This window comes from Micropruina sp. (assembly GCF_047606665.1).
Taxonomy (GTDB): domain Bacteria; phylum Actinomycetota; class Actinomycetes; order Propionibacteriales; family Propionibacteriaceae; genus Micropruina.
The window spans coordinates 1-94,804 of sequence record NZ_JASGEF010000041.1 but is presented as its reverse complement, the minus strand read 5'-3'; the positions used below and the strand labels follow the sequence as shown (position 1 = coordinate 94,804).

Genomic DNA, 94,804 nt, shown 5'->3' with positions numbered 1-94,804 from the left:
TCAGCGTAGACTTCATTCCACACTTGGATACCAAACGCCCAACGAAGTCCTCTACGGCAACAACACCAACCCAACAGCCGCCTAGAAAACAACCAACAAGCAAGTCCGGAAAAAACCCGGCAGCCCAATGTCAGCCGTGACACCAAGAGCCGATTCGACACACATACCCAAGTCCTTCCATCAGAGTGAAACCACTCCAACGGACCAGACCAACGTCCCCAACAACGTCCCCCACAACTGTGGAAACAACATCCGCAACCCACAGCCGCAGCACAAACCACCTAGCCAAACATATATCCCTCAACGTCCCCCAGGTCCCGAACGGCGAACCTCCCGAACGGCGACAGAGGCTGTCAGAGCACACCGATCCGCACCTCAACACACTCGACTGGCTGCCTGCGCCGGCAGGTAGCGACGTCCGATCTCAGCGCCACGACGAGTGGGGACGCCGGTAGCGCGAGGCTCAACGACGGTCTATATTCGAACATCTGTTCCAGTCAGGAGGATCTGGATGTCTGCCACCACCACGCACGAAGATGACCCGCAGGTCGTGTCAGTCAGGAGGCTCCCCTCCGCCCAGGGGACGCCTTCCACACGCCCGAAGTGGGAGGTCAGCTACGGAAGCGAGACCCAGGGTTGGACGGTCATCGGCTGGATCGAGGAAGAACTGCTAGGTCGCGGCCGCACTCGGTTCTACTTTGCAGTAGGAATTCATCCTGAGACCGGAAAGCACTACCGCTTGGAAGGCCACCCGAACTTTGACAACCGCGTGAATACTGTCGCCGACTTTCATATCGACCCCATGACAAGCAGCCAGCATCTAGGAGCAAGCAATCCCTACCCTTAGCCACTTCCGAACCGGCCTGTGATGCGAGAAGTGTCCATGTTGGCGGCCGCTCGATCATGATGAACGTCAGGGCGCCGGCGGACGGTGGACTGCTCGTCCGAGTCGACGCCGACAAGATCAGCGACGACACCCAACTGGCCATCCGGCTGGGGATTGCAACAGAGCACAATCGTGCGATCATGTGCAGCGAGTTCCACAGGTTCCGAAGGAATACCCTTGATGTGCGACATAGGGTTAGACGGCCGATCTTGGACTTCGGGGGAACTCGGCCGCTTCCTATTGAATATGCACTCCGAAACCTCGCGCTCTTGACCAACACATCTTACGGCGTTCGCACCACAGCCTTGCCGTGTAATCCGGAGGCCATCTACAACCGTCCCCGCAGCGCGATGTCCTCGTCATCCCAGACCGTCACATCGTGGGTAGCGCCGTGGGAGTAGCGCCAGCGATCAAGGAGCACAGGCGTTACGTGGGGCCCCGGATTTCTAATGTGCTGTCGCACCTGGTCGCGGTCGCCGCCTAGGATCCGCTGCCGCGCCTGAGCGAGGCCAAGGACAGGGTCGAACCGAAGTCGCACATCGACCACGCGCGGCGTTCGCATGACCGCGGCCTCGACCCACGGTGTCACGGGCGTGCTCAGTAGCACCAGTTCACTGACCGAGGCGCCATTGAGAACGGCTCGTGCTGCAACTTCACCCCCGTAACTGTGTGCGAATACCGACTGCACCCCGTGAGGCGCGACATCGTAAGTCCAGTCGCAGAAATCGTTAGCCGCCTGAATCCGTTGCCTTCTGCTGAGCGCTCCACTCCAACTGAACTTGGCACCCCGGCTATATAGGTTCGGTCGATGATTACGGAGGATAAAATCGTGAAAGAGGCTCCGCGGCCGCCACCAGTCGCCCTTCCACCCCCAGGTGCCGTGAATTATCGTCGATACAGTCAATGGGCCGGGTGTCACCTGTTGCACAGGCTGCACGATTCCGTTCTGAGGCCGGTCGATATTCCCGTGCGGCTCAAAAGCAGCCATGGCGAGTGACACCGTGATTGGGTCGCTAGATCGCCGCGCCCAGTGCAAACGCCAAACCACAAGATGTAGCGCCAGATACGGATCGACGTAAAGATCGCCGAACCGTCGGACAACCTCATTCCACAGCCCTGGGTCCCATACCACACGCGGTTCGTCTTCCATCAGGATCGGGGCACTGTTGATGTCCGGTGAGAACCATCGGTCTCCTAGCCCCAGCTTCCTCAGCCGAGGTTCGAGATCATTGAGGCGGTTCACCGAGCGCCACCACCGCGGGTCACGCGGCCGCCGACCAACACGCACTTGTTCAAGCCGGCGCCATAGCGCGGCCGCCGCTGCTGCCGACTCACGCTCAAGCGAACTACCAAGAACAGCGATCAGGAATCGCAAAGCGTCCCGAGGAGCGCCGCCTTCGTTAAGGAACCGCTGATTAATTCGGGTCTGGTCTGGCGGGGCTGGGTGTGGTGGGACCGATGGTGGGGTTCTGGTGTGCGGGGTCGTCGTGTTGGCGCGGCTGATTCGTGCTGTGGCTAGGTAAAATACGGTTATGAGTGAGGTGTGGCAGCCGAGTTTCACTGACGTCGAGTACGCCCAGCGGCGGCGAGTGACGCGACGGGAGAAGTTCTTGACCATGATGGATGAGGTGATCCCGTGGCAGGAGTGGGTCGAGTTGATCCGGCCGCACTACCACGACAAGAAGCGAGGCCGGCCGGCGATACCGATCGAGACGATGCTGCGGATGTATCTGTTGCAGGTGTGGTTCAACCTGTCCGATGAGGGGGTCGAGGACCAGATCAACGATTCCTACGCGATGCGGCAGTTCATGCGGCTCGACTTCACCGTGGCACAGGTGCCGGACGCCACGACCCTGTTGCACTTTCGGCACTTGCTCGAGACCCACGAACTCGGTGCAGCCATGTTTCAGGCGCTGAACCGGTTGTTCGACTCGAACGGGTGGATCATGCGGGGCGGGACCGTAGTGGATGCCACCCTGATCGCGGCCCCGTCCTCCACCAAGAACCAGACAGGGACGCGTGATCCCCAGATGCATCAGACCCGCAAGGGTAACCAGTGGTACTTCGGGATGAAGCCCACATCGGTGTCGATGCCGGCACCGGCTACGTTCACTCGTTGAGCGTGACGGCAGCGAACGTGGCCGATGTCGAACAGGCCGCATCCCTGATCCGTGACGATGATGAGGTCGGATATGCCGATGCTGGCTACCGCGGTGTCGAGAAACGGCCTGAGATCATCGAGGACGAACACCTGTCCACGGTCGAGTTCCGGGTCGGGATCAGCAAGGGCCGACTGAACGGCATGCATCCGATCGATCGGCGCATCGAGTCCCGGAAAGCCTCGATCCGGGCCAAGGTCGAGCATCCGTTCCTGATCCTGAAACGCGATTTCGCCTTCACCAAGACCCGCTACCGCGGCCTGGCCAAGAACCTGAACCGGCTCCACATCGCGTTCGCGTCAGCGAACCTGCTCATGCGAGCCCGCGCCATCGCCCTCCAAACCAGCTAACCCCGGGCGGCAGCCTGCCCACAACCAGCCAACCGGCCCCCACCAGGACCGATCAGAACACCAAACACACACACCCCGAACCCAGCCCCGCCGCCTTCTGGCGCAGTCCCACCAGAAACAGCCATAAATCAGCGCTTCCTTAAGTGCGCTCCATGCCCGAAGCCTGAGATTATCCTCATCGGGGGCCAGGCGGAACTGTCCGAACATCTCGCGACCCGCTTCGTTTCGCCACCGTTGCTCGGTCGAGATCACGCGATCGGAGAATCCCAGTGATCGGAATTCGTCTCTCAGTGGTGCGATCGCACCACCGTCGTCGGTAAACCTAGTCGACAGCATCGCAACTCGACAGACATTCGCGCCCTCGAAGTCAGCGGACTCGTTAACGGTCTCTGGGCGCGCGGAGACCTCAAACGCCTCATCGCCATACGTTGGCTCAGACTCAGTCATGGTCGCTCCTAGACAATAGGATAGCTGCGAGTCCACGGAGGTGCATCAGCCGAGAGGCTCGGTTACTCTTCGTCCGAGGACTCGCCTTGCGGGGCACTTGGGGACACAGTAGCGGGGCCGAGTCCTCGCGAGGGTCACCAGAAGATAGTTGAGACCCTCCGCATCAACTTAGCAATAGATCTAGAGCAGCCGCAAGTGCTATCAGGAATCAGCCGACTCACCGAGACCACGCTGACCTTCGATAAGACCATCTTGTCGTCAATCACTGAGGCCTTTTCAGGGATCGTCCGGAGTTGGACCAATATTCGGGTGACGCGAAGCGCCTGCCACTCCAGCTTCCCGCAGTGGGCGCGTCAGCAAGGAGCGACTGGGTCGTGCGCATCTGTTCCGCTGAGAATCGCACCCCTGCCACCCTTTGAGCGTGCTCCATCAAGGCCGAGTCCGAGGTACGCATAAAGGATCGGAATGACCTTTGCAGAAGGCGCAGTCTCCAGCGTTTCACCACGTCGAGCCCTGCGCGGCCGATGACCCGAACAAACGCGGCCAGATCTAGTGACATGGCCGCCCCGCCCGAGGAGTCCAACGCTGCTCCGAATAGTTGAGGCATCGCACTTCCGATGAGAGCGCTGTCCATTTCGTATTTGGCAAGATCGTTTGATAGGAGCGTCCACGACTCCACCCACTGCGCGCGATGTCTAAGCTTTCGAATCGGCGGCACCGATTGGTCCGATAAGATGGATCGAAGATCCCGCATCTTGTCTCTGAGCTGCGAGTATTCGTCTCGCAATTCTACGGCGCGATCGAGCGATTGTACGATATCGGTGCTTCTGGACAGTACAGTGAGAGCCAACGGAGGTAGGGGGAGAGTGGAGAATCCACGTTCAGGCCAACGAGATAACCCTCGCAAGGCGGTGTATCCCTCCTCCAGCGTGCGGTAGCGCGCAAACAGATTCGCGACATCATTTATCCCTACCGTTGCAGATGCTTCCTTATAGAGGCCTCGCTGTCGCACCAACGGAAGAACGCCCAATCCGGTTTCGCGCTCTGCACCGAGCAGCCGACCGACCTCGTGATACGCATCAGACTCCGTGCTGTGCGTGATCCGAGGCCCGCGAGCCCAGTCAGATTGGAGGCCATGTCCGATCGAGATACTCCGGCTCGCCTGAAGGTGACGGACAACGCCAGCTGAAGCAAGCCTCTCCAGCAATGGCACCCCAGGACCGTTGACCGACGGTATGTGGCCCACAGCCACGAGTTCGTCGCAAAGCACGATGCTCTCGATCAGGCTACAAAAATCGAGGAGCTCCACCGGCGTTGGCCACTGCGCCAGATCACCGACGGTCTTGACGAGCCCAGACGCGTCGATCAGCACTGCACTCAGAAGTGGACTAGGGATGTATTCAGGCAGCGACGGACTTGCGCGACGTTGCGCGAACCCAGTTAGTGGACGCGCCTGACGCTGAAGCGGTTCAGGCTCGCCGCCAGGGGGTTCCATGACCATCTTCCGCCTCCTGTGCGCGTCGACTGAGGGTCGACTAAGAGACTATCTCTACCGGCGTCGCGCGAAGGCGATCTCAGGTGAAAGGGCGCCTGTTGAGCAGCTCGTCGTCGGGGCCGATATAGAGCAACTGAGGGTGCTGCTTGGGCCGGGTGGCACCGACATGAGTGGCGGTCGCCCGGAACCAGTCAAGATAGGTCGCGGGCCGTTCGCCTTGCCAGGCGACCTCAAGCGCCTGGCTGAATATCCCCCGAGAGCCACTACCGACCCGTGCAGGTTCACTTGCCGCAGTCTCGAAAGGCATCGAAGCTGCGAGCGAGAGCCGAGAAGGACCTTTGCTGGCGTCACTGTTGATGTGCTCGTCCGACCGGCCGCCCATGATGCCGATGGTGTGGCTGCTGCAGGTATCTGCGAACACGATGACGTTGGCGTCGGGTCGCATCGTAGCCCAGAGCCCTGCGAAATCGTCGTCAACGATGGGTTGGTCGGCCGCGGCGAACACCTCGTCGAAGCCATCTGCCTCGTCTGGCCGATCGGGATTGTCCCGGACTTGGAACCCGTGCCCGACCAGCACCAGTACCAGAGTGTCGCCTGCCCGGGCGTCGCCAGCCAGGTGGGCCAGGTGGGAGAGGAGCGCCTTCCGTGTCGTGTCGTGCCGCCGCGTTCTAGCGCCTGCAAAGACAAGGCGATCACTGGGGACCTCTTCGTAGAGGAGGCCGGTGTAGAAGTCGACGTCACCGTCGACCCCGGCGGCCGTTCCGAAGGCGAACCGCTCTCCCCGGAACCGGAATGGATCAGGCGCCGCTACACCCACGACGCAGGCAAGATACCGGCCCACAGAACCTCCCCTAGCCATGTGGCGATGAGCTAGTCGACGGAGCCGGGCTCGTAGTCGGTGTAGGCGAGGAACCGGTCGCTGTTGGCGTGCTTGACGCTGCGGGATCGGGGAGCATACTCGACGAGGTTGGCGCGAGGAGCGAGGCCAGAACTAGCAGCAGTCCGACTGCGAAGGCCGCTGTGGTTCCGCGGAGACGCCGCAGCGGCTCAATGAAGTTGACCAACTCGGCGAGTGTGCCACGGATCTTGCCGGGTTGGGCTGTGGCTCGGAGCCGGCCGCGGGTCTCCAAGGCGGCAAGGTAGGCACCGATGGCGAGGATGAAGATCCCCGCGAACGCTGTCATCACCCGCACGAGGCTTGCAGTACGGCTCGCCACATGCGTCGTTGGGTCCAGCGGTGGCACTGAAGAAGGGGCGGCACCGGTCGGGACGGGCAGCGGGTTGCTGAGCGGGAGCAGGCTGCCGCTGATTTGCCATCCCGCTGCTCCGATAGCTACTAGAACCAGCACCAGAACGCCGCCGGCCACGAGGGAGAAGCGTGGGTCGTACTCTCCGACCGCAACCTCACTCACCCCATCGGCCGGCGACTCGTCAAGCCCATTGGGGGCGTCGGGCGGCTTGCCTAGCGTGATCGGCGGTGCACTCGTGTCCAGACCGTCGACCTTGGCCCTCAGGGTGATCTCTTTGCCATATTTCCCGTCCGGGCTGAACGTCCGGCTGGGCAAGCTGGTGGTGTCGTCTTCTATTCCTGCTCCGGTGGTCCACGCCTTGCCGTCTAGAAACCATCCCGGTGCGGTTACCTTCGCTGCGTCGCTGTCCGGCTTCGCCCTCAGCGTTACACGGACGCCGCCAGCTACTTGGTAGATCCCATCGATTGGCTCTTGCGGGTCGTCACCGACGAGTACCTTGAGCGCGAGTGCCATGGCGGAAGTATGGCGGCACGGGTAGGCCCGCGACAGGAGTGAAATTGCTTAGACGCCAATCGTGGCGTCAGAGGATCGGAGCATCGGCGGAGCCGCGCCAAAGATTGCCTGGCATCCACGGGGTGCGCTGGGCTGCTTCCCATGATCGCCAGGACTGCACGCCATGAGCAACGCCGGCGAAAGCAGGTCCACACAGAGCCCTGCAGACGCCTTAGCCGGCGCGGGTCCCGGGTGCTAGCCAGCCGTGGGCGAGGAGGAGTTCGATGGTGTGGTCGTCGAGTTCGAGGGGTCCGTCGTTGTCGTTCTGGCGGAGGATGGCACCGCCGATGCGTTGGCTCTCGTCGTGGCGTCCGCGGGCTGCGACGACGGCTGCCAGGTCGACTCGGGGGCGGTCTTCGTCGGGGGCTGCTTTGGCGGCGATTCTGGCGGCTTGTTCCGCGGCGTCGAGTTCGCCCGCGGCGAGGGCCATGGTGGTGGCGAGGTGGGCGACGTCGACGATGCCGACGAGGAGGTGTTGGTCGTCGCGGTTGTCGGCGAGCCAGATTCCGCCCGTGGCGCGTAGCCCGGTGTAGGGGGTGCCGGTGACGAGGTTGAGCGCGGCGAGGTAGTCGGCCAGTCCGTCGGGTCCGCGTGTTTGGCCGCGGATGCGGAGGCGCCGGAACAGGTCCGCGTCGTGGAGCAGGTTGGTGAGCCGGTAGGTGCGGTCTCCGTTGGGGTCGAGGCGGGTGGCGTCGGGGAGGAACGGGTCGTGGGTGGCGGGGTAGGTCCCGAGCCATTTGCGGACGGTGCTGAGGTTGCGGCGGAGTAGGTCGGGTGTCGTGGCGAGCGCGTCGCATAGTTCGTGGGTGGTGGCCCCGTGGTGTCGGGTCGCGAGGTAGGCGACGATCTCGGTGTAGTAGGCCTTCCGTTTGTTGCCGGCGTGCGGGTCGCCGCCGCGTCCGACCCTTACTCGGACGGGGCCGAGGACGGCGAGTCTGGGCCGGTCGCTGCTGTTGGCGTGCCAGGCGGCCAGGTCGTCATCCAGGGTCGGGTCTGTGTTGATCTGCTCGCGGGTTGCGGGTGGGATGACCGGTGCGAGGGTCGCGAGGTCTTGTGGTGTGGTGGCCGCGACGGTGAGCAGGGTGTTGTCGGGTTGGGGAAGGTTGCTGTCGTGGTGGTTGGTGCAGCCGTCCGAGGGCCGCTGTTCGGTGAGGTGATGGTGGAGCCGGCCGGCGGCGTCGGTGATCGATTCGTTGTCGCCGTCTGGGGCGGGGACTGGGACGTTGTCGTGTTGGTCGGCGGCTTTGAGTAGTTGGACGCAGCCGAGGGCTTCGTCGGCGGTGATGCCGGTCGGGAATAGGTCGAGACCGAGTGCGGGCACGCGGACGCGGCCGTTCGTGTCGGCGTTCATTGACAGCCCGCCGTCTGTTGTGTCGGTTGGGCCGAGGAAGGTGATGGTGGTGCCGGTGCGTCCTGGCTTGTCGTGGATGAGGCGGGCGACGGCGCTGAGCCCGTCGGCGGCGTCCGCGGGCGCGAAGACGGCGCAACCTGGTAGGTATTCGTTGTCCTGCCGCATGCGGGCTGTGGGTAGGTGCGACGCCGGATCGTCCGCGGTGGCTTTGAGGATGCCGGTTGATGCGCGCAGCACGCTCGCGGCCGCTTCATCGATGTTGGTGTGGACGCGGATGTGGGCGGGGTGGAGTCCGTCGAGTTCACCGAACACGCCGACCAGGTCGATTTGCCAGATGTCTTGGGCCCAGGGGCTGGTGGCGAGTTCGGCGGCCCAGTAGCGGGCCAGGTCGGCGGCGAAGGTGGGGTCGCCGGTGATGGTGGTGGTGCCGAAGGCTTCGAGGTTGACCAGCCAGCAGTGGCCGTTCTGGTCGGTGCCGAGGGTGACCAGGTGGGGCCATGGCGACGGCCCGCCGTCGTGGCTCGTCCCGATCGCGTCCAGGTCGGTGGCGGTGTCGAGCTGCCAGGTGCGGGTGTCGCTCTTCTGCCACGGGGCGGGGAGTTGGCCTGGTTCGGCCAGGTGGACGATCAGGTGGCCGTCGGTGACTTCGAGTGCTTGAACGGCGGGCAGACGGTCTCCGGTGGCGATGATGGTCTCGGCGGTGCGGCGCAGGGCGTCGTCGACGACCGTGATCAGGTGGGCGATGGGTGCGCCGGCGTGGCGCAGGGTCTTCTCCACCGGGATGGTGTCCGCCGGTGGCGGGGCGATCATGAACCCGGGCCGGCGATGGTGGCTTTGCAGCGCGCGCCGCCGCCGTAACGCCAGCCACATGGTTCCGGCCAGAATTCCGCCCGCCCCGGCCAGGCCGGTGAGCAGCCAGACGGGCCAGCCTTCGTCAGCATCCGCGACGGGCGCATCCGGGTTGCTGACAGTCGAGCCGTTCGGGCCCGGCGCCGTCGGAGCAGCATGGGACGGCGCAGCGGTCGTGGGTTGCGGGGTCGGCTGCGTGGACGGCGTGGCAGGGGTGATGGTGCCGGCTCCGACGGTGGGTTTGGGTGTGGTGGACCGGGTGCGGTGGTCGGGTGTCTGGTGGTGATCCTCTCTATCGGGCTTCCGGTCGGTCGTGGTTGTGGGTGTGCTGGGCAGGTTGAGTGTCCAGCCGATGTCGATGACGTCCGGATCGGTCAGCCGGTGTCCGCCTGGTTGGCGGATGTCGCGGGAGGCTCGGAAGATTTCCGGGTAGCGGTGCGCGTCACCGAGTTTGTCCAGGGCGATCCCGCTCAACGTGTCGCCTTTGCGGACCGTGTAGTGCTGGGGGCCTCGGGTCGTGTGGCCCGGCTGTGGGGTGTGTGGGTGCGCGCTCGCGGCAGCGGGTGGCGGCGGCACGGGGTCGGCGGTCGCGACAGGGATGGTGGGCAGCTGGCCGCCGGTGGTGAGGAACAGTGCAGCTACCGCGGTGACCAGGCTCCGCGCGAGCGCCTGCGGGATGCCGAGTCCGCGGAGGTTCGGCGCTCGAACGTGCCGGATCCGGGCGACGAGTTCCAGCACGATACTGGTCACCAGTATTGCCCAGGTGATCCAGCCGGCCAGTTTGAACAGGGCCAGGAACAGGGTGCCGTCATCGGGCCGCAGGAGCGCTCGCCAGACACCGGAAACGGTCCACTCGATGTGCAGGGTGCCGATGTCGCGGACGGCCCACAGCAGCAGCGGCATGCCGACCATCAACGCAAGGAGGGCGACCAGTGCCGCGATACCGGCGAGGATACGGCGCAGCGTCATCCCGGTCGAGACGCGTTGGGTCATCGCGCGTGGTGGTGTTGGTTTGGTCATCGTTCTGTCCCGTCCTGGGCGCGGACCAGGCGTCCCGTCGCGGTACCGGTCACTGTCAACGCTCCGAAGCTGAGCGAGCTGAGGAATACCGGCGTGTAGCGGGCGGTGGTCGTGACGGTGATCCGGACACCACCGGTGATCGTGACGGTGCCGGTCATGCCAGCCTCCGCGATCGCGTGTTGCGCGGCGGTCGTGGCGGCGGCGGCCTCAATCGTGGAGGTGGGGCGTCCGCCCATCAGGGTGGCCGGGTCGACCCGTTGCCCGGCGACGCGGACGGCGTGCGCGGCGATGTCGGCTGCTTGTTGTTTGGCACGGATCTGGCCGGTGAGATCGACCGAGATGCCCACGATCAGCAGGAAAGCGACAGCGGACGACAGCGCCCACAAGGTGACCGAGCCACGCTCATCGTCACGCCGCTCCCCCGGCTTGGTCAGGGCATTGGCCCGGTGTTGGGTCCGGCGGGTGGTCATGGTTGTCTCCCGCGGTAGGAGTCGATCGGCGACTGCATGGTGGCCGTCACGGTGACGCCCGGAAGTCCTGGGAGTCCCAGGGTGGACACGCGGCAGGTGACGGTGACCGACACCGACGCCGGGGTGCCGACTGGAGCGGCGAACCCGCGCAGGTCCATTTCGATATTGCGGTCGGGGCACGCGACTTGCTGGTCCAGGGCTTGATGGGCGGCGGCGAGTGCTGACTTCTTGGCAGTGGGTGCGGTGCGGGCCAGAGAGGCGGTGCGGGCGGTGTCGGTGGCGATCGCTTGGACCGTCTGGCGTGCGAGCGCGATCTGACCGCCGGCCATGACCAACAGGAGCAGCAGGATCATGACGGGTATCACGATGACTGCCTCGATAGCCGCGGAGCCCCGCTCACCCGGTGCCACGGTGTGACGTGCGGCATGCCGTGCAGAGGTGGTCATGTGATTCGCTCCTTGGGCAGGGTGATCGTTTGGTCGGCTTGCATCGTCCAGCCGGGAATCAGCGACAAGGTGGTGCCGGTGACCCGCACGGTCACGGTGGTCGGGGTCATGGTGCAGACGATGTGTGGGTTGCTGAGGGCGTCCCGCACGCTCGCTGCGAACGCGGTTGCCGCCTGCCGGCAGGCTTGTTGGGTGCCGTTCTCGGCTGCCGCGGCGCGGGCACCGACGCTGGCCATGGACGAGGCTGCGGTGCGGCCGTAGAAGTAGAGACCGATCTGAAGGGTGGCGAACAGCAGACCGAACAGGACCGGCAGGAGCACGACGGCCTGGATGGTCGCCGAGCCCCGCTCGTGTCGTTGCCGGTTCCTGTTCGTCATGGGTCGGCGTTACTGCAGCAGGCCGATCTTGCTGTTGATGAGGTTGGTAATGGCATAGGTCGCGAGAGAGACCACAGCGATGACCAGGAGCGTCCAGAGCAGGTTCTCCAGGGTGACGCTGCCCCGCTCATCGCGCCGGGAGGTTTCCGGCCACCGGCCGATGACGGTGAGTACCGCGACAATGTGGGCGGCGATGGTGCGGCTGAGTTGGGTCATGATCGGTTCCTTCCAGGATGGGATCTTTTAGGACGCCAGGAGGCGCATGATCGGTGGGACGAGCAGGATCGTGACGAACACGATCGCTGGGAGACTGGCCGGGATGAACATGCGTTCCCCAGTCGCGTTCGCTTCGGCTTGGTCGGCGGCGAGGAGAGCGTTGCGGCTCGCTTCGGCTTTGGCGCGCAGCGAGTCGTAGACCTGGGCGCCTTCCTCACCGCACAGCCGCATGATGTCGGCGAGGTCATCAAGATCGGTGACCGCGAGCTGGTTCGCCAGGTCGTGGAGAGCGTCCCAGGGTTGTTGCCCGGAGAACCGGGACCGGGCCAGCGCCTCACTGATCCGGCGGAACGGCCAGCTATCGCCGATCTCGGCGGCCAGTTCCATTGCTTGCCGTGACCCTGAGCCGCCGCCGCGGCGCTCCAGGGCGACGAGATCGGTATAGGCGGCGAGGGCACGGGCGATCTCGGTCCGGGCTTTGGCGGCGTCGCGGCGGACGTCCAGGTCGGGCACGAACCAGGCAACGACGGCGGCAGCGAGGGTGCCGGCGACCGGGACCGCCGCAGGCATCGGCACGCTCAGGGAGAACAGCCAACACAGCAGCGGCAACCCGACCAGGGCGACAGCGGCAAAGGTCAGCTTGTCGCCGTAGAAAGAAGCAGGCGTCTTCCGCAACACCGCCAGGTCTTTCGTCGGCACCGTGATCCAGGCCAGCGGGAGCCGGCGGATCGCCCACCGCCCGACCCGCTCCCCCGCGGTGCCGATGGTTCCGCCGCTTACCGGCACCGGACTCGCCGGCAGCGTCCGGTGCGGTGCGAGCCGGTCGAGTGCTGCGACCAGATCGGGTTGGGCCGGGGAAGCCCACCACCAGAAAGTCGCGACCCCTGCCATCACCAGCATTCCTGCCAGCACCGAACCCACCAGGATCGTCATCGCCGCACCACCCCCAGGAACCGGGCCGGCGGCGGCGACTGGGCCGCCTTCTTGAGCCAGACCAGCGAGGCTGCGTAGCAGGCGAGCAGCACGACCAGGATCACCTGGCCCAGCGGCGTCCGGTACGGCTCCAAGAACGAGCCCGTCAACGCCAACACGGTGAGAGCGCCGGCCGACAGCACAGTGACCAGCCGGGCGATCGTGCGCGGTTTGGCCCGGTCGGCCTCGATCTGGCGGCGGGCCTTCACATCGGCCGCGGCCGACTCGGCCAGCCCCGTCAGCATGCCCGCCAACCCCGGGCCGCGCTTGCGCGCACCAAGAGTCAGCGCAGCGGCAACGAGGTCGCCGGTAGCGTCGTCCAGATCGTCCGCGAACGCCCGAAGCGCGGCGTCGGTCGGCCACCGGCTCCGCAGCCGGGCCACCAAACCAGCCACCTCAGGCCGGACCATGTCCGGGCATGACCGGAGACTCGCGATCAGCGCTTGTTCGAGTCCTTGGCCGGCGACCAGCACACCGGACAGGTTCCGGGTCCACTCCGCGATCCCGTCCAGCTTCTCGATCCGGACGGTGTCGGTCGGGGCAGCCAGCAGCACCGGCAACCCCAACACGGCGACGGGAAAGACGACGATCGCGATCACCCACCCGGTCAGCCACGCCACGACCACACCCGCAACCAGCGCCACCCCAGTTGCCCAACGGCGTGCCGGCGAGATCGTCGCCCACCGGCGCCGCCACACCGCCGACCGGCGAGCGGACCGTTTCGTCTCCGTAACCGGGACGGGTCGCAGACCGACGACGATGCCAAGGATCCCGCCGGCGATCATCGCGCCCGCGACCGCGGCCAGCACGCCGGTCATGACCGCCGCCTCGGGTAAGCGTCGGCCTCAGCCAGGAACGCGGCATGGTCGAAGCCGTGATCGATCAGGTCGTCCAGGACATCCTGCTTCGGTGGCGTGTCCGCGACACCGATCGCGCGCGGCAGCGGCCGAAACACCGAGGTCAGGCTGTAATACCGTCCGGCCTCGCCCGGTTCGACCGCCAGAACCTCCGCGACCCGGCGAACCTTCCGGGTAGGACCCTCCGCCGTTCGGTCAAGGTCACAACGCATCTGGACGATGAAATCGACCGTGTCCGCCAGCTTGGTCGCCGCCAACTCCAAGGTGACATGCGGACCGGCCTCCATCGCACAGGTGATCAGTTTCCGCATCGTCCCCGACGCGTCCGCGGCATGCGTGGTGGACAGGCTGCCCGCCCCCGACTCCATCAGCTTGACCATCGACCACACTTCCGCGCCCCGGACCTCGCCCAAGATCTGACGGGCAAGGGTGAACCGGAAACTGTCGATCACCTGATCCGCGATGCGCCGCTCACCCCACGACCGGCCATCGGACGCGGTCTCACCCGACCCCGGCCGCTCCTCCCAAGCGGTGACAATCCGATGCTGGTCCGCCAACTCGTGCAGAAACAGCTCGTGTTCGGTTTCGAATGTGCCCAGCACCTCCCACGGGTCGATCTCGGCACACAGCGCCCGCACCAACGTCGTCTTCCCATCACCCTGCCCACCAGACACCACGATCGAGCGGCGTGCCTTCACCGCCGCCGCCAAGAAGCTCGCCATCACCGGCGACACCGTGTGCCAATCCACCAAATCAGCCAGGGTCACCTGCCGGACTCGGTGCCGCCGGATCACCACCGACGGACGCGCCGTGTCCTGCGCGGCCGCAAGCCGGGAACCATCATCCAAACGCAAATGCAACGCCGGATGCGACGGGCTGAACGGCCGCGGATTCTCCGCGCGCGCCGCCACGAAACTCAAGAACTCGAGCAGTTCCTCGTCGCTGTCAGCCACCGGCTCCGCCTCCGTCAGCGAGCCGTCCGCGTGCTCGACGACCACCCGGTCATGGCCGGTGATCATCACGTTCTCCACCGAGTCGTCATCCAGCAAAGGCTGCAACCGGCCCAGCCGGAACAACGCGTCAAACACGGCATCCGCCAACGCCGCCGTATCGGCCAGCGAGCGGGCATGACCCCGGTCAGCGATCGACGCAGCATCCGCAGCATCAAGAAGCCGGCCAATGATCCTCCGGCCGACAGCTTCCTGCTCCGCCCGGCTGATACCCGGCTGCTCACCCACAATGTCGGTCAACGCCGCCGACGCCTCCACTCGCAACCGGGCCACCTCCGCCCAATCAACCCGACCCAAACCGGGGTGTGGTCCGTCCCCCGGATGGGCCGGCGGCCGGGAGCTTGGGCCTTCGACCGTCTCGTTCGCGGTCAGGGTTCTGCGGTAAGCGGTGCGCAGATCTTCCACCGACACCGGTGCCGGCCCTGGGGGAGACGCCGGCTGAAGCTGGAAGGTCGACCGCACCCTGCCTGGCAATTTCTGCCCGTTGCTGCGGTCGGCGGCGAACAGTGGCAGATTCATCGGATCGCGCGACTTGTCGTTCATCGAGAGCGCCTCCCTCCCGTGGCGGCCATGTCCGGCAACCGGGCAGGCGCCTGCTCCACGGCCAGGGACCGGATCGCTTCGATCGCGGCCTCAACCGACCGCACATAGCCGGACCCCGCGAACGCCGCGGTTGCCGCCCGCGCGCCTCCGCGCCACCACGGCGGCACCGGCACCTCGTCGCCCTGCGAGAACACCCGCGCCAGCACCGGATCCCGGTCAATACCCGCCAGCACCGGCACCCCCAGCGCCCGGCGAACCTCGCCCGCTCCGTACGGCACGCCCGGGCCCACCAGCAACACCCGAACCAGATGCCCAGGACTCTCCTCGGCCGCCAACGACGCCGCCCACGACCGGTTCGCCGCCAACGACGGCAGATCACTCCCCATCACCAACAGGCAGACGTCCGAACTATCCGCCAGCGGCTGCGGCCAGCCATACGCACCCAACCGGCCCGCATCAACAATCACATCGGTCGCCGCCGCACCGTCCACATCACTCAACGCCTCCACCAGCGACGGCCACAACGAGGCCAAACCGGCCGCCTGCTCATGGGACCTGGTCCCAACAAGCACCGACGCCTGCGTACCCGGCACCGGCAACAGCAGCCGCGGCAACGCCTCCGCCACCACATCAGCCCGCTGAGCCACCACCAGTTCGATCAACCCCGGATGATCCACCTGCCCCCGGAAATAGCCAGCCAGGATCCCCGAGCCGCCCTTCGGATCCGCCTCCACCACAATCACCGGACGCGGCCACCGCACCCCGAGCGCGACAGCGGTCGTCGTCACCCCCGGAGCACCCGAGGCCGACATCAACGTCACCATCATCAGCGCACCCGCGCATCCAACACGATCGCCACCCGGCCAATCGCGGCCCGATCAGCGACCCGCGCCGCGAGCGTGTACGGCACCACGACATCCACTACCACCGTGACCCCGTCCGGCCCCGGCAGCGAGACCCCATGAACCACAGCCTCCACCGACGCCGGCTTCTCCGCAGGCTGGCCCTGGTCAGGGCTCGTCTCCACCAACCGCACCCGATCACCCGGCCGCAACGGCTCCGCCGGCAACCGGCCCACACCCACAGCGACACCAATGATCGTCTGCCCCACCCCAGGGATCACATCCGGCCCCACCTGATCAGGACTGAGCAGCGTGCCCGGCCCCAAATCACGCACCGCGCGCTGCCCGACCAACCCCTGCAAATCAGCTGCCGGCACCACCCGCAACGACGGGTCCACCACCACCCGCGCCACCACCAAATCATCGGCCGCGATCAACTCGCCCCGATCCACCGCTGCCCGGACCGCGACCACCTCCGTCGACGTGCTCGACAGCGTCCACATCGCAAGCCCCAACAGGCCGCCCAACACGACCAGGGCAACCGACCAGATCACCATCGAAGGCCGCCGCCTCAGCCTGACCGGGGAACCCTGCCCCGCAAGCCCATCCGCCGGTGGCGGTGCCACCGGACGCTGTGTGGTTGTCGCACTCATCAGATACCTCCCTTGGGGGCGATGAGGTCTCAAGTAGTCGGGAGCCTTCTACTCCCGCGGGTTCAACCGGTGATGATCACCTGGAGCTCCCCGATCTCCAACGGACGAGTCGCGGTCAGCGATAACCGAATCGCCCCCGACTGGCCGTAACCAGACCACCGCGCAACCCAATGCGCAGTAGCCCTCACCACGAAATGACCCTGCCTCGAATACACATAGCCGCACGTCGGGGACTGCTTCACACCCATCCCGTCAAACCACTCCGTGCCACGATTCCGGCAACGCACAACATCACCGTTACCCATGTCCCACTCGATCAGTTCGACCTTCGCCGTAAGGCTGATCCCGCCCGCGCTGATCGTCGCCGGACCATACGTCGTCCGCGCCGGATCCTGCACCCACAACCAGTTCGGCACCCCCACAAACCCCATCGAGCCCTGTCGCTTCGGCGTCAAACCAATCGTGATCGGCCGCAACTGCAACCGAGCAAGCAACGTCCGGGCCATCACCTCCACGTTCACCCGCGGCGGCGACCACACCCACATCAACGTCCCGTCCTCCAAGCACGACGACCGCGCCCACCCCGGCTCCGGACGATCCGCTACAGGCAAATCCGCCAACGCCGTACCCGGCAACGCAACCACACTCCCACCCCGGAACGACGAACAAGCCGGATACTTCGGCTTCTCACCGTCCCGCGAACCATCCTTCGACGGAGGAGTCGAAGGATCGGGCACAATTTCCTGGTGGTACTGCACTTCGCACGTGTCCGTCGTTTCGTTGCAATGAGCGCCGTCTGCCCATGCCGTTCGAGGAACCACAAATAGCAGTCCCAGCAAGAGGATCACGACCCATGCCCTAGCCATGGCAGGAATCCCCCGCGGGCCCCGAGAGTCCAAAGATCCGGAACTGAGGCTCACCATCGGCTTTGACAACCTGGTACTGGCGCAGATTGAACTCGGGGATCCGGTAACCCAGCGTGGCCTGATCGACGGCGTTGCCGTCCTTGTCGACGGCTTTGATAGCCCGCTGGTCGTAGCAACGCGTGACAACGATCTCTACCGCGTCACCGTGGTCAGCGGTCCCAGTCACGTTCGTCCAGATCGGTGAGACCGAGCCCGCGTACCGGAAACCGCGCTTCTTCAGGTCGAGGTAGCTCCCCACGTTCGCTTTGACGACGTCTCGTCCAGCCACTTTGGTCAGCAGCGCCGTCATCTGCTTCTCAGTGAACGCGGCCGGATTGTTCTCGATCCGCTGAGTCGCAGCCTTGTACGCGTCCACGGCGGCAACCGCGTCCCGCTCCACAGCCGACCACACCTGCGTCGGGGGCGGGGTCGGCGTTGGCGTGGCTGAACCCACGGTCGGGGAATGGGAGGCAGCGGGACCAGAGGGGCTGGGAGAACCAGCAGGGGTGCACGCCGACAGCAGGACGGCGACCGCACTCGCGGCCACGACGAGCGGCGCTCGTGACACCATGGCGTCTCCTTCCTACCTACCTCCCTAGGTCAGGAACAGTGGAGATTGGGACGCCCCCGCAGCCTCAAACTTCTTCAGCAATTTGCTCTTCACGCTACGTCTGATCCCTTTACTTGGCTACCCCTAAGTTCGAACTCATCGCGTCATCCCTTGCCAGAGGAAGGTTGCGGAGAGCCAGCTCCGCCGCGGATCGCCACCGACGAGTGCCCGGTTCTCTGCTCGGCATGTCCCAAACCCAGGTCTAGATCGGCCTAGGGAAGCACAGACTTCACTGGCCAGAGGAGGACCCGTGACCACCACGATCAACGGCGCGCAGCTGCTGAGCATCGCCCAGGCCGCCGAGATCCTCGGCCTGAGCACCAAGACCATCCGCCGGCGCATCGCCACCGGCGACCTGCCCGCCTACCGCAGCAGGCGAATGATCCGCGTGAAGACCGCTGACCTTGATCGGCTGTTTCACAAGATCCCTTCCGCACGGGATTGACTGACGCCGACTCAGTGACCGTCTTCGACAAGGCGGCAACAATCGCACGGTCCCGATCGGCGTGGCGCGCGATGGTGCATCGCCACACTTGGGTGTGGCGTGGCCGTGCGGGCCATCAACTCAGCCAGCGTGGCCCTGGTCTGCGCCACAAGGACGGCGCCTGTGTGGCGCAGATCGTGAACCTGAGGTCTGGCCGCCCAGACGCGGTACACGCCTGGTGAAACCTCTAGCCGAATGCCCGGGTGAATGTGCCTCCACGTCGGTGAGGCGAACAATAACCCGGTCCCGAGCGGTCCCGTGTGATCCTCGAGGTGCTTCCTCACATCGCTGCGATCAGGTGCAGAGAGAGGTACGTGCGCCCCACGGCTCCCTCGGCAGTGTTGGGGGCAGTCACAACCACCAACGTAGACCCCGATGGGCACGGATCACGGCCTCTTGCGTCGGGCAAGGTAGTCGCGACGCTCTTCACATGAACTGCACCGACGCCGGTTAGTCCGGGCTGACTGGATTTGCATCCCGGCGCTTACTGCCGGCTCCCTTTCGGGAAGCCTAGGATGCATGAGAGATGCACTGAGCGATTTGTCGCTCTCAACCACCCTCCCATCAGGGTAGATAACCCGTCGGGCTGACAGGATTTGAACCTGCGACCCCTAGACCCCCAGTCTAGTGCGCTACCAAGCTGCGCCACAGCCCGCTCTTCTGTTGTCGAGGCCTGGCGACCCCGCCGGATCACACTACACGGTGCGACCCGTGGCACTCAAAAGCAGTCCTGCGTTGGTCCGCGTGGCTGTCGGCGCCCGCCCGTAGACTGCTGCCTGTGACCAACCCCACTCCCCTGCTTCGACCCAGTCCGATGGACATCTCCGGGCTGTTCTCCAGCTCGTTCGAGGCTCTCAAGCGGCGCTTCGGGCTGTTCATCCTGCTGTCGCTCACCCCGTCGCTGCTGATGCTGGCGGTCTTCCTGTCCGCCGCTCTGATCGGCGGTAGCGCGGCGCTCACCCGCAACCAGAGTGCGATCGTCACCGCCTTGATCGTCGTCGCGGCGATCGTGGCGGTCGGCGGGCTGATCATCATGCTCGCGCAACTCAAGATGTACGGAATGATGACGCAGGGCGCCTACGAGATCGCGCAGGGCCAGCGTCCCGACTTCAAGGGGTTGCTGGTCCGCACCGCCGGCTTCCTGCCTCGGCTGGTCCCGGTCATCGCGATCTTCGCCGGCATCGTCATCGCCATCTACCTGGTGTTGATCGCGTTGCTGTGGACGGTGTTCGGCAGCCTGTCCAGTCAGGACGCCTCCGCGGCAGTCGCCGGCTTCTTCGGTGTGATGCTGCTGCTGATCTTCGTCGGCATTCCTCTGTCGATCGTGCTGTGGACCAGGCTGCTCTACCTGGTGCCCGCCGTCGTGATCGAGCAGCGCAGCGGCATGGACGCCCTGCGGCGCTCGTGGCGGCTCACCAAGGGCTGCTTCTGGCGCACCTTCGGGTACGCGATCGTGCCTCAACTCGCGGTGTCCATGGTGATGTGGGTGCTGAGCACCTTCACCCAGTTCGCGGGCGGTCTGATGGGTGGCGTGACACCCCAGAACCCCAGTCCGGCGGAAGCGCTCGCCTACCTGCTGGGCCTCATTCCGCTGCTCACCGTGTCTACCGTGCTGCAGTTGATCGTGCAGCTCTTCACGTCGCCGTTCATTCAGACCTACTACACCTACATGTTCATCGATCAGGTGCGGCGCGACGAGATGCCGCAGTACCGACCGGGCACGTCCGGCTACAGCCAGGGCGGCTACGGGGCGTCCGGTCCCCACCAGCCCGGATACGGCCAGCCGCCGCATCCGGATCAGCCGGGGGCTGGGACGTCGTATCCTGGTCAGCCTTATCCGGGTCCGCTGCCGGAATACCCGCCGCAGCAGTATCCGCCGCAGGCCGGCGAGCCCGGTCCGTCCCAGAATCAGTGGCCCGGACAGCGCTAGCGCCATCCGTCGCGGGCCGCGCGTGACGAGCCGGCCGACTGGCCGATCACGCTCGACCGCGAGCTTACTTCTTGCGCTTCTCCCGCGCCCGCACCTCGATGTGCACAGGGGTCCCGGCGAAGCCGAACTCCTCGCGCAGCCGGCGCCGCAGGAACCGGACGTAGCCCGGATCGAGTTGCCCCGAGGTGAACAGCGCGAACGTCGGCGGCGCGGTGTGGGCCTGTGTACCGAACAGGATCCGCGATTGCTTGCCGCCTCGCACCGGATGCGGATGGGCTGCCGTGATCCGGCCCAGGAAGGCGTTCAGCTTGCCGGTCGAGACTCGGGTTTCCCAACCTTCCAGCGCGGTTTCGATGGCCTTCGAGAGCCGGTCCACGCCACGTCCGGTGAGAGCGGAGATGTTCACCGACGGCGCCCAGCCGAATGCCTGGACGTCCTGCTCGATCTCGCGGTTCAGGTAACGGCGGCGTTCCTCATCGGTCAGATCCCACTTGTTGTAGGCGATGACCAGGGCCTTGCCGGCCTCTTCGGCCATGGTGATCACCCGCAGATCCTGGTCGGCGATCGGCTCGGAGGCATCGACCACCACCACGCACACCTCGGCCCGCTCGATCGCGGACGCCGTACGCAGCGACGCGTAGTACTCGTGGCCGGACGCCTCCTTCACCCGCCGCCGGATGCCGGCGGTGTCGATGAACCGGTAGACGATGCCGGCCACCTCGACCAGTTCGTCGACCGGATCGACGGTGGTGCCGGCGACGTTGTCGACCACCGAGCGCTGCTGGTGGGCGAGCTTGTTCAGCAGCGACGACTTGCCGACGTTCGGACGTCCCACGATCGCGACCCGGCGCGGACCGCCGATCTCCGCCTCGGTCTCCCGCGGTGCACTCGGCAGGGCCTCCATCAGGGCGTCGAGCAGGTCGCCGGAGCCGCGTCCGTGCAGCGCCGAGACCGGGTGCGGCTCCCCCAGCCCGAGATTCCACATCATCGCCGCCTCGGCCTCGTTGCGGGCGTCGTCCACTTTGTTGGCGGCCAGCACGACCGGCTTGCGACTACGTCGAAGAACGCCGACCACCGCCTCGTCGACGTCCTGGATGCCGACCGCGGCGTCCACCACGAACAGCACCGCATCGGCGGCCGCGATCGCCAGCTCGGCCTGCTCGGCGATCTGCGCGGCCAGCCCCTTGGCGTCCGGAGCCCACCCGCCGGTGTCGACGATGACGAACTCGCGACCGTTCCAGGTCGCGTCGTACGACACCCGGTCACGGGTCACCCCCGGCACGTCCTGGACGACCGCCTCGCGGCGTCCGATGATCCGGTTGACCAGCATCGACTTGCCGACATTGGGACGTCCGACGACGGCCACCACCGGCTTGATCAGCTCCTGCTCCGGCTCACTCACCGCCGGCCTCCGTTCCGGCTCGGGCCTGTTCGGCCAGGTCGACGACCGCGTCGATCACCTGCTCCAGGGACAGCAGGCTGCCATCGAGGCTGACCACGCCGTCCGCGGCGGTGGTGAAGTTCACCAGGGTGGAGTCGTCGGCGTCGCGGCGCAGAATCTGGTCGCGCAGCGCGGCGTCGTCGATCTGGCCGCCATGATCGAGCTTGCGGCGGGCCATCCGGATCTCCGGATCGGCGCTGAGCAGCAGCCGGACGTCGGCGTCCGGCGCGACGACGGTGGTGATGTCGCGGCCCTCGGCCACGATGCCGTTCGGGGCGGCCTCGACTATCGCGCGCTGCCGGGCGACCAGGTTCTCTCGGCAGGCCGGGATCACCGCGACGGTGGAGACGTTGCTGGAGATCCGTTGCGACCGGATCTCCTCGGTGACGTCGCGGCCGTTCACCCGCACCCACTGGTCGGCCGGATCGGTAGAGATCTCGATGTCGGCCGCCACGACGGCTTCGGTCACGGCGTCCGGATCGGAGCCTTCGACGCCGGAATCCAGATAGGCCACGGTGACCGCCCGGTACATGGCGCCGGTGTCCAGGTAGGCCAGGCCCAGGCGGGTGGCGACGCCGCGGGCGGTGCTCGACTTGCCGGAGCCGCTGGCCCCGTCGATCGCGATCACAAGCGGTTTCGTCATGGTTCTCCTCATTGCAGGTAGCGCATCACAAGGTGTAGCGCAGGGTCCAGCCGGCGGCTGTCATGGCCTCTTCGACGGCGGCGCGGGCCTTCTTCGCCACGCCGACCGCCAGATAGCCGATCTCGCGCTCCGGGTCGTGGTCGATCCGGACGTCTTCGACGTTGACGCCGGCGGCCTCGATGTCGGCGAACAGCCGGGCCAGCGCGCCAGGGGCGTCCGGGATGGCGACCACGACCTGGGCATAGTCAGAAGGCGCCGCGCCATGCTTGCCCGGCAGCGCGCGGACGCCGCGGCGTCCGTCGGTCAGGAAGCGGCGCAGCGCACTGGGATCCCCCCAGGAGTCGAGCAGCTCGGTCAGGGATTCGGAGATCGCCTCCAGCTCGGCCCGGACGGCGTCCGAGTTCGCGGCGATGATCTGGGTCCACATCTTCGGGTCGGATTCGGCGATCCTGGTGACGTCACGCAGCCCCTGCCCGGCCAGCTTCAGATGCTCGTCCGGCACCTCGTTGAGCCGTCCGGCGGTCAGCGTGCTGATCAGCTGGGGCAGGTGCGACACCTGGGCCACCGCCTCGTCGTGATGGGTGGCGCCCATCGTCACGATCCGGGCACTGCACAACCGAGCCAGATGCTGAACGGCGAGCACCGCCTTGGCCCGCGACGTGTCGTGCGGCGTGATCACCCAGGTGCGATCGACGAACAGATCCGGACGCGAGGTCAGCGGCCCCACATGTTGCGAACCGGCCATCGGGTGCGAGCCGACGTAACGTTCCAGCGCGATGCCGCGCTGGCGCAGGTCGGCCAGCACGGTGCCCTTCACCGAGCCCACATCGGTGACGGTGGCCTTCGCGTAGGTGGCCAGCGCGTCGGCAATCACGTCGGCGAGCGAGCCCGGCGGCACCGCGACCACCACCAGGCGGACGGCGGACGACTCGACCGGCTCGGTCGTGCCGCAGCCACGCGATGCTGCTACCCGGGCATGGGACGACACAGCATCGATCAGATGGACCTCGACGCCGGCCTCGACCAGGGCGGCACCGACCGACGCCCCGACCAGCCCGGTTCCGATCACCACCGCTGGAGTCAGGGTTGGTTCGTTCACTGGCCGCCCTTCTGCACGAAGGAGCGCACATACTCCTCGGCATCGCTCTCGAGCACCGAATCGATCTCGTCGAGCAAGGCGTCGTAGTCCACCACCAGCTTGGTGGCGGCCGGGGTCACCTCGACCTGCGGCTCATCGACGCGCGCGGTACCGCGCTGACGCTGGATGCGCTCGGCCATGGCTCCTCCTGTTCGACGAGACAGCCTATCGCGCGCCGGGCAGCACGCCCGCCCCGTCCTCATCAGGTGCAGCTAAGCCGGTTCCCCGGCGAAGCATTCTGAAATCGACCCCAGAGTGGACGCCCCTCGTCACCCCGACACGGGGTTGACTACGGAAACGGGTCAGGTGGGGCCCCTACTGTGGGGTCGATTTCAGACCGGTGCCCAAGTTCCTCCGTCCCCGCGGGCCACGGGGACGGTTCACCTGATCGCCCGCGTAAGGTCGTCTCTTTCCGCGTCCGAACCGATCCGTCGTTCTAGAGTGGTGCCCGTGCCGACGGACGAACTCCCACCCCGTACCCTCACTCTCACCGTGCTGATGACGCCGGAGACCGCAAACTTCGCCGGCAATGTGCACGGCGGCCATCTGCTGAAGGTCCTCGACCAGGTCGCCTACTCCTGCGCCAGCCGATTCGCCCGGCACTACTGCGTCACGGCGTCCGTCGATCGGGTGTGGTTTCGCCGCGCGGTGCATGTCGGCGAGCTGGTCACCTTTCTAGCGTCCGTCAACTACACCGGACGGTCGTCCATCGAAGTCGGGATCCGGGTCGAGGCCGAAGACATCCTGACCGGCGTACGCCGGCACACCACCAGCTGCTACTTCGTGATGGTCGCCCTGGACGAAAATGGCAAGGCGATGCCTGTTCCCCAGTTCGAGCCGGTCACCGACCTCGAGAAGGCGCGCTGGGCGAATGCCGAACAGCGCCGGGCCTTTCGGCTGGCAGGACGCTCCGACCAGTAGCCGGCGTCTGCGCTGCGCGACTCGGCATGGAGAGTTCGCTCCTGGTGACCGAGGGAACCGTCCCCAGTGACCCAGTGACCGGGAGAACCGTCCCCGGACGTTTGAAATTCGAACGCCGAAGAACCGTCCCCGCGGTTCAGAGGGCCGCGATGAACCGGTCGAGGTTGCCGGCTCGTTCGAGGTCGACCGCGGTTGCACCGAGCGGGTCGGTGAGGCTGAGTCGGCGGCGTCCGTGCGGGGTTTGGAGCAGGATCCATGACCAGTCGATGCCCAACACGTCGGAGGTCCGCTCTGCGACCAGGCGGCCGCGCAGGTGGGCACGGGTGTCGGTGGGCGGGCCAGCGATGGCTTGCTCGATCTCGGCGTCCGTGGTCAGCCGAGGCATTCGTCCGGCTCGCACCAGGGCCGCGTAGGGGCTGACCCGATCATCCAGATCGGCCCAGGCCAGATCGAGTTGCGCCAGTCGCGGATGGTCCCACCCCACGTCATCGCGGACTCTAAAGCTCTCCATCAGGGTAAGTTTCGCGACCCATTCCAGTTCGGTACACATCATTGGGTTCTCTGCCAACCTGTCAAGGGTTCGTCCCCAGAGCTGGAGCACCTCAGAGTCCGCAGAACCCGCAGCCTCCACCTGAGATCGATACTCCTGCTGGACCTCGACCGCGGTCCGCCACCTGCCGTCGGCCAACTCCAAGGGCGTGGCGCATCGCAGATCACGACTGATGGTGCGAACGGCGCCCAACGGGTCGGCCAGCATCGGCGGACGCAGTGCTCCCGCGTCGATCGCCTCGACCACGGCGGACGCCGTCCCCAGCTTGAGCAGGGTCGCGGTCTCCGAGCGATTGGCGTCCCCGGCGATGACGTGCAGCCGGCGCCACCGGTGCCGGTCGGCATGCGGTTCGTCACGGGTGTTCACCAGCGGACGCCGGATCGTCGTCTCCAGACCGGTGATCGCCTCGAAGAAGTCGGCACGCTGGGACAGCTGAAAGCCGGCCGCCTCGCTCGCCCGGCCGATCCCGACCCGTCCGGCACCGGTGAATACCAGTCTGGTCACCACGTAGGCCAGGAAGCCCTCCACAACCTGCGGCCATGGCGTCGCACGGTTCAGTAGGTAGTTCTCGTGATAGCCGTACGAGGCACCCTTGCCGTCGGTGTTGTTCTTGAACACCCGCACCGGTGTGCCGATCCGCTCTCCTGCCGCCACCGCTGCCCGCGCCACGATGGCGTCCCCCGCCAGGTCGGCGAGCAACGCCGCCCGCGGGGTGGTCACCTCGGGCGTCGAATACTCCGGATGCGCGTGATCGACGTACAGCCGGGCTCCGTTGCCGAGGAAGCGGTTGTGGGCGTCCTCGATCGGGATCGGATCGTCGGGATCGGGACGCGCGAGCGTGGCCGGCCCCGCATGCGCATCGACCACCGCCGCGGCCAGCGCCGTCGGGTGTAGATCGTGACGTTTCGGCGCGAGGATGCCGTACTCGGTCTCGGCACCCAGCAGCGGCATGCCCCTCATCGTAGGGTTGGGTCGTGAAGTCATGGACGGCGTTGGCCCTCGATCTGCTCGTGGTGGTGGTCTTCGCGGCCGTCGGACGCCTGTCGCACGCCGAGGGCGCGGACGCCGTAGCCATCGCTCTCACGGCCTGGCCGTTCGTGGTCGGTCTGGTGGGCACGACCGTCGCCTTGCTCGGAATGAAGCGGCCCACCGAGCAACTCCTCAACGGGGTGATCGTCTGGCTCGGCACCCTGGTCTTCGGCATGTGGATCCGCGCCGGCTCGGGTGCCGGCGTCCAGCCCAGCTTCGCGATCGTCGCTGGCATCTTCCTCGTTGTCACCATGCTCGGTTGGCGCCTCATCGCCCGGGTCCGCCTGCGGCGGAGCGCACCCTCACACCGCTGAACAACCCGCTCTCAGGACCACGACTGCCCCAAACAACCCCATTGACAAGGGTTCGACAAACCTCTCTACGCGGTTCCGGTTCCCGGCGAGGTGCCGCGTTCGAGTGCTCGCATTCCCATCCGATCGGACGCCGTGGCGTCCGGCAGGCCAATGGCACTGCAGTACAGCGGAATCTCGCGCTCGATGTCGACTCCGGCCAGCGTCGCCAGTTCGTCGTCGTAGAAGCCGCCCAGGTTCACGGCTCCCAGTCCGAGCCCGGCGGCGGCCAGGTTCAGGTTCTGCATCAGGTGGCCAGCCTCGAACAACCCGTAGCGATAGCCGCGGTCGCCGTACTTGCTGAGGCTCCGGCCGCCGGCGAAGCTGAGCACGCAGATCAGCGCCGCCTCGGCCACCCACGGCTGGCCCATGAACAGGTAGGTGAGGAAGGCCGGCGGCAGCTCGACGGCACGGACCAGCTCGAGCCCGTGACTGGCCGGGACGTAGTGGTGCACCCCGGCGGCGATCCCGTCGACGGCGCGCACCAGCAGGGTGATCTCCAGCGGATACAGTCCGCCGCCGGACGGCACCGGACGGTCGAGCATGATCGGTCCGCTCCGGTTCTCGATGCCGTAGCCGGCGGCCAGCAACGTCGACAACGTCCCCAACGGCACCGCGTCGACACGGAATCTCCGACAGGACACCCGCGCCCGCATCGCGTCCGCCAGTCCGATGTCGAGCCCCATCGGGGCCGGCAGCGGCGTCCAGGGCAGGCCGCCGTCCTCGCGTCCGGGGACGACCGGCGGCGATTCGCCGCCTGACGAGGCGTTGAACAGCCAGCGCGCGGTGGCCCGGTGATATGTCCAGGCTGCCGGGGTGTCGTCGGCGAAGGCGAAGTCACGCATCTCAGGCCAGCGGATGAGGGTCGGGGTTGAGGTCCGCGCGGCCGGCCGGCCGGTCGCGCCACCCCCACCGGTACGGAGCGGCGAACAGCCGCGGATGACCGAGCCGGGCCTGGTCGGCGCCGAAATGGATCGGCTGGAAGCCGGGCACGATGCCGCGCACCACCCGGACGCCGAGCTCGGCGACGTCCGGCGGGGTGACGTCCACGATCAGCACGTCGCCGGCGACCGCGGCGAGGGACGCCACCAGGTCGTCCAGGGTGCTTCCGCAGGTGGGCGGCGTCACCCAGTCGATGGCATCGGACGTCCGCAGGTGCGCCATCCGCCCGCTCGCGACGGCGTCGGAGTAGAGCAGATCGTGATCTTCCAGTTCGACCACCAGGGACGGGTCGTCGACCAGCCGGGCACGATGTTGTCGGACGTCGGGGTCCTGCAGCCGGGCGCGCAGCGCCGGACGGACCTGACCCACCTCCAGCACCGCCGAACGGGCGGCCCGGATCGGGTCCTGGGACGCCCCGAGCCCGACCACCGCCGCGGGTTCGTCGCCCCAGCCGACCGCCATCGCGACGAAGGCGGTGCCGTCGGTGGGCAGCAGATGCAGGTCGATCCGGACGCCGCGTCTGCGGTACAAGGCGGCCACCGCCGCCGCGTCGGCGTCCGGAATGGTGCGCGCATCGTAGGGCTGGGTCGCCAGCCGGTGCGCCCAGGCGATGCAGAAGGCGTCCCGCTCGATCACCTCCAGCAGCGCCTGTTCGGCCGCGAATTCCACGGTCGGCCCGGCGGCGAATCCGTTCGAGGTCGGTGCGAACAGCAGCTGGCGCCGAGGCCACCTGCTGCCGTGCAGGGTCACCGCCTGGAACGGCACCCAGACCTCGCCGCCGTCGACCAGCGACCGCCCCGGCACCCAGTCCAACGGCAACTCGTCGTGGTAGCGGGCATGGCCTAGCCGGGCGGCGTCCTCGGGGGCGAAGAGGACCAGGTCGTGGGGGTCGAGACTCGCGCCGGGCAGCTCGCCACGGGGGCAGCGGATGGCCCGTTCCGGCGTCCAGGTCAACGAGGCGTAGCGTTCCAGCGCCTCGCCGAGAGCCCCGCCGCGGGCCGCGAGCTGGGTCATGCCCTTGCCGGAACAGGTGATGAAGGCGTCCTCACCCTGTCCGTAGAGCACGTTCGCCAGCTGCGCCCGCACGATGAACGGCTGCCGGGGTTCCTGGACCGGTTTCGGCACCACATCCAGGTAGCGGATCAGCCCACACAGCTCGCTGACCGTGCGGGCCGCGATCTCGTCGAAGTCGGTGACCGGGTCAGCGGGTTCCGCCGGCGCCACCGGCGGCGGGGCTTTTTTTCGGCAGGCCGGGCAGTCCGGACGCGGTATCACCGGATGCCGCGTGGTGGTGCCCTTCAGCTGGTCGACGACCATGACGGTGCCGGGCAGTTCGGTGGGCAACGCCGATGTGGTCAGCGCGATCGCCTCGCGGACGGCGATCGCCCAGGCCGTGTCCCGCAGGCCGGGCAGCAGCGGCCGGCCCAGCGTGGCACGGGTGCGGTCCAGCGATTCCTCGCGGGCCATGGCGACCTCGAAGTCGTCCGAGCAGGCCAGGGCACGCATCCGCCAGCACAGATAGCAGGGGCCCTCACCGGGCAACACCAGCGGGCCGAGCGAGCCGTACGAACCCTCAAGTGCGATGAACAGCGCGGGTGTGCCGGCGTCCAGGCAGGCCCGGTTGACCCAGGCGCGGACGGCCGTCCAGCCCGGGTCGACGGCGCAAACCACCAGGTCACGGCCGGCCACCCACGCACCCAGATCGTCGGAACGCACCTGCTCGGGCAGGACGCGCTCGACGGTTCCGATCGCGGCCTCGCCCGCGAGCGTCGCCAGCCCCGCGCCGTCGGCTTCGTCGGCGATCAGCAACAGCCGGACGCCGGCCAGCCGGCGGGCCAACGCGGCGCGCGTCGCGACGTCCGTGCTCAGCAGACTCAGCCACGCCGGCTCCGGATCGGGACTGCTCTCGGTCACCATCCCGGCCTCGATCAGCCGGTCGACCAGCCGGGACACCTCGGACGCCGGCAGGTCACCGAGCGCGGTCAGCAGCGTCTCGCGGTCCGGGTGGGGCGCCAGGGCAGGGAGCAGTCGATCGCGGACGGCGACCGCGACGCCACCGTCGAGCCGGAGCATCCCGGCCGGGCTGGCCAGGATCAGGTCGGCACCCTGATCGAAGACCTCCAACCCGGCGGCGGTCGCCAGCCGCCGGGTCGGGGTGTCGGTGTCCACCTGTGCTCAGCCGCCGAGCCCGCCGAAGCGCTGCAGCCCGCCGCCCGCGATCGGCCCCTGGTTGCACGGTCCGCAGGTGCATTCGAAGATGCACGGCACCCAACAGCTGCGGGTCACGGCACAGACCGAGCTGCTGCACAGCCGGGGCCGGAAGCAGTCGTTGATGCCGCAGAAGTCGCCGAAGTCGGCGGCAGCTGCCGACACCTTCCGGAAAGCGGCCAGCTCTTCCTCGGTGAACTGCGGCGCGGCGCCGCCGGCAACCTGCTTCTCCAGGCTTTCGAGTCGGCCCTTGAGTTCGTCGAACTCTTCTTGACTAGGCATGATGCCTCCAATCGTCGGTGCGGCGCGACCGCGTAGCCGCGTCCATGGCGGATGAGCCGTTGCCACGTTCAGCCTGCGCTTCACCGCCGGCACCGGCAAGGTGGAAGAACTGCGTACGCCTTTGACGTATCCGGCTGCTGCCGTGCGTCCGGTTGACCACCTCGTCGCGGCCCTACAGGATCGGGAGGTAACCCAAGCGCACGACAGGAGACACGGCGGACATGCAACAGGTGAAGGGCGTCATCGCTCGCAGCAAGGGCGCACCGGTGGAACTGGTCACGGTCAACGTGCCCGACCCCGGACCGGGCGAGGCGGTGGTGGCGATCCAGGCCTGCGGCGTCTGCCACACCGACCTGCACTATCGCGAGGGCGGCATCGGCAACGACTACCCCTACCTGCTGGGCCACGAGGCCGCCGGCATCGTGGAGTCCGTCGGACCCGAGGTGCACGATCTGGCCCCGGGTGACTACGTGATCCTGAACTGGCGTGCGGTCTGCGGCGCCTGCCGGGCGTGCCTGCGCGGGCGTCCCTGGTACTGCTTCGCCACCCACAACGCCACGCAGAAGATGACCCTGGAGGACGGCACCGAGCTGTCCCCCGCGCTCGGCATCGGCGCCTTCATCGACAAGACCCTGGTGGCTGCCGGGCAGTGCACCAAGGTCGATCCGGACGCCCGCCCGGCGGCCGCCGGACTGCTCGGCTGCGGCGTGATGGCCGGCCTGGGTGCCGCGCTGAACACCGGCAACGTGTCCCGTGGCGACTCGGTTGCCGTGATCGGCTGCGGCGGGGTTGGCGCGGCCGCGATCGCCGGTGCCCGGCTGGCCGGCGCGGCCCGGATCATCGCGGTCGACCTGGACGACCGCAAGCTCGCCACCGCGATCCAACTGGGCGCCACACACACCGTGAACAGCTCCACCACCGATGCGGTGGCGGCGATTCAGGAGTTGACCGGAGGGTTCGGGGCCGATGTCGTGATCGACGCAGTGGGACGTCCGGAGACCTGGAAGCAGGCCTTCTACGGACGCGACCTGGCCGGCACCGTGGTGCTGGTCGGCGTCCCCACCCCCGAGATGCAGCTGGAGTTGCCGCTGCTGGACGTGTTCGGACGCGGTGGCGCGCTGAAGTCGTCCTGGTACGGCGATTGCCTGCCCAGCCGCGACTTCCCGATGCTGATCGACCTCTACCTGCAGGGCCGGCTGCCGCTCGACGCCTTTGTCAGCGAAGAGATCGGCATCGACGGCGTCGACGCGGCGTTCGACACGATGCATGGTGGCAACGTGCTGCGTTCGGTGGTGGTGTTCTGATGTCGGCGCGGATCGATCACGCCGTCACGTCGGGCACGTTCTCGCTGGACGGCGAGACCTTCGACGTCGACAACAACGTGTGGATCGTCGGGGATGGCAGGGAGTGCATCGTGATCGATGCCCCGCACGACCCGTTGGCGATCGTGAAACTGATCGACGGACGCCGGGTCAAGGCGATCGTCTGCACCCACGCCCATGACGACCACGTCCGCTACGCCCCGATGCTGGGACGGGTCACCCAGGCGCCGGTGCTGCTGCATCCCGCCGATCTGGTGCTGTGGGGCCTCACCCACGCTCAGACTCCCGACGGCACCCTGACCGACGGCCAGCGGCTGAGCGTCGCGGGCACCGAGATCCAGGTGTTGCACACCCCCGGCCATGCGCCGGGTGCGGTCTGCCTCTACCTGCCGGAACTCGATGTGGTGTTCACCGGCGACACCCTGTTCCACGGCGGCCCCGGCGCCACCGGTCGCAGCTACAGCGATCGCGACACCCTGGTGGCGTCCATTCGGGTGAAGCTGTTCGCGTTGCCCGACGACACCGTGGTGAAGACCGGGCACGGGGAGGACACCACGATCGGTGCCGAAAAGGCGGAACTCGGCAGGTGAGGGACGGCACATGGGCTTCTCGCTGATCCTCCTCGCGTTGGACGGTGACGACGCGGCGGACGCGGATCGGGAGGGCCTGCGCAGCTTCCTGGACGCCCGCGGGCTGCACGCGCCGACAGGTTCCGAACCGGACGGGCTCATCGACACCGCGGGCGAGCCGCTCACCTTCGACGGGCATTGGACCGATCTGCACCTCGACCCGCCTCGCGGTCGTCATCCAATCCGATCGATTCGCAAGCAGTGTGGTCACTGTCGCCATGACGTCGACGAGTGCCAGTCACGCCATCCATCGGCCGGAGATCGACGTGGGCGGCATGACCACGCGGATTCTCACGGATCAGATCTTCTCCATCGATCCGGGACGGTTTTGCTCCGGTAAAAGAAGAGCGGGCCGCTACTTCTTGACCGTGGCGGTGGCCGCCGGGGTCTTGCTGACGGTCAGGTATGGGGGACGGACGGAATCGGCGGATAGGAGGCCGTTCAACCGACTTCCCATCCGCCGAGAATCCGTCCTCAGCCTCGATCCACGATGGCCGCGATCGAGCCTCAGTACTGCATGCCCATGGCTTGGCGCACCTCGGCCAGGGTGGCGTCCGCGATCTCATTCGCGCGGGCGTTGCCTTCACGCAGGACGTCGAGCAGATAGCCCTGATCGGCAACCAATTCGGCGCGCCGGGCGCGGATCGGGGCGAAGAAGGAGTTGACCGCTTCGGTCACCACCCGCTTCAGGCCGCCGCCGCCGCCGTCGCCGATCTCGTCCGCGATCGCGACCGGGTCGCCACCGGTGCACAGCGCGGCCAGCATCACCAGGTTCGAGACCTCCGGACGGTTCGCCGGATCGTAGGCGATGTGCCGGTCGGAATCGGTGACCGCCTTCTTGATCAGCCGGGCGGTGGTGTCGGCGTCCATGCCGAGCTCGATGACGTTGCCCTTGGTCTTGCTCATCTTGGTGCCGTCCAGACCCAGCACGGTCGGCGCCTTGGACAGCAACGCCTCGGCCTGCGGGAACACCGGTACGGCCGGGTTGGCCCGTCCGTAGCGTTCGTCGAAACGGCGGGCGACGACCCGCGTCTGCTCCAGGTGAGGCAGCTGGTCCTTGCCGACCGGCACCAGGTTCGCCTTGCAGAACAGGATGTCGGCGGCCTGATGCACCGGATAGGTGAGCAGCAGCCCCGACATCGGCCGGTCCCCGGTCGCCTCCAGTTCGGCCTTGACGGTCGGGTTGCGGCGCAGTTCGGCGTCCGTGACCAGAGAGAGGAAAGGCAGCATCAGCTGGTTCAGCGCCGGCACCGCCGAATGGGCGTAAATGGTGCTGCGGGTCGGGTCGATGCCGATCGCGAGGTAGTCGGCGACCATGCCGAGAGCCCGCTCCCGGATCGGGCCGGTGCCATCGCGGTCGGTGATCACCTGGTAGTCGGCGATCAGGACGATGGTCTCCACGCCGGCGTCCTGCAGCCGGACGCGGTTGGCCAGCGAACCGAAGTAGTGCCCGATGTGCAGCGCCCCGGTGGGCCGGTCGCCGGTCATGATCCGGAACTTGGACGGGTCGGCGGCGATCTCGCGTTCGATCGCGGCACTGCGGGCCTCGGTGCGGCGCAGCGAGGCATCGGAGGTGGACGCAGCGAGGTCTTCGCCGGCGTCGTCGAGCAGGGCGTCAGTCATCGTCAATCACTCGTTCGTTCGTCGTCCGGACATGCAAAAGGCCGTCACAGCGTGACGGCCCAGGGTCAGTTCGTTCCAGCCGTCAGGAGCGGCGCCAGTCAGCGGTTCGGAACACAAGGCCGACCCTATCACCGACGTCCGGCTGTCATCCCCGACGGAATGGCGCTCTTCGTCGCTCTGGCCTCGACTCAGGTCTCCGACAAGCCACCCTCTTACAGCTGGCCGCCGCGGGCTCGGATGCGGCGCACCAGTTCGGTGTACACCGCCGGGTCCGTGGTCTCGCAGGCCAGCGGATTGTTCACCTTGCCCAGGCCATGATGATCGGACGAGCCGAGGGTCAGCAGCCCCAGCCGCTCGGCCAGCGCCCGCAGCCGCACCCGCGTGTCCGCGTCATGATCGGGATGGTCGACCTCGATGCCCTCCAGGCGGTACTCCATGGCCAGCTCGGACAGCATCGCCGGGGTCAGTTCCCTGTCGCGTCCGCGGCCCCACGGATGCGCGATCACCGGGACGCCGCCGGCACGCCGGATCAGCTCGACGCCACGCCGCAGCTGACAGGAGTACCGGTTGGCGTAGGCCGGGCCGCCCTCGTACAGGAACCGGTCGAAGGCCTCCTGCCGGTCCTTCACATACCCCTTCGCGACCATGGCGTCGGCGACGTGCGGACGCCCCAGCGACGGGCTGGCGCCGACCTGCTCGGCGATCTCGGTCTCCGTCAGCGGCATGCCCAACTCGGCGAGCTTCGTGAGCATCTCGGGCAGCCGGCCCGAGCGTCCGACCCGGACCCGGGCCAGTTCGTCCAGCAGCTCCTCGAAATGCGGATTACACCCGTACCCGAGCAGATGGACGCTGGCACCCTCGAGTTGGCAGGACATCTCGATCCCCGGCAGCACCACGACGCCGACCGCCTCGGCGGCCAGCCGTGCCTCGCGCAGCCCGTCGAAGGTGTCGTGGTCGGTCAGGCCAAGGACGTCCAGGCCGGCCTCTGCCGCCTTGCGCACCAGCTGGGTGGGCGTGTCGGTGCCGTCGGAGACGCTGGAATGAGTGTGCAGGTCGATCCGCATGCGGCCATCCTGCCGCACCCGGCGCCGCTGCCCCGCCGGCGCCCAGACCGTCGGGTGCGCCCGTCGAGACCCCGACCGAGTGCTAAGGGGCCCCTCGACAAGCTCGACCAACGAACCCAGGGAGCGCCGTAGGTCTCCCGCCGAGGCCTCGACCGGCGACCTCAGGCGGGCAGCAGCGACCGCACCAGTCGGACGCCGACGCTGACCCGCGCGATGTCCGGCTCTTCGCAGATCGTCGTCAGGGTCGCCACCTTGTCGGGGACGCCGGGCGTCCGCTCCAGCCACTCGTCGACCTGCTCTGCGGCCGGCCGGGACGGATCGACCAGCACCGCCGAGGTGAGCGCCCCGTGCACACCGAGCAGATCGTCGCGCAGCGCGGCCCGCGCCATCGTCTCCCAGCGATCGTGCTGCGGCAGCGCGACCACGGTGTCGTGCAGCTGGTCCAGCCCGAGCCGGTCGGCGAGACCGAAGGCGACCTCGGCGACCGTCATCACCGGCGCCTGCCTGGCCTGCGCGATCTCGACGATCGCCAGCGCGAAATGCGAATAGGCGTCCTGAGCGACCTCTTCGGCGAGCCGCTGCGGCACCCCCTGGGCCGTCATCCGCTCCACCTGCCGGGCCGCGTTCGTGGCCTGTCGCGGCGTCAGCAACGACCCCAGACCGGCCCGCACCTCGCGGACGCCGTCGGTGAACTGCGCGGTGGCTGCGACGATATCGAGCGGCGCCCGGCGGCTGGCCAGCAGCCAGCGGGTGGCCCGCTCCACCATTCGGCGCAACGACACCCGCAGCTCGGTGACCACCGAGGCGCCCAGGTCGCTGGCACCGCGCAGATCGACCTCGGACTTGCCGACCTGGTAGATCGACCGCGCCGCCAGCTGGGCCCGGATCACCTCGGTGATCGCCGCATTGGTCTCGTTGTGCAGCCGGTAGAAGGCGGTGATGCCCTGGGAATCGACGAACCGGTTCACCGCCACCGAGGTGATGATCTCCCGTGCCAGCCGATGCCGGGGCATGTCGGCGGCGTAGCGGGCCTGCAGCTCCTTCGGGAAGTACTGGATCAGCCGGTCGGCCAGATACGGATCGTCGGGCAGATCCGAGGCCAGCACCTGATCGGCCAGATAGATCTTGGTCCAGGCCAGCAGGGTGGCCAGTTCGGGACGGGTCAGCCCGCGTCCGGATTCGCGGCGCTGATCGAGCTGGCGAGCCGTCGGCAGGAACTCGATCTGCCGATCCAGATAGCCGGCCTCCTCCAGGGTGTGCATCCAGCCCTCGTAGGCGCTGGTCAGCTCGGCGCCGCGGTACATCGAGTTGGCCAGGGCCAGGTTCTGGGCCACGTTGTGGCTGAGCACCAGCTCGGCCACCTCGTCGGTCATGGACGCCAGCAGCTCGTTGCGCTGATCGAGGCTGAGACTGCCGGCGGCCACCTCGGGAGCCAGCAGGATCTTGATGTTCACCTCGTGGTCGGAGGTGTCCACGCCGGCGGAGTTGTCGATGGCGTCGGTGTTGATCCGGCCCCCGCCCAGCGCATACTCGACCCGCGCCAGCTGCGTCCAGCCCAGGTTGCCGCCCTCGCCGACGCAGAGCGCGCGGACGTCGGTGCCGTTCACCCGCAGCGCGTCGTTGGCCTTGTCACCGACCTCGGCATGGGTCTCGCCGGTCGCCTTCACGTAGGTGCCGACCCCGCCGTTCCAGAGCAGGTCGACCGGCGCCTTGAGGATGGCGCTGATCAGGTCGGACGGGGTGAGCGCCGTGACGCCGGCGTCCAGACCGAGCGCCCCACGCACCTCGGCGGTGATCGGGATCGACTTCAGGGTGCGGGCGTACACCCCGCCGCCGGCCGAGATCAGCGTCCGGTCGTAGTCCGCCCAGGACGACCGGGGCAGCCCCGCCAGCCGCTCGCGTTCGGCGAAGCTGCGGGCGGCGTCCGGGGTCGGGTCGAGGAAGATGTGCAGGTGGTTGAAGGCGGCCACCAGCCGGGTGTGCCGGCTGCGCAGCATGCCGTTGCCGAAGACGTCCCCGGACATGTCGCCGATGCCGACGCAGGTGAAGTCCTCGTTCTGGCAGTCGCGGCCCATCTCGACGAAGTGCCGCTTCACCGACTCCCAGGCGCCGCGGGCGGTGATGCCCATCGCCTTGTGGTCGTAGCCGGCCGAGCCGCCGGACGCGAACGCGTCGCCCAGCCAGAAGCCGCGGTCCAGCGAGATCCGATTGGCGTTGTCCGAGAAGGTGGCGGTGCCCTTGTCGGCGGCCACCACCAGGTAGGGGTCGTCGCCGTCCCAGCGGACCATGTCGGCCGGCGGCACCACCTCGCCGGCCACGATGTTGTCGGTCACGGTGAGCAGGGACGCGATGAAGACCTCGTAGCAGGCCACGCCTTCGGCCATCCACGCGGCCCGATCGACGCTCGGGTCGGGCAGCGACTGCGGTACGAACCCGCCCTTGGCGCCCGAGGGGACGATCACGCTGTTCTTCACCATTTGCGCCTTGACCAGGCCCAACACCTCGGTGCGGAAGTCCTCGCGGCGGTCCGACCAGCGCAGCCCGCCGCGGGCGACGCTGCCGAACCGCAGATGGACGCCCTGAACCCGCGGGGCGTAGACGAAGATCTCGTACATCGGACGCGGCTCCGGCAGCAGCGCCAGCTCGCGCGGATGCACTTTGAAGGCGTGCGCCGGGGCGTCCGACTGGAACGCGTTGGTGCGGATCATCGCCCGCAGCACCGACAGGAACATCCGCAGAATCCGGTCGGCGTCCAGGCTGGCCACCTCGGCCAGCTGCCGTTCGATGGCGGCGAACGCCTCGTCCACCGCGGCGGCGCGGGCGTCGAAATCGGCGAACTCCGCGGCCGGGTCGAATTTGGTCCGGAAGGCGCCGACCAGCCCCGCCGCGATCGCCGGATTGTCGTTGAGCGTAGCCGCAACATACGGCTGGCTGTAGGGAATGCCGGCCTGCACCAGGTAGCGCGAGATGGCCCGCAGCCAGGCGATCTCCTGCCAGGTCAGCCCGCCGGTCATCACCAGCCGGTTGAACTTGCCCGACTCGGCCCGGCCCCGGTAGGTGGCGTCGAAGGTGTCGATGAACCGGGTCTGCAGTTCCGGCGTCCAGGCGGAGGCGTCCATCGCGCCGGCCAGCTTCAGGCCGAAGTCGTACAGGTACACCGTCCGGCCGCGCAGCTCGAACTCGAACGGACGCTCGTCCAGCACCTCGACGCCGAGCACGGAGAGGTGTGGCATCGCGTCGGCCAGCGACATCTGCCGGTAGGCGAGCACCTTGAACCGGACGTCGGCGGCATCGTTGGGCCACAGCGGCCGGTAGACATCGTAGGCGAGGTCGTCGTCGCCGGTGAGCCGATTGGCCAGCTGCAGATCGACGACGCCGACGGCGGCCGGGTACTCCTCTTTGTAGGCCTCGCTGAACTCGACGCCGCGGGACTCGCTGGCCAGGTCGCGCGCGGCGGCCTCGAAGTCGTCGTCCCAGCTGCGGACGACGTCCTCGATCCGCTGCTGCAGCGCGGCCACGTCGATGTCGTCGGTCAGCCGGTCGTCGTCCGGTCGCTTCACGACGAAGAACAGCCTGGCCAGCACCGACTCCGAGGCCCGCGCCTCGTGCTCGAGCGACTCCCCGCCCAAGGTGTCGACCAGGATCCGCTGGATCGCCTCGCGGACCTTCGTGGTGTAGCGGTCACGGGGCAGAAAGACCAGCACCGAGATGAACCGGCCGTAGGCGCTGGGGCGCACGAACACGCGGACCACCCGTCGGTCCTTGAACTGGGCCTCCTGCGCGATCACCGGGAAGAGCTCCTCGGCGCTGGCCTGGAACAGCTCGTCGCGCGGGTAGGTGTCGATCACCTGGCGAATGGCGGAGCCGCCGTGGCTGTGCGGGGCGAAGCCGCACAGGTCGAGCAGCTTCTGCGCCTTGCCGGCCAGCATCGGGATCTCCCACACGCTCTCCACGTAGGCGGTGGCCGCCAGCAGCCCCAGGAACCGCCGTTCCCCGGTCAGCCGTCCGGTGGCGTCGTACAGCCGGACGCCGACGTAGTCGAGATAGGCGGGGCGGTGCACCGGGGAGCGCCGGGAGTCCTTGGTGAGCACCAGCAGCCGGCGGTCGCCGGGCAGCGGATCGGCCTGGAACTCGTCCCGGCCGTCACCGCCGGTCAGAATGCCGAGGCCGGTGCCCGGCACCGGCTGGTAGCCGTCGGCCTTGGTGTAATGCGACTCGCGGTAGCCGAGCAGCACGAAATTGTCCTGGTTCAGCCACTGCAACAGGTCGGTGACCTCACGCACCTCGTGCGGGCTGACCGGCTGGGGACGGTTGTTGAGCAGGTCGATCGTCTCGGTGAGCCGATGCTCCATGGCATGCCAGTCGTCGACCGCCGCCCGCACCGATTCCAGGCCGGACGTCACCGCGGCGGTGAGCGCGTCGGCCAGTTCGTCGGCGGCCTGGCCCAGCGGTGGGAAGACCTCGACGCAGATCCACGACTCGGCGATCGTCCGCGGGTCTTTGTCGGCGATCCCGGCCAGGGCCGCGTCGGCGTCCCGCAGCGTCTCGTACTGCGGATGGAACAGTGACCTGATGCTCCAGTCGCCGCGGGTGATGTCCATGCTGACCGTGTCGACCAGGAACGGGCGGTCGTCGGTGACGATCAGGATCACGGTGGAGGCGCCCGGTTGTTCCGGCAGCCGCACCCGCACCCGCGATTCGCCTGGTTGGCGGCGCTGGCCGAGGCGCAGGTGCTCGATGATCAGGTCTGCCACGTGGCCCGGATCGAGGTCGATCAGCTCCCCGTCCGGGAGGTGCCGGACGTAGTGCTCGGCGAACCCGGACGGCAACTCGACCTCCGGCGAATGTTTCAGCATCCCGGACAGTTCACCGAGCAATTTACGGATCCAGTCCGATCTGGACGGATTTGTTGTGGCCATTTCGCCTCCTTGCGAACCGACACCAACGCGCTGGCTCCACACTGTAGTGCCCTTGCGCCGCCCCGTCTCATCGCCATGCGCGGCGGTGGGCGCCCGGCTCGCCGTCCTGCGGCAGAATGACCCGCATGCAGATTCAGGCCCGCAACGATTTCGCCGCGGACACCCTCACCACCCATGCCATGCTCACCGACCCGGCCTACCTCGCCAAGGTCTGCGAGGCGTCCGGCGACCTCGACTACCGGGTCGACGGGGTGCCCGAGCACGCCGCCGTGGAACGGACGATGGAGTCCCCGTCCGCGGTACGCAGCCTGCTCGGCGACCGGCTCACCCTGCTCCAGGACATTCGTTGGGACGCCGCCGGTGCCGACGGCGCCCGCACGGGCCGGCTCGAGCTGACCGTCAAGGGCATGCCGGCCCGCGCCCAGCTCAGCATCGATCTGCGCCCCGGCGGCCGCGGCACCCTGGTCGACTTCACCGGCGACTTCACCATCAAGGTGCCGCTGGTCGGGCGGTCCCTGGAGTCCAAGGCGGTCCCCGCGCTGACCGCCGGATTCGACGTCCAGCAGCAGGTCGGCGACGACTGGCTGGCCGGACGCCGCTAGCCCAGGCTTGACCTTGACGCTACGTCAACCCTCACACTCGTGGGGTGGCAACCACGACGACTCTGCCGCTCTACCTGACCGCGACGGCCACCTCGCTGTTCGGCAACTCCGCAATCTCGATCGTGCTGCCCTGGCTGGTGCTGGAGCGCACCGGCGATCCGGCGATGGCCGGCACCGTGGCCGCGGCGAGCGCGCTGCCCGGCGCCATCGCCGCGTTCGCCGGCGGACACCTGATCGACAAGGTGGGACGCCGCCGGATGTCGGTGCTGTCCGATATCGGCTCGGCACTGGCGGTGGCCGCGCTGGCCGTCGTGGACGCCGCGGTCGGCCTGAACGTGGCCTGGTTCATCGCGCTGGGAATCCTCGGCGCACTCTTCGACGTGCCCGGCATGACGGCACGGGAGACTCTGCTGGCGAACGTCTCGCAGACGTCCGGGGTCGGGCTCGACAAGGTGGCGGCCTCGCGCGGCATGCTGTTCGGCCTGTCCTTCCTGGCCGGACCGGCGGTGGCCGGCTGGTTGCTGACGGTGCTGCCGTCGATCCAGGTGGTGTGGATCACCGCGGCCTGTTCGGCGCTCGCCGCGCTGGCGATCGGCGTGATGCCGCTGCTGCCCAGTGAGGTCGCGGCGTCCGAGGACGATTCGCCGCTGGCCGGATTCACCCACATCCGGCAGAGCCGTCCGCTGTTCACCCTGCTGCTGATCAGCCTGGGCTCGATGGTACTGGTCGCCCCGCTGCTCAGCGTCGTGTTGCCCGCCCACTTCGTGACCCTGGCCGCGCCGGGGCTGCTGGGACTGAGCCTGTCGGCGTACGCGGTCGGCACCATGGCCGGCTCGGGCATCTACGGCTGGGCCTTCGGCGGACGCCGCTGGGCGGCCTGGGTGGTGGCCAACCTGCTCTACGTGGTGTCGGCGGTGCTGATCGCTCCCCTGCAGGGATTCTGGCTGGTCGCCGCCGGCATGGTGGCGGCCGGGTTGGGCTCGGGGTTGCTGCAGCCGATCAGCACAGTGGTGCTCACCGAGCATGTTCCGGACGCCTTGCGCGGCCGGGTCTTCGGCGCCTACTCCGCCCTCGCCATGGTCGCCAGTCCGCTCGGGTTGGGCCTGATGGCGATGATTCTGGCCGGGGCAGATCTGCGCGCCGGGGCCTGGGTGCTGGCGGCGGGCTGGGTCGTGGTCGGCATCTATGCCCTGGTCGCACCGGGATTGAAGGGCTACATCCAGCCGCGACAGGAGGATGCTCATGCTGACCATCGGACAACTGGCTGACTACGTCGGCGTCACCCCACGAGCGATCCGGCACTACCACGCGCTGGGCCTGCTGGCCGAGCCGGAGCGATCGGCGTCCGGCTACCGCAGCTACGACGCCCAAGCGGTGGTGGAGCTGCATCGCATCAAGGTGCTGGCCGACGCCGGCGTCCCGCTGTCACGGGTGGGTGAGCTGACCGATGCCGAACCGGACGCCTTCCGCGACGCGGCCGCGCAGATCGACGCCGACCTGCAGACCCGGATCGCCGAACTGGAGGCGACCCGGCAGGCGCTGCAGCGGCTCGCCGTCCGGGGTGAACCGTTCCTGCCGCCGCAGGTGATCCGGATGCACCACGAGATGCGCTCCCTCGGCGTCTCGGAGCGCACCCTGCAGATGGAGCGGGACGCCTGGCTGCTGATTGAGGTGCTGTTTCCCGACCTGGTCACCACCTGGCTCGACACCCAGCAGGCGATGCTGGACGATCCCGGCTACCGGGACCTCTACCTGCGCACCGATCAGGCCTTCGACTACCCGCCTGACGATCCGCGGATCGAGGAGCTGGCCCAGGCCACCGTCGAGTGGGTGACGACCCACCGTCCGCCGCCCGATCCGTCCGAATGGAAGGACGACGACTCGCTCGCCCAGCAGCTGGTGGTCAGCTACCGCCGCGACTACTCCCCCGGCTGGCGACGTCTGATGGAACGCATGGCCGAACTGGTGCAGGACTGCACCTGAGTGACCAAGAGAACCGTCCCCGGTGACCATGGGGACGGTTCTCTTGGTCACCAGCTGGCTGGCACACCGCCGACCGAATCCGGTCTCGACGGCTCGACCACCGGACCCGCGACAGGCACTACGCAATTCAACCCACTAGACGAACCGCCGTGCGGACAACAGAATCGAGCGCCAGCGCGCCTGCCTCGTGCCCACGTCCAGACCTTTGAGGTGAACCATGCCGTACTTCGTCATCGAACGCTCCTACGCCGAGGCGGTCACGCTCCCGGTCGACGCGACGCTCCTGAACGAGATCAACGATGAGGAGGACGTCCGCTGGCTCTTCTCCTATCTGTCGCTGGACCGGATGAAGACCTACTGCCTCTACGAGGCGCCCTCGAGCGAGGCGATTCGCAAGGCGGCCGAGCGGGCCGGCGTCCCGGCCGACGTGATCACCGAGGTCTCGGGCCGGGTGATGGCCGGCACTGGTCAGCTGGCCGGGGTCGAGTAGCAGGTCACCGCACTACTCGCCGGTGCCGAGCAGTCCGGCGTCGCGGGCGTACCGGACGGCCTGCGATCGGTTCCGGCTGCCGGTCTTCGACAAGATGTTGCGGACGTGGTTGGCGGCGGTGTGCTGGCTGATCACCAGTCGGGTGGCGATGCCGTGGTTGCTCAGGCCCTCGTCCAGCAGCCGCAGGATCTCGATCTCCCGCGCGGTCAGACCGTCGGAGCGCCCCTTGCCCGGCGTGGTCTCGTCCAGCACCGCCAGCACCCGTGTCCAGCCTTGCGGTGTCGCCGTGGCCCGGACCTGTTCGGCCAGTGCGGACGCCTCCCGTGAGCGGGCGTCCCGTTCCCGTAGCCAGCGGACGGTCGCCGCACGGGTGTGCGCGATGTAGAGCGCGGCGTCGAATCTCTCCTCGAGTTCCAGCGCGGCCCCGAACAGCGAGCCTGGGTCGCCGATCTCAAGGGCCGCGTCGACCTGCGCCAGGTACCGGTCGGCCGCCCCGAACGATGTCACGAAGTAGCCCACCGTCAGATTCATGCCGGTGTATTCGGCCAGCCACGGGCGAAGCCGGCGCAGGGCCGACTTGTCGTCCAGCAAGAGTGCGGCCTCGGTCATCAACGCCAGGCTCCCCGGCCATTCGGCCGACTCGTGCGCACTCGGGCGATCGTGTTCCAGCAGCCAGGAGAGCAGCCGACGGGTCGGGTTCACCATGCGAAGTTCGGTGTACAGGCTGAGCAGTCCGGGCGCCCAGAATCCGTGCGGCGACTCGTCCCCGGTGATCACCGCCCGCGCCACCCCCAGGTCGCCGCGTTCCCGTTTGATCATGTAGAGCTGTTGCGCGGGCACATTCGACTCGGCGTCGGCACGGAACTCGGCCTCGGCAGCGGACGCCCGCCGCGACGCGGCCTTCGCCCGATCGAGATCGCCCGCGATGAAATGGCGGATATAGCTCTGGCATTCCTGCCAGAACTGCCAGAAGGCGCCGAATTGTTCGGCTGCCGCGGCGAGCGCCTGGTCGGCTTCGTCCAAGACCTGACGATCGCCGAGAACATAGGCGGCCGCGGCGCAGAAATGGGGACCGGCGTGGAGGTCATCTCCCAACAGCACCGCATGCTGACGGCCCAGCTGCCAGAACTCCCGCGCCGTCGCATAGGCCCGTGGCAGCGAGCCCGGACGCAGGCTGGGCACGTAGGCGCGGCGAAGGACGCGGAGCAAGAGTTCGACATCGCCCTGCTCTCGCGCCTGCGCCGTCGCGGTGGCCGCGATCCGGGCCGCTTCATCCGGCCTGCCCGCCATCGAGGTGGCCCGCGCCAATGCCGCCAGCGCCACGATGCGTTCGGCATCCGACTCTCGTCCCGATGCCGATTCCAGCACCGCCGAAAGGAGTCGGACGGCATCGACGCCGGGCAATCCGGGACGCCAACTCGCCTCCTCGAATTCAATGGCGGCGCGAAGCCGGTGTCGAGCGGAGACAGCCGACTCACAGATTTCGCGCGCCAGTTCACGGGCCTGTACGAAATGAGCCGCCAGGCGCCAATTCCGGGCCGCGGACACGATCAGCTCGGCATGTCTCTCCGCCGTGTCGCTGAGGTCGGCCGCGTCTTCATACCGGCGGGCGGCATCTTCGTAGGCCCGCTGCGACGAGGCCAGTTCCGCCGCCCGTGCCGTGTATTCCACGGCCTGCTGCCGGTAGCCGAGTGAGATGGCCTGGGTGTAATGATGGGCCAGTCGTTGGACGAGCCGGTCCGGCGGTGGCGTGAGGCGGTCAAGCGATTCGGCGGCGCGGGCGTGCAGCACCGGCAGATCGGACGCCGGAATCCGATCGAGCAGCGCCTGCCGGGCGATGGCGTGGGTGAACCGAAGCGATCCGCCACGACCCCGGACCCATTCGATGAGACCGGCACCGGACGCGCGTTCGAGGCTGCCGACAATCACCGACGCCGGCTGGCCGGTGCAGGCGACGAGTTCGTCCAGCACGACGTCCATGCCGAGGATCGCGGCCGCTTCGAGGATCTGTCGGTCGTCCGGCCGGATCGATCCCAGCCGGGTCCTGAACAGGTCGTTGACCGTCTCGGGCAGCACGACCGCGTCCGAGTCGCCGGCCCCGGCCACCTGCCGCCAGGCTTCCCGGAGCAGGAACGGGTTGCCGCCGGTCAGGAAGCTCAGGCGTCGCGCGATCTCCGATCGGCCGGACGTGGCCGCCGGCTGGCGCGCCGCCACGTATTCGGCCACCTGGTCCGGCGTGAGTGGCGACAGTCCGATCCTGCGGACGCACTCGAATCTGCTCAGTTCGGCGAGGACGTCGTCGGCCAGGGACGACCGGTCGGGCGCCGTGTTACGGGAGCCGGCCAGGATCAGTACCCGGCTGGCGGCGAGTCCCGCGATCAGTCGCGGGAGCAGTCTCAGCATGGTCCGGTCCGCCCAGTGCAGATCGTCGAGGACCAGCACGATCGGGTGCACCTGTGCGGCGTCCCGCAGCAGCTGGACGATGGCGGCGGCGAGCCTGGACGCGGCGTCCCCGCCCGGACCGTTCGTCGGGAGCCCAGCGCTGTGGACGGCCTCGGGGTTCGGGTCGAGCGCCTCGCGGATCAGTCGGCGCGAATGGTCGGTGGCGGCGTCCGGACCGGTCAGGTCGAGCAGTTGGGCGAGAGGTGCGCCCAGCGGCTCCAGCGGAGCGCCGTATTCGGCGACGCAGGAACCCACGAACACCGCAGCTCCGAGCTCCCGCAGGCGCACGGACGACTCCGCGATCAGCCGCGTCTTGCCGATGCCCGGCGCTCCCTCGAGAAAGATTCCGCGCACGGTTCCCCGCACCACGTCGGAGAAGGCGGCGAGAACGCTCTGCAACTCGGAATCCCGCCCGACGAAGGGCGGTTGGTTCGAGATCGCCCACCCCGCCGGGAGCGTAGGCGCGTTCCATTCCCGCATGCCGCCCACCGTAGGACCTGCCCGATTCGGCGTCGAGAGGATTCGGTTCCCGCGTCGGGAAATGACCATTTCTGGTCATGTGCCCGCGGGTGGCTGCCCCTAGCCTCGTATTCACCACAGCAATAGCCCGCCGAAGGGCGCAACGACAAGGAGAAGTGGCCATGCCCAAATTCGTAATCGAACGCACCGTGCCGGGCGCGGGACAGATGTCGGCCGATCAGCTTCGGGAGGCCGCGCGTGGCTCGAACGACGTGATCGCCGCCATGTCACCACGGGTCAGCTGGCAGCAGAGCTACGTCACCGACGACAAGATCTTCTGCGTCTACGTGGCGGACAACGAGGAAAGTGTCCGCGAACACGCCCGTCGCGCAGGCGTCCCCTGCGACGTCATGCACCGGGTCTCCGCGGTGATCGATCCGGCCACCGGCGAGTGATCGTCCCTTGGCGGGCGCCCGCACTTCTCTGACGCAGGCCCCGACCACGACGCCTGCGGTAACGCACATTGCCTGTGTTCCTACGCAGGCGATGTGCCTTACCGCAGGCGTTGTGGTGGGACCTACCGCGACAAGACCCGCCTCCGTGGCCTCGGAATACCGCTGTCCCGCGTCACGAACGCGGATCCGGCGCAGGTACGTCCTCGGGCAACCACTCGGGAGCACGGGCACCCCAGCCGGCGGCGACCGCCTCGGCCGTGTCGCGCCAGGCGGCGATAACCGTGAGCAAACGCTGAGGCTGCCCCACCGAGAACGAGCCGCGGGCCACCGCCACGATCTCGGCCGCACACTCGTCGCGATCGACCTCGTTGAGCAGACCGATCCACGGAAAGTACCGGACGAAACGATCGGCGATCGGGCCGTCCTCGAGGGACGCCGCTATCAGCTGCGCCGCTACCCCCAGCAACTCCTGCTGCTGGACGGCCCGCTCCTGGGTGGTGAGCACGAGTGACTCCCCATCTCGCCGCGTCACCACGATCGGGCCCTCCTCGGCTGCGGCAAACACCTCGGCGGGGTGGCGCGACAATTCCGACGACCGCACCGTCCGGGGCTCAAGGGTTGGCGTGCTCATGAACGCCATACTACTTCAGAACATGATCGGAAGTAGCTGAAGGACAGGTCGCCTGCGGTAAGGCACATCGCCTGCGTTGCAACGCAGGCGATGTGCCTTACCGCAGGCGTTGTGGTGGAGACGACGTCCGAAGGTATGGTGATCGGTATGGCGACGATGCAGAAGATCACCGTGACGGTGCCGACGGAGTGGGTGGCATCGATCCGCGGACTGGTGTCCGAGGGCAAGGCGGACAGCGTGTCGGGTTTCGTCCAGCACGCGATCGAGGTGGCCCTCGACGATGTGGCCGGTTGGGGTGCGATGCTCGCCCACGCGCTGCAAGAGACCGGGGGCGACATGACGCCGGAGGAACGCGCCTGGGCAGACCGCGTCCTGGGCGTCGCCGAGGCCGAGCCGGGCAGCGCGGCGTGAGCAATCGCGGGGTGACGCTCGATGCAGGTCCGCTGATCCACCTCGATCGCAACGACCGCAAGGTCATCGTCCTATTGGCGCGTGCGGACGAGTTGAGCCAGCCGGTGATCGTCCCCGGCACTGCCCTCGCTCAGGCGATCCGCGATCCGGCGCGGCAGGCCCGGCTCGCCCGACTGTTGCGGCAGCCGCGAACCCAGGTGGTGCCGCTCGACCGGGTGGACGCGACTCATGTCGGCAGGCTGCTGGCGGCCAGCGGCACGAACGACATCGCCGACGCACACGTCGTCGTCTGTGCTCGTCGTTCGCAAACCCGCGTGGTCACCAGCGACCCCGGCGACCTCCAGCAACTCGACCCCGCCCTCGATCTGGTCGTGGTGTAGGGCGGTGCGCTCGATGCACCGTTCCACGACCAATTCCTTTCGATGGCCTGAGGACCGCAGCCTCACGGAACCATCACGGCAAAAGCGGCCTCCAAGGCAAAGCCGCATTACTCGAGCTACGGGCCATGACATCGTCGCTGGAACACATCGCATTCGACATGTGACAGGCTTCGCCCATGGCGGACGACCGAGATCGTGGGCGCGGGTTGTTCACATTGCCCGTTGCGACTGCGGCCGTGGCGGCAGCCTTCTCACTTGCCACGAACCTCGTGTCCGCGCTGGTCGCGCCCGAGTGGCTGGCGGCCAACGCGCTCTGGCTATGGCTGCTGTTCGGCGGACTCTTCGTGGCGACCATCGTGTTGGTCGTTCTGCAGCTCCGGAGTTCCGCACGACAGGCGCAGCAAGACGCGGAGGAGCGCCGCGCGAGCGTCGTCAACGACCTGCCGCTGGACATTCCTCGGGACGTCGCTGCCAGCAAGTCGCCCTCTGCTCTGCTCAATGTGGATCGTTGCGTGTGCGAATTCCGTGGGCGCGACGCAGAAACGAAGCGGCTGAAGGAGTGGTGCACGTCGCCCGACGAACCGTCGTTCTTCGTGCTCACCGGGGCGTCCTTGGTCGGCAAGACTCGTCTGACGATCCACGCCGCGGAACGGCTCTCCGGCACGTGGCGAACCAGCAGGCTTCAACCCGGAGCGGGCGCCGGCGCAGTCGGCCGGATCCTCGCGGTACCGGGGAAGCATCTGGTCGTCGTCGAACTGGGCGAGGCGCGCGACGGAGTGATCGAATTTCTCGATGAGGTAGTCACCCGCGGGTCCAGCCGGCTGCGGGTGATCCTCGTTGCACGCAACTACGAGTGGGTGCTGCGGCGGACGGGCGGGGTCTCCGAACTCACCGCCGAGGTGATCAAATCCGGCGCACGACTCGAGTTGCGACCGCAGGGCACCACCGGCGACCTCACCCGGTGGGCCACAAAAGCGTCCTCAGCCTTCGCTGGACTCCTTCGCGATCATCCTGCGCGGAAGACCCGGCCGCTGAAATTCGCCGAGGGCACGCCGATCGGCGTGGTTCACGCCTATGCGCTGGCCCACGTGCTCACCACGGAGATGCCGGCGCCCGAAGAGGCCTCGACCGGAGTTTTCACCGTTCTCGCTGAGCAAGAGATGCGACATTGGGACGCACTTCCGCAGACTCCGCCCGGCAGTGACCTTCCGCGCCGATGCGTCGCCGCCGTATGGTTGCTCGGCGCCCGCGACCGCAACTCGATCCATAAGGCCCTCCGGCAAGTCCCGGAACTGCACGACGCATCGGCGGAACGGATCCGGCAGGTCTCCGATTGGCTGCTCGGCACCTACCCCGGCACCGGGCCGCATGCCCTCGCCCTGCCTCTGGAGGCACTGACCCACGCCGTGGCAGTGCCGCCGCTCATTGAGGACGCTGCGCTCTGCTATGCCCTGGTGCGTGATCTCGACCTTCTCGACCTGGTGGGAGCCGCCTCCCGGCTGCTAAGTGCCGCCGAACGATATGCCGAGGCACTTACGCGTGCGGAGAACCTGCTGGCCCAGGATGACAAACCAATCGATGCCGATGCACTCCGCATAGTCGTCATTCGGGCGCCCGCGAGCCGATTGACGGACGAGCTCCTCGCCGAGGTCCTGACCCGGAATCCTCCAGACCGACGCGCGATCGACGAGATCCTGACCGAATTGGACAAACTCGACCTGCCGCACGCGTCCCTCGTTGCCAACCAGCTTCTGGTCCAGTACCGGTACGAGGACCATGCAGACGAACATCAGCTTGCGATAGCGATCGGTAGTCTGGGAGATTCCTGGACCGACCTCGGCGACTATCAGCGTGCGTCTGGCTGTCGACAGCGGGTCGTTGACCTCTACCGAGTGCTTGTGAAAGAAGCTTCCGGCCACCATACCGCCGATCTCGCTGAAGCCTTGAGAAGTCTTGGCAGCACGCTGTGGAGCCTGGGTCGATACGACGAAGCACTCACCCACCACGAAGAAGCACTCCACCTCTACCGCGACCTCGCCCACACCAACCCCACCAAACACACCGACAACCTCGCCAGGGCCCTGAGAAGCCTCGGCAACACGCTGTGGAGCCTGGGTCGATACGACGAAGCACTCACCCACGACGAAGAAGCCCTCCACCTCTACCGCGACCTCGCCCACACCAACCCCACCAGGTACACGAACGACCTCGCCTCGGGCCTGGGAAACCTCGGCGGCACGCTGTGGAGCCTGGGTCGATACGACGAAGCACTCACCCACCACGAAGAAGCCCTCCACCTCTACCGCGACCTCGCCCACACCAACCCCGCCAGGTACACGAGCGACCTCGCCAGTGCCCTGGAAAACCTCGGCGGCACGCTGCGGGACCTGGGTCGATACGACGAAGCACTCACCCACCACGAAGAAGCACTCCACCTCTACCGCGACCTCGCCCACACCAACCCCACCAGGTACACGAACGACCTCGCCTCGGGCCTGGGAAACCTCGGCGGCACGCTGTGGAGCCTGGGCCGCTACGACCAAGCACTCACCCACGCAGAAGAAGCACTCCACCTCTACCGCGACCTCGCCCACACCAACCCCACCAGGTACGCGAACGACCTCGCACAGGCGCGCCAAAACCTGATGACCTCGCTCCGGGCACTCGGTCGAGAAGATGAGTTCGTCCGCTACGACCTACAGGACTCAGCGAATTCGACCGGCGGAGCTTCAGAGTGAAAGCGGGACTCGGTGCCCGACAATCGCCAATTTGGTTTCGACCGGCTCAGCCAGCCCACCGCTGATCGAGCTTGTCGAGATCCCTAGTTTCGTGATTTCGACAAGCTCGACCAGCGGATGAACTCACTGCATGTGCGGGTAGCCGGTGGTCACCGGCGGCACCAGGGTCTCCTTGATGGCGCGCGGACTGGTCCAGCGCATCAGGTTCCACATCGAGCCGGCCTTGTCGTTGGTGCCGGACGCCCGCGCCCCGCCGAACGGCTGCTGGCCGACGACCGCGCCGGTTGGCTTGTCGTTGATGTAGAAGTTGCCGGCGGTGTACCGCAGCCGGTTCTGGGCGAGTTCGATCGCCGTCCGGTCGGTGGCCAGGATCGAGCCGGTCAGCGCGTAGGCGGACGCCGTGTCGACCAGGTCGAGCACCTTGTCGTAGTCGGCGTCGTCATAGACGTAGATGCCGAGCAGCGGACCGAAGTACTCGGTGACGAAGATGTCCTGCTTGGGGTTGTCCGACACCGCCAGGGTCGGGCGGACGAACCAGCCCTCGCTGCGGTCGTAGCTGCCACCGGCGACGATCTCGGCGTCCGAGCTGGCCTTGACCGCGTCGATCGCGCCGGCCAGCTTGTCGAAGGCCCGCTCGTCGATCAGCGCGGAGGTGAAGTTGCTGAAGTCGCGGACGTCGCCCACCTTGAGCGCCTCGGTCTGGCCGATCAGGTCGTCCGACAGCGCCTTCCACAGCGACCGCGGCAGGTAGGCGCGGGACGCCGCCGAGCACTTCTGCCCGGAGTACTCGAAGGCGCCGCGGATCAACGCGGTGGTGACGATCGCAGGGTCGGCGCTGGGGTGGACGAGGATGAAGTCCTTGCCGCCGGTCTCGCCCACGATCCGCGGGTACGAGCGGTAGTTGGCGATGTTGTTGCCGACCTGCGACCACAGCCCCTGGAAGACCCGGGTCGAGCCGGTGAAATGGATGCCGGCCAGATCGGGGTGGGCCAGCGCGATGTCGGAGACCTCCTTGCCGTGCCCCGGCACCAGGTTGATCACGCCGTCCGGCAGGCCGGCCGCGCGCAGCACGTCGACCAGCACCTCGGCGGCGAACATCTGGGTGAGCGCCGGCTTCCACAGCACCGGGTTGCCCATCAGCGCGGCCGAGGTGGGCAGGTTGCCGGCGATCGCGGTGAAGTTGAACGGGGTGATCGCGTAGACGAAGCCCTCCAGCGGGCGGTAGTCCATCCGGTTCCAGACGCCCGGGCTGCTGATCGGCTGGTTGGCGTAGATCTGCTGGGCGAAGTGGGTGTTGAACCGCAGGAAGTCGATCAGCTCGCACGCGGAATCGATCTCGGCCTGCTGCACCGTCTTGCCCTGACCGAGCATGGTGGCGGCGTTGATCCAGGCCCGGAACGGTCCGGCGATCAGGTCGGCGGCGCGCAGGAAGATCGCGGCCCGCTGGTCGAACGGCATGTCGGCCCAGTCGCGCGCCACCGCCATGGCGCCGGCGATGGCCTGCTCGGTGTCGGCGTGGCTGGCCTGCTGGATGTGGCCGAGGATGTGCGCGTGATCGGACGGCATCCGCACCTCGTAGCGGCCCTCACCGCGTCCGGGACGCCGCTCGGAACCGAAGGTTCCGGTGAACTCCACGGGTTCGGCGTCGGCAAGCTGGGTCAGCGCGGCCTCGAGTTCGGCACGCTCGTCACTACCGGGGGCGTAGCCCTTGACCGGCTCGTTGACCGGAACGGGGACAGAGGTGATGGCATCCATTGCTCGAGCCTAGTGCAGAACCTCGCACCGCGACAGCGGGCATTCCACCGAGAATCGAGGAACGGACGAGAGATTCTACGGTTACTTGACTTGATGCAACGATTTCTGCGGCGCACCGGAACATAGGACGCCAAACGCGCGCCGGAGGCCGGTCAGCCGGCCTTCGCTGCCGCCTCTCGCCGTCTCTTGGCAGCCTCCACGGACGCCCGCAGCGCCGCCACCAGATCGACCACGTCGGCCTGCTGCGGAGCCTCCTCGGCTGCCTCCGGGGCCGGCGTGCCGGCCAGCTTGGCCTCGACGACCGCCTCCAACGCCTCGCGGTAGACGTCGGCGAACTGGCTCGGGTCGAAGTCCCCGGTGAGTTGGTCGATGAACATCCGGGCCATCTCGACCTCGGCGTCGGACACCTTCACGTCATCGGACGGCGCGGCGAACTCGCCGTCGCGCAACTCGTCGGGCCACAGCATGGTGTGCATCAGCAGCAGGTCGTCCTTGGCCCGGATCAGCGCCAGCGACTCCCGCGAGCGCAACGCCACCTTCACCAGCGCGGCCTTCCCGGCGTCCGCCAAGGCCCGGCGCAGCAGCACGTACGGCTTGGCGCCCGGCCCGTCCGGCTCAAGGAAATAGGTGCGTTCGAAGTAGGTCGGGTCGACCTCTTCGGTGTCGACGAACTGGACGACCTCGACCGCCTTCGTGGTGGGCAGCGGCAGGTTCTCGAAGTCCTCGGACTCCAGGATCACCATCCGTCCGTCGCCGGTCTCGTAGCCCTTGGCGATCTCGGTGTACGGGATCTCCTTGCCGCAGACCTCACAGACCCGCTTGTACTTGATCCGTCCGCCGTCGGCCGGATGCACCTGCCGGAAGGACAGGTCCTTGGTCTCGGTGGCGCCGTACACCTTGATCGGGATGGTGATCAGCCCGAACGAGATCGCGCCCTTCCAGATGGACCGTGGCATGACCGCCTCCTAGGACTGCCGCTGTGGACCTCCCTAGCGTGCCGCATTCCCCCGAAGTCACACCAGCACGTCAAGCGTCATCCCGGCGAACGCCGGGAGCTCACGACCGACCTCCAGCCACCAGAGATCCCGGATCGAGTCCGGGACGACGCGCGGCCACTTCGGTCATCGGAGCTCGCGTGGCTCGCCCGCGACCAGCGACTGCCACTCCGTCGGCCCATGCCACAGCAACTCGTTGTCGGCGAGGAACTCGGCCACCGCTGGATCGTCCCACGCTGTGTCCAAGGCACGCCCGCCGACACGATCGGCCAACGCCTCCGCGGACACTGGGGACTCATCCGCGAAAAGGGCAGTGACCGCATCGAAGCCTAGGACGCCGACAGCAACCTCGCCGAACTCGGCTCCGGACACCGGGGTGGCGGCGGCCTCGGCGACCGCGACCAGGCGCCGTCCGCCGCGCAGCAGGGCGTCCAGCCCCGCGATGTGCAACGCGGTGTGTTCGGCGTCCTCGTCGTCGGCGAGCGAGAACCCGAATGCGGCACGCAGCGAGGGTGTCACCGCGTAGGCGGCCGCCGGACGATGGCGTCCGCTTTCGGCCCAGGTGGCGAGTTCGGCGGTGGTCAGCGGGACGAAGACCAGCATCATCGGACCCCGCGGAGCAGCACGCCGAGTTCGTCGGCGACATCGCGGGCGAAGGTCGGCAGCGGACCGACCGCGTTGGCCGCGAAGCTGACCCGTCCGTCGAGGCTGCTGACGCCGATCGTGATCGCCTGCTCGTCGATGGTGGACGCGAAGGCGTGCAGTGCTCGTGCCCGACGCTCACCCAGCCAACGCGGGGTGGACGGTCCCGGCACGTTGGCGATCAGCACCTCGTGGGGGCGTCCGCCGCTGACCGTCGCGGCCGCGACCGCGTGGGTACTGGGCGGCGGGAATCCGGCCAGCTCGGTCAGTTCGGCGGCCGGCACCAGACGGTCAGAGTCGATCCGGGCCTGGGTCAGGGTGGCGATCGCGGTCAGCCGCTCGGCGGCGGTGATGGTGGTCGCCGGCAGCTGCATGAACTGCGGCGCGACCAGGCAGCCGAGCGCGCTGGTGCCGTCGTCGCCGACGGCCAGCGGGATCAGCGCGACCGGGTCGTGCAGCAGCCGGTCGTTCGCTATCTGCCAGCCCCGGACGCCGGCCGTGGCCAGCGCCACGATCACATCGTGCACCGCACAGCTGGCACCCTTCGCCACCTTCTTCAGCTCGGCGAGCGGGCATTCGACGGCCGCCACCTGCCGGGCTGCCGGTGCCGTCGTCACTTGCCGGACGCCGTACTCGGCCAGTCCGCCGAGCCCGGCCGCGACGTCCTGCAATGCCTGCAGCGGATCGTTGAGGTTGCGCAGCAGCCCGGACAGGCCGGGCGCGTCGTCGCTGGACGGCTGCCAGTCGGGCACCTCGCCGGCGATCGGGGTGGGCTGCTCGTCGAGCAGTTCGTGCAGCAGGTGGACGTTGTCGGCGCCGTCGATCAGCGCAGGATGGGCACGGACCGACAGCGCCCAAGCGCCACCGGGCAGGTCGGTCAGAATCGTCGCGTCCCACAATGGGTGCAACCGGTCGAGCGGGGACGCCAACTGGCCGGCCAGCCACGATTCGATGGTGGTCCCGGCCGGGAGCGCGGTGGTCCGCAGGTGGCCCGCGAGGTTGAAGCCTCGATCGTCGATCCAGGACTGCAACCCGGTGCCGGCGAGCTTCTGCCGGAACCGTGGGGCGTACCCGATGCGCTGCCCGATCAGCCGGGTGATCTCGGACGCCGGAAGCGGCGGCCCGTCCAGCACCAGCAGGCTCAGTTGATGCCACCGCTGCGCCGGCTGGTCACGGGCCAGCAGCAGCGCCTCCGCCCTGGTCACGGGTGCCGCCACGGTTGCTCCTTCTCGTCGCCGGGTCATGGTCAGCGTAGTGCCGCGCCCCAGTACTCCGGCGCGCTCGACGGCTGGCCGGCACCGGTCTCCGCACCCCGCCGCCGGTCTCCCGCCCGCGCTGGGCCAAAGGACGTCCACGTGGCGATCCCGGCGAGCCGAACCAAGGGTCGGGCCGTGCAAGAATCGGCTGGTGCGCAGCTTGCTCTCGGTGGTGGCATTCGTCTTGGTACTCAGCGGATGTGCCGGCGGGCCACCGGCATCGAGCAGCCCGGCGGCTTCGGCGTCCGGATCGTCCACTCCGGTGACCACCCCCTCGTCGAGTCCCTCGCCGACCGTCGCCAGCAGCACACCTACCCCGGATGTGCGGACGATCACGATCGAGTTGGCCAACGGCAAGGTGTCGCCGAGCGGTGCCCGCGTCGACCTGGCGAAGGGCGACGCGTTCGTTCTCGACATCACTTCGGACCGCGATGACGAGGTCCACGTGCACGGCTTCGACAAGGAGATCGAGGTGTCGGCGGGCCAGCACCTGACGGTGCCGATGGTTGCCGACCGCACCGGCCGCTACGAGGTGGAGTCGCACCATCCCGAGATGCTGATCGTGGTGCTGCAGATCCGGTGAGACTGCCGCTGCACGGCCTCGGTTCGCGGCAGGACCTGCCGCTGCCGTTCGAGTTCGTCCTGCTGGGGGCCGCGCTGGCTCTGGTGGTGTCGTTCGCCGTGTTGGTGGCCGCTTGGCGCCGTCCCCGCTACACCGCGGCGCGCGGTGTCCCGCTGCCCGGAATGACCCGGCTGGTGGACGCCCCCGTCGCGCGTGCCGGCGTCCGGCTCGTCACCTTGGCGCTGTACGCCTGGATGGCGATGGCCCTCTGGTTCGGGCAGGACCGGGTGACCAATCCGGTGTTCGGGTTCGTCTTCGTGTGGCTGTGGGTGGGTTTGGTGCCTGTCTCGCTGCTGTTCGGGCCGGTGTGGCGCCGGGCCAATCCGCTGCGCACGCTGGCCCGGCTCGTGGCGCCCCGCGGGCCGCTGCGTCCGCTGCGGGAGAAGACCTGGCGCCGGATCGGCGTCCTGCCGGGGGTGCTGACGCTATTCGGTTTGGCCTGGCTGGAACTCGTCCAGCCCGACAACAACACGCTGACCGTGCTGCGCTGGTGGACGCTGGCCTGGCTGGTGATCGTGCTCGGCGGTGCGGTGCTGTTCGGCGAACGATGGGTGGCGGCGTCCGACCCGTTCGAGGTGTTCGCCGAACGGGTCGCCACCCTGTCGCCCTGGCAACGGATCGACGACGTCCTTCACCTCGTCGACCCGCTACGGCATGCGGCGACCGCCCCGACGCCGCGCGGGACGGCCTGGGTGAGCTGCGCCCTGCTCGGCATCACCGCCTACGACAGCTTCACCAACACCACCGGCTGGGTGGGCTGGGTGCAGTCGTCCACGCTGCCCCGCGAGTTGTGGGGTACCGCCGGACTGCTCGCCATGACACTGCTGGTGGCCGGGACGTTCGCCGTGGCGGCGCGCGCGACCGCCGTCGGCTGGACGAACACCGCCGCGGCCAGCCTGGTGCCGATCGTGATCGGGTATTCCGTCGCGCACTATCTGAGCCTGCTGGTGCTGGAGGGGCAACGCACCGCGATTCTGGCGTCCGACCCGCTCGGCCTGGGCTGGAACGTGTTCGGCACCGCCGAACTGGGCGTGAACACCGGCATCTTCGACTACCCCGAAGTGGTCGCCGTCATTCAGCTGGCGGCGATCGTGATCGGGCACCTGCTCGGCGTGCTGCTCGCCCACGACCTGTCGCTCGCCGCCCTGAAGGGACGCCGGGTGATCCTCGGCCAGCTGCCGATGCTCATTCTGATGGTCGGCTACACCTGCGCCGGACTGCTGCTGCTGTTCTCGCCCTGAGCTGCCCGGCAGAACCCTCGAAGAGCCGCTCAGCCGCGGCGTCCGTGGCACATCTTGTACTTCTTGCCCGAACCGCAGGGGCAGGGCGCGTTGCGTCCGACACCGGCGTAGGGGTCCTCGTCGTCGTCGTCGCGGCTGCTCACGGCCTCGCCGGTCTCGGAGGGGGCCGAGTACGCCATCGGACGCTGCTGCCGCTCCCCGAGCCCCTTGGCCTGGACGACCGGACGGGCCTTGGGCTCCTCGGCAGCCTTCGGTTCGGCCTCGGCCTGGTCGGCCGCCTCGGCTTCGTCCGTGGTCACCGAGGCGATCAGCTCGTCGAGCACCTCGGCCGACATCGGGACGCCGGCCGCGTCGGTCTGCAGGCCGACCGTCGGCGGCTGCTGCACCTTGACCTCGAGGTTGAACAGGAAGCCGACGACCTCTTCCATGAAGGCTTCCATCATGGCGTTGAACATGTCGCCGCCCTCGCGCTGGTACTCGACCAGCGGGTCGCGTTGCGCCATCGCCCGCAGCCCGATGCCCTCGCGCAGATAGTCCATCTCGTAGAGGTGCTCACGCCACTTGCGGTCGAGCACAGTGAGCAGCACCTGGCGCTCCAGTTCGCGCATGGTGTCTTCGCCGAGTTCGGCTTCGCGCCGGTCGTAGGCGGCTTGGGCGTCGGCCTTGAAGTCCTCGACGAGCTCGTCGGCGGTCATCTCGACGCCCTCGTATTCGGCGAGGTCCAGGCCGACCGGGTACAGGGTGCCCATCTGGGTCCAGAGCTGCTCCAGGTCCCATTCCTCGACGAAGCCCTCGGTGGCGCCGCGGACGTACTGCTCGACCACCGAGTCGACGGTGCCGCGCAGCTGCGTCTCGACGTCCGCGCCCTCCAGCACCCGGCGCCGGTCGCCGTAGATGGCATGCCGCTGCCGGTTCATCACGTCGTCGTACTTGAGCACGTTCTTGCGCATCTCGAAGTTCTGCGCCTCGACCTGCTCCTGGGCCTGCTGGATCGAGCTGCTGACCCGCTTGTTCTCGATCGGGACGTCGTCGGGCACCTTCAGCGCGACCATCACCCAGTTGATGATGTCGGACTTGAACAGCCGCATCAGGTCGTCCTCAAGGCTGAGGTAGAACCGGCTCTCGCCGGGGTCGCCCTGGCGTCCGGAACGACCGCGCAGCTGGTTGTCGATCCGGCGCGACTCGTGCCGCTCGGAGCCGATCACGTACAGGCCGCCGAGTTCGACCACCTCGTCGTGCTCGGTGGCGACCTGCTCTTCGATCTCCCCGATCACCTTCGCCCACTCGACCTCGTACTCGTCGGCGTGGGTGACCGGGTCGAGGCCCTTCTCGCGCAGCACCGCGTCGGCCATGAACTCGGGGTTGCCGCCGAGGATGATGTCGGTGCCTCGTCCGGCCATGTTGGTGGCGACGGTGACCGCACCCTTGCGTCCGGCCAGGGCGATGATCGCCGCCTCACGGGCGTGGTTCTTCGCGTTCAGCACCTCGTGCTTGACCCCGGCCTTGGTGAGCAGCTTGGACAGTGCCTCCGACTTGGCCACCGACGCGGTGCCGATCAGGATCGGCTGACCCTTCTCGTGCCGCTCGACCACGTCGTCGACGATGGCGGCGAATTTTGCCGCCTCGGTGCGGTAGATCAGGTCCTTGGCGTCGACTCGGATCATCGGCTTGTTGGTCTCGATGGGCAGCACGCCGAGGCCGTAGATCTTCTGGAATTCGCTCTCCTCGGTCTTCGCCGTGCCGGTCATGCCGGCAAGCTTGTCGTACATCCGGAAGTAGTTCTGCAGGGTGATCGTGGCGAGGGTCTGGTACTCGTCCTTGATCTCGACCTTCTCCTTGGCCTCGAGCGCCTGGTGCAGACCCTCGTTGTAGCGGCGTCCGATCAGGGTGCGGCCGGTGTGCTCGTCGACGATCAGCACCTCGCCGTCGAGAATGACGTAGTCCTTGTCCTTCTTGAACAGCTCTTTGGCCTTGATGGCGTTGTTCAGGTACGAGATGAGCGGCGTGTTGGCGCTCTCGTAGAGGTTCTCGATGCCGAGCCGGTTCTCCACCTCGGTGATTCCGCCTTCGAGAATGGACACGGTGCGCTTCTTCTCGTCCACCTCGTAATGGGTGTCGCGGACCAGCCGCTCGGCGATCTTGGCGAACTCCGGATACCACTGGTGATTGTCCTCGGCCGGCCCGGAGATGATCAGCGGCGTCCGGGCTTCATCGACCAGAATCGAGTCGACCTCGTCCACGATCGCGTAATGGTGGCCGCGCTGCACGCAGTCGTCCAGGGACAGCGCCATGTTGTCGCGCAGATAGTCGAACCCGAATTCGTTGTTGGTCCCGTAGGTGATGTCGGCGGCGTACTGGCGGCGCCGTTCGGCGGGCGTCATATGCGCCAAGATGACGCCGACCTCGAGACCCAGGAAGTGATGGACACGGCCCATCTGCTCGGACTGGTACTTGGCGAGGTAGTCGTTGACCGTGACGATGTGGACGCCCTTGCCGGTCAGCGCGTTCAGGTACGACGGCATCAGCGCGACGATGGTCTTGCCCTCGCCGGTCTTCATCTCGGCGATGTTCGCCCGGTGCAGCGCCACGCCACCCATCATCTGGACGTCGTAGGGCCGCTTGCCGAGCACCCGCCGGGTCGCCTCGCGGACGGTGGCGAACGCCTCGGGCAGGATCGCGTCGAGGCTCTCGCCGTTCTCCAGCCGCTTGCGGAACTCGTCGGTCTGGCCGCGAAGCTCCTCGTCGCTCATCGCTTCGAAGTCGGGTTCGATCATGGCCACCTGATCGGCAACCCGGCGCAACTCTCTGAGCTTGCGCCCGTCGCCCATATGCAGCAGCTTGTCGAGAACACCCACGGTGGATTCACCACTTCCCGGTCGATGACAGTCCCGCGCCATCCTAGCCTCGATCCACCGATGGGCGCCGGTGGCTCGGTCACGGCGGGCAGGCGTCCGAGCGACCCGGTGGCCGGTGGATCGAAGGGGACGGTTCCCGGCGTCCCACCGGTTCGGCTGCCGACACGGACCGACGGTCCGGCTCACCGTGAGATGAGCCGGACCGCCTGTGCACCGCTGGGTCTCGATTCGCTATCTGACGACGAGGAACAGCAGGGACGCCATCGCGAAGCCGACCACCGACAGCACCGTCTCCAGCATCGTCCAGGTCTGCAGGGTCTGCTTGACCGTCATGTTGAAGTACTTCGCAATGATCCAGAAGCCGCCGTCGTTGACGTGGCTGGCGATGATCGAACCGGCCGAGATCGCCATCACGATCAGCGCCAGCTGCGGCTGCGAGTACTCGCCGCTGGTCAGCACCGGCGCCAGGATGCCGCCGGTGGTGACGATCGCCACCGTCGCGGAACCCTGCGCGATCCGCATGCCGCAGGCGATCACGTAGGCCGACACGATCAGCGGCAGACCGGCCGCCGACAGCGTGCCGGCCACCGCCTTGCCGACGCCGGTCGCGGCCAGCACGGCACCGAAGAAGGCACCAGCACCGACCACCAGCAGGATCATGCCGACCGGCTTCAGCGACGATCCGCTCAGCTCGCCCAGCTCTTCGGCGGTCATGCCCTGCCGGAATCCCAGCAGCCACATCGCCATCAGCACCGCCACGGTGAGCGCGATGCCGGGGTTGCCGAAGAAGATCAGGATGTCGCGCAGCGCACCCTCGGGGGCGAAGATGTTTCCGAAAGTGCCGCCGAGGATCAGGATCATCGGCAGGCCGATGACGAACAGCACCACACCGATGCCCGGCTCGTGGCCCTTGGCCTCTTCGGCCTCGGGGACGATCCGGTCCTCGGGCACCGCCACGACGACCCGCTTGCCGATCCAGGTGCCCCAGACGATGCCGCCGACGAACCAGGCCGGGATGCCGCAGGCCAGGCCCATGATGATGATCCAGCCCAGCTCGACGTGGAACAGGCCGGCCGCCGCGACCGGGCCCGGGTGCGGCGGCAGGAAGGCGTGCGTGATCGACAGACCCGCCAGCAACGGCAGCGTGTACAGCACCAGCGAACGGCCACCGCGGACGGCGGCGACGTAGATCAGCGGCGCCAGCACGAAGATGCCGATGTCGAAGAACACCGGAATGCCGAGCACGAAGCCGGTGACACCCATGGCGAGCGGGGTGCCCTTCTCGCCGAAGATCGACACCAGTTTCCCGAGCAGAACCTCGGCACCGCCGGAGCGTTCCAGGATCGCGCCCAGCACCGTGCCGAGACCGATGATCAACGTGATGTGGCCGAGGATGCCGGCGAACCCCTTCTCGATCAGGGCGTCCGAGCTCTTGATCGGGGTGCCGACCAGGTCGGGAATGCTCACCCCGCCGGCCAGCGCCACCACGACGCCGATGCCGACGAGTGCGATGAAGGGTTCGACCTTCAGCTTGATGATCAGGAAGAGCAGGAGTGCGATGCCGAGGCCGGCCAGCGTCAGCAAACCGGCCGTGTCGTGGCGTAGCCAGTCGAGGAAGGCGTCCATGGTTTCTCCATTCAATGGTTGGGGTGACCGGGCCGGGTCAGCGCTGCTGGGCCGGCCGGACATCGGGGTGGGCTCAGCCGTCTACGCGTGCCGTCCCCTTCGCAGTACGACGCAGGGCACGCCCCGCGCGGGCACCGGTCGGAGCGCCGTCCGCGATCGCGGCGACACCGTTGACGAATACGTAATGGACGCCGGCAGCGGGCTGCCGCGGTTCCGGGAAGGTCGCCGTGTCGGCGATCGTGTCGGGGTCGAAGAGCACCAGGTCGGCGGCGTAGCCGTCGCGGACCAGGCCGCGATCGACCAGCTTGAGCCGTGCGGCGGGACGTCCGGTGAGGTGGTTGACGGTCTCTTCCAGGCTCATCAGACCCAGTTCGCGGCAGTAGTGACCGAGGTAGCGCGGGAAGGTGCCCCAGGCCCGCGGGTGTGGCTTGCCGCCGACCAGCAACCCGTCGCTGCCGCCGGTGTGCACCGGATGCACCATGATCGCCCGGACGTTCTCCTCGTGGCCGACGTGCTGCAGGATGCCGGTGCCGCACCGGTCACGCAGAAGGATGTCGACGAAGGTGTCGAACGGCTCGGCCCCCCGTTCGGCGGCGATCTGCTCGACGGTCTTCCCGACGATGTCGGCCAGCTCCGGGTTCTGGACGCCGCTGATCTCCAGCGTCTCCCATTCGGCAATCACGCCGTGGCAGCCGTCCGAGCCGTCCACTTCGAGGGCTTGCCGGATCCGGGCCAGCGTCTCCGGGTTCTGCAGCCGCTCCAGGGTGGCGTCGATGCCGCCGGACGCGCTCCAGCTGGGCAGCACGGCGGCCAGCGTGGTGGCGCCCGGCAAGTAGGGGTAGGTGTCCAGGGTGATGTCGACCCCTTCGGCACGAGCCGCGTCGATCAGCGCCAGGAGCTCCCCGGCCCGGCCCTTGTTGACCCCGAAATTCATCGTGGCGTGGGCCAGATGCAGCGGGCAGCTGGTGGCCCGGCTGAGCTCGATCATCTCGGCGTAGGCCTCCAGCGCACCCTTGCCGTAGGAACGCTGGTGCGGGTCGTAGAAACCGCCCAGCTCACCGACGGTGGTCAGCAATGCCTCGAGCTCGGCGGTGTCGGCGTACATGCCGGGGGTGTAGGTGAGGCCGGACGACATGCCGATGGCACCCTCTTCCATGCTGTCGCGGATCACCTGCTGTTGCCGCGCGATCTCCTCGGGGGTGGCCGGCCGGTCGTCGAAGCCGACCACCAGGGCGCGCAGGGTGCCCTGCGGGATCAGGTAGGCGGCGTTGGTCGCGATCCGGTTGCCGTCGGCGTCCGGACGGTCCAGCCGGTCGAGGTACTCCCCCACGCTCCGCCAGTCCCAGTCGAAGTCGTCGGGGTTGGAGTTCCAGCCGGCGATCTGCTGGCGGACGCCGTCCAGCGTCCGGTCGTCGACCGGAGCGTAGGAAAGGCCGTCCTGGCCGAGCAGTTCGGTGGTGACGCCTTGGCTGAGCTTGGCGTAGTGGTCGGGGTTGACCAGCAGCTGCAGGTCGGAGTGGGCATGCATGTCGATGAAGCCGGGGCTGAGCACGAGTCCGGTGCCGTCGATCGAGGTTCCGGACGCGGTCAGCGATCCGGGGTCGGCGATCCGGGCGATCCGGCCGTCGGCGATCTCGACATCGGCTTGGTAGCGGGGGTCTCCGGTGCCGTCCACGACGGTGACGTTGCTGATCAGGGTGGTCATCGGGTCTCCTCAGAAGAACGTGCGGACGGTGCCGACGACGGTCGGGTTGGCAGGGTCAGCGGTGCCGTCGAGCACCGGCATCAGGGTCCACTTGTCCAGCGCGGTGCACGGGTGCGACAGGCCGAGCCGCACCACCTCTCCGGGCTGCACCTCGAGCTCCTCCGGGTAGCGCAGGAACGCGTGCTGGTCGTTCACCGCGGTGATCGCCGCGCCGGGCAGCGGCCGCAGCGGCTCGCCGAGCCCCTGCCCGACGCCCAGCGGTACCGGCAGGCCCTCGTCGAACGGCAGATCGCGCTTGCCGCCCTCCAGGATGGCCAGTCCCGGCTCGGTGCGCGAGACCACCCGCGCCCAGAACTGCATCGCCGAGACGAAGGCGGTATCGGCGTCCGGGTCGGTGCGGGAGAACGGTGAGATGCCGCGGTAGAAGCCGTCGTCGTGAATCACGTAGGCGCCGCTGCGCAGGATCACCGCGACGCCGGGTGCCGTGCACGGCCCGAGAATCTCGACCACATCGTCGAAGTAGGCGCTGCCGCCGGCGGTCAGGATCACCTCGTCGGTGTCATAGCCCTTGTCGGCGGCAAGTGTCTCGTGCAGTCGGCGGAAGTCGTTCAGGTAGGCCCGGACAGGGGCGAGGCCGGCGTCGTCCCAGGCATGCGAGAGCGCGCCCTCGTAGCCGCTGACGCCAGCCAGTCGTAGCCGTGGCGCGGTCCGGACGGCGCGGGCGACCTCAAGGGCAGCGTCCACACCGCGGGCTCCGGTGCGTCCCCCGTGCCCGCCGATCTCGACCAGCACCTCCAGCGGTCCGGCGTCCGCCGCGGCGAGAATGCGCTGCAGTCGTTCGACTCCGGCCACCGAATCGACCCAGGAGACGATCCGGGCACCGGACGCCACCTCGCCGGCCACCCAGGCGATGGCCTGCGGATCGGTCAGGCTGTTGGCCAGCATCAGCACCTCGACGCCGAACCTCCGGGCCACCCGCAGTTGTGCGGCGTTGGCCAGCGTGATTCCCCAGGCACCGGCGGCGAGCTGGTCGGCCCAGAGTGCGGGCGCCATCGTGGTCTTGCCGTGCGGCGCGAGCCGGACCCCGTGCGCGGCGCACCAGCGGGCCATCTTCGCCACATTGCCGCGCAACGCCGCGGCGTCCAGGGTCAGCAACGGGGTCTGCAGGTCGGACAGCCGCAGCGATCCGGAGCCGAACTCGTCGGCCGTCCGGCCGTGCATGGCCGCGGGAACGGCCTTGTGCCGCCAATCGAGCAGCTCGGCACCGAGATCGTCGACCGCCTTCGTGTCGATTCCGAGCCGGCAGGATTGACCCTCGCCCATTACTGCTACACCCTTCTCCCAGGCCGTCCTGACAAGGGCGGACCTCAGGTTGCACATTTTGCAACATTGATTGCATTTTTGGCCTGCCCATGTTTAGCATTGGGTTTTCCTCACCGTCAATAGACGTGCAGGCAAGCGATGCCCGAAACCTAGGCCGAGCGGAGTCTCGATGAGTCAGAGCGTGCGACGCGCCCTCGACCTGCTTGGCCGGTTGGCGTTCGGACCCGCATCGCTGGACGACCTGGCCCAGGACGCACCGGTGCACAAGACGACGGTGATGCGGCTATTGCAGTCATTGGAGGAGAAGAATTTCGTGGTGCGCGACTCGCAGCGGCGGTACACGCTGGGGCCGAAGTTCTTCGAGCTGTCGGCGTTGGCGTTGGAGCAGCGCGATATCCGGACGATCGCCCGGCCGCACCTGCAGCAGCTCGCCGCACGCACCGGGCACACCGTCCACCTGGCGGCCTTCGAGGGACCCGAAGTGGTCTACCTGGACAAGATCGAGTCGCGTCAGCCGGTCCGGATGTACTCCCGGATCGGCTTGACCGCGGCCCTCCACGCCGCCGCCGTGGGAAAGGTGCTGCTGGCCGGTCTGTCGCAGGAGCAACGGGCGAGCGTGGTCGCCGGCCTGACCCTGCGTCCGCTGACCCCGCGGACGATCACCGACCCGGCCCGGCTGCTCGCCGAACTGGACGCCACCGCCACGCAAGGCTGGGCCGTCGACCTCGCCGAGCACGAGGAGTTCGTGCATTGCGCCGCCGTCGGGGTGCGCGACGCTCGCGGTCACATCGTGGCCGCGGCGTCCTGCTCGGTACCGTCGGTGCTGCTCGAGGGCGGCCGCGACATTCACGACCTGCTTCCCGATATCACCACCTGCGCCGAGGCCATTTCCGCCGACCTCGGCTGGGTTCCCGTCGAAATTCCCGTCGAAAGGACGCCATCATGACCAAGGAGATCGTCTTCACCACCGATGCCCCCGCGCCGGCCCACGTCTTCTCCCAGGGGGTGAAGAAGGGCGGGCTGTTCCAGGTCTCCGGCCAGGGGCCGATGGATCCGGTGACGAACACCTACATCGGCGAGGGCGACGTCAAGGTGCAGACCCGGCGGACGCTGGAGAACGTGAAGGCGATCCTGGCCGCCGGTGGCGCGTCGGTCGACGACGTCATCATGTTCCGGGTCTACCTGACCAAGCGCGAGGACTTCCCGGCGATGAACGAGGTGTACGGCGACTTCGTCGCTGAGAACTGCCCCAGCGGCAAGCTGCCCGGTCGCACCACGGTCTTCGTAGACCTGCCGCACGAGGTGATGCTGGTCGAGATCGACGCCCTCGCTGTCACCGACTGACCATCGCGCCGCCGCACGTCATCCCGGCGACCAGTTCACGTCATCCCGGCGAACGCCGGGATCTCACCCAACACCGACCGCCAGCCACCGAGAGATCCCGGATCAAGTCCGGGATGACGGGATGACGGATCAGTGTCACGCCGAGGAAAGTTCAGCAGACCGCGGCCAGATCGCGAGCCAATGTGCCGCGGTCGGCGACCGCGACGGCGTCCAGCCCCAGCCACTCCCCCATCAGCCGGAGTTCGTCGCGGAGCCGGGACGCCACTTCGGATCGTCGCGGCTCGGCGTCAGGTTCGAGCCAGGCCGACTGCACCTGTAGCACGCCACGAGACCGCTCAGCCTTCAGATCGACGCGTGCCACCAACTCGTCGTCGGCCAGGAACAGATACACGTAATACCCGTAGTCGCGCTGGGCGGCCGGGGTGTAGATGCCGATCCGGTAGTGGACGCCGAACAGCTCCCAGACTCGTGGCCGGTGGTGCACCAGGGTGTCGAAGGGCGCGATCAGCGCCTGCCCGGCGAGTCGTCGTGGACGTCGGGCGCCCGCGGCCAGCCAGAACTGTTGCGGCAGTCCGGCGACCCCCACCGGCTCGAGGACGCCTGACGCCTCCAGCCTGGTGACGGACGCCCGTGCTGCCGGCCCGCGCAGATAGAAGTAGTCGGTCAAGGCCTTCAGGTCGGCGATGCCGAGAGCATTCGCGGAGCGGGTCACCAGAGTGTCGTAGGACTCGTCGTCGGTCGGATCGGGCTGGTCCAGCACCGCCGCCGGCACGACCCGCTCGGCCAGGTCGTAGCACCGTTCGAACGCGGAGTTGCGGCTGGCCACCGCCACTGTGCCGCTGTCGAACAGGTATTCGAGCACGTGTTTGGCCTCGGACCAGTTCCAGCCCCATTGGTCCTTACGGCGTTCCTCGGCGTTCTCGATCTGCCGCGCGGACAGCGGTCCGCCCTGTGCGACATCGGCAAGCACCCGCTCCAGCAGGTCTGGTTTGGTGTCCAGAATCCGGCCCAAGGCGTCCCGTTCGCGGCCGGCACGGCGGCGCATCGCCATCCGGAACGCAGGCTGCAGGCTGACGTCGATGAGGCAGGCGGCATGCCCCCAGTACTCGAACAGTCGCCGCGGCGCGCGTTCGGACGCCCGGTCGAGCAAAGCCGGGTCGTAGTCGCCGAGCCGACTGAACAGCGGCATGTAGTGCGCCCGGACCGCCACGTTCACCGAGTCGATCTGAAACTGCGCCACCCGGTCGATCACCTGCTGGACGTGCCGCAGGGTCACCGCGCCGGACGGCCGCGGGCGTCCGAACCCTTGGGCGGCCAGCGCGATCCGGCGGGCCTGAGCGATGCTGAAGATCGGCATGGGCCGCATGCTAATGAGTCCCACCGACAGAATTTCCGAGCCAACTCCGGTTCAGCTCAGGAACAGGCCTCGGAAACGGCGTTTCAGGCGACGCTTGCCTTGATGATCCGGAAGGCGTTCTTGGGCACTCCGGTGCCGTCGCCGTACCTGCCGTCGTGTCCCTCGGCGGCCATCGCCTTGATCACCTTCAGCGAGGCCTCGTCGATCCGTCCGAAGACGGTGTAGTCGGGGTTCAGCGGGACATCCTCGAAGACGATGAAGAACTGCGAGCCATTGGTGTTGGTGCCGGCACCAGAGTTCGCCATCGCCACGGTCCCCGCCGGATAGCCGGCCCCGTCGATCTCGTCGTCGAAGCGGTAGCCGGGGCCGCCGCTTCCGGTGCCGGTCGGGTCCCCACACTGGACCATCGCCAGGCTGGACGCGTCCCCCAGCCGATGGCAGCCGGTGTCGTCGAAGAAGCCCTGTTTGGCCAGCGACTCCATCGAGTTAAGCGTGCACGGCGTCCGGGCGCGGTCACCGGTGATCGTCACCGTGCCGCCGGTCATGGTCAAGGTGATCGTCGCCGTCCCGACCGTGGACGCCGTGGTCGGCGGAGGGTTCACCGGCTTGTCGGGCGTCCCTGAGGCGGGGTACGAACAGGACGCCGTCCCCGGCTCGGGAGATGCCGGCGCGGTCGGCGCGGTGCCGGTCGAACAGCCGGCGAACAGCAGGGCGCCGCAGACGATCATGGGGGCTGGTCGGATCACCCGCCCGAGTCTGCCACAGCCGGCTGGGCGACCGGTTGAGCAGCGCAGTCGCGTCTAGGCTGACGGCATGGTCCGCCTCACGAAAATCTACACCCGCACCGGCGACGCCGGGCAGACCCGGCTCTCGGACAACTCGGTCGCCGCCAAGAGCGATCTGCGCGTCGAGGCCTACGGACAGGTGGACGAGGCGAACGCCGTCCTCGGTGTGGCGACCGCTCGCGGCGATCTGCCGGACGATCTGAACGCGGCGCTCCGGCTGATCCAGAACGAACTGTTCGACCTCGGGGCCGACCTCTCCACTCCGCTTGCCGAGAACCCGCCATGGGAGCCGCTGCGAATCGTCGGAACCAGCATCGACCGCCTGGAGCGATGGTGCGACGAGTACTCCGCGAAGGTCGGTCCACTGAACTCGTTCATCCTGCCGGGCGGCACCCAGACCGCGGCCCAGCTGCACGTGGCCCGCACCATCGTCCGGCGCGCGGAGCGGACCGCCTGGCGGGCGGCGCAGGAGTACGGCCTGGACGTCGAGGGCGGGCTGAACACGCTGGCCCTCACCTATCTGAACCGGCTCTCCGACCTGTTGTTCCTGGCCTCGCGGGTGGCGAACGCCGACGTCGGCGACGTCCTCTGGGTGCCGGGCACCGATCGGACGCCGGTCGAGCCCCGCGCCGCCGAGCGTCGCCGTAAAGCCGTCGAAGGGAACCATTGACTCGCCACATCAGGATCAGGTGAGACGAAAGGACCGTCCCGGTGACCAAGACTGCCTTTGTAGAGATCCCGGCGTCCCCCGGGATGACGAGGACAACCTCGACCAACGAGTAGCCGGCAGTGACGCAAACCAGGAAGCGGAGTGGGTCGCACCCCAACCACAGAAAAGGTCTCGACACGCTCGACCAACGGAGGTCGGGTATCGGCGAGAAGATCAGTGGGGGGACGCCGGGGAACGCCGATAGCGCATGCCGGGCGGGGAGGCGTCCAGCCAGCTGAGCAGCCCGGTCAGGGAATCGGGTGCCATCGCGAGTTCCACCTGCTCGGCGGGGCCGTGCAGGCTGACGATCCGCTGGCCCTCCAGCAGCCAGGCGACCTCGTCGGCCTCCGGGAGGCGTTGCTCACCGGCGCGGATCTCGTCCCGCTCGAACCGACGGCGCGGCCACAACGACAGCGAGAATGCCGGGAACCATTGCAGTTCGTGCTCCCGATAACGCGCGACTCCGAGCACCCAGTGAGTGCCCGGAGTCCGCGTGGGTGGGTGGTAGCTACAGGCGAAGCTGCCGCCAGCGCGTGACAGCCAGCGGCGGCGGAGCCAGATCCAGCCGATGACGACCGACAAGGCGAGGAGCGCGATGATCAGCACTACTTCGACCGTGCCGATCACGTTCATCCTCGTACCCTCCCCGTACGTGGCCGATCAGGCGCTTTGTGCCTTCTTGGCCGCCGCGATCTGAGCGCGCGCCCTGGCGAAGTGCTGGCGGGTTTCCTCGCTGTTGTCGCCGTCGTTCATCTTCTTCCAGGCCTCGCGACGCTCACGTTCCGCCTCGTCCAGCAGAATCTCGTGGGCAAGCCGTCCGTACTGGCTCAGAATCGCGACCCGGTTCTCCGCGACCGAGATGAAGCCGCCGTCGACCGCGATCACCTCGCGCCGGCCGTCCACGGTGAGCACCTCGGCAGCCGAGGGTTCCAGCAGCGCCAGCAGCGGCTCATGGTTGGCCATGATGCCGATGTCGCCCTCGACGGTGCGGGCGATCACCGACAGTGCCTCGCCCTCCCACACACGATGATCGGCCGCCACTACCTCGACGAACAGGACGTCGCCTTCGGCCACGATCAGCCTTCCTTCTGGATGCGGTCCCAGTTCTCCATCACCATGTCCATGCCGCCCACGTTGAAGAAGGCCTGCTCGGCGACATGATCGACCTCGCCGTCGCAGATCATCCGGAACGACTCGATGGTGTCGGCCAACGGAACGGTGGAACCGGGGACGTTGGTGAACTTGGTTGCCATGTAGGTGTTCTGGCTGAGGAACTGCTGAATCCGGCGGGCCCGGCCCACCAGGATCTTGTCCTCTTCGGAGAGCTCGTCCACACCGAGGATGGCGATGATGTCCTGCAATTCCTTGTTGCGCTGCAGGATCTGCTTCACCCGTGTCGCTGTGTCGTAGTGCTCCTGGCCCACGAACTGCGGGTCGAGGATGCGGCTGGACGAGGTCAGCGGATCGACCGCCGGGTACAGACCACGCGAGGCGACCTCGCGGGAGAGCTCGGTGGTGGCGTCCAGATGGGCGAAGGTGGTCGCCGGAGCCGGGTCGGTGTAGTCGTCGGCGGGCACGTAGATCGCCTGCATCGAGGTGATCGAGTGGCCGCGGGTCGAGGTGATCCGTTCCTGCAGCTGACCCATCTCGTCGGCCAGGTTCGGCTGGTAGCCCACCGCGGACGGCATCCGGCCGAGCAGGGTGGAGACCTCGGAGCCGGCCTGGGTGAACCGGAAGATGTTGTCGATGAACAGCAGCACGTCCTGGTTCTGCACATCGCGGAAGTACTCCGCCATGGTCAGCGCCGACAGCGCCACCCGCAGTCGGGTGCCCGGCGGCTCGTCCATCTGACCGAAGACCAGGGCGGTGTCCTTCATGACGCCGGCCTCGATCATCTCGTGGATCAGGTCGTTGCCCTCACGGGTGCGCTCGCCCACGCCGGCGAACACCGAGGTGCCGCCGAAGTTGTGCGCGATGCGGTAGATCATCTCCTGGATGAGCACCGTCTTGCCCACGCCGGCACCACCGAACAGGCCGATCTTGCCACCCTTGACGTAGGGGGTGAGCAGGTCGAGCACCTTGATGCCGGTCTCCAGCATCTCGGTCTTCGGCTCCAGCTGATCGAACCGGGGCGCCCCCCGGTGGATCGGCCAGCGCTCGGTGATCTCGATGCCGGACGGGTCCTCGTTGAGGCAGGTGCCGGTCACGTCCCAGACCCGGCCCTTGGTGACGTCGCCCACCGGCACCGAGATCGGACGCCCCGTGTCGACCGCGCGAGCACCGCGGCGCATGCCGTCGGTCGGCTTCAGCGAAATCGCCCGGACCATGTTGTCGCCGACGTGCAGGGCGACCTCGGCGTAGATGGTGCGGGTCTGCTCGCCGGCCTCGATCTCGACCAGCAGAGCGTTGTTGATGTCGGGCATCGCGTCGGCCGGGAACTCCACGTCCACGACCGGGCCGATCACCCGCGCCACCCGGCCGACGACGCCCTCGGCGCCTTCGGTGGCGGTGTTGCTGTCCAGTGTCACGGTCATTGATCCACTCTCGTCTCGTGCCCTAGTCCTGGGCGGCCGCATCGGCCAGCGCGCCCGCGCCGCCGACGATTTCACTGATTTCCTGGGTGATCTCCGCCTGACGGGCCTGGTTGGCCTGGCGGGTCAGGCTCTCGATGAGCTGTTTGGCGTTGTCGGTCGCCGACTTCATCGCCCGCTGCTGGCTGGCCAGCTGGGACGCCGCCGACTGCAGCAGGTAGAACCACACCCGGCTGCGGACGTACATCGGCAGCAGCGCGTCGAGCACCGTCTCGGGGTCTGGCTCGAACTCGTACAGCGGCAGGATCTCGCCCTCGGCAGGCTCGTGCACGCCCTCGACGATCTCCAGCGGGAGCAGGCGCCGGGCCCGGACCTCCTGGTTGATCATCGAGTTCATCCGGGTGTAGACGCCGTAGATCGCGTCCACGCCGCCCTCTTCGTAGGGGGTCAGGAAGTCGGCGATCAGGGCGTCCGCGATGTCTTGGGCGTGATGGAAGGTCGGGGCGTCCGAGAAGCCTTCCCACGACCGCCGGATCGGCAGGTTGCGGAAGTTCATGTACGCGATGCCCTTGCGGCCCACCGCGTACCGGACGACCTCGGTGCCCTCGCGTTCCAGCCGCTCCCGCAGCCGGGCGGCGGTCTTGATCGCGTTGGTCGAGTAGGCGCCGTTCATGCCCCGGTCGGACGTGATCACCAGCATCGCGACCCGCCGGTCCTTGACGGCCGGCTCGGTCAACGGGTGCTTGTCGTGGGAGTAGGTCGCCACCGCGGACACGGCCCGGATCAACTCGGTGATGAAGGGCTCACCCTCCTGTGCCTTGCGCTGCGCCTTGATGATCCGCGACGCGGCGATCAACTCCATCGCTCGGGTGATCTTCTGAGTGGCTGCGACCGACTTCCGTCGTTGTCGCAGCTCACGCAAGCTCGCAGCCATCGATCAGTCCTTCTGGGTCTCGATGGTCTCCACGCCGATGTCCGAGTCGCTCAGCGGTCGGTGACCGCGCTCTTCGGCGACCACGGCCCGCTCGTCCTGAGCGTGGAACTGGCCCTTGAAGTCAGCGATGGCCTTGGCCACCGCGTTGGCGGTGTCGTCGTCCCACTTGCCCGTCTCGGCGATCGTGGTCAGGATCTCGGTGCGGCGACGGAGATAGTCCATCAGTTCGCCCTCGAAGCGCAGGATCTCGTTCACCGGGATGTCGTCGAAGTGACCGTTGGTGCCGGCCCACACGCTGACCACCTGCTCGGCCACCGGAAACGGGCTGTACTGCGGCTGCCGGAGCAACTCGGTGAGCCGGGCACCCCGCTCCAGCTGGCGGCGCGACGCCGCGTCCAGGTCGGAGGCGAACATCGCGAACGCCTGCATGTCGCGGTACTGGGCCAGGCCGATCTTCAGCGTGCCGGAAACCTGCTTCATCGCCTTGACCTGCGCGTCGCCGCCGACGCGGGACACCGAGATGCCGACGTCGATGGCCGGACGCTGGTTGGCGTTGAACAGGTCGGACTGCAGGAAGATCTGGCCGTCGGTGATCGAGATCACGTTGGTCGGAATGTAGGCCGAGACATCGTTGGCCTTGGTCTCGATCACCGGCAGACCGGTCATCGAGCCGGCGCCCAACTCGTCGGAGAGCTTGGCGCAGCGCTCCAGCAGGCGGGAGTGCAAGTAGAAGACGTCGCCGGGGTAGGCTTCGCGGCCCGGCGGACGACGCAGCAGCAGCGACATGGCGCGGTAGGCCTCGGCCTGCTTGGTCAGGTCGTCGAAGACGATCAGGACGTGCTTGCCGTTGTACATCCAGTGCTGGCCGATGGCCGAGCCGGTGTACGGGGCGATGTATTTGAAGCCGGCCGGGTCGGACGCCGGGGCGTGCACGATCGTGGTGTACTCCATCGCGCCGGCCTCTTGCAGGACGCTCCGCAGCGCCGCGATCGTGGAACCCTTCTGGCCGATCGCCACGTAGATGCAGCGCACCTGCTTGGTCGGATCGCCGGTGTCCCAGAACGCCTTCTGGTTGATGATGGTGTCGATCGCGATCGCGGTCTTGCCGGTCTTGCGGTCGCCGATGATCAGCTGGCGCTGGCCGCGGCCGATCGGGGTCATCGAGTCGATCGCCTTGATGCCGGTCTGCAGCGGCTCCTTGACGCTCTGCCGCTCCATCACGCCGGCCGCCTGCAACTCCAGCGGACGGTTGCCCTCCAGATCGGTGATCTCGCCCAGGCCGTCGATCGGGTTGCCCATGGCGTCCACGACCCGGCCGAGGTAGCCGTCGCCGACCGGCACCGACAGGATCTCGCCGGTGCGCCGCACCGTCTGGCCCTCTTCGATGCCCTCGGAGTCGCCGAGCACGACGACGCCGATCTCGCGGACGTCGAGGTTCAGCGCGATGCCGCGGGTGCCGTTCTCGAACTCGAGCAGCTCGTTGGCCATCGCCGAAGGCAGGCCTTCGACCTTGGCGATGCCGTCGCCGGAGACGGCGACGGTGCCGAGCTCCTCACGGGCGGCGGTCTCGGTGGAGAAGCTGGACACAAACTTCTCCAGGGCCTCCCGGATCTCGTCGGGACGAATAGTCAGTTCCGCCATTATTGGATCCTTGTCCTGTCTTCGTTCGAGTGGATGTTCGTTCAGCCGAGCTGACGGCGGGCATCTTCCAGGCGGCCCGCCACTGTGCCTTCGATGATCTCGTCGCCGACGGTCACCCGCACGCCGCCGATCACGGCCGGATCGACCAGGACCTGCAAGCTCACCTCACGGCCGAGCTGCCTGGTCAGCGCCGCAGCCAGCCGTCCCTGCTGTTCGTCGGACAGCGGACGAGCCACCACCACACGCGCGAGCGCCCGCTCACGCAGCGCGGCGGCCAGTGTCAGGTAGCTGTCGACGGTGAGCTCGAAGCTGCGGGAACGGGCCGCCACGGCACGCCTGGCCAACTTCGTCGTGGCCGCCTCGACGCGGGATTCGATCAGGTCGGCGACCAGCTGTTGCCGCGCCGCCAGCGGGGCGCTGCGATCGCTGATCGCGCTGCGCAACCCGGAGTCCGCGCTGACCAGCCGCTCGAACCTGAACAACTCGTCTTCGACCGCGTCCAGCGTGCCGGCGGCCTGCGCCACGGTGAGCACAGCGCGTACCCCCTGCCGCTCGAGTGCCGCGGCGAGCCCGGAGGGGCTCGCCCAGCGCAGCCCGACGGCAGCCCGGACGACTTCGCGGGTGGCCACCCCGAGCCGCTCGGCGAAGAGCGCGTCGAGCAAGGCGCCGCGTTCTGCGTCGCCCGCACCGGGATCGGTCAGCGCGCGCCGCAGGGCCGGCTGCCGGTCGAGCAGGTCGACGACCGCGAACAGCTCGTCGGCGAGTTCCGGGGTGACCTGGACGGAGTCGAGCAACCTGTCCAGCTCACCCAGCCGGGCCTCGTGCGTGCTGCTCATACCCGCTCCGCGTCGTTCGCCTCGAGGTCGGCCAGGAAGCGGTCGACGGTGCGCCGGGCCCGCTCGTCGTCGGTCAACGACTCGCCGACGATCTTGCCTGCAAGGTCGGTGGCCAGCGAACCGATCGCGCCGCGCAGCTGTTCGACGGCTTGGACACGCTCGGCCTCGATCTGGGCCTTGGCCTGCTCGACCAGCCGGGCGGATTCCTGCTGTGCGTCGGCACGCATCTCGGCGAGGATCTGCGCACCTTGGGCCTTGGCCTCCTCGCGGATCCGGCTGGCCTCTTCCCGTGCCCCGGCGAGCTGCTCGCGGTACTGAGCGAGCGCCGCCGCGGCCTCGTTCTGGGCCGCCTCGGCCTTCTCGATGCCGCCCTGGATGGCTTGGGCGCGGGCTTCGTAGGTCTGCTCGAATTTGGGCACCACGAGCTTCGCCACGCCGTACCACACCGCGAGGAACAGCAGGATCCCCGCGATGAACTCGGGCAGCGCCGGAGCCAGCGGCCCCAAGCTGATTTCGAGGGTCATCGCGGCGGCCTCAGCCGAGCACGAACGCCAGCGCGATACCGATGATGGCCAGCGCCTCGACGACGGCGAAGCCGAGCCATGCGGTGCCCATCAGCGCGCCACGGGCCTCGGGCTGGCGCGCGGTGCCGTTGATGACCGCTGCGAAGATCAGTCCGACGCCGACGCCAGGGCCGACCGCGGCGAGGCCGTAACCGACCATGTTCAGAGATCCGGAGATGTCCAGAAGGGTGAGCATCGATGGTCCTTTCGGATGGGTTTTCTGTTTCGTTGGAACGTGTCGGTCAGTGCTCTTCGGCCAGTGCCGAGGAGATGTATTGGGCGGCCAAGACGGTGAAGATGTAGGCCTGCAGGCAGGCGACGAACATCTCGAGGCCAAAGATCGCGCCGCTGAGCAGCCAGGAGGCGGCGCCGGCGACGACCAGGCCGGCCTGCGCGGTCTCCACCAGCATGGTGCCGCCGACCACGAAGACGATGACCAGCAGGTGGCCGGCGAACAGGTTGGCGAAGAGTCGCAGGGCCAGCGTGACCGGCCGGACGACGAAGTTCGACAGGAACTCCAGCGGGATCAGGATCGGCCACATCGGCCACGGCACACCAGGAGGCAGCGACATCCGGCGGACATAGCCGAAGAAGCCCCACTTCTTGATGCCGACGGCGTTGTACATGATCCACACGATCAGCGCCAGGGCATACGGGAACCCGATGCTGGAGAAGGTGGGCAACATGAAGACGAAGAACTGACCGAACAGGTTGTTGATCAGAATGAACGTGAACAGCGCCAGCAGGAACGGCAGGAACCGCCGGTACTCGTGGCCGAGCACGTCGCGAGCGATTCCGTTGCGCACCAGGTTGTACAGCGACTCTCCGGCGAACTGCCGCTTACCCGGCACGGTCGAATGCCGGCGCGCCAGCCACATCCAGAGCGCGACCACCAGCACTGCCCCGAGCACTGCCTGGAAGAGGTGGTTGTCGATCCAGTCGACGCCGGCGCCTGGGAAAAGCGGGCGTGGGTCGAAACTGTGTACCCCCGGAGGCCAGTGGCTCTCGTCGCCACCGCCCTCGAGGGGGAGGATCAGGCTGAGCCGCCCCATCGCACCTCCACTTCCGTCGTCATGCCGTTCGTCCGTAGCGCTTATGTATCAGGTAGACGCCACCAGCGGCACCGAGAACGATGCCGACCGGAAGGGCGAATGATGTGCCGAGCCAGTGATCGATCAGCCAGCCGACACCGCCATAGAGCAGCACTCCGCTGAGGAGGTAACTGACACACCGCAGCCCCTCATCGAGACCGCGGCGCTCTTCCATGACTCGCGTGAGCCTAGCAGTTGAGGGAGGGCCCGGCCACCCAAACGGATTAATCGTGCGTGTCGTCGGTTTGATCGAAAACCGGGATCCGCAGCCTGGTGAACGCCCGAATTTCGGCGGCCAGCCAGCCGACCACGACGGCGACGGTGGCGCCGGCGACCGCGATCCGATCCATCGCCGCGAGCAGCTCCGGCCGGGCGGACGCGACGACCAGGCCGATGCCGGGAACACCGACCCGTGCGGCGTAGGAGATCAGCCAGGCGACCATCATCTGCTGGGGCGGGGCGTCCGCCGTCCCGACCTGGATCAACTGACCCAGCCCCATGAACGCGAGCGTGGTCACCGCGGCGATCAGCGCGCTCAACCCGGACGCCGGTCCGCGCCAGATCAGGGCTGCGGCGACGGTCACGACCGCCAGCACCGTCCCGCCCAGCGCGCCGGCGCGCAGCAGCGTCCGAGCCCGTGCGGCGTTGGCGGAGAGCTTCCGTTCAGGTGCCACGGCGCACCGGCTTCCAGGTCAACCAGGCGGCCAGAGCGACGCCCGCCAGCAGTGCGGCGACCGCCCAGGCCTCCGATGTGCTGCCGACCACCACCGCGCCGAAGGCGAGCAGCGCCGTCCACAGCCAGAGCAGGGCCACCGCCCGGCGGTGGCTGTGCCCCAGTTCGAGCATCCGGTGGTGCAGGTGCTGCTTGTCGGCCTGGAACCACAGCCGGCCCGCGATGGTGCGCCGGACGTAGGCCAGGATCAGGTCGCCCAGCGGCAGCGCCATGGTGGCGATCGGCAGGATCAGCGGCAGGTAGGCGTTGATCGCCAGCCCGGAGCCCTCGATGGCGATCTGGGACGGGTCGATCTGACCGGTGAGGCTGATCACCGAGGTGGCCATCAGGAAGCCGAGCAGCATCGAACCGGAGTCGCCCATGAACATCCGGGCCGAGTGCACGTTATAAGGCAGGAAACCCAGACACACCCCGACGGTCACCACGGTGACCAGGCTGGCGGTGGTGGCCCGGACCAGCTCCTGCTCGTAGCTCAACCAGTAGGCGTAGCTGAAGAAGGCCAGCGAACCGATCGCGACCACGCCAGCGGCCAGGCCGTCCAAGCCGTCGATCAGGTTGATCGCGTTCACGCAGAAGAAGATCACCACGACGGTGAGGATGATCGAGGTGGCGTCGTCCAAGCTGAAGATGGTGCCGGGCAGCGGAATCCAGTACATCTTGACCCCGTTGAGCACCACGATGCCGGCGGCGAGGATCTGACCCGCCATCTTGGCCAACGCGTTCAACTCGAATTTGTCGTCGATGGCGCCGACCGCGCAGATCACCAGCGAGCCGAGGAAGACCGCGCGGGTGTCATGCGAGACCAGGTCGAAGCGGCCCAGCCAGGGCAGCTGACTCGCCACCAGGAAGGCCGCGGCGACACCGCAGAGCATCGCGATGCCGCCGAAGTAGGGAATCGGCCGGGTGTGCACGTCGCGGTCGCGGACCAGCGCCACCGCGTTGTACCGGAAGGCGAGCCGCCGGCACAGCCCGGCCAGCAGATAGGTGACGCCCGCGGCGATCAGCAGAACCAGGGCGTATTCACGCATCGTCTTTATCGTCGCCGAACAGACCGGGGACGGCCTGCGCCATCTGCTCGCGGGTCAGCCGCCCCTCGCGCAGGATGCGGGGCTCGCCGGTCAGGTCGACGATGGTGGACGGCACCGGCGCGCCGGCCGGGCCGGCGTCCAGATAGACCGCGACCTGGTCGCCCAGCTGCTCGACGGCCTCGTCCACGGTCATCGCGGCCGGCCGTCCGCTGACGTTGGCGCTGGAGACCGCGAGCGGCCCGGTGTGCCGCAGCAGCGCCCTGGTGAAGTCGTGGTCGGGTACCCGGACGGCGATGGTGTTGCCGCGGTCGCCCAGATCGAGCCGCAGGTCGGGGTGTGCGGTGACCACCACGGTGAGCGCTCCGGGCCAGAACGCCTTGGCCAGTCCCAGCCCTTCGCGGGTCAGCCCGGTGGCCAGCGAGCGCAGCATGGACGGCTCGGCGATCAGCACCGGCGGCGGCATGTCGCGACCGCGCTGCTTGGCGTCCAGCAGGCCCTGGACGGCGGCCGCGTCGAAGGCGTTGGCGCCGATGCCGTAGACGGTGTCGGTCGGCAGCACGATGCACGCGCCGGCGGTGATCGCGGCCTCGGCGACGGCGAGGGCCTGGTCGGCCTGAGTGGCACAGTCGAAGCGCTGCGGGTCGTTCACGAGGCTCATCCTGCCACCGTCGCAGCGCGGCGGGCCGTCACGAACCGTGGGCGGTCGGTGAGATCGCGGTGGTCGCGGACCTGGTCGAAGCCGCCATGGCCGACGAACACGGCCGGCGCGGAGGCGTCCTGCACCTCGGCGTGTTCGGCGCAGACCCAGCCGCCGGGCCGCAACAGCCTGGCCGCGACCCGTGCCAGCACCCGCATCGCGTCCAGACCGTCGGCGCCGGAGAACAGGGCCAGGGCCGGTTCGTGCTCGCGCACCTCGGCCGGAATGCCGTCGTAGGCCTCCAGCGGGACGTAGGGCGGGTTGGCGATCACCAGGTCGACGGCGCCGTCCAGTTCGGGCAGGGCCTCGGCCATGTCGGCCTGGATCAACGCGACGTCGGTGCCGGCCAGGTTGCGCGCGGCGTAGGCCACGGCGTCCTCGCTGAGCTCGACGGCGTATTGCCGGGCGCTCGGGAACTCGTCGGCGAGGGCCAGCGAGATGGCGCCGGAGCCGGCGCACAGCTCGACCACGACCGGCGACTCCCCCCGTTCGGCCAGCCGCTCCAGCGCCCAGCCGGTCATCACTTCGGTCTCCGGACGCGGGATGAACACGCCGGGCCCGACCGCCACCTCGACGTGCCGAAACGGCGCGGTCCCGGTCAGGTACTGGACGGGGATGCCGGCCTCGCGGCGTCCGAGCAGTTCCTCGAACCGGGTCGCGGCGTCCGGATCGATCTCGCCGAGGGTGAGCAGCCGTGAGGTGGGGACGCCGAGGGCATGGGCGAGCAGCAGCCGGGCGTCGGCGTCCGGGAGCCGGAGCGTCGCGGCCCGCAGCAGGCCGGACGCCGTGGTCACCCGATGCCTTCGAGGCGTTCGGCCAGGTCGGCGGCCTGCAGCGCCTCGATCACGCCGCCCAGGTTGCCGGCCAGCACCGAGTCGAGGTTGTAGGCCTTGTAGCCGATCCGATGGTCGGCGATCCGGTTCTCGCCGAAGTTGTAGGTGCGGATCCGTTCGGAGCGGTCGACGGTGCGCACCTGCGAGCGGCGGGCGGCGGACGCCTCGGCCGCGGCCGCCTCTTCGGCGGCGGCCACCAGCCGGGCCCGCAGCATGCGCATCGCGGACTCCTTGTTCTGCAGCTGGGAGCGCTCGTTCTGGCAGCTGACCACGATGCCGGTCGGCAGATGGGTGATCCGGACCGCCGAGTCGGTGGTGTTGACGCCCTGGCCACCAGGCCCGGAGCTGCGGTAGACGTCGATCCGCAGATCGTCGGGGTCGATGTCGACCTCGGTCTCTTCGGCCTCCGGCATCACCAGGACGCCGGCCGCCGAGGTGTGCACCCGGCCCTGTGTCTCGGTGACCGGCACCCGCTGCACCCGGTGCACCCCGCCCTCGAACTTCAGCACCCCGTAGGGGAAGTTGTTCGGATCGCTGCCCCGCGCCTTGATCGCCAGGGTGATCGATTTGAACCCGCCCAGGTCGGTCTCCTGGCTGTCCAGCACCTCGACCGCCCAGCCGCGCGATTCGGCGTAGCGGCTGTACATCCGAAACAGGTCGGCGGCGAACAGCGCCGACTCGTCGCCGCCTTCGCCGGATTTGATCTCCATCAGCGCGTCGGAGGAGTCGTGCGGGTCGCGGGGCGCGAGCAGCCGGGTCAGCCGTTCGGTGACCTCGGCCAGCTGTTCGCTCAGACTCTCGGCCTCGTCGGCGAAGGACGCGTCGTCGGCGGCCAGCTCGCGGGCGACCGCCAGGTCGTCGCTGAGCCGGTCGTAGGCGTCCAGGCCCTTCACGATCGGGATCAGCTCGGCGTAGCGGCGTCCGGTCTTGCGGGCCAGCGCCAGATCGGCGTGGGTCGCCGGATCGGCGAGCCGCTGTTCCAGCTCGGCGAACTCGGCCCGCAGGCCCTCGGTTGCCTCGAACATCTGGTGTCTCTCAGGGACGACGCAGCGCCGGAGCCCGATGGGCCCCGGCGCTGCCGTGGATCACTTGCCGGCCGGCTTCTTGGCGTAGCGGCGCTCGAACCGGGCCACGCGGCCGCCGGTGTCGAGGATCTTCTGCTTGCCGGTGTAGAACGGGTGGCAGGCCGCGCACACTTCGGCGTGGATGACGCCGTTCTTGGCGGTACTGCGCGTGGTGAAGGTGTTGCCACAGGTGCAGGTCACCTCGGTCACCTTGTAGTCGGGATGGATTCCCTGCTTCATGATCTGAGCTCCTTGTTCTGTACCGGGTCGCCCGACTGGGAAGTGGGGCTGGATGAACCCCATGGCGTGAACCGGCAACGACCGTCCATTGTGCCGGATCGGCCCGGATTTGGGCAAAACGCCACCGGTGCTGCGATCGATGTGGCACGCCGATCCCCGGCCTTCCGGGACGGCGGCGAGCAAGCCCGGATTCGGGCCACCTCACCGCCGACGATCCGCTGCTGAGCCTGCTGGTCGACGTCCGCGAGCTCGGGTCGGCCATCTGGGTTCAGGTCCTGGTGAGTTCCTCCGGCAGAGGTTCGGCATGGACCACCTGCAACCCGCTGACCGCCCTGGTCAGGCAGACATAGAGGCGGCGCAGGCCGGTGACCCGGTCGGGCTCGGCAGCGACGATCGCGGACGGCTCGGCCAGGATCACCTGGTCGAATTCGAGGCCTTTCGCGAGGCTGGCCGGCACCAGGTCGAGGCGCTGGTCGAAGTCGCCGGAATCGGCGCCCATCACGGCGTATCCGAGGCCGGCGGCGCGAAGGGCGTCCGTAACCGCCGCCACCTGGTCGTCGGCCACGATCAGCCCGACGGTTCCTTCCCGTTCCAGGGCGGTTCGGACGGCGTCCAGCAGTGCCGGCGTCTCACCGGCGACGATCCGGAAGTCTCCGGCGGAGCGGCGCACCGAATGGGGTGGGGCCAGTGACGGCGCGATGCTCGGCAGCAGCCCGGCCGCATATTCGATCACCGAGCGCGGCACCCGGAAGCCGGCAACCAGCTCAGCGACGGTGCTCTCGGGCTTGCCGAGATGGCGCAGCGAGTCGGCCCAGCTGGTGGTGGCGTAGGCGGTGGTCGCCTGGGCCAGGTCGCCGAGCACGGTCAGCGAACCGGTGCTGACCCGCCGGCCCAGCGCCCGGAGCGCCATCGCGGAATGATCCTGCGCCTCGTCCACGATCAGGTGGCCCAGGCTGGGCGTCCGGTTGAGCAGGTCGGCGACCTCGTCGATCAGCACCAGGTCGGCCAGGCTCGGACGCCACGCGGCGGCCGTCCGAGGCGTCCGGACGCCGCGGCCGCGAGGCAGCTGGATCAGCTCCTGCTCGTCGGCGTCGAGCAGTTCTGCGGCATGCCGGGCCAGGAACTCGGGATCGCTGACCAGGCGAAACACCAGCTTGACCGGGTCCAGTGCGGGCCAATGGGCGTCCACGTAGGCCTTCACCGAACGCGACCGGGCGACCGCGTTCTGCACCCGGTCGTCCGGCGACTCCCCCGATGCCTCCATCCGCAGCAGCACCTGATGTGCCAGCCGCTGGCCGAGCATCTCGCGTCCGGCCGCATACCGGACGCCGCGTCCCCGCAGCTCGTCGATCACCGCGGCGCAGCGATGCGCGGGAATCCGCCACTGCGCCGAGCCGCGCGGCACCACCAGGGTCTCGGTGGGCTCGACGATGGACTCCCAGACCGATCGGCGGAGCACTTCGGCCATCCGCGGGTCGCCCTTCAGCACCGCCACCGGCGCCGGATCGTCGCCCGCGACGGGTCGTCCGGACGACCGGGTGACCAGGGATTCCAGGGTCTCCTGGACGGCGTCGATCTCGCCCAGGGCCGGCAGCACGTCGGCGATGTAGGACAGGAAGGACGCGTTCGGGCCGACCACCATCACCCCGCTGCGGCTGAGCTGGTCGCGGTGGGCGTAGAGCAGATAGGCGGCGCGGTGCAGGCCGACCGCGGTCTTGCCGGTGCCGGGCGCTCCTTGCACCACCACCGACTGTTCCAGCGGAGCGCGGACGATCAGGTCCTGCTCGGGTTGGATGGTGGCAACGATGTCGCGCATTGGGCCGGTGCGGGGTCGTTCGATCTCCGATTCCAGGATGTCGGAGTGCCCGAACGGCTCGTCGCCGTCGCCGGCGCCGGCCAGTTGTTCGTCCTCGTGAGCGGTGATCCGGCCGTGCTGGAAGCCGAACCGGCGGCGCAGCGCGACCCCCATCGGCTCGGTCCGGCTGGCCCGGTAGAACGGCAGCGACACCGGCGCGCGCCAGTCGTACACCATCGGCTCGCTTCCCATCTCGCGGGTGACGTGCAGGCGTCCGATCCAGCAGTTCTCGTTCTCGTCTCCACCAGCGTCAGTGCGGTAGTCGATGCGTCCGAAGAACAGCGGGGTGTCTGGATCGTCGCGCAGCGCCATCATCCGCCGGTAGAGAGCCTGCTTCAGGTACTCCCCCGACAGCCGGTCACCGGCCAGTGCCTCCAGGGACGCGGTGTGCTCGCGCATCGCGCGCAGCGCGGCCCGGGCATCGTCCAGATGGGTGCGTGCCTCGGACAACGCATCAGGTGTGGGCATGGCACGACCTCCGGGCTGTGAGCGGCCGATCAGCTTAACTCAGCACCGCTTCGAACCCGCACTGGGCCCTCCCCAATCAGTTCAGCCCTGCCGTATACGGGAGGGCTGAACTGATTGGGGAGGGCCGAGTCGGGCGAACCGGTATCAGACGGCCCCAAGTTCCGTCCTCCCATCGAACCGTCAGGGGTCGACCGATGTGGCCCCGGGACCGACCCTGGTCGTCCGCCGCAACCGGAAGGCGACGATCGAGTGGGCCAACCGGCTGCAGGGCACCATCCCGTTGACCGGGGTGAGCACCTCCACGCTGCCGGACGTCCAACTTCCCGGCTACCGGGACGCCGACGGCCAGCCGCGGCCGGGCTGCCAACCGCTGGACGGCGTGGCCACGCTGCCGCCCTGGATGGTGGTGCACCTGCACGGTGCCCTGACGAACGGCTGGAACGACGGCTATTCGACCCAGGCGATCGGCCCCGGCTCGTCGCAATGGTCGGAGTACCCGAACCGGCAGGAGGCGACCGCGCTCTGGTACCACGACCATGCGATGGACATCACCCGGCTCAACGTCCACGCCGGACTCGCCGGGATGTACCTGATCCGCGACGACAACGAGGACGCCCTCGGCCTGCCCCGCGGCCGGCGCGAGGTTCCGCTGGTGCTGCGGGACGTCAACCTGGACACCGATCCGGCGACCGGCGCACTGAACGGCGGGCTGCTGTACAAGGTGGGCCGGATCGGCACCACCGAGCTGCCGGTGTCCGGCCCGTTCACCATGGTCAACGGGGTGATCTGGCCGCACCTGGAGGTGGACGCCGCCTGGTACCGCTTCCGGCTGCTGAACGCGTCCAACTCGCGGCTGTACACGCTGAAGCTGGTCGACTCCGACGGCAACGACCACAGTTCGGCCATGCGCATCATCGGTACCGACGGCGGCCTGCTGCCCAAGCCCGCGCCGGTGCCGGACGCCGGGCTGCCGATGCACTGCTCGGAACGGTTCGACGTGCTGATCGACTTCAGCGCCTTGCGCGGCAAGCGCGTCCGGCTGACCAACGCCGGCGCCGGCCCGGCGTCCGCCGTCGCGCACTGCATGGAGTTCCGGGTGCGTTCGCACAGCGCGTCCGACCACTTCAGCCTGCCGAGCACGCTCAACCCCCACTACGCCCGGTACGCCCATGACGGCGTCCAGTCGGGCGAACAGCCGACCCTGGTCATCCCGGCCAAGCACGGGCATGTCACCATCGCGCTTGTCCCGCCCGGGACGGCCGGCGACGCGCACGCGGCGTTCTGGGAGCTCGCGGCGGTACCCGACGCCGAGGTGCCCGCGGTGATGGAGCCGGGAATGATCCAGATCGTGGACGCCGGGGGCACCCTGCGCACCTTCCGCAAGGTGGCCCAGCTGTTCCACGACCACAACACGATCTTCCTCAACAGTGGCGAGTTCGCGATCTGGAACTTCATCCACCTCGGTGGGCCGGCGCATCCGATGCACATTCACATGACCGAGTTCCAGACCTTGTTCCGGCGCTCGATCGACGTGGCTGGACACTGGAACCAGACCGACGGCAAGACCGACAGCCCGATCGTCACCGACCCGGCCACCCACGACCTGGAACCCTGGGAGCTCGGGATGAAGGACACCTTCGTGATCAAGCCCGGCACCTGGCAGGCGGTGGCCGGCAACTTCACCGGAGCCCACGGCGCCTTCATGTATCACTGCCACATCCTCGATCACGAGGACATGGGCATGATGCGTCCGTTCATGGTCCGTCCGCCCGAGGTGGCGGCACTGGACATGCACACCGGGCACCAGCACTAACCGCCCGCCCATCACCGGGGCCTCCGGCGACGAGGCCCTCCCTAACTAGTTCTGCCCTCCCACATGTGGGAGGGCAGAACTAGTTAGGGAGGGGTTTACCGAGTCTTGACTAGGGACGACGGGACGCCACCGGTCAGTTCTGGGACGGCGTGGTCCGGGTGACCTGGATCAGGAACTCGCGGTTCGACTCGGTCTTGCGCATCCGGGAGAGCAGGGTCTCCAGGGCGGCCTGCGGGTCGAGGCTGGACAGCACCCGGCGCAGCTTCCAGATGATCTGCAGCTCTTCGCGGGTGAACAGCATCTCTTCGCGCCGGGTACCGGACGCCGCGACGTCGATCGCCGGGAAGACCCGCTTGTCGGCCAGGTCGCGACGCAGCCGCAGTTCCATGTTGCCGGTGCCCTTGAACTCCTCGAAGATCACCTCGTCCATCTTCGAGCCGGTCTCGATCAGCGCGGTGGCCAGGATGGTCAGCGAGCCGCCGTCCTCGATGTTCCGGGCGGCACCGAAGAACTTCTTCGGCGGGTACAGCGCGGCCGAGTCGACACCGCCGGACAGGATGCGTCCGGACGCCGGCGCGGCCAGGTTGTAGGCGCGGCCGAGCCGGGTGATGCCGTCGAGCAGGATCACCACATCCTTGCCGAGTTCGACCAGCCGCTTGGCCCGCTCGATCGCCAGCTCGGCGATCGTGGTGTGGTCGTCGGCCGGACGGTCGAAGGTGGACGCGATCACCTCGCCCTTGACCGAACGCTGGAAGTCGGTGACCTCTTCGGGACGCTCGTCGACCAGCACCACCATCAGGTGCACCTCGGGGTTGTTGGTGGTGATGGCGTTGGCGATCGCCTGCATGATCAGCGTCTTGCCGGCTTTCGGCGGCGACACGATCAGACCACGCTGGCCCTTGCCGACCGGCGACACCAGGTCGATGATCCGGCCGGTCATGCCGACCGCGGACGTCTCCAGCTTGAGCCGCTCCTGCGGGTACAGCGGGGTCAGCTTGCCGAATTCGGGCCGATCGCGGGACTTCTCCGGCGCTTCCAGGTTCACCGTGTCGATCCGCACCAGCGGGTTGAACTTCTCTTTGCGCTCGCCTTCGCGCGGCTGTCGGATCGCTCCGGTGACAATGTCGCCCTTGCGCAGCCCGTACTTGCGGACCATCGACAGCGACACGTAGGCGTCATTGGGGCCGGGCAGGTAACCGGAGGTGCGGACGAACGCGTAGTTGTCCAGCACATCGAGAATGCCGTTCACATTGACCAGGACGTCGTCCTCGCCGACCGCGGTGTCCACTTCGAGACCGGCCATCGAATTCGACTGGCCGCCCCGGTTGTTGCGGCGGTTCTGCCGGTCGCGATTGCGCCGGCGCCGCGAGCGGCGTCCGTTGCCGAAATCGTCGTCGTCGCGGACCTGCTGGCGCTCCAGCTGCTGCGGACGCGAATCGAGCGTGGGCTCGGCGGCCTCGGTAACGTTCGCACCGGCCTGCTCGCCGGACGCCGCATCACCGGCGTCGGCATTGTTGCGGTTGCGCCGGCGGCGTCCCCGCTCACCTTGGAGGGCCTCCAGTCGGGCGGCCACCTCGTCGCCGGTGTCGCCACCGGCTGGCTCCTTGGCACCGGACTGCGAGCCGGACGCCTGCGGCGCCTCGGCCGGAACAAGGGCTGCCTGCGCGGCGTCGGCCTTGGCGGTATGGGTGTTCGCCGCGGGCGCCTCGGACGAGGTCGTGGCGCGCTCCGGGTGGCGTTCGGGCTTGTCGGACGCCCCAGCGCCGGACGTCTCGGCGCCGGACGTCTCGGCACCGGACGTCTCGGCGCCGGAGGTCTCGGCACCGGACCTCTCGGCGCGGGCCGCGACAGGTGCCTTCGCCGTCGCGGGCGCACCACCCTGGGCGCTCCGGATGGCGTCGATCAGCTGGCTCTTGCGCATCGCACCGGTCCCCTTGAGGCCGAGCGAGGCACCCAGCTGCTTCAACTCCGGAAGCAGCATGGCGGTGAGCCCCTTGTTCTTGGCCGGGGCGGTGACTTCGATCGTGTCGGTCACGTAAGTCCTTTCGGGGACATCCGTACGGGTGTGGGTCAACGTCGCACGGACAGCAATGTGAGGAGTGTGACAACTCCGGGTCAGATCACGGACGTGTTCATCTGCGCAGGGCCATTGATGAGGGGAGTCCTCGACGAATCTGGATCGTCGCGCCCGATCTGGTGGGGCGACGGCTGAAAACTACAGCGCGTGTTCACTGTAGCACTGCCGCTCTCGAATACTGACAACGGCCCCCGCGCGTCGAGTATTCCAGTGGTTAGGTCGGCTAGACCGATACCGCGTCCCGCAACTGGGTCTGCGCCCGGCGCCGCTCCCTACCCCATGGGGTGAAGGCGGCGACCACACAGCCGATCACGATGGCGACGCCGAGATAGACCCCGAAATTGTCGACCAGCATCTGCAGCGGCGTGTAGCTCAGTTCGACGTTGTTGTCGCCCGGCAGCAGCTTGAACGGGGCGAACGCCGTCCACAGCGCATAGAACAGTCCGGCGGTTCTCAGGTAGCCGGGCAGCCGGCGGTTGCGCAGCAGCTCTATGCCGAACGGCACGATCCACACGTAGTGATGCGACCAGGAGATCGGGGACGCCAACAGGCTGGTCAGGCCGGCCAGGCACAGCGCCAGCGGCACCTCGCCGGCCCGGTGCATCAGCACCGCGGCCAGCACTCCGATCAGGGCGACCAGGGCGGCGAGGATCAGGCCGCCGCGGCTCGCCTCGCCCAGCATCCGCGTCCACACCCCCAGCACGGACTGGTTGGTCTTGAACACGATCCCGGTGTTCAGCCCGGAGTCGCCGGACAGCAGCCGCCCCCAGTAGGTGAGCGAGGGGCCCCACAGCACCACGAAGCCGATCAGGGTGCAGACCAGGAAGGTGACGAAGCTGACGATGCCGGCCTTCCGCTTGCCGGCGAAGAAGTTGTAGACCGCGACCACGGCCGGGGTCAGTTTGACCGCGGTCGCCACCCCGGTCAGCCAGCCTTCGGGCAGCAGCCGGCGTCGGAACACGGTCGGGCCGGGCATCGAGTCGAGCACGGCGGCGGTCACCAGGAAGACCGCGACCTGGCCGAAGCCGAGCGTTTCGCGGACCGGTTCGACCAGCCAGGTGATCGCGGTGGCCGCCGCGCTGAGCCGCCATCCGGTCAGGCCGAGCCGGTACAACATCGCCATCAGGCAGGCGGCGTTCAGGGTCAGCCAGGCGATCTGCGCGACCGCCGCCGGGACGGCCCCGAACGGTACCGCCAGCAGTGCGGGGAACGGCGGGTAGATCCACGGCAGCCAGGCCTTGACGTTGTAGAAGTCCTGGCCGTGCAGCACCAGGTCGCCGGTACGCCGATAGACGTCCAGGTCGATCATCGCCGGCGCCCACGGATCGACGGTGCCCCCCGGAATCGTGGTCGCCCCCGCGAACAGCGCAGCCAGCAGCGGCGCCACGGCGAGCAGCAGGACGTAGCCGATCCGGGAAGGGCTTTTCACGGGCGCAAGTTAACCACCCGCCGCCGACACAACCGTGTCCCCCTGAAGATCGTGTCGTCGGTCGTGCCCATCGCCCCTTGTCGCTACGGTGCGTACCAGGATCAACAGCCGAGGGACGAAGTATGGCGAAGCGTCGGCATCTCGTGGTGGTTCTGCCGGGGATCGGCGGGACCAGATTGGTGGAGCCAGCAGATCCCAGCAGGGTGGTCTGGGACGCCGGCTTCCCCGATGTGGGTAACCTGCTGGTCCGGCCGGGTCTGCGCAGCGTCGATCGCTACCCCGAGCTCCGACCGATGGGGCTGATCAAGTCCAAGAAGCTGTTCGGAATCTGGACGAAGATTCCCGGCTATGAGGCCCTGCTGCAAAGGCTCGCCGCACTGCCCGATGTGATTCTGGACGACGGCACGACCCCCACTCCGCGGCTGGACGCGAACGTGGTGGCGATCGGCTACGACTTCCGGATCGGCGTGGCCAAAGGGGCCGAGTATCTGCACGCCCAGCTGATGCCCCGCCTGGAAGCCCTGTGGCCGAAGCCCGACGATCGGCGGGGACGGATCATCTTCGTCGCCCATTCGATGGGTGGGCTGGTCGCCCGGCATTGGCTGGCCCAGGACGGGCACACGGAGCTGTGCCGCGAACTGATCACGCTGGGCACGCCGCACCGGGGCGCCCCGAAGGCGCTCGACATTCTGGCGAACGGCATCCCGGTGCTCGGTGCGCATTTGATCAAGGGTCCGGTACGGAGGTTGCTGCGCTCGTGGCAGGGCGTCTACGACCTGCTGCCGACGGAGGCCGAGGTGCACGATCGAGTCAGCGATCGTTGGCTGACCGTGCAGGCGTTGCCGTTGGCCTGGAATCAGGGCATGGCCACGGCCGCCGGCGAGTTGCATCGCTCGCTGACGTCCGCCTGGAGCGCGCTGCCGGCCGAGATCCGGCCGTCGGTGCAGCCGCGGATCGGGGTGGGCCACGGCACCCAGCGTGCGTGCAGCTGGGACGGCAAGCGCGTCCGGGTCACCAAGGACGCGCCGGCACGTCCCGGTTTGGGCAAGTGGGCGATCGAGTTGGGTGACGGGACGGTGCCGATGCTGTCCGGCCTGCCGCCAGAGATGATTCAGCCGCCGACCGGGCTGAGCGCCGCGATGCGGCACGGCCAGATCATCGATCTCCCCGAGGTGATCGACCGGCTGCAGGACGCCGAAAACTATCCAGTGGTGCATCCGATCGAGGGCGTCGGGGTGAAGCTGTCACTGGGCGTCGATCTGGAGGAGCTCTCGCTGACCGGGCAGCCGACGCCGCTCGCGGCCACCGTGCGCGGCGCCGACATGGCCGGCAACCCCGGACGCTGCGTCGCGACGGCGATCACGGACGACGGGACCGGCCGATCTGCCGTGGAACTGAGTTGGGATTCCGCCGACGGCCGGTTCGTCGGAGAGTTGCCGGCGCTGTTCGCCGGCGGCTACCAGGTCAGGGTCGACTGGGAGGCGGAGGATCTGCTGCACAGCGAGGCGTCCCTGGAAGTGCTCAATCCGGAGTTGGTGATCGCATGACCAGCACACCGTGGGCGCCGCCGTTCCGGCTGACCGAGCCGCAGGAACTCGCGCGCTACGCGTCCCCGGACGACCTCCGCAGGCTGGCGAAGCTGCCGCAGAACCTGCCCGCGCAGCGGCGGCTGGCGGTGATCTGGGAGGTGTTGCACAGGCACCAGATCCTGTACGCGCCGGCCCGCGAAGGCACCAATGCCGATGGCCAGCTGATCCGGTCGCCCGACGAGGTGCTGGACACTCCGGGCAGCGGCACCTGCCTCGATGTGGCGCTGGTGCTGGCCACCGCCTGCCGCAACGCCGACTTGCCGGCGGCGATCGTCTTACTGGAGCCGGCGGACGGCCGTGGCGCCCATCACGCGGTGGTGCTGACCTCATGTACCGGAGCCTGGCCGGTCGGCAGCGGCAGCGAGGTCTGGACGGACCTGCCGGAAGGCTTCTGGGATCACGTCCGTGAGGACGCCGATCAACCCGGCCGCGATCTGCTGCTTCTCGATCCGATCGGACTGACCGGTGCCCTCGGCTCGGTGAAAGTGCGCGGTGCCGACGCGGACCTGGCCACCGCCGCCAGCAATGGCCGGGCCTATCTGAGCGGCGAAGGCTGGCGGGTGTCGTCGGTGGTGCCGATCGTCCCCCAAGCGGACGGCTACCGGTCCATTCAGCCGAGCGTCCTGCCGTTGCGGAAGATCTACGACAGCCTGGACAACGCACCCACCCCGCTGCAGAGCTTGCGACCGGAATACCGGCTGACCGCATTCCAATCCCGGCACGAACTGACCATCGTGTGTGACCTGTGCGACCGTGCCCTCGCCTCCGGCTTGGACCAGGTAGCGGTGATCCACGGTGTCGGCGGCGCCGGCAAGAACCGTCTGGCGCTCGAAGTCGCCGAACGGATGCGAATCCAGGGCTGGTACGCCGGGGTGCTGACCGACGAACGATCGGAGGAGAGCTGGTCTTGGCTCTCGGCCGTTCGTATTCCGCTCCTTGTCGTCGTCGACTACGCGGACGGACGCCTCGCCGATGTCAAGCGTCTGTTCCGGCAGCTTCGGGATCGGCGAGGATCGCCGGCCGTGGTTGTGCTGACCGCCCGGTCCATAGCCGGTGGCTGGCTCGAAAAGGTGCAGCGTTACTGGAGTCGAATGGCTTTCCGGTTGCCCCCGAAGCGGTCGGCCTTCCGGCTCTGCTGGAGAATCCGGTCCGCATCTACCGCGCCACTCTCACCGGGCTCGGCGCCACCATCACGATGCCACCAGAGTACGGCTACCAGCCGCGCACCACGCTCGATCTAGTCCTGCTCGCCTGGTTGAGCGGGCGCAAGGATGAGTCCGCCAAGCCACCAGCCTCGCAGGAAGAGCTGTATCGACGAGTGCTGTGGCACGAGGTCGACTACTGGGAAAAGGCTTACATAAACACCCATGGCACGACTGATCAAGGCGAGAGTGTTCCTAACCGCGAATTGCTCGGGCAAGCCGGAGCCATCGCGACACTGGCGCAGCCATCGAGCCTGGACGTACTGACCGACTTGCTGCGCGCCATCCCGCTGTTGAATGAGGACGCCCACTGGCGAGACGAGGTGGCCCGCTCGATCAAGGTCGTGCTGCAATCCCACAGCGGCGAGCCAATGGCGATCCGTCCCGACCCGGTGGCCGACTTCCACCTGATCACCACCTTCGCCGAGCATCAGGAATTGCTCACCGCCAGCCTGTCAGGCCTCACCGGCGACAAAGAGCTGGAGCGGGTCTTCTTCGTACTGAGTCGGGCCGGTCAATACAACCACGAGGCCGCCATTGGGCTCGTCGAGCATCTGATCCGCGCGAGGCAGCCGCTCTGGCGACCAGCCCTGAATATCGCCAAGCTCGCCCCCGGGGCCGTTCGCGACACCCTGGAACGACTGGCGCAGGCCGAGGATTGCCCGCTGCCCCTCGACGAGGTTCCCAAGCGATTCCACTCGACAACTTGGGCGCCTATCGGCTCGGCCTGCTGGTGGATCGGCGACGGCTTAGCACGATGCGGAACCCCGTTGCCGTGACCCGCTCGGCTCACGAAGTCGGAAGCAGTCTCTCGGGCGGCGAAACCGAGGGACTCGCGGCTCATGCGGCCCTGCTCGACCGGGTGAGCCATCGCCATGGGCTAGCCGGTGACCGAGATGCTGCGCTGGCCGCTATCGAAGAAGCCGCCAGCCACTACCAGGCACTCGCCCACCACAACCCGGCCACCTTCACTCCAGACCGGGCTCACAACGATCTGTGGAGCCAGAAGTCCAGCGACTACTCCTACGTGCGGCACCATCGCCACCGCCGGCACTCCTCGCTGAGATCGCCGGGGAGCGTCGGGTCTACAGATGAGCCCCCGTAATGGCATCAGGCGCGTCTGCACCGGCGTAGAGGTCCAAGCCTTCGCCGGTGGCTTGATCGATCACCCGGGTGTAGCGATCGAACACCTTTGGTGTCACTCCTGCCTTTACGTGCTGTTGAATGTACGGTTCCTCCACGGTAACCAGCCATACGCATCTGTCCGGGTCAACGATCTGCTGTCCTTCAGGGATGTCGGCCCCTGCGGCCTTGACTGTGGCCTGGTAGGGCAGGAGAACAGCTGCGGCGTTCGCTTCGGCGGGGGGCTCCCAACCCATTGAACGGGCCTTGGAATAGCTCGAGGTGGCCGTGCGCGCGGCAGCAACCGCGCTATCGGCGTCTGCGAGGGCCACCGGGCCGGCGTGACTGTTCGAGGCGGGGTTGTCCGCAATCATCTCTTTGATGGAATCCGATGCATCTGAGCCGATGGTTACAGCCGCATTTTCGCTGCACGGCGACGAACTCACCGCCGGAGCAACGATCTCGATGGTGCCGGTGGTGTCACCGAGCGGACGCACGGTCGTGCTTGCGGTAGACACGGGTTCGGCAGTTTCAGCGGGGCGAGCCTGGATCGAGGCGCAACCGGCAGTGACGGCACTGGCGGTTGCGATGATCAGGCAGGCTAGTGAGACGCGCATCTTGTTCATTCGATGCTCCATTTCCATGCGGAACTTTTGGGAGATGAGCCGTTGAGTCCAGAATCAACCATCTTTGTTTCGGTGGCAGGATCAGCCTTCGAGCCCGAGGATTTGATCCCTTGCACATACATCGTGAACTTGCTAGCTGTGGCCGATTTCGCAAAGACTTCCCCACCCACATCCAAGCAGGCGGTGGTCCAGAAGCCCACCTTGGGTGTCGTCCAGAGCACACCATCAAAGTAGACGTTCCACTTGTTGGTTGTGGCGTTGCGAGAGATTTGGTATTCGTCGGTTGTCGAAGAATTCTGGCTCACTTTTCCGAAGTCATGCTCCGCATAGCTGCCGGACGTCTTCTGATAGGCAGCGAAAGCGTAGTATCCGACAGCATCAGGCACGGCGAAGTAGCCTTGGGTGAGACCTGTCTCCACCCAGGCATCGGCTGCGGCGGTTGGGCTAGCCCACATCTCGCTGTCCACGAAGTAATCGTTTGCGTCGCTCGCGGTGGGCGCCTTCATCGCCGATCGTCCCCACGTGCCGTACATCCCATAGAAGGTCTTCCCCGTTCCTCGAAGGATCGAGTTATGACTACAGCCGGGTGTACCCTTGTTCAGGGTGCACATAGAAGGTCTTCCCCGTTCCTCGAAGGATCGAGTAGCAGTGATCGCTGGTACAGGTGACGCTCGCCGACGCAGTAGCGGGCGTCAACGCGATACTACCCAAGACTGTCAGACAGCCAAGCATCGCTGTACATAAAAGCCGTGACGCGTTCCTCATAACGAGCTCCCCGCGGGTGGGTACTTCTACTGAGGTCAGAATCCACCGGCGAGGACTCCGGTGTCAATGGGGCCGCTGAGGCAGCCTGTCCCGGACAGCGGCCCCGATCCGGCCTTGGCAGCGATTGGCTCAGAGCGCCCCGCGCATCAGCTGGTCAGGAGATTCAGCAGCCGGGTCGACAGCTCGATGGTCAATCTCCTCCGGCAGCGGCAGGCGTCTTGGTCGTCAGGCCCAGTGAGACCTCGATGACAATTCTTGCCACCGCTCGCCGCGGTGCCAGGCGACGTGTCCGCGCCAAGGGTGTCACAGCTGTCGAGGAAGCGCGCCGCCACATCGAGGATGCCTTAGCCCGGATCCACCGATGAGAGCGGTGGGGTGAGCGCGTCGTGAAGTGAGAATGCCCTTGCGGGGCGGAGGATTGGAGTTCTTCAGGCAACAATCCGGCCGCGACGCGAAGGGCATCTCGTAGGTGCGACTCTCTGACACTCTTGGTCGGACGTCGGTGGCGTTCGATGATCCGAATCTCGTGTCGCCAGCGGGCCTGGTTCCGGTGCTCGCGTTGGCCGATCGCGCGGGCCTGCGCGATCTGGCCGAGGAGCACCTCACGGTGCCGACCGACAAGGGCGCAAACCCCGGTCTGAAGGTGGCCTCGCTGGTCGGCGGGATGGTCGCTGGGGCGGACTCGATCGATGACATGGCGTTGCTGCGGCACGGCGGGATGGGCCGCCTCTTCGCCCGGGTGTACGCCCCCTCGACACGGGGATCGTTCCTGCGCTCGTTCACCTTCGGCCATGTCCGCCAGCTCGACGCGATTGCATCGAGGTTCCTGATCGCTCTGTCCGGGATCGCCCGGCTGCTGGGCGCAGTCGCCACTGCCACCACCGGCGACGACGAGGCGGGGTTCGCGGTGTGACGGAACCCAGCCTGACCTGGCCAAATAATCGACCCTCGGCTTAGTGATTTCCTCGGCATAATCGGAATTAAGCCGAATTCGGCCTAATTCCGACCGCGGCAGCAACTACACATCCGCTGAATACGCGGATGTTCTCGAGCAACTCGGTCTCCGACGTTCCGTTGGCCGGACCGGAAGCTGTTACGACAACGCGCTCGCCGAATCGACGAACGG

General features: G+C 67.8%; 82 protein-coding genes, 1 tRNA gene and 3 pseudogenes. 27 read left to right on the top strand and 59 right to left on the bottom strand.

Annotated elements, in window-relative coordinates:
• Nucleotides 1–511: 511 nt before the first annotated feature.
• Nucleotides 512–847 carry a hypothetical protein gene (locus tag QM619_RS09820; protein ID WP_415107516.1) on the top strand — a complete coding sequence of 112 codons (336 nt, stop codon included), beginning with the start codon at nt 512–514 and terminating at the stop codon, nt 845–847.
• Between the two features lie 1,580 nt (nt 848–2,427).
• Nucleotides 2,428–3,395 (top strand): IS5 family transposase gene (locus tag QM619_RS09815; RefSeq protein ID WP_415107540.1). Its coding sequence is split into 2 segments (ribosomal slippage): nt 2,428–2,962 and nt 2,962–3,395, totalling 969 coding nucleotides; the frame shifts between segments, so codons are not numbered across the junction.
• Nucleotides 3,396–5,416: 2,021 nt separating this feature from the next.
• On the opposite strand, the gene QM619_RS09810 is transcribed toward QM619_RS09815, so the two are convergent.
• From QM619_RS09810 to QM619_RS09745, 14 genes are all read right to left on the bottom strand, one after another.
• A complete protein-coding gene (locus tag QM619_RS09810; protein WP_415107514.1) occupies nt 5,417–6,178 on the bottom strand; it encodes a hypothetical protein in 762 nt (253 codons plus the stop codon).
• Between the two features lie 10 nt (nt 6,179–6,188).
• Complete coding sequence (locus QM619_RS09805; RefSeq protein ID WP_415107511.1) at nt 6,189–7,100, bottom strand: hypothetical protein; 912 nt, start codon at nt 7,098–7,100, stop codon at nt 6,189–6,191.
• 211 nt (nt 7,101–7,311) lie between these two features.
• Nucleotides 7,312–10,359: a hypothetical protein gene (locus tag QM619_RS09800; RefSeq protein WP_415107508.1), complete on the bottom strand. Its 3,048-nt coding sequence runs from the start codon at nt 10,357–10,359 to the stop codon at nt 7,312–7,314.
• On the bottom strand, nt 10,356–10,829 hold the full coding sequence (locus QM619_RS09795; protein ID WP_415107505.1) for a pilus assembly protein: 474 nt from the start codon (nt 10,827–10,829) through the stop codon (nt 10,356–10,358). The genes QM619_RS09800 and QM619_RS09795 overlap by 4 nt, the downstream gene beginning before the upstream one ends.
• Nucleotides 10,826–11,275, bottom strand: a complete 450-nt coding sequence (locus tag QM619_RS09790; RefSeq protein ID WP_415107502.1) for a TadE/TadG family type IV pilus assembly protein — start codon at nt 11,273–11,275, stop codon at nt 10,826–10,828. Before QM619_RS09790 ends, QM619_RS09795 begins: the two co-directional genes overlap by 4 nt.
• The gene (locus tag QM619_RS09785; RefSeq protein WP_415107499.1) at nt 11,272–11,652 is read right to left on the bottom strand and encodes a TadE family protein; all 381 of its coding nucleotides are present in this window, start codon (nt 11,650–11,652) and stop codon (nt 11,272–11,274) included. The genes QM619_RS09790 and QM619_RS09785 overlap by 4 nt, the downstream gene beginning before the upstream one ends.
• A 9-nt stretch (nt 11,653–11,661) precedes the next feature.
• On the bottom strand, nt 11,662–11,868 hold the full coding sequence (locus tag QM619_RS09780) for a hypothetical protein (protein WP_415107496.1): 207 nt from the start codon (nt 11,866–11,868) through the stop codon (nt 11,662–11,664).
• A 27-nt stretch (nt 11,869–11,895) separates the two neighbouring features.
• On the bottom strand, nt 11,896–12,801 hold the full coding sequence (locus tag QM619_RS09775) for a type II secretion system F family protein (RefSeq protein ID WP_415107494.1): 906 nt from the start codon (nt 12,799–12,801) through the stop codon (nt 11,896–11,898).
• Nucleotides 12,798–13,658: a type II secretion system F family protein gene (locus tag QM619_RS09770; protein ID WP_415107491.1), complete on the bottom strand. Its 861-nt coding sequence runs from the start codon at nt 13,656–13,658 to the stop codon at nt 12,798–12,800. Before QM619_RS09770 ends, QM619_RS09775 begins: the two co-directional genes overlap by 4 nt.
• The gene (locus QM619_RS09765) at nt 13,655–14,947 is read right to left on the bottom strand and encodes a CpaF family protein (RefSeq protein ID WP_415107488.1); all 1,293 of its coding nucleotides are present in this window, start codon (nt 14,945–14,947) and stop codon (nt 13,655–13,657) included. Before QM619_RS09765 ends, QM619_RS09770 begins: the two co-directional genes overlap by 4 nt.
• A gap of 299 nt (nt 14,948–15,246) precedes the next feature.
• Complete coding sequence (locus tag QM619_RS09760) at nt 15,247–16,077, bottom strand: hypothetical protein (RefSeq protein WP_415107485.1); 831 nt, start codon at nt 16,075–16,077, stop codon at nt 15,247–15,249.
• Entirely contained in the window at nt 16,077–16,649 is a 573-nt protein-coding gene (locus QM619_RS09755) for an SAF domain-containing protein (RefSeq protein WP_415107482.1), read from the bottom strand. The genes QM619_RS09760 and QM619_RS09755 overlap by 1 nt, the downstream gene beginning before the upstream one ends.
• A 158-nt stretch (nt 16,650–16,807) precedes the next feature.
• Entirely contained in the window at nt 16,808–17,593 is a 786-nt protein-coding gene (locus QM619_RS09750; RefSeq protein ID WP_415107479.1) for a hypothetical protein, read from the bottom strand.
• A gap of 10 nt (nt 17,594–17,603) precedes the next feature.
• Nucleotides 17,604–18,026, bottom strand: a complete 423-nt coding sequence (locus QM619_RS09745) for a hypothetical protein (RefSeq protein ID WP_415107477.1) — start codon at nt 18,024–18,026, stop codon at nt 17,604–17,606.
• A gap of 484 nt (nt 18,027–18,510) precedes the next feature.
• Between QM619_RS09745 and QM619_RS09740 the strand changes: the two genes are divergently transcribed.
• Nucleotides 18,511–18,705 carry a helix-turn-helix domain-containing protein gene (locus QM619_RS09740; RefSeq protein WP_415107474.1) on the top strand — a complete coding sequence of 65 codons (195 nt, stop codon included), beginning with the start codon at nt 18,511–18,513 and terminating at the stop codon, nt 18,703–18,705.
• Between the two features lie 620 nt (nt 18,706–19,325).
• Here the strand turns inward: QM619_RS09740 and QM619_RS09735 are convergent.
• Nucleotides 19,326–19,399 (bottom strand) — tRNA-Pro (locus QM619_RS09735).
• A gap of 123 nt (nt 19,400–19,522) precedes the next feature.
• Here QM619_RS09735 and QM619_RS09730 point away from each other — a divergent pair.
• Nucleotides 19,523–20,674, top strand: coding sequence for a hypothetical protein (locus QM619_RS09730; RefSeq protein ID WP_415107471.1), 1,152 nt, complete (start codon nt 19,523–19,525; stop codon nt 20,672–20,674).
• 64 nt (nt 20,675–20,738) lie between these two features.
• Here QM619_RS09730 and der read toward each other — a convergent pair whose 3' ends face one another.
• Genes der through QM619_RS09710 form a run of 4 tightly spaced genes read right to left on the bottom strand, consistent with a single transcriptional unit; the run spans nt 20,739 to nt 24,036 of the window.
• Nucleotides 20,739–22,076 carry a ribosome biogenesis GTPase Der gene (gene der / locus QM619_RS09725; protein WP_415107468.1) on the bottom strand — a complete coding sequence of 446 codons (1,338 nt, stop codon included), beginning with the start codon at nt 22,074–22,076 and terminating at the stop codon, nt 20,739–20,741.
• Nucleotides 22,069–22,758 (bottom strand): (d)CMP kinase, encoded by a 690-nt coding sequence (gene cmk, locus QM619_RS09720; protein ID WP_415107465.1) that lies wholly within the window; start codon nt 22,756–22,758, stop codon nt 22,069–22,071. The genes der and cmk overlap by 8 nt, the downstream gene beginning before the upstream one ends.
• A gap of 25 nt (nt 22,759–22,783) precedes the next feature.
• Nucleotides 22,784–23,857, bottom strand: a complete 1,074-nt coding sequence (locus tag QM619_RS09715; protein WP_415107462.1) for a prephenate dehydrogenase — start codon at nt 23,855–23,857, stop codon at nt 22,784–22,786.
• Nucleotides 23,854–24,036 carry a ubiquitin-like protein Pup gene (locus QM619_RS09710; RefSeq protein ID WP_415107459.1) on the bottom strand — a complete coding sequence of 61 codons (183 nt, stop codon included), beginning with the start codon at nt 24,034–24,036 and terminating at the stop codon, nt 23,854–23,856. Before QM619_RS09710 ends, QM619_RS09715 begins: the two co-directional genes overlap by 4 nt.
• Nucleotides 24,037–24,346: 310 nt before the next feature.
• Between QM619_RS09710 and QM619_RS09705 the strand changes: the two genes are divergently transcribed.
• Nucleotides 24,347–24,817 (top strand): acyl-CoA thioesterase, encoded by a 471-nt coding sequence (locus tag QM619_RS09705; RefSeq protein ID WP_415107457.1) that lies wholly within the window; start codon nt 24,347–24,349, stop codon nt 24,815–24,817.
• A 136-nt stretch (nt 24,818–24,953) separates the two neighbouring features.
• Here the strand turns inward: QM619_RS09705 and QM619_RS09700 are convergent, their stop codons facing one another.
• A complete protein-coding gene (locus QM619_RS09700; RefSeq protein WP_415107454.1) occupies nt 24,954–26,318 on the bottom strand; it encodes a proteasome accessory factor PafA2 family protein in 1,365 nt (454 codons plus the stop codon).
• A 23-nt stretch (nt 26,319–26,341) separates the two neighbouring features.
• Here QM619_RS09700 and QM619_RS09695 point away from each other — a divergent pair, with 23 nt between their 5' ends.
• On the top strand, nt 26,342–26,710 hold the full coding sequence (locus tag QM619_RS09695) for a DUF3054 domain-containing protein (RefSeq protein WP_415107451.1): 369 nt from the start codon (nt 26,342–26,344) through the stop codon (nt 26,708–26,710).
• Nucleotides 26,711–26,775: 65 nt separating this feature from the next.
• Here the strand turns inward: QM619_RS09695 and QM619_RS09690 are convergent, their stop codons facing one another.
• The 3 genes from QM619_RS09690 to QM619_RS09680 are packed head-to-tail and all read right to left on the bottom strand — an operon-like array spanning nt 26,776 to nt 30,178.
• Nucleotides 26,776–27,591 (bottom strand): SagB/ThcOx family dehydrogenase, encoded by an 816-nt coding sequence (locus QM619_RS09690; RefSeq protein WP_415107448.1) that lies wholly within the window; start codon nt 27,589–27,591, stop codon nt 26,776–26,778.
• Between the two features lies 1 nt (nt 27,592).
• On the bottom strand, nt 27,593–29,857 hold the full coding sequence (locus tag QM619_RS09685) for a TOMM precursor leader peptide-binding protein (protein WP_415107445.1): 2,265 nt from the start codon (nt 29,855–29,857) through the stop codon (nt 27,593–27,595).
• A 6-nt stretch (nt 29,858–29,863) separates the two neighbouring features.
• Nucleotides 29,864–30,178: a hypothetical protein gene (locus QM619_RS09680; RefSeq protein ID WP_415107442.1), complete on the bottom strand. Its 315-nt coding sequence runs from the start codon at nt 30,176–30,178 to the stop codon at nt 29,864–29,866.
• 221 nt (nt 30,179–30,399) lie between these two features.
• Here QM619_RS09680 and QM619_RS09675 point away from each other — a divergent pair, with 221 nt between their 5' ends.
• The 3 genes and pseudogenes from QM619_RS09675 to QM619_RS09665 all read left to right on the top strand — a co-directional run.
• Nucleotides 30,400–31,482, top strand: a complete 1,083-nt coding sequence (locus tag QM619_RS09675) for an S-(hydroxymethyl)mycothiol dehydrogenase (RefSeq protein WP_415107439.1) — start codon at nt 30,400–30,402, stop codon at nt 31,480–31,482.
• Nucleotides 31,482–32,090 (top strand): MBL fold metallo-hydrolase, encoded by a 609-nt coding sequence (locus tag QM619_RS09670; RefSeq protein ID WP_415107436.1) that lies wholly within the window; start codon nt 31,482–31,484, stop codon nt 32,088–32,090. Before QM619_RS09675 ends, QM619_RS09670 begins: the two co-directional genes overlap by 1 nt.
• 44 nt (nt 32,091–32,134) lie before the next feature.
• Nucleotides 32,135–32,461: pseudogene (locus QM619_RS09665) on the top strand (type II toxin-antitoxin system PemK/MazF family toxin); the annotation flags it as partial.
• A gap of 175 nt (nt 32,462–32,636) precedes the next feature.
• Here the strand turns inward: QM619_RS09665 and trpS are convergent.
• The 3 genes from trpS to QM619_RS09650 all read right to left on the bottom strand — a co-directional run bounded on the left by trpS (nt 32,637) and on the right by QM619_RS09650 (nt 39,672).
• Complete coding sequence (gene trpS / locus QM619_RS09660; RefSeq protein ID WP_415107433.1) at nt 32,637–33,752, bottom strand: tryptophan--tRNA ligase; 1,116 nt, start codon at nt 33,750–33,752, stop codon at nt 32,637–32,639.
• Between the two features lie 212 nt (nt 33,753–33,964).
• Nucleotides 33,965–34,816: a PHP domain-containing protein gene (locus QM619_RS09655; RefSeq protein ID WP_415107430.1), complete on the bottom strand. Its 852-nt coding sequence runs from the start codon at nt 34,814–34,816 to the stop codon at nt 33,965–33,967.
• A gap of 161 nt (nt 34,817–34,977) precedes the next feature.
• Complete coding sequence (locus QM619_RS09650) at nt 34,978–39,672, bottom strand: NAD-glutamate dehydrogenase (protein WP_415107427.1); 4,695 nt, start codon at nt 39,670–39,672, stop codon at nt 34,978–34,980.
• 188 nt (nt 39,673–39,860) lie between these two features.
• Between QM619_RS09650 and QM619_RS09645 the strand changes: the two genes are divergently transcribed.
• The 4 genes from QM619_RS09645 (at nt 39,861) to QM619_RS09630 (ending at nt 42,810) form a co-directional block, all read left to right on the top strand.
• On the top strand, nt 39,861–40,337 hold the full coding sequence (locus QM619_RS09645; RefSeq protein ID WP_415107424.1) for a DUF2505 domain-containing protein: 477 nt from the start codon (nt 39,861–39,863) through the stop codon (nt 40,335–40,337).
• Nucleotides 40,338–40,381: 44 nt separating this feature from the next.
• Entirely contained in the window at nt 40,382–41,605 is a 1,224-nt protein-coding gene (locus tag QM619_RS09640; protein WP_415107421.1) for an MFS transporter, read from the top strand.
• The gene (locus QM619_RS09635; RefSeq protein ID WP_415107418.1) at nt 41,580–42,320 is read left to right on the top strand and encodes a MerR family transcriptional regulator; all 741 of its coding nucleotides are present in this window, start codon (nt 41,580–41,582) and stop codon (nt 42,318–42,320) included. Before QM619_RS09640 ends, QM619_RS09635 begins: the two co-directional genes overlap by 26 nt.
• Before the next feature lie 217 nt (nt 42,321–42,537).
• Nucleotides 42,538–42,810, top strand: a complete 273-nt coding sequence (locus QM619_RS09630) for a DUF4242 domain-containing protein (RefSeq protein ID WP_415107415.1) — start codon at nt 42,538–42,540, stop codon at nt 42,808–42,810.
• Nucleotides 42,811–42,822: 12 nt separating this feature from the next.
• On the opposite strand, the gene QM619_RS09625 is transcribed toward QM619_RS09630, so the two are convergent.
• Nucleotides 42,823–45,732, bottom strand: a complete 2,910-nt coding sequence (locus QM619_RS09625) for a helix-turn-helix transcriptional regulator (RefSeq protein ID WP_415107412.1) — start codon at nt 45,730–45,732, stop codon at nt 42,823–42,825.
• Between the two features lie 161 nt (nt 45,733–45,893).
• Here QM619_RS09625 and QM619_RS09620 point away from each other — a divergent pair, with 161 nt between their 5' ends.
• Nucleotides 45,894–46,166 (top strand): DUF4242 domain-containing protein, encoded by a 273-nt coding sequence (locus QM619_RS09620; protein ID WP_415107409.1) that lies wholly within the window; start codon nt 45,894–45,896, stop codon nt 46,164–46,166.
• Between the two features lie 172 nt (nt 46,167–46,338).
• Here QM619_RS09620 and QM619_RS09615 read toward each other — a convergent pair whose 3' ends face one another.
• Nucleotides 46,339–46,797: a prevent-host-death protein gene (locus tag QM619_RS09615; RefSeq protein WP_415107407.1), complete on the bottom strand. Its 459-nt coding sequence runs from the start codon at nt 46,795–46,797 to the stop codon at nt 46,339–46,341.
• Between the two features lie 147 nt (nt 46,798–46,944).
• On the opposite strand from QM619_RS09615, the gene QM619_RS09610 reads away from it, so the two are divergent.
• The 3 genes from QM619_RS09610 (at nt 46,945) to QM619_RS09600 (ending at nt 50,326) form a co-directional block, all read left to right on the top strand.
• The gene (locus tag QM619_RS09610; RefSeq protein WP_415107404.1) at nt 46,945–47,208 is read left to right on the top strand and encodes a hypothetical protein; all 264 of its coding nucleotides are present in this window, start codon (nt 46,945–46,947) and stop codon (nt 47,206–47,208) included.
• Between the two features lie 11 nt (nt 47,209–47,219).
• Nucleotides 47,220–47,588, top strand: a complete 369-nt coding sequence (locus QM619_RS09605) for a PIN domain-containing protein (protein ID WP_415107401.1) — start codon at nt 47,220–47,222, stop codon at nt 47,586–47,588.
• A gap of 236 nt (nt 47,589–47,824) precedes the next feature.
• Nucleotides 47,825–50,326 carry a tetratricopeptide repeat protein gene (locus tag QM619_RS09600; RefSeq protein WP_415107398.1) on the top strand — a complete coding sequence of 834 codons (2,502 nt, stop codon included), beginning with the start codon at nt 47,825–47,827 and terminating at the stop codon, nt 50,324–50,326.
• A gap of 123 nt (nt 50,327–50,449) precedes the next feature.
• Here QM619_RS09600 and pruA read toward each other — a convergent pair whose 3' ends face one another.
• The 4 genes from pruA to QM619_RS09580 all read right to left on the bottom strand — a co-directional run bounded on the left by pruA (nt 50,450) and on the right by QM619_RS09580 (nt 54,935).
• Nucleotides 50,450–52,081 carry an L-glutamate gamma-semialdehyde dehydrogenase gene (gene pruA, locus QM619_RS09595; protein ID WP_415107395.1) on the bottom strand — a complete coding sequence of 544 codons (1,632 nt, stop codon included), beginning with the start codon at nt 52,079–52,081 and terminating at the stop codon, nt 50,450–50,452.
• Nucleotides 52,082–52,233: 152 nt separating this feature from the next.
• A complete protein-coding gene (locus tag QM619_RS09590; RefSeq protein WP_415107392.1) occupies nt 52,234–53,037 on the bottom strand; it encodes a Ku protein in 804 nt (267 codons plus the stop codon).
• A 165-nt stretch (nt 53,038–53,202) separates the two neighbouring features.
• The gene (locus QM619_RS09585; protein WP_415107389.1) at nt 53,203–53,679 is read right to left on the bottom strand and encodes a DUF6912 family protein; all 477 of its coding nucleotides are present in this window, start codon (nt 53,677–53,679) and stop codon (nt 53,203–53,205) included.
• Nucleotides 53,679–54,935, bottom strand: coding sequence for a wax ester/triacylglycerol synthase domain-containing protein (locus QM619_RS09580; RefSeq protein WP_415107386.1), 1,257 nt, complete (start codon nt 54,933–54,935; stop codon nt 53,679–53,681). Before QM619_RS09580 ends, QM619_RS09585 begins: the two co-directional genes overlap by 1 nt.
• Before the next feature lie 190 nt (nt 54,936–55,125).
• Between QM619_RS09580 and QM619_RS09575 the strand changes: the two genes are divergently transcribed.
• Both QM619_RS09575 and QM619_RS09570 read left to right on the top strand, forming a co-directional pair.
• Nucleotides 55,126–55,557 carry a hypothetical protein gene (locus QM619_RS09575; RefSeq protein ID WP_415107384.1) on the top strand — a complete coding sequence of 144 codons (432 nt, stop codon included), beginning with the start codon at nt 55,126–55,128 and terminating at the stop codon, nt 55,555–55,557.
• A complete protein-coding gene (locus QM619_RS09570) occupies nt 55,554–56,837 on the top strand; it encodes a hypothetical protein (protein ID WP_415107381.1) in 1,284 nt (427 codons plus the stop codon). Before QM619_RS09575 ends, QM619_RS09570 begins: the two co-directional genes overlap by 4 nt.
• A gap of 29 nt (nt 56,838–56,866) precedes the next feature.
• Here the strand turns inward: QM619_RS09570 and secA are convergent, their stop codons facing one another.
• The 4 genes from secA to QM619_RS09550 form a co-directional block, all read right to left on the bottom strand.
• Nucleotides 56,867–59,734 carry a preprotein translocase subunit SecA gene (gene secA / locus QM619_RS09565; RefSeq protein WP_415107378.1) on the bottom strand — a complete coding sequence of 956 codons (2,868 nt, stop codon included), beginning with the start codon at nt 59,732–59,734 and terminating at the stop codon, nt 56,867–56,869.
• Between the two features lie 189 nt (nt 59,735–59,923).
• A complete protein-coding gene (locus tag QM619_RS09560) occupies nt 59,924–61,318 on the bottom strand; it encodes a GntP family permease (protein ID WP_415107375.1) in 1,395 nt (464 codons plus the stop codon).
• 73 nt (nt 61,319–61,391) lie between these two features.
• Complete coding sequence (locus QM619_RS09555) at nt 61,392–63,023, bottom strand: N-acyl-D-amino-acid deacylase family protein (protein WP_415107373.1); 1,632 nt, start codon at nt 63,021–63,023, stop codon at nt 61,392–61,394.
• Nucleotides 63,024–63,032: 9 nt separating this feature from the next.
• The gene (locus tag QM619_RS09550; protein ID WP_415107370.1) at nt 63,033–64,346 is read right to left on the bottom strand and encodes an amino acid deaminase; all 1,314 of its coding nucleotides are present in this window, start codon (nt 64,344–64,346) and stop codon (nt 63,033–63,035) included.
• Nucleotides 64,347–64,515: 169 nt separating this feature from the next.
• Between QM619_RS09550 and QM619_RS09545 the strand changes: the two genes are divergently transcribed.
• Nucleotides 64,516–65,292, top strand: a complete 777-nt coding sequence (locus QM619_RS09545; protein WP_415107367.1) for an IclR family transcriptional regulator — start codon at nt 64,516–64,518, stop codon at nt 65,290–65,292.
• Nucleotides 65,289–65,690 carry a RidA family protein gene (locus QM619_RS09540; RefSeq protein WP_415107364.1) on the top strand — a complete coding sequence of 134 codons (402 nt, stop codon included), beginning with the start codon at nt 65,289–65,291 and terminating at the stop codon, nt 65,688–65,690. Before QM619_RS09545 ends, QM619_RS09540 begins: the two co-directional genes overlap by 4 nt.
• 151 nt (nt 65,691–65,841) lie before the next feature.
• Here the strand turns inward: QM619_RS09540 and QM619_RS09535 are convergent, their stop codons facing one another.
• Together QM619_RS09535 and QM619_RS09530 are read right to left on the bottom strand one after the other, a co-directional pair.
• Entirely contained in the window at nt 65,842–67,047 is a 1,206-nt protein-coding gene (locus QM619_RS09535) for a winged helix-turn-helix domain-containing protein (RefSeq protein ID WP_415107361.1), read from the bottom strand.
• An 83-nt stretch (nt 67,048–67,130) separates the two neighbouring features.
• The gene (locus tag QM619_RS09530; protein WP_415107358.1) at nt 67,131–67,793 is read right to left on the bottom strand and encodes a peptidylprolyl isomerase; all 663 of its coding nucleotides are present in this window, start codon (nt 67,791–67,793) and stop codon (nt 67,131–67,133) included.
• 67 nt (nt 67,794–67,860) lie between these two features.
• Between QM619_RS09530 and QM619_RS09525 the strand changes: the two genes are divergently transcribed.
• Nucleotides 67,861–68,502 carry a cob(I)yrinic acid a,c-diamide adenosyltransferase gene (locus QM619_RS09525; RefSeq protein ID WP_415107356.1) on the top strand — a complete coding sequence of 214 codons (642 nt, stop codon included), beginning with the start codon at nt 67,861–67,863 and terminating at the stop codon, nt 68,500–68,502.
• Nucleotides 68,503–68,715: 213 nt separating this feature from the next.
• Here the strand turns inward: QM619_RS09525 and QM619_RS09520 are convergent, their stop codons facing one another.
• The 17 genes and pseudogenes from QM619_RS09520 to QM619_RS09440 form a co-directional block, all read right to left on the bottom strand.
• A complete protein-coding gene (locus tag QM619_RS09520) occupies nt 68,716–69,174 on the bottom strand; it encodes a DUF2550 domain-containing protein (RefSeq protein ID WP_415107353.1) in 459 nt (152 codons plus the stop codon).
• Nucleotides 69,175–69,201: 27 nt separating this feature from the next.
• A complete protein-coding gene (locus QM619_RS09515; RefSeq protein ID WP_415107350.1) occupies nt 69,202–69,615 on the bottom strand; it encodes a F0F1 ATP synthase subunit epsilon in 414 nt (137 codons plus the stop codon).
• A gap of 2 nt (nt 69,616–69,617) precedes the next feature.
• Complete coding sequence (atpD, locus tag QM619_RS09510) at nt 69,618–71,075, bottom strand: F0F1 ATP synthase subunit beta (protein ID WP_415107347.1); 1,458 nt, start codon at nt 71,073–71,075, stop codon at nt 69,618–69,620.
• A 22-nt stretch (nt 71,076–71,097) separates the two neighbouring features.
• The gene (locus QM619_RS09505) at nt 71,098–72,006 is read right to left on the bottom strand and encodes a F0F1 ATP synthase subunit gamma (RefSeq protein WP_415107344.1); all 909 of its coding nucleotides are present in this window, start codon (nt 72,004–72,006) and stop codon (nt 71,098–71,100) included.
• Between the two features lie 149 nt (nt 72,007–72,155).
• Nucleotides 72,156–73,647: pseudogene (gene atpA / locus QM619_RS09500) on the bottom strand (F0F1 ATP synthase subunit alpha); the annotation flags it as partial.
• 41 nt (nt 73,648–73,688) lie between these two features.
• Complete coding sequence (locus QM619_RS09495; RefSeq protein ID WP_415107341.1) at nt 73,689–74,483, bottom strand: F0F1 ATP synthase subunit delta; 795 nt, start codon at nt 74,481–74,483, stop codon at nt 73,689–73,691.
• Complete coding sequence (locus tag QM619_RS09490) at nt 74,480–75,007, bottom strand: F0F1 ATP synthase subunit B (RefSeq protein ID WP_415107338.1); 528 nt, start codon at nt 75,005–75,007, stop codon at nt 74,480–74,482. Before QM619_RS09490 ends, QM619_RS09495 begins: the two co-directional genes overlap by 4 nt.
• 10 nt (nt 75,008–75,017) lie before the next feature.
• Nucleotides 75,018–75,242, bottom strand: a complete 225-nt coding sequence (gene atpE / locus QM619_RS09485) for an ATP synthase F0 subunit C (RefSeq protein ID WP_415107335.1) — start codon at nt 75,240–75,242, stop codon at nt 75,018–75,020.
• Nucleotides 75,243–75,288: 46 nt separating this feature from the next.
• Nucleotides 75,289–76,098 carry a F0F1 ATP synthase subunit A gene (gene atpB / locus QM619_RS09480; RefSeq protein ID WP_415107332.1) on the bottom strand — a complete coding sequence of 270 codons (810 nt, stop codon included), beginning with the start codon at nt 76,096–76,098 and terminating at the stop codon, nt 75,289–75,291.
• A gap of 19 nt (nt 76,099–76,117) precedes the next feature.
• Nucleotides 76,118–76,312: a hypothetical protein gene (locus QM619_RS09475; protein WP_415107329.1), complete on the bottom strand. Its 195-nt coding sequence runs from the start codon at nt 76,310–76,312 to the stop codon at nt 76,118–76,120.
• Nucleotides 76,313–76,361: 49 nt separating this feature from the next.
• Nucleotides 76,362–76,811: a hypothetical protein gene (locus QM619_RS09470; RefSeq protein ID WP_415107326.1), complete on the bottom strand. Its 450-nt coding sequence runs from the start codon at nt 76,809–76,811 to the stop codon at nt 76,362–76,364.
• On the bottom strand, nt 76,801–77,898 hold the full coding sequence (locus tag QM619_RS09465) for an MraY family glycosyltransferase (RefSeq protein WP_415107323.1): 1,098 nt from the start codon (nt 77,896–77,898) through the stop codon (nt 76,801–76,803). Before QM619_RS09465 ends, QM619_RS09470 begins: the two co-directional genes overlap by 11 nt.
• Nucleotides 77,891–78,556: an L-threonylcarbamoyladenylate synthase gene (locus tag QM619_RS09460; protein WP_415107321.1), complete on the bottom strand. Its 666-nt coding sequence runs from the start codon at nt 78,554–78,556 to the stop codon at nt 77,891–77,893. The genes QM619_RS09465 and QM619_RS09460 overlap by 8 nt, the downstream gene beginning before the upstream one ends.
• Nucleotides 78,553–79,389, bottom strand: coding sequence for a peptide chain release factor N(5)-glutamine methyltransferase (prmC, locus tag QM619_RS09455; RefSeq protein WP_415107318.1), 837 nt, complete (start codon nt 79,387–79,389; stop codon nt 78,553–78,555). Before prmC ends, QM619_RS09460 begins: the two co-directional genes overlap by 4 nt.
• Nucleotides 79,386–80,453 carry a peptide chain release factor 1 gene (gene prfA / locus QM619_RS09450; protein ID WP_415107315.1) on the bottom strand — a complete coding sequence of 356 codons (1,068 nt, stop codon included), beginning with the start codon at nt 80,451–80,453 and terminating at the stop codon, nt 79,386–79,388. The genes prmC and prfA overlap by 4 nt, the downstream gene beginning before the upstream one ends.
• Nucleotides 80,454–80,513: 60 nt before the next feature.
• Nucleotides 80,514–80,732, bottom strand: coding sequence for a 50S ribosomal protein L31 (rpmE, locus tag QM619_RS09445; protein WP_415107312.1), 219 nt, complete (start codon nt 80,730–80,732; stop codon nt 80,514–80,516).
• A gap of 268 nt (nt 80,733–81,000) precedes the next feature.
• Nucleotides 81,001–83,055: a HelD family protein gene (locus tag QM619_RS09440; RefSeq protein WP_415107309.1), complete on the bottom strand. Its 2,055-nt coding sequence runs from the start codon at nt 83,053–83,055 to the stop codon at nt 81,001–81,003.
• A gap of 196 nt (nt 83,056–83,251) precedes the next feature.
• On the opposite strand from QM619_RS09440, the gene QM619_RS09435 reads away from it, so the two are divergent.
• On the top strand, nt 83,252–84,868 hold the full coding sequence (locus tag QM619_RS09435; RefSeq protein ID WP_415107306.1) for a multicopper oxidase family protein: 1,617 nt from the start codon (nt 83,252–83,254) through the stop codon (nt 84,866–84,868).
• 133 nt (nt 84,869–85,001) lie between these two features.
• Here the strand turns inward: QM619_RS09435 and rho are convergent, their stop codons facing one another.
• Both rho and QM619_RS09425 read right to left on the bottom strand, forming a co-directional pair.
• On the bottom strand, nt 85,002–86,849 hold the full coding sequence (gene rho, locus QM619_RS09430) for a transcription termination factor Rho (RefSeq protein WP_415107537.1): 1,848 nt from the start codon (nt 86,847–86,849) through the stop codon (nt 85,002–85,004).
• A 319-nt stretch (nt 86,850–87,168) separates the two neighbouring features.
• The gene (locus tag QM619_RS09425; protein WP_415107303.1) at nt 87,169–88,374 is read right to left on the bottom strand and encodes a glycosyltransferase 87 family protein; all 1,206 of its coding nucleotides are present in this window, start codon (nt 88,372–88,374) and stop codon (nt 87,169–87,171) included.
• Between the two features lie 179 nt (nt 88,375–88,553).
• On the opposite strand from QM619_RS09425, the gene QM619_RS09420 reads away from it, so the two are divergent.
• From QM619_RS09420 to QM619_RS09410, 3 genes are read left to right on the top strand one after another with little or no spacing between them, the layout of a single operon-like run.
• Nucleotides 88,554–89,921: a lipase family alpha/beta hydrolase gene (locus tag QM619_RS09420; RefSeq protein WP_415107300.1), complete on the top strand. Its 1,368-nt coding sequence runs from the start codon at nt 88,554–88,556 to the stop codon at nt 89,919–89,921.
• Nucleotides 89,918–91,204 (top strand): hypothetical protein, encoded by a 1,287-nt coding sequence (locus QM619_RS09415; RefSeq protein WP_415107297.1) that lies wholly within the window; start codon nt 89,918–89,920, stop codon nt 91,202–91,204. The genes QM619_RS09420 and QM619_RS09415 overlap by 4 nt, the downstream gene beginning before the upstream one ends.
• Nucleotides 91,159–91,944, top strand: a complete 786-nt coding sequence (locus tag QM619_RS09410; RefSeq protein ID WP_415107295.1) for a hypothetical protein — start codon at nt 91,159–91,161, stop codon at nt 91,942–91,944. The genes QM619_RS09415 and QM619_RS09410 overlap by 46 nt, the downstream gene beginning before the upstream one ends.
• Before the next feature lie 306 nt (nt 91,945–92,250).
• Here the strand turns inward: QM619_RS09410 and QM619_RS09405 are convergent, their stop codons facing one another.
• Nucleotides 92,251–92,913 (bottom strand): hypothetical protein, encoded by a 663-nt coding sequence (locus QM619_RS09405; protein ID WP_415107292.1) that lies wholly within the window; start codon nt 92,911–92,913, stop codon nt 92,251–92,253.
• On the bottom strand, nt 92,910–93,419 hold the full coding sequence (locus QM619_RS09400; protein ID WP_415107289.1) for a hypothetical protein: 510 nt from the start codon (nt 93,417–93,419) through the stop codon (nt 92,910–92,912). Before QM619_RS09400 ends, QM619_RS09405 begins: the two co-directional genes overlap by 4 nt.
• Nucleotides 93,420–94,147: 728 nt before the next feature.
• On the opposite strand from QM619_RS09400, the pseudogene QM619_RS09395 reads away from it, so the two are divergent.
• Nucleotides 94,148–94,552: pseudogene (locus tag QM619_RS09395) on the top strand (IS1380 family transposase); the annotation flags it as partial.
• Nucleotides 94,553–94,804: the final 252 nt, after the last annotated feature.

Coding starts and splice junctions, on each gene's coding strand:
- QM619_RS09820 (WP_415107516.1), top strand. CDS start 512: ATGTCTGCCACCACCACGCACGAAGATGACCCGCAGGTCGTGTCAGTC.
- QM619_RS09805 (WP_415107511.1), bottom strand. CDS start 7,100: ATGGCACTCGCGCTCAAGGTACTCGTCGGTGACGACCCGCAAGAGCCA.
- QM619_RS09800 (WP_415107508.1), bottom strand. CDS start 10,359: ATGACCAAACCAACACCACCACGCGCGATGACCCAACGCGTCTCGACC.
- QM619_RS09795 (WP_415107505.1), bottom strand. CDS start 10,829: ATGACCACCCGCCGGACCCAACACCGGGCCAATGCCCTGACCAAGCCG.
- QM619_RS09790 (WP_415107502.1), bottom strand. CDS start 11,275: ATGACCACCTCTGCACGGCATGCCGCACGTCACACCGTGGCACCGGGT.
- QM619_RS09785 (WP_415107499.1), bottom strand. CDS start 11,652: ATGACGAACAGGAACCGGCAACGACACGAGCGGGGCTCGGCGACCATC.
- QM619_RS09780 (WP_415107496.1), bottom strand. CDS start 11,868: ATGACCCAACTCAGCCGCACCATCGCCGCCCACATTGTCGCGGTACTC.
- QM619_RS09775 (WP_415107494.1), bottom strand. CDS start 12,801: ATGACGATCCTGGTGGGTTCGGTGCTGGCAGGAATGCTGGTGATGGCA.
- QM619_RS09770 (WP_415107491.1), bottom strand. CDS start 13,658: ATGACCGGCGTGCTGGCCGCGGTCGCGGGCGCGATGATCGCCGGCGGG.
- QM619_RS09760 (WP_415107485.1), bottom strand. CDS start 16,077: ATGATGGTGACGTTGATGTCGGCCTCGGGTGCTCCGGGGGTGACGACG.
- QM619_RS09755 (WP_415107482.1), bottom strand. CDS start 16,649: ATGGTGATCTGGTCGGTTGCCCTGGTCGTGTTGGGCGGCCTGTTGGGG.
- cmk (WP_415107465.1), bottom strand. CDS start 22,758: ATGACGAAACCGCTTGTGATCGCGATCGACGGGGCCAGCGGCTCCGGC.
- QM619_RS09710 (WP_415107459.1), bottom strand. CDS start 24,036: ATGGCCGAGCGCATCCAGCGTCAGCGCGGTACCGCGCGCGTCGATGAG.
- QM619_RS09700 (WP_415107454.1), bottom strand. CDS start 26,318: ATGCCGCTGCTGGGTGCCGAGACCGAGTACGGCATCCTCGCGCCGAAA.
- QM619_RS09690 (WP_415107448.1), bottom strand. CDS start 27,591: ATGCGTGACTTCGCCTTCGCCGACGACACCCCGGCAGCCTGGACATAT.
- QM619_RS09680 (WP_415107442.1), bottom strand. CDS start 30,178: ATGCCTAGTCAAGAAGAGTTCGACGAACTCAAGGGCCGACTCGAAAGC.
- QM619_RS09675 (WP_415107439.1), top strand. CDS start 30,400: ATGCAACAGGTGAAGGGCGTCATCGCTCGCAGCAAGGGCGCACCGGTG.
- QM619_RS09670 (WP_415107436.1), top strand. CDS start 31,482: ATGTCGGCGCGGATCGATCACGCCGTCACGTCGGGCACGTTCTCGCTG.
- trpS (WP_415107433.1), bottom strand. CDS start 33,752: ATGACTGACGCCCTGCTCGACGACGCCGGCGAAGACCTCGCTGCGTCC.
- QM619_RS09655 (WP_415107430.1), bottom strand. CDS start 34,816: ATGCGGATCGACCTGCACACTCATTCCAGCGTCTCCGACGGCACCGAC.
- QM619_RS09650 (WP_415107427.1), bottom strand. CDS start 39,672: ATGCTGAAACATTCGCCGGAGGTCGAGTTGCCGTCCGGGTTCGCCGAG.
- QM619_RS09645 (WP_415107424.1), top strand. CDS start 39,861: ATGCAGATTCAGGCCCGCAACGATTTCGCCGCGGACACCCTCACCACC.
- QM619_RS09635 (WP_415107418.1), top strand. CDS start 41,580: ATGCTGACCATCGGACAACTGGCTGACTACGTCGGCGTCACCCCACGA.
- QM619_RS09630 (WP_415107415.1), top strand. CDS start 42,538: ATGCCGTACTTCGTCATCGAACGCTCCTACGCCGAGGCGGTCACGCTC.
- QM619_RS09625 (WP_415107412.1), bottom strand. CDS start 45,732: ATGCGGGAATGGAACGCGCCTACGCTCCCGGCGGGGTGGGCGATCTCG.
- QM619_RS09620 (WP_415107409.1), top strand. CDS start 45,894: ATGCCCAAATTCGTAATCGAACGCACCGTGCCGGGCGCGGGACAGATG.
- QM619_RS09615 (WP_415107407.1), bottom strand. CDS start 46,797: ATGAGCACGCCAACCCTTGAGCCCCGGACGGTGCGGTCGTCGGAATTG.
- QM619_RS09610 (WP_415107404.1), top strand. CDS start 46,945: ATGGCGACGATGCAGAAGATCACCGTGACGGTGCCGACGGAGTGGGTG.
- pruA (WP_415107395.1), bottom strand. CDS start 52,081: ATGGATGCCATCACCTCTGTCCCCGTTCCGGTCAACGAGCCGGTCAAG.
- QM619_RS09590 (WP_415107392.1), bottom strand. CDS start 53,037: ATGCCACGGTCCATCTGGAAGGGCGCGATCTCGTTCGGGCTGATCACC.
- QM619_RS09585 (WP_415107389.1), bottom strand. CDS start 53,679: ATGCTGGTCTTCGTCCCGCTGACCACCGCCGAACTCGCCACCTGGGCC.
- secA (WP_415107378.1), bottom strand. CDS start 59,734: ATGGCGCGGGACTGTCATCGACCGGGAAGTGGTGAATCCACCGTGGGT.
- QM619_RS09560 (WP_415107375.1), bottom strand. CDS start 61,318: ATGGACGCCTTCCTCGACTGGCTACGCCACGACACGGCCGGTTTGCTG.
- QM619_RS09555 (WP_415107373.1), bottom strand. CDS start 63,023: ATGACCACCCTGATCAGCAACGTCACCGTCGTGGACGGCACCGGAGAC.
- QM619_RS09550 (WP_415107370.1), bottom strand. CDS start 64,346: ATGGGCGAGGGTCAATCCTGCCGGCTCGGAATCGACACGAAGGCGGTC.
- QM619_RS09545 (WP_415107367.1), top strand. CDS start 64,516: ATGAGTCAGAGCGTGCGACGCGCCCTCGACCTGCTTGGCCGGTTGGCG.
- QM619_RS09540 (WP_415107364.1), top strand. CDS start 65,289: ATGACCAAGGAGATCGTCTTCACCACCGATGCCCCCGCGCCGGCCCAC.
- QM619_RS09535 (WP_415107361.1), bottom strand. CDS start 67,047: ATGCCGATCTTCAGCATCGCTCAGGCCCGCCGGATCGCGCTGGCCGCC.
- QM619_RS09525 (WP_415107356.1), top strand. CDS start 67,861: ATGGTCCGCCTCACGAAAATCTACACCCGCACCGGCGACGCCGGGCAG.
- QM619_RS09520 (WP_415107353.1), bottom strand. CDS start 69,174: ATGAACGTGATCGGCACGGTCGAAGTAGTGCTGATCATCGCGCTCCTC.
- atpD (WP_415107347.1), bottom strand. CDS start 71,075: ATGACCGTGACACTGGACAGCAACACCGCCACCGAAGGCGCCGAGGGC.
- QM619_RS09505 (WP_415107344.1), bottom strand. CDS start 72,006: ATGGCTGCGAGCTTGCGTGAGCTGCGACAACGACGGAAGTCGGTCGCA.
- QM619_RS09495 (WP_415107341.1), bottom strand. CDS start 74,483: ATGAGCAGCACGCACGAGGCCCGGCTGGGTGAGCTGGACAGGTTGCTC.
- QM619_RS09490 (WP_415107338.1), bottom strand. CDS start 75,007: ATGACCCTCGAAATCAGCTTGGGGCCGCTGGCTCCGGCGCTGCCCGAG.
- atpE (WP_415107335.1), bottom strand. CDS start 75,242: ATGCTCACCCTTCTGGACATCTCCGGATCTCTGAACATGGTCGGTTAC.
- atpB (WP_415107332.1), bottom strand. CDS start 76,098: ATGGGGCGGCTCAGCCTGATCCTCCCCCTCGAGGGCGGTGGCGACGAG.
- QM619_RS09475 (WP_415107329.1), bottom strand. CDS start 76,312: ATGGAAGAGCGCCGCGGTCTCGATGAGGGGCTGCGGTGTGTCAGTTAC.
- QM619_RS09465 (WP_415107323.1), bottom strand. CDS start 77,898: ATGCGTGAATACGCCCTGGTTCTGCTGATCGCCGCGGGCGTCACCTAT.
- QM619_RS09460 (WP_415107321.1), bottom strand. CDS start 78,556: ATGAGCCTCGTGAACGACCCGCAGCGCTTCGACTGTGCCACTCAGGCC.
- prfA (WP_415107315.1), bottom strand. CDS start 80,453: ATGTTCGAGGCAACCGAGGGCCTGCGGGCCGAGTTCGCCGAGCTGGAA.
- rpmE (WP_415107312.1), bottom strand. CDS start 80,732: ATGAAGCAGGGAATCCATCCCGACTACAAGGTGACCGAGGTGACCTGC.
- QM619_RS09440 (WP_415107309.1), bottom strand. CDS start 83,055: ATGCCCACACCTGATGCGTTGTCCGAGGCACGCACCCATCTGGACGAT.
- rho (WP_415107537.1), bottom strand. CDS start 86,849: ATGCTGCTTCCGGAGTTGAAGCAGCTGGGTGCCTCGCTCGGCCTCAAG.
- QM619_RS09415 (WP_415107297.1), top strand. CDS start 89,918: ATGACCAGCACACCGTGGGCGCCGCCGTTCCGGCTGACCGAGCCGCAG.
- QM619_RS09410 (WP_415107295.1), top strand. CDS start 91,159: ATGCCACCAGAGTACGGCTACCAGCCGCGCACCACGCTCGATCTAGTC.
- QM619_RS09405 (WP_415107292.1), bottom strand. CDS start 92,913: ATGAACAAGATGCGCGTCTCACTAGCCTGCCTGATCATCGCAACCGCC.
- QM619_RS09400 (WP_415107289.1), bottom strand. CDS start 93,419: ATGAAGGCGCCCACCGCGAGCGACGCAAACGATTACTTCGTGGACAGC.